Source organism: Intrasporangium sp. Soil_C_50, from assembly GCF_057656595.1.
Genome location: NZ_JBDGKB010000004.1, coordinates 141,496 through 253,661, shown reverse-complemented (window position 1 = coordinate 253,661; position 112,166 = coordinate 141,496). Strand labels below are relative to the sequence as shown.

Sequence of the window (112,166 nt, the reverse complement as noted above, 5' to 3'; positions counted from 1 at the left end):
CCGCTGCTGGGCGATGAGGCCGGGGTCGTTGGTCTTCTCGGTGCGCAGCATCCGCACGCGGGGACTGCGGTCGAGCCAGTCGTAGAGGTCCTGGCTGCCGAAGACGAACGAGGAGACGAGCGGGTGGTCGGGGTCGAGCGCGCCCGCGGCGTCGAGGGCGAGGACGCCGTCGGAGAACATCTCGGTCCACACCCGTAGGCCACGCCGGGCCACGAGGGCCGCGAGGGTCGCGTCGGGCACGGCGCCGATGCCGAGCTGCATCGTGGCGCCGTCGAGCACCTTGGCGGCCACGATCTGCCCGATGGCGGCGCTGTCGGCATCGGGCGGCACCGGCAGGTGCGAGGCCAGCGGGGCGTCCACCTCGATCGCGAGGTCGACGTGCTCGACCGGCACCTGCGCGTCGCCGAAGGTGTAGGGCATCCGCGGGTTGAGCACCGCGACGACGAGCCCGCCCCGCGCCCGGCACGCCTCGATGGCCGCCGGCAGCACGTTGACCTCGAGGCCGAGGCTCACCTGGCCGTCGACGGGTGGCGCGCAGTGCGCGAGCACGACGTCGGGCGGCAGCGAGCGCTTGTAGAGCAGCGGCACGAGCGAGAGGCGAGACGGCACGTAGCGCAGGCGCGGGTGGTGCCGCATCCCCGGACCGACGAAGCACGTCTCGACCGTGACGCCGTCGCGGTCGGGAAGGCCCTTCGGGGCGTTGAGCGCGTGGAGGACGTAGGCCGGCACGGCCTCGTCGACCGCGGCCACGGCCTCGAGCGGGATGGCCATGTTGCCGCTCGTGACGATGCGCGGGTTGTCCGGCAGGCCACGGAGCCGCTTCTGGAGCTCTTCGACGGTGACGATCTGCACGCTTCCATCCTGCCGCCGAGTTCGCAGCGGCAGGCGGCGAACCGCGCAGTGGCACCGTGAGATCGGTCTCGTGCCGGCGCTACGGGGCGATCAGCCGGCCGGAACGGCGGACCGGACGGTCAGCTGGCCTTGCGCGACGCCTTCTTCGTCGCGGCCTTCTTCGTCGTGGACGTCTTCTTGGCGGCCGTCTTCTTCGCCGCCCTCTTGGCGGCGGTCTTCGCGGCGGCCTTCTTCGCCGGCTTGCCGGACGCGTCGGCGCCCTCCTCGGCGCCCTCCTCGGCGACCGAGCCGTCGGACGCGCCCGACCCGCCGCGCGCCGCCTTGGCCTTGTCGACGCTGCGCTGAAGGGCCGCGAGCAGGTCGACGACCTCGGTCTCCTCCTCGGCGCGCTCCGGCGTCTCCTTGAGCTCGCCGCCCTCGATCTTGGACGACACGAGCGCCTCGACGGCCTCGGAGTAGTCGTCCTCGAACTCGTCGGGCTCGTAGTCGCCCGAAAGCGAGTCGACGAGCGAGGCCGCCATCGCCAGCTCCTTGGCCGTCGCGTGCGTCTCCTCCGAGAGCGACTCGAACTCGGGGGCGCGCACCTCGTCGGCCCACAGCATGGTCTGCAGCACGATGACACCCTCGCGCACCCGCAGCACGGCGAGCGTCATGCGGGTGCGGATCGACACGGTGACGAGCGCCATCCGGTCGGCCTTCTCCAGCGCGTCGCGGAGCAGGACGTAGGGCTTGAGGCCGGTCTTGTCGGGCTCGAGGTAGTAGCTCTTGTCGAACAGCAGCGGGTCGATCTGCTCGGACGGCACGAACTTCTCGATCGAGATCTCCTTGGAGGAGCGCGACGGAAGGCTCTTCATGTCCTGGTCCGACAGCACGACCATCTGGCCGTCGGAGGTCTCGTATCCCTTGGCGATGTCCGAATACGGCACTTCCTCGCCGTCGATCGCGCAGACGCGCTGGTACCGGATTCGCCCACCGTCCTTCTCGTGGACCTGTCGGAACTGCACGTCGTGGTTCTCCGTGGCCGAGAAGAGCCGGACCGGCACATTCACCAGTCCGAACGACACGGCGCCCTTCCAGATGGCTCGCATGGGAACAAGAATGCACCCATGCGCCCCATGCTCGCGACGCCCGCGTCGGTCATTCCGACCGGGGAGCAGTGGCGGCACGAGGTGAAGTGGGACGGAATGCGCGTCCTCGCCGACGTCTCCGACGGGCAGGTGCGCCTCTTCTCGCGCACCGAACGCGACGTCACCGTCGCCTTTCCCGAGCTGCACGGCCTCCACGCCGAGTACGCCGACATGCTCCTCGACGGCGAGATCGTCTCTATGCGCGACGGGGTGCCCTCGTTCGCCGCGATGGCCGAGCGCTTCCACGTCACCGACGCCCGACGCGCCGCTCGGCTCGCCGAGGCGGCGCCGGTGACGCTGATGGCCTTCGACCTGCTGCGCCTCTACGGCGTCGACCTGCTCGGCCGGCGGTGGAGCGAGCGTCGGGCCACCCTCGAGCGGCTCGAGCTGTCGACGCCGCGCTGGCAGACACCACCGACGTTCACCGACGGGGCGGCCCTCCACGCCGCGACGCGTGAGCAGGGCCTCGAGGGCATCGTGTCCAAGCGCGTCGACTCCCCGTACGTGCCCGGGGTCCGCTCGCCGTACTGGCTCAAGTCCCCGCACCGCGGCACCGTGTCGGTCGTCATCGGCGGCTGGCGTCCCGAGATCGGGGGCGCCGGCGCGCGTCGGCTCGGTGCGGTGCTCGTCGGAGTCCCCGGGCCCGGTGGGCTGCGCTACCTCGGACGCGTCGGCTCGGGCCTGGCCGGACGCGTCGGCCAGACGCTGCTACGCGACCTGACGCCGCTGGCGTCGGGCGAGTCGCCCTTCCTCACCGAGGTGCCGCGCGAGGACGCCGACGGCGCCACGTGGGTGCACCCGGTGCTCGTCGCCGACGTCCAGTCGCTCGGGCTGAGCAGCCAGGGGCGGCTGCGCCAACCGGCGTTCAAGGGCCTGCGCGCCGACCTGACGCCGGGCGACGTCGACGACCATGCAGAGGGGGAGTGATGGCCTACGTGCCGCCGAAGGTCACGGTGGAGGTCGACGGGCGACGGATGCGCCTGTCGAGCCTCGAGAAGGTGATGTACCCGGCCACCGGGACGACCAAGGCCCAGGTGCTCGACTACTACGCGCGCGTCGGGTCGGTGATCCTGCCGCACCTGCGCGACCGTGCCGTCACCCGGATCCGCTTCCCGCACGGCGTCGGCGACATGCAGTTCTTCGAGAAGAACATCCCCGCGGGCACCCCGTCGTGGATCCGCCGCGCGGGCCGCGACCCCGTGTTCCCGCTCATCGACGACCTCGCCGGCCTGACGTTCTTCGCCAACCTCAACTCCCTCGAGCTGCACGTGCACCAGTGGCGCTACGAGGGGGAGGGCCGCGACGCCGTCGCCCTGAACCCGGACCGGCTCGTCATCGACCTCGACCCCGGTCCGGGCACCGGCCTGCGCGAGTGCGCGACCGTCGCGTTGATCGTGCGCGAGCGGCTCGGTGCCATCGGCCTGGACACGGTGCCCGTGACGAGCGGCAGCAAGGGCCTGCAGCTCTACGCGGTGCTGCCCGGCGAGCACACGAGCGACGCGATCCGTGACACGGTGCAGCAGCTGGCCCAGGAGCTGAGCAAGAAGCACCCCGACCTCGTCGTGTGGAAGATGGCCAAGGAGCTGCGCCCAGGCAAGGTCTTCCTCGACTGGAGCCAGAACGTCGCGGCCAAGACGACGGTGTGCCCGTACTCGCTGCGCGGACGCGAGGCCCCGACGGCGGCCTGCCCCCGCTCGTGGGGGGAGGTCGAGGCCGGCGCCGAGGGCGGCACCTTCGAGCAGCTGCGGATGGAGGAGGTCGTCGACCGGGTGGCCTCCGACGGCGACCTCGCAGCCTCGATCACAGGCGCCTGACGCGTCGGGCCGGTACGCACGAGGGCCCGGCACCGTGCGGTGCCGGGCCCTGCTGGTGCGACCGGTGTCAGTGCGCCTTGTCGTAGGCCTCCTGGACCTCGGCCGAGATGCGGCCGCGGTCCGAGACCTGGTGCCCGTTGGCCCGGGCCCACTCGCGCACGGCGGCGAGGTCGCGCTTGGCGCCACCGCCGCTGCTGCGGCGCTTCGTCGTCGAGCGCGCGCCGCCGCTGCGGCGGGCGTGACCGACCCACGAGGCGAAGTCGTCGCGCAGCTTCTTGGCGTTCTTGTCGGACAGGTCGATCTCGTACGTCACGCCGTCGAGGGCGAACGTCACCGTCTCGTCGGCGTCACCCTGGTCGATGTCGTCGATGAGTCTCACTTCGACACGCTGAGCCATGTTTCTCCGTCTGCAGAAGGGGTGGTGATGGAGGGGAAAGGCGCGCCCATCGGACAGATCATCGGACAGATCATGGGATGGGCGGGATCAATTTACCGCTCTTTCCCCGGAAATGCATTTCCCTCGGAGAATTCGCGGTCGCGCCGGAGAGAAATTGTCCGGGCGTGACCTTTTCGGTGTCCCCGTCGTTCTGTGCGGGGGGCGTGTGCCCGAAAGCGATTCGGGCCGCCGACGTTCTCGGGCATTCGCCCGTCAAAGGGCCTCAGTGCCCCGCGGTGTCGCTTCCCGAGCCGTCGCCGCCGCGTGAACCATTCACGGCGCGGGGGGCGTCGGCGGAAATGTCCGTCGTGGTCGCCTCGTCACCGGCGGGCTTATTCGCCTGTTCGCGGCGGTCGTGCTCGGCCTCCCATTTCGCCTGGGCCAGTCGCTCGCGGCGGTCTCCCTCGAGAATGGTCTTGATGACGAAATAGAACAGCGCGGCCACTCCGACCGTCGGCACGATCGCGAGCACGTAGGGCATGACCGACTCCATGCCTCCAGTCTCGCACGCACACGGGACGCCATTCCCGGCGCCGTCGGCGGGGGCTGCGGGGCGATGTCGGTCCCGGGCCCTACGGTCGTCGCCATGGCTTCGAGGACCGCGACGAGATCGTCCGCGTCGGGGCGGCGCGCCCCCGGCTACCGCTGCGCCGAGTGCGGCTGGACCACCGTCAAGTGGGTCGGCCGCTGCGGCGAGTGCCAGGCGTGGGGCAGCGTCGGAGAGGTCGGCGCCACCACCGCCCGCACGGCCCCCGCGTCCGTCGTCGACCCAGCGCCGCGCATCGGCGACGTCGATGTCACCCGGGCCGCTGCGCGTCCCACCGGCGTCGCCGAGTTCGACCGCGTGCTCGGCGGCGGTCTCGTGCCCGGGGCCGTCGTCCTCGTCGCCGGCGAGCCGGGTGTCGGCAAGTCGACGCTGCTGCTCGACGTCGCCGCCCGCGCCGCCCGCACCGGTGCCGACGTCCTCTACATCAGCGGCGAGGAGTCGGCGGCCCAGGTCCGCGCGCGGGCCGGACGCATCGAGGCCCTGGCCGACACCCTCTACCTCGCGTCCCAGACCGACCTCGGCACCGTCCTGGGCCACGTCGAGGCGCGCGCCCCCCAGCTGCTCGTCGTCGACTCCGTCCAGACCATCGCCAGCGCCGACGTCGAGGGTCAGCCCGGCAACGTCTCGCAGGTCCGCGAGGTCGCAGCCAGCCTCATCCAGTCGGCCAAGTCGCGCGGCATGGCAGTGCTGCTCGTCGGCCACGTCACCAAGGACGGCTCGATCGCCGGGCCGCGCGTCCTCGAGCACCTCGTCGACGTCGTCGTCCAGTTCGAGGGCGACCGCCACTCGCGGCTGCGCCTCGTCCGGGCGGTCAAGAACCGCTACGGCCCCACCGACGAGGTCGGCTGCTTCGACCTGTCCGACGTCGGCATCGTCGGCCTGCCCGACCCGAGCGGGCTGTTCCTGTCCAGCCGAGACCACGCGGTCGCGGGCACCTGCGTCACGGTCACCCTCGAGGGGCGCCGCCCGCTCGTGGCCGAGGTGCAGGCGCTCGTCGCGCCCTCGCCACTGCCCTCGCCGCGTCGTACCTCGAGCGGCCTCGACGCCTCGCGGCTCGCCATGATCATCGCCGTCCTCGACAAGCGCGCCGGTGCGCCGGTCGGCTCCCGCGACATCTTCGCCGCCACGGTGGGCGGCGTCCGCATCACCGAGCCGGCCGCCGACCTCGCCATCGTGTGCGCCGTCGCGTCGTCGGTCGTCGACCAGCCGCTGGCACCGGACGTCATCGCCCTCGGCGAGGTCGGGCTCGCCGGAGAGGTCCGCCGCGTCACCGGCCTCGACCGGCGACTGTCCGAGGCGGCGCGCCTCGGGTTCCGCCACGCGCTGGTGCCCGCGGGCAGCCTGGCCGACACCACGGTGCCGCAGGGCATCCGGGCGGTCGAGGTCTCCGACGTCCCCCGCGCCATCGAGGCCATCGGACGCCTCGCCGGTGCCCGGACATCCGGCACGCATGCCCTCGGCACCGTCTAGACTGCGACCGACCGGGGTCGACGCGCTGGGCTCGCCCCCTGCTGACAGGGACGTGATGGACCGGAACGACGAGCTGCTGCTCCGCGCGGCCCTCGCCGCTGTGGCCCCGGGCACCGAGCTGCGGGACAGCCTCGAACGGATCCTCCGCGGCCGCACCGGCGCGCTCATCGTCCTCGGCTTCGACCGGGTCGTCGAGTCCATCTGCACCGGCGGCTTCGCCCTCGAGGTCGAGTTCTCCGCCACCCGCCTGCGCGAGCTGTGCAAGATGGACGGCGCCGTCGTCCTCGACCGCGAGGGCGCGCGCATCGTCCGGGCCGCCACGCAGCTGGTGCCCGACTCGAGCATCGAGACCACCGAGTCCGGCACCCGCCACCGCACCGCCGAGCGGGTCGCCAAGCAGACCGGCTTCCCCGTCATCTCGGTGAGCCAGTCGATGGGCGTCGTCGCGCTCTACGTCGGCGACCTCCGACACGTCATCGAGGGCTCGCCCACCACGCTCTCGCGCGCCGACCAGGCCCTGCAGACCCTCGAGCGCTACAAGGCCCGCCTCGACGAGGTCACCGGCACGCTGTCCGCGCTCGAGATCGAGGACCTCGTCACGATCCGCGACGTCACCGCGGTGCTCCAGCGCCTCGAGATGGTGCGGCGCATCTCGGCCGAGATCCAGGACTACGTCGTCGAGCTCGGCACCGACGGCCGCCTGCTCAGCCTCCAGCTCGAGGAGCTCGTCGGCGGCCTGGGCAACGACCGGGAGCTCGTCATCCGCGACTACCTGCCGGCCACGAAGTCCGGCCTGACCCTCGACGAGGCCCTGGCCAACCTCGAGGCGCTCAACTCCGTCGAGCTGCTCGACCTGCCCGCCGGCGCCCGGGCCGTCGGGTTCTCCGTCGTCGGCGACAGCCTCGACGCGCCGGTCAGCCCCCTCGGCTACCGCCTGCTCACCAAGGTGCCGCGGCTGCCGAGCGCCATCGTCGAGCGCCTCGTCACGCACTTCGAGTCGCTCCAGCGCCTCCTCGCCGCCGGCATCGAGGACCTCATGCTCGTCGAGGGCGTCGGCGAGGGCCGGGCGCGCGCCGTCCGCGAGGGCCTCTCGCGCCTCGCCGAGTCGAGCATCCTCGAGCGCTACGTCTGACCCACGCGTCCGGCGTCCGTGGCGGCGCCTACGATGCCGCCGTGCCCATCCGTCCCACCCCGCCCTCCTCACCCGTCGCCACGCCGCTGCTCCACGAGCGCGTCAACGCCTGGTACGCCGAGGCGGGTAGGCAGGAGCTGCCGTGGCGGGCCCCGGACTGCAGCCCCTGGGGGGTGTTCTTGTCCGAGGTGATGTCCCAGCAGACGCCGCTCGCCCGGGTCGAGCCGATCTGGCGCGAGTGGATGGACCGCTGGCCGACGCCCGGCGCACTCGCGGCGGCCGCGCCCGGTGACGCCGTCCGCGCGTGGGGCCGGCTCGGCTACCCGCGCCGGGCGCTGCGCCTGCACGAGGCCGCCACCGCGATGGTCGACCGGCACGGCGGCGAGGTGCCCGGCACCCCCGCCGAGCTGCTCGCCCTCCCGGGCGTCGGGGCCTACACCGCGGCCGCCGTGTCGTGCTTCGCGTTCGGTCTGCCCGAGGTCGTCGTCGACACCAACGTCCGACGCGTCCTGGCCCGGGCCGTCGAGGGCAAGGCCTTCCCGAACCTCACGCTCAACCGGGCCGAGGCGCGCCTCGCCGCCGACTCGCTGCCGGCCGACCGCGACACCGCCAACACGTGGAACGTTGCCGTCATGGAGCTCGGCGCGCTCGTGTGCGTGGCGCGCGCTCCGCGCTGTGACGAGTGTCCGGTGGCCGACCTCTGCGCGTGGAACCTCGACGGCCGCCCGGCCTACGACGGCCCGCCGCGGCGAGGTCAGGCCTGGCACGGCACCGACCGCCAGGTGCGCGGCGAGCTGCTGCGCCGGCTGCGCGACCGGCACGTCGACCTGCCCCTGGCCGACCTCGCCGACAGCGGGCCCGACGCCGGCCAGGTGATGCGCTGCCTCGACTCGCTCGTCGCCGACGGCCTCGTCGAGCCGCTCGGCGGCGACCGCTACCGCCTCCCCGCCTGAGCGGCACGACCGGCGGACCGAGCCCCTGGCTCCCTGGCTCCCCTGTCGAGTGAGCACCGTGTCCCACGCGTCACACGGCGCTGTGGCTGGAGTGACGGAGTGCTCACTCGATGTGTCGAGGTGGCCGCGCAGGCCCCCTGTGGGTCGGCCGCACTTCGGGGCGGGCGGGGCTCAGAGGTTGCCGAGCACGCGGTCGACGGCGATCTCGACGACGACCCGTTGCGGGTTGGCGCGGGGCTCGCGGTAGCGCTCGGAGTAGCGGCGCTCCGCGTCGGCCACGGCCGCCGCGCCGTCGAGGACGCGGGTGCTGCCTTCCAGGGTCAGCCAGTGGCGTCCCTCCACCTGGCAGACCGCGGCCCTGCCGCCGCGCGCGGCGTTGACGGCCTTCTGGCTCGTCCGGCTCGTGATGACGCGGGCGACGAATGCCTCTGTGTCCCAAGTGAACCCGACCGGCGTCACGTGCGGTGAGCCGTTGCGGCGCTGGGTCGTCAGGGTGGCCAGGTGCCTGACCCTGAGGAACTCGAGGGCCTCGGGGGAAAGATCGCGTGGTGACCGGGACATGAGCACACCTCACCACATCGGAGCGCAGGCGGAGGCGCCCTCGCGTGCGCGTCGGGCGTCCCCGTTGCCGAGTCGGGGCCCGACTTGTAACGTGGCCCCTCGTGCCTCCGGCCGGGGCGCAGGGGGAGCGAGAGGGGGAGCGGCGACGATGGCGACCTTCTGGCTGCTCGTCCGAGCCGGCTTCCGGCGCCACTCGACCTACCGGCTCGCGCTCCTGGCCGGCATGACGACGAACTCGGTCTTCGGGCTGATCCGCGCCTCGATCGTGCTCGCAGCGGTCGCGTCGGCCGGTTCGGCCATCGGAGGCTACGACGCCCCGACCGCCGTCGCGTTCGTGTGGTGGGGCCAGGCACTGCTCGGCACCGTCAACCTCTGGGGCTTCCAGGAGGTGGGGCAGCGGGTCCGGACCGGCGACATCGCCATCGACTTCCTGCGCCCCCTCGACCCCCAGTACGCCTATCTCGCAGCCGATCTCGGGCGGGCCGGCATCAACCTCATCGCGCGCGGCGCCCCCGCGCTGCTCGTCGGTGCGCTCCTGTTCGACATGGCGTGGCCGCCGGGGTGGCTGGGGTGGGTCGCCGGCATGGTGTCGGTGGCGCTCGCCGTCGTCGTGGCCTTCGCGGGCAGCTTCGTCGTCAACCTCCTCGCCTTCTGGCTCGTCGAGGTGCGGGGCATCCGGCTGCTCTACATGATCTTCGGCGGCCTGCTCTGCGGCCTCTACGTGCCGGTGCCGTGGTTCCCGGACTGGCTGCGGACCATCGCGCAGTGGTCGCCGTTCCCCTCGATGCTCCAGAACCCCATCGACATCCTCGCCGGGCGCGTCACGGGTACCCAGGTGCTGCCGACGATCGCGAGCCAGGTGTTCTGGGCGGTCGCCCTCGTCGCCCTCGGTCAGGTGGTCATGCGGGCCGGCCGCCGCAGGCTGGAGGTGCAGGGTGGCTGACCCGATGACCGTGCCCGGGCCCGTGCGTCGTCCGGACGCGACGAGCCTCGCGAGTCTTCGCGAGCGGCTGCGCCCGTACCGCGTCCTGCTCGCCTCACGTGCCCGCGCCCAGATGCAGTACCGCACCTCGTTCGTCACCGACGTGCTCGGGACGCTCGGGGCGGGTCTGGCCGAGTTCGCCGAGGTCTGGGTCATCTTCCACAACGTCGACGTGCTCGGCGGCCTCGACTTCACAGCGGCGCTGCTCGTCTTCGCGCTGTCGAACCTGTCCTTCGCGCTGGCCGACATGGTCGTGGGCCACCTCGACCAGCTGCCCACCTACATCCGGGCCGGACAGGTCGACGCGTTCTACGTGCGACCGCTGCCGCTGCTGGCCCAGCTCGTGACGAGCGACCTGTCGCTGCGTCGGGTCGGGCGCATGTCGGTGGCCGTCGTGGCGCTCGTTGTCGCGCTGACGACGGCGTCGGTCTCGTGGTCGTGGGCCACCGTCGCCCTGCTCGCTCTCACCGTCGTCAGTGGCACGGCGATCTTCTCGGCGCTCTTCACGGCCGCGGGCGGGCTGCAGTTCTTCCTCGTCGACGGCTCGGAGTTCACCAACGCGTTCACCTACGGCGGGTCCTACGCCGCGCAGCAGAGCCAGCAGGTGTTCCCGAACCTGCTGCGGATCTTCTGGACGTTCGTCGTCCCCACGGCGTTCGTGGCGTACGTGCCGGCCGTGGCGATCCTCGACCTACCGGGCGACCCGTTCGTGCCGACGTGGCTCGCCTGGTGCACGCCGCTCGCCGCAGTGTTCGCGTGGGCCCTCGCGGCACTCTGCTGGCGCATCGGCACCCGGCACTACGAAGGAGCAGGCGGATGAGCATCATCGAGACGCGCGACCTCGTGCGCGACTTCAAGCGGATCCGTGCGGTCGACCGCATGTCGTTCACGGTCGAGGCGGGCGAGTCGGTCGGCTACATCGGCGCCAACGGCGCCGGCAAGTCGACGACGATCAAGATGCTGACCGGCATCCTCAAGCCGACGTCCGGGCACGTGAGCACGTGCGGCTTCGACCCGATGCGCCAACGGGTCGAGGTCGCCCGACGCGTCGGCGTCGTCTTCGGCCAGCGCTCCCAGCTGTGGTGGGACCTCCCGCTGCGCGAGTCGTTCACGATCCTCGCCGCCATCCACCGGCTCGAGGACGCGCACGCCCGGGCCCGCACCGACCTGCTCGTCGAGCAGCTCGAGATGGGGCCGCAGCTCGGCACCCCGGTGCGCTCCCTGTCGCTCGGCCAGCGGATGCGTGCCGAGATCGCTGCGGCCCTGCTCCACTCGCCGGACCTCCTCGTGCTCGACGAGCCGACCATCGGCCTCGACGTCCTCTCGAAGCAGCGGCTGCGCGAGTTCCTCGTCGGCGAGCGGCGCGAGCGCGGCACGACGCTGCTGCTGACGACCCACGACATGGGCGACATCGAGCGTCTCTGCGACCGCGTGCTCGTCGTCGACCACGGCCGGCTCGCCTTCGACGGCGACCTGCCGGGCCTGGCCGCGACGGTCGGTGCCCAGCGGCTGCTCGTGCTCGACCTCGCCGAGCCGACGCCCGACCTCACGGACGTTCCCGGTGCGACGCTCGTCGCCAGCGAATCCGAGGGCCTGCGCCAGCGGCTGTCCTTCGATCCGGCCACCACGACGGCGGCCGCGGTGCTCGCGCACGTGTCGGCGCGCCACGACGTCCGCGACCTCACGATCGAGGAACCGGACATCGAGGACGTCGTGCGCCGCCTCTATGCCGCCTCCGGCCGCACCTGACCCGGCCTTGACGCTCACCCCAGAATCGAAAGAGCAGTTCGAACTGCTCTCTCGATTCGTGCGGGGCAGCGGCGCGCGCGGCCGGGCACCCCCGGCATCGACAGCGGTCGGAATGGTTTCTCGATGCGTGCAGGACGGGCGGGGGAGTCAGGCGGAGGGGCGGCTGTGCGCCAGCATCCGCGTCGTCGAGATGAGGACGGCCACGAGCACGATCGCCGCGAACACGACGAGCACGTCGGGCGCGGGGAACCACGTCAGCGCGACACCTGCCGCGATGACGGGCACCGTGATCCCGGCGTACGCGGCGAGGAACATCCCGGCGAGGGTCTCGCCGCGCCGCCCGGCGGAGGCCAGCGTGCCCGCCGTCGTCAGGGCGAGGTTGAACACGAGCCCGACGCCCGCCCCGGCCAGGATGCCGGAGACGACGAAGACGGCGAGAGTGGCCGTCCACGCACCGATGCCCACGAGCACGAGGCCGGAGGTCATGAGCACCATCCCGGCGCGCAGTCTCAGGCGCACGTCCCGCCGGCCGAGGACGACCTGCGACACGGCCGAGGCGCCGATGACGCCGAAGACGATGGAGCCGGTGACGAGTCGCGAGTGCACGCCGAGCGTCCCGCCGACGAAGCTCGCCGTGAGCGAGGTGAACAGCCCGAGCACCGAGAAGGCCGCGGCAGCGGCCACGGCGGCCGCCGAGAACTCGGCCCGCACCTGCGATTCGACCGCGACGCGCTGGGGCCGGTAGGCCGGGCGCGGTCCGCGACGCTGCACCGTCTCGGGCGCGAGCAGGAGGGCGCCGAGAGCCGGGAGCAGCAGCACGACCCACACGGCGTAGGGCAGCACGAGCGGGGCGGGCAGCCACTGCGTCAGCACCCCCGCCACGAGCGGCCCGAGGGCGAGGCCGCCGGTGTTGACGGCGCCGGCCACGACCGAGGCGAAACCGGAGTCGCTGCCCGGCCGCCCGACGGCGTGCAGCTCGGCCAGGTGGGCGGTGGCCGTGGCGGTGACCGCCCCGATGCCCAGGCCGCACAGGAAGCGGGCGACGAGCAGGCTCGTCGTGTCGTGGAGGAGCACGAACAGCACGGCGCTCACGAGCTCGACCCCAGTGGCGGCGAGCAGCACCCGGCGCCGGCCGAGGTAGTCGCTGACGTGCCCGACGAGGTAGAGGCCGGCCATCACCCCGAAGCCGTACGCCGCGAAGACGACGGTGATGACGAAGGTGGGGAAGCCGTCGAGGCGCTGGTAGAGCGGGTAGAGCGGCGTCGGCAGGGTCGTGAAGGCCATCAGCACGAGGAAGGCGCCCACGACGACCCAGAAACCGCGGCGGTGCCGTGCCTCGTGGCTCGCGTCGGTCCGCGACGCGGCGGGCGAGGAGGGCGCATGGGACGCGTGCGGCGTCAGGGAGGTGGACGACAGAGCCATGGGTCCAGCCTGCGCCTGGGACATTGATCGTGTCCAACGACGAATGCTGGTCACACTCATCGACAGATTCGATGGATGATGGGCAGATGGAGACGCGTCATCTCGAGTTCTTCGTCGCCGTGGCCGACGAGCTGAGCTTCACCCGCGCCGCAGAGCGCGTCCAGGCCGTGCAGTCGACGGTGTCGGCCGGGATCCGCGCCCTCGAGCGCGAGGTGGGCTCGGCCCTCTTCGACCGGTCGACGCGCCACGTGTCGTTGACGCCCGCCGGCCGGGCGCTGCTGGCGCAGGCCCGGACGGCGGTGGCCGCCGTCGAGGAGATGCGCACGGTGGGTGCGCGCTCACGCGGCCAGGTGCGCGGAGCGCTGCGGATCGGCATGATCACCAACCTCGAGTCCCTCGGGCTTCCGGCCGTCGTCGGTGAGTTCCACCGCACCTACCCCGACGTGGAGCTGTCGCTGCGGACGTCGCCCCGTGGGTCGACCGGCCTGCTCGACGACGTGCGGCGCGGGCGGGCCGATGTCGCGTTCTGCGGTCTGGCGGTCGCCGAGCTCGTCGGGGTGCACGTCCGGGTGCTGCGTCGCCAACCGTTCGTCGCGCTGCTGCCACCCGGTCACCCCCTCGAAGGGGCGGACCGGGTGTCGGTCCGGGGCCTGCTGGGCGACGACTTCGTCGAGATGCCGAAGGGATTCGGCAACCGGCGCATCGTCGACGACTGGCTCGCGGAGCAGGCCCTGGCCCGCCGGGTCACCATGGAGGTGCCCGACCTGACCACGGTGCCCGACTACGTCTCGGCGGGTCTCGGCGTCGCCGTCGTGCCGGCACAGGCCGCACAGCCCACGCCGTCTGCGCACCCCGGCACTGGGCCGACCGTCGTGCCGCTCGTCGAGCCGCTCGTGTGGGAGCTGAGCGTCATCGCGCGCGAGCAGGGCCGGTCCCCGGCCGTCGACGCCCTGCTCGAGCACCTCGGGAGACGGTTGCCGGGAGGCGAGGTCTCCTGAGGCTCAGAGGGTTCGGAGCATCCGTGTGTTGCCGAGGGTGTTCGGCTTGACCCGCTCGAGGTCGAGGAACTCGGCGACGCCCTCGTCGTACGAGCGCAGCAGCTCGGCGTAGACGGCGTGCGACACGGCCTGGCCCTCGATGGCGGCGAACCCGTGCCGCTCGAAGAAGTGCGTCTCGAACGTGAGGCAGAAGAGGCGTCGCACCCCGATGTCGCGGGCCACCTCGACGAGCTCCTCGAGGATCCGGCCGCCTAGCCCCGTGCCGAGCTGGTCGTCGGCCACGGCGAGGGTGCGGATCTCGGCGAGGTCCTCCCACATGACGTGCAGCGCCCCGCACCCGACGACGCGACCGTCGACCTCGGCCACCCGGAACTCCTGCACCGACTCGTAGTAGGTGACGGCCTCCTTGCTCACGAGGACGCGTCGCTCGGCGAGGGGAGCGACGAGCGCGCGGATCGCCCGGATGTCGGCGGTCCGCGCCCGCCGCAGCACCGGCGCGTCGCTCACGCGAGGTTCCCGTCGCGGAACTGCGCGAAGAGGCGTCGGGCCTCGGCGCCGAGCACGACGATCGACTGCTGCCCGGCCCACCCGAAGGCGCCCTTGGCGACACCGCGGCCGACCTTTAGCGGGTTGAGCGTGTGCAGGCCCGCGGTGAAGGTGAGGATCTGCTCGGCGTCGAGGTTGCTCCTGCCGACCGTGCTGAAGCTCGTCAGGGCCTTGGGGATGGCGATGGGCCCGGCCAGCTTCGCCTTGATCGCCGCCGCGAGGATGACCTCGCCCTGGTGGCGTGACCGGCCGAAGTCGCCGTCGGGCAGGGTCTTGCGCTCGCGTGCGTAGGCGAGGGCCTCGGCACCGGTCAGTGTCTGGGCGCCGGCCTTGATGACCATGTTCTTGGCGTGCGAGGCGACGACGGTCTTCGGGATGACGATGGGGATGCCGCCCTGCTCGTCGACGACCTTCTTGAAGCCGGAGAACCCGATGACGACGTAGCCCTGCAGGGGAAGGCCGGTGACGCGTCGGACGGTGGCGACCTGCGCGGCGGGGCCGCCGAACACCATGGCGGAGTTGATCTTTCCCTTCCCGCCGGTCGACAGGGGCACCCAGAGGTCGCGCGCCATGCCCATGACGCCGCCACCGCCGGAGCCGTCCTGGCCGATGACCTGGAGCACGTCTGCCCGGGTCCGTTCGAGGGGCTGGCCCTTGCGTGCGTCCGACCCGATGGCAAGCACCCAGCGGGGGCCCTTGGGGCCCAAGGACGGCCGGTCGACGCCGAGGCCGGGCCACCAGCCTCCGACGACCTTCCACGTGGGCCCGACGGCGAGTGTGACATCGTCGCCGGCCGTGACCACGGCGACCGGGGTGCCCATCCACGACCCGACGGACGCCGTGGCCCCCGCGGGCAGTGCAGCGGGCTTGCGCGCGGCGAGATCGGACTTCGCGCTGGGGCTCGCGGCGGCGCCGAGGTCGCCTCCGGCGTAGACCCGCTTGACGAGCGCCGCCAGCGGGGCCGGCGCGCCGGCGATGCCGTCGCCCGGGGTGGGGGTCGCGGAGGAGGTGCCGCTCGAGCCGGTGCCGGTGGCCGCGTTCGAGACCGACCCGGACGCGGGGGAGCCGGTCGGCGAGGAGGTGCACGACGCCAGCAGGGCCACGCTCGCGGCGGCCACGACGGCGACGCGCGTGCCGGTGCGGCGACGCGTGGCGGGGCGGTGCACGGAAGTCACCGCCCCACCGTAGACGACCGGTTCACGCGACGCGGGAGGCCGTCCGAACGAGGGAACGAGAGGCCAGGACCGAGGCCAGCACGACCGCCCCGGCGAGCGCCGACGTCACGACGAACCGTACGACGAGCGCCGTGTCGAGGTGGCTGGAGAAGGGCAGCATCAGGACGAGGACGAACCCCGCCGACAGGCCGATCGTCACCGCGAGCGGCAGCGCCACCTCCAGGGCGCGCGCCCGGTGCAGGGCCGACTGCCCCGTGCCGGCCAGGGCCAGCGCGCGGTACTGGTCGCGCTGGTCGAGCACCCGCGCGGCCTGGACGACGCCGGTCGAGGTGGCTCCGACGACGGTGATGATCGCCAGGGTGACGAAGGCGCCGGTGCCGAGGTCGGCCGCGAGGTACTGCTCGAGACCGGGCGCCGGGTCGTCGACCACGGTGAGGCTCGTGAACCCGGTGACGACGACGGCGAGCCCGAGCGCCCCGACGGCCCGCCACGTGCTCTTCGGGTCGTCGACGATGCGTCGGGCCGCGAGCAGCGTCGTGGCGGTGGGCGCCACCCGGGCGGCGAGGCGCCCGGCGACCATGACGACCCACGGCCCGACCGCGTTGACCGCGAGGATCACCGCGCCGAGCACGAGGACGATGACGACGCGGTCCGGCTCCTTCATGGGCGTGATGACGAGCACCCAGGCGGCGCCGGCGGCAGCCGCGACGAGCAGCCGCAGCAGGCTGAGCCGCTTCGGGCTCGTGCGGGCCGCGACGCCGAGCGGGCTGACGGCCACCCGGGCCAGGCTCGACGCACCCGACAGCACCGCCACGACGACCACGGCGGCCACGACGAGGCCGGTCTTCCACAGCGGCAGCAGCAGCTCGCCGAGGTCGAAGGCGTGGCCCTGGAAGGTCAGCCGTGCCACGAGCGGCAGCACCGCGACGTAGAGGACGACGCCGACCAGTGCGCCGACGAGGGCCTGGGCGGCCGCCTCGGTCAGCGTCATGAGGGTCACCTGCCCGGTCGTGCCACCCGCGAGCCGCAGCGCCGCGAGCCGCTGATCACGCCGGGCGATGGCCAGGCGCGCAGCCACGCCGCCGAGGGTGAGGATGGGGATGACCATGCACGTCGTCGCGATCCACGCGAGTGTGACGTAGAGGTCGCCGATCGTGGCCGCGTCGATCGACAGGCCGCCGGCGTCGGCGCCCGGGGGCGTCGCGTTGCGCGCCTCGAAGGCGGTCAGCCCCGCTACGCAGACGAGCAGCGACGCCGTCGCGACCGCAAAGGACACGATGGCGAGCACGCCGGGCACCCGGTCCTCGCCGGCTCCGGCCCGGCGCAGCCGCCACCACAGCGACAGTGCAGCCCTCATCGGGCCACCCCCGGCGCCGGAACCGCCACGGACGCGTCGGGCGCCGTGCCGGGCGCCGTGCCGGGCGCGACGCCGACTGTGGCTCCCGGTCGGCGCGTCGTCCGCTCGACGACGCGCCCGTCCCGCACCCGCACGACGGTGCCGCACCACGCTGCGACGTTCTCGTCGTGCGTCACGACGACGAGGGCCGCGCCGGTGTGGGCGGCCAGGTCGGTGAGGTGGCGCATCACGTCTGCGCTCGTGTGCTGGTCGAGGGCGCCTGTCGGCTCGTCGGCGAACACGACGCCGGGGCGCGCCACCATGGCCCGGGCGATGGCGACGCGCTGGGCCTGCCCGCCCGACAGCTCGCCGGGGCGTCGCTTCTCGAGGCCGGCGAGCCCGAGCGGCGCGAAGAGCGGCATCGCCTGGCGCGTCGCGGTCCGTCGCGAGACCCCGTCGAGCATGAGCGGCAGGGCCACGTTCTCGACGGCGGGCAGCTCGGGCAGAAGCATCCCCTGCTGGAAGACGAAGCCGAAGTCCTTGCGGCGCAGGGTGGTCCGCTCACGGTCGGACATCCGGGCGACGTCGCGGCCGCGCCACAGCACTTGGCCGCCGGTCGGGCGCAGGATGCCGGCGAGCACGTGCAGCAGCGTCGTCTTGCCCGAGCCCGACGGGCCCATGACGGCGAGGCTCTCGCCGGGTCGCACGGTCAGGTCGACGCCCCCGAGCGCTGGCGGGGTCTGGCCGGGGTTCCGGCCGTAGGTCATGACGAGGTCCGTGGCGACGAGGCCCTCGGTCGCGTTCTGGTTCTGGCTCATGGCCCCAACCCTCGCCGCGCGGGGTGGTCCACGTCGTCGGCCGACGGGACCGACGCGTCCGGCCCGGCTACGACCGGGGTCTGACGAGAGTGAGCTCCGGCGTCCGCCCTCGGTCGAAGGGCGCCGACGCCGTCGGACGCGGGGACGGCGAAGGGGCCGGGGAGACGTGTCCCCGGCCCCTTCGGCCGTGTTGTCCTACCGCGTCAGCGGTTCAGCGCTCGCCGCCGGCCACCCCGTGGTCGGGGTAGACGGTGTCGTCGGGCACCGACGGGCCGGCCGTCACGTTGACACCCAGGGCCTCGTCGAGGGCCGCGCCCTCGGGCAGCGCCGGGAGGTCGTCGGCCGGGCGGTGCGACGCGTCGGGGTGGGCCATGTCGGAGAAGGTGAACGTCTCCTCCTTGCCCTCGCCCTCGGTGTCGACCTTGATGTACTGCCCGGACGTGAACTCGGCGTAGAGGATCTTCTCCGAGAGGGCGTCCTCGATCTCGCGCTGGATGGTGCGACGCAGCGGGCGCGCACCGAGCACGGGGTCGTAGCCCTTCTTGGCGAGCAGGTCCTTGGCCGCCTGCGTGAGCTCGATGCCCATGTCCTTGTCCTTGAGCCGCTTGTCGAGCTTGGCGATCTCGAGGTCGACGATCTGCGTGATCTCGTCCTTGTTGAGGTGCGGGAACACGATGGTGTCGTCGACGCGGTTGAGGAACTCGGGCCGGAAGTGCTGCTTGAGCTCGTCGGTGACCTTCGCCTTCATACGCTCGTAGTCCGAGCGGCTGTCGGGCCCGGCCGAGAAGCCCATGTTGGCCTTGGAGATGTCCCGCGTGCCGAGGTTGGTCGTCATGATGATGACCGTGTTCTTGAAGTCGACCATCCGACCCTGGGAGTCGGTGAGGCGGCCGTCCTCGAGCACCTGGAGCAGCGAGTTGAAGATCTCCGGGTGGGCCTTCTCGACCTCGTCGAAGAGCACGACGGAGAACGGCTTGCGGCGCACCTTCTCGGTGAGCTGGCCGCCCTCCTCGTAGCCGACGTAGCCGGGGGGCGAGCCGAACAGGCGGCTCACCGTGTGCTTCTCGGAGTACTCGGACATGTCGAGCTGGATGAGCGCGTCCTCGCTGCCGAAGAGGAACTCGGCGAGCGTCTTGGCCAGCTCGGTCTTACCGACGCCGGTGGGGCCGGCGAAGATGAACGAGCCACCCGGACGACGCGGGTCCTTCAGACCGGCGCGGGTGCGGCGGATCGCCTGGGACAGCGCCTTGACGGCGTCGTCCATGCCGACGATGCGCTTGTGCAGCTCGTCCTCCATGTGGAGCAGTCGGCTCGACTCCTCCTCGGTCAGCTTGAAGACCGGGATGCCGGTGCTGGCAGCCAGGACCTCGGCGATGAGCTCCTCGTCGACCTCGGCCACGACGTCCATGTCGCCCGACTTCCACTGCGCCTCGCGCTCGGCCTTCTCCTGTCGCAGGCGTTTCTCGTCGTCGCGGACACGGGCCGCGCGCTCGAAGTCCTGGCCGTCGATCGCCGACTCCTTCTCGCGGACCAGCGCGGCGATCTTCTCGTCGAAGTCGCGCAGGTCCGGCGGCGCCGTCATCCGGCGGATGCGCAGTCGTGCGCCCGCCTCGTCGATGAGGTCGATCGCCTTGTCCGGGAGGAAGCGGTCGTTGATGTACCGGTCGGCCATGTTCGCCGCGGCGACGAGCGCGCCGTCGGTGATCGTGACCCGGTGGTGCGCCTCGTAGCGGTCGCGCAGGCCCTTGAGGATCTCGATGGCGTGCGGCAGCGTCGGCTCCTGCACCTGGATCGGCTGGAAGCGCCGCTCGAGGGCCGAGTCCTTCTCGATGTGCTTGCGGTACTCGTCGAGCGTCGTCGCGCCGATCGTCTGCAGCTCGCCGCGGGCCAGCATCGGCTTGAGGATGCTCGCCGCGTCGATGGCGCCCTCGGCAGCACCGGCACCGACGAGCGTGTGGATCTCGTCGATGAAGATGATGATGTCGCCGCGGGTGCGGATCTCCTTGAGGACCTTCTTGAGCCGCTCCTCGAAGTCACCGCGGTAACGGCTGCCGGCCACGAGCGAGCCGAGGTCGAGGGTGTAGAGCTGCTTGTCCTTGAGCGTCTCGGGCACCTCGCCCTTGACGATGTCCTGGGCCAGGCCCTCGACGACGGCGGTCTTGCCGACGCCGGGCTCGCCGATGAGGACGGGGTTGTTCTTGGTGCGGCGGGACAGCACCTGCATGACCCGCTCGATCTCCTTCTCGCGCCCGATGACCGGGTCGAGCTTGCCCTCGCGGGCGGCCTGCGTGAGGTTGCGGCCGAACTGGTCGAGCACGAGCGACCCCGCCGGGGTGCCCTCGCCCTGGGCCTGGCCGACTCCGGCGCCGGCCTTCTCGCTGCCCTGGCCGCCCTGGTAGCCCGACAGGAGCTGGATGACCTGCTGGCGCACCTTGTTCAGCTCGGCGCCGAGCTTGACGAGCACCTGCGCGGCGACGCCCTCGCCCTCACGGATGAGGCCGAGGAGGATGTGCTCGGTGCCGATGTAGCTGTGGCCGAGCTGGAGGGCCTCGCGCAGCGAGTACTCGAGGACCTTCTTGGCGCGGGGCGTGAAGGGAATGTGGCCGGTGGGGGCCTGCTGCCCCTGGCCGATGATCTCCTGGACCTGGGCCCGGACCGCTTCGAGCGAGATGTCGAGCGACTCGAGGGCCTTCGCGGCGACGCCTTCGCCTTCGTGGATCAGACCCAGGAGGATGTGCTCGGTCCCGATGTAGTTGTGGTTGAGCAGGCGCGCTTCCTCCTGCGCGAGGACAACCACCCTCCGGGCCCTGTCGGTGAACCGTTCGAACATGTTCTTCTCCTGACTGATCGAGAGACATCTCGATGCTATCCGTGCCCGCTGTCGACGAGCACAACCCGACCAACGCGGCGGCGTCGGGTCCTGTTCCCCATCCTGAGTCGGTTGCGCTCAGGTTCGGCCTCTGTTCGCCGTGGGCGAAACGCTGTCCACCCCTCGACCCACGCCTCCGGCCGCGCGACCGAGCTGTGCTGGAGGGACAAGTGGCCGGATCGAACCGCCCGAACGCCCCTCTCCGGCCACTTCCCGCGCGTCGATCCGGCCGCTCGACCCGTCCACGTGCGGTCGGCGGGGTTCGTGGCGGCGGGCCCGATGCGTCAGGCGGGTGGGTGACGGCGGGCGAAGCGCCGGTGCAGGTCGTGCACCTCGTCCTCGAGCTGGGGTGCCGGGCCGGCGACGACGGCGTCCGGCACGACGTCGGTGATGGCGAGCGCGCGGACCGGAGAGGGCGGCGCGCCCCACGACGCCCGCCACCGGCCCAGCTGCTCGCTGCTGACGGCGTAGACGATCCGGCCCAGGCCCACCCAGCCGTGCGCGGCCGAGCACATGGCGCAGTGCTCGCCCGAGGTGTAGACCGTGGCCGCGGCGCGCTCCGATCCGGTGAGGCGCGCGCCGGCCCAGCGGGCGATGGCGAGCTCGGGGTGCTGCGTCTCGTCCATCTCGACGACGTGGTTGTGGTCCTCGAAGAGCACCTCGCCGTCCGCGGACACGAGCACCGAGCCGAACGGCTCGTCGCCGCGCTCGAGCGCCAGTCGGGCCAGCTCGACGGCCCGGCGCAGGTGGACGAGGTCGGCCGCGGTGACGCGTGTGGCATCGGTGTCGTCGGGCACGCCCGACGCGTCGGTGCCCGTGGCGTCGGTGCCCGTGGCGTCGGTGCCACTCACGCGACCCTCCCGGTGACGAGCGCGAACGTGACGAAGGCGCCACCGTCGGCCTCGAGCATCTGCTGCACCGGCGAGGTTGCCTGGCCCTTGAGCTCGTTGACCGCCCGCTCCCACAGCAGCCAGTTCGCGCAGCCCTCCGGCTGGGTGCGCGCCGTGACCGACGCGAACGCGCGGCTGAAGTCCCACTGGCTGCGCAGCCACTCGGCGGTGTGCCAGGCAGCGGTCTCGGCGCCGACGACCTTGTCGACGTGGTCGGGGATCTCGCCGAGCTCGCGCACCTCGGTGGTCAGCGCCGGCGTCGCCACGCCGAGCTGGCCGCCCGGGCGCAGGAACTTGGCGACGTAGGGCGGGTAGTGGTCGCCGGTGCCGAAGTACTCCCACGCGTCGATGCTGAGGATCGCGTCGAAGGCGCCGCGGCCGAAGGGCAGCTGGTGGGCGTCGACCCGCACCGGCAGGACGCGGTCGGCCACGCCCTCCTTGTCGAACACGGCGGCGGCCTCGCTCGGGTCGACCCAGAGGTCGGCCGCCACGACCTGCACGCCGTACTCCTTGGCCAGGAACACCGACGTCGCGCCGAGGCCGGACCCCAGGTCGAGCACGCGCATGCCCGGGCGCAGGTCGAGGTCTGCCGCGAGGTCCTCGAGCAGCCACAGCGGGTGGGGGCCCATGTCGAGGTCGACGAGCCACATGGCGTCGTACTTCGCGGACTTGGGAAAGGCGTCCTTCGTGAGGTGGTCCAGCGCAGGCATGCCCTGATCCTCCCTGTCACGGGTCCCGGCGTCGACCGAGATCCACTGTGCGAGCTGGCGACGCGGCTCAGGAGAGGCGCGCGAGGTCGTCGGGCGTCAGTGCCGCGACCGACGTCCGCCCCGTGAGCGCCAGCTGGAGGTCGAGCTCGGCCCGCAGGTTGCGGAGCACCTCGGCGACGCCGGTCGCACCGCCCAGCGCCAGCCCGTACACGTGGGGCCGACCGACGCCGACCGCACTGGCTCCCAGTGCGAGGGCGACGAAGGCGTCTGCGCCGCAACGGATCCCGCTGTCGAACACGATCGGCATCGCGGACCCGGCGCCGCGGACCACGTCAACGACCCCGGGCAGCGCGTCGAGCGCCGCTACCGACCGGTCGACCTGCCGCCCGCCGTGGTTCGACACCCAGAGCCCGTCGACGCCCTCGTCGACCGCGCGCAACGCGTCCTCGGGGTGCAGCACGCCCTTGAGCACGACGGGCATCGTCGTCAGGGCGCGCAGGCGCGGTAGGTCCTCCCACGTCAGCGACGGCCGGCTGAAGACGTCGAGGAACACCTCGACCGCGGCCCGCGGCTCGGCCGAGGTGAGGTTGCGACGCGTGTCGCCCGGGTGGTTGCGGCTCATCGACAGCAGCGTCGACACCGCCGCCGGGGTGGGGCGCGGACGCTCTTGTGCCCCAGCGGATTCCGCGGCCGCGACGCGCTCCGCCACCAGCCGGCGGAAGACGGGGTCGGACGTGTACTGAGCGATGCCCTCGCCGCGCGCGAACGGCAGGTGCCCCAGGTCGAGGTCGCGCGGGCGCCAGCCGAGGTAGGCGGTGTCGAGGGTGACGACGAGCGCCTCGCTGCCGCAGGCCTCGGCGCGCGACACGAGGCTTTCGACGAGGTCGTCGTCGCTGCTCCAGTACAGCTGGTACCAGTGGCCGGACCTTCCGAGCTCGCGCGCGACGTCCTCCATCGGCACCGACGCCTGGGTGCTCAGGACCGGCGTCACGTGCTGCTCCCGTGCGCCCCGGGCAACCGCGAGGTCGGCGTCGGCGTGCGCCATCGACAGCACGCCGATGGGGGAGACGAGGAAGGGTGAGGCGTGGCGGCGTCCGAACAGCTCGACCGACTGGTCGCGCTCCCGGGTGTCGACGAGCATGCGGGGCACCACCTGCCAGCGGTCGAAGGCCTCGCGGTTGGCGCGCGCGGTGGCCTCGGACCCGGCCGACCCTGCGACGTAGGCGAACCCGCGCCTCGACATGACGCGTCGGGCGGCCTCCTCCAGCTGCGTGCCGTCGGTGGGGACCTCGGGCCGTCGCCCGAAGGCGCCCGCCCGGTAGATCGCCGACTGCACCGCGCGGCCGAGTCCTGCCTCAGGCATCGAACCTCCTCCTCATGCTCACCACGTCACCGACACCGTGTCGCGCCACCAGCGCTCGAGCGCGTCGACGGGCTCGGCGTCGGTGCGGCTCCACAGCCGCAGGAACAGCTCGACCGCACCACCGGTCCAGGCCACGTCGGCGCCCGCGTCCAGTGCCTCGACGTCGGTGATCCGGGTCGTCGTCGCCGGGCGGTCGGGGGCGAGGTCGAGCAGCCAGGCGAGCGACGCGTCGTCGGGCCGCACGAGCAGCCGCGTCGGCCGTTCGGGCTGGGCCCCCTGCTTGCGGCGCGGCACGAAGCCGGTCAGCAGCTCGTCGAGGCCGTCGGCGGCCGGGCGCGGGCGCAGCCACGTCTCGTCGGCGCGAGGCGCCCGGCCGAGGCGGGCCGCCATGGCGTCGACGGCGTGCACCGAGGTCTCGAAGCACTGCCGCCGCGTCCAGAAGACGCGGGGCGCGGGCGCGTCGTGCAGGAAGGTGAGGGCGTCGAGGTCGTCCGGCGCGTCGGACAGGGCCTGCAGCAGGCCGGTGGCACCCTCGTCGAACCACTCGAGCACGTCGGACGCGCTGCGCCCCTCAGCCTCGAACCGCTGCGGGTCCTGCACCGGGGCGCCTCGTACGTGGCTCGTGGCCCAGCGGTGCACCATCCCCTGGTGGGCCACGAGGTCGAGCACCGTCCAGCCGGGGCACGTGGGCACCGACGCGTCGAGGCCGGCCGAGCCGGCGTTGCCGCGCAGCACGGTCGAGGCGGTGCCCAGGCCCTCGCCGAGGTCCTCGAGCGTCATGCCGGACGCCAGCACCGAGGCGGGGCTCGACGAATCGGACGCGTCGGGGGAGTGCTGGCTCACGGCCCGAGTCTGCCGCACCGGAGCCCGACCCGCGGCGGGCAGCGACGGCGCCCGGCAGCGGGCGTGGACGGGGCACCCGGCCCGCGGCGGTAGATTTCGCCCGAGGGACGGCCACCGCCGCCCGTCCGTAACGCCCGAGAAGACCCCGGAGGCCCGCCGTGGACGCCAGCGACCTGCTGCGCAACTCCCTCCTGCAGCTGTCGAAGCAGGAGAAGATCCGAGACGTCATCGAGAAGGCGCCCGTGTCGCGCTCGGTCGTCAAGCGCTTCGTGCCCGGCACCGACCGCGCCGACGTCGTCGGTGCCGCCGGCGAGATCGCCGCCTCCGGGCGACTCGCCACGATCGACTACCTCGGGGAGGACTGCCTCGAGCTCGCCCAGGCCGAGCACACCCGCGACGCGTACGTCGGGCTCCTCACGGGCCTGTCGGAAAAGGGCCTGACCCAGGGCGGCGCCGTCGAGGTCTCGCTCAAGCTGAGCGCCCTCGGCCAGGCCCTGCCGGGCGACGGCGACAAGATCGCCCTCGACCACGCCCGCGAGATCTGCACGGCGGCCGATAAGGGCGGCACGACGGTCACCCTCGACATGGAGGACCACACGACCACCGACCGCACCCTCGAGTCGCTGCGCGAGCTGCGCGCCGACTTCCCGAGCGTCGGCGCGGTGCTGCAGGCCTACCTCTACCGGACCGAGGCCGACTGCCGCGACCTCGCCACCGCCGGCTCGCGCGTCCGGCTCTGCAAGGGCGCCTACAAGGAGCCCGAGTCGGTCGCCTTCCAGTCCAGCGCCGACGTCGACAAGTCCTACGTGCGCTGCCTCAAGGTGCTCATGAAGGGCGACGGCTACCCGATGGTCGCCTCGCACGACCCGCGCCTCATCGAGATCGCCGGGGCGCTCGCGGGCCAGGCCGGCCGCGACCCGAGGTCGTTCGAGTACCAGATGCTCTACGGCATCCGGCCCGAGGAGCAGCGTCGCATCGCCGACCGCGGCGACCAGATGCGCGTGTACATCCCCTACGGCCAGGAGTGGTACGGCTACCTCATGCGGCGGATGGCCGAGCGCCCCGCCAACGTCATGTTCTTCCTGCGCGGCGTCGCCACCAAGGGCTGACACCTCCGGTGCCAGCGCACCGACCCCACCCATCCCACCCGACCCCACCGGCTGAGGAGGCCACGATGACGACGACCGCGATCTTCGGAGCCGGTGTCATGGGCGAGACGCTCGTGTCCGGGCTCATCCGCTCGGGCCGCCCGGCCGCCGACCTCGTCGTCACCGGCCGCACGCCGGAGAAGGTCGACGCGCTCGCGGGGCGCTACGGCGTCCGGGCGCTCTCGAACGCCGACGCCGCCGACGCTGCGGACACCCTGGTGCTCTGCGTCAAGCCCCAGGACATGGCAGGGCTGCTGGACGAGATCCACGACCACGTGGCGCCCGGCAACGTCGTCGTGTCGCTCGCGGCCGGCATCACGACCGAGTACCTCGAGTCGCGCCTGCCCGAGGGGACGTCGGTCGTGCGCGTCATGCCGAACACGCCGGCGCTCGTCGACGAGGGGATGGCCGGCATCGCGCCGGGCAGCCACTGCACCGACGACCACCTGGCCGAGGCCGAGGCGCTGCTGTCCTCGTGCGGCAAGGTCGTGCGGCTCGCCGAGAAGCACCTCGACGCCGTCACCGCGATCTCCGGGTCGGGCCCGGCGTACATCTTCTACGTCGTCGAGGCGATGATCGAGGCAGGCGTCGTGCTCGGCCTGCCCCGGGCCACCTCGACCGAGCTCGTCGTCCAGACGCTGTACGGCGCCGCGACGATGCTCAAGGAGACCCGCGAGCACCCGACGGTGCTTCGCGAGCAGGTCAGCTCGCCCGGTGGCACGACGGTCGCGGCGCTGCGCCAGCTCGACGACCACAAGGTGCGCGCCGCGTTCGTCACGGCGATGGAGGCCGCGGCGGCCCGCAGCAAGGAGCTGGCCTCCGGCCAGGGCTGAGAGGACGCTGGTTGCATGGACGGCACGAGCGGACCGGGCGCACCGGACGCACCGGACGCAAGGAGCGGAACGGGCGGAACGGACGGCCGAGGTGCAGGCCACCCCGCGATGCACCTGCACACCGTCGGCCCCGACGACTGGGAGAGCCACCGCGAGATCCGCCTCGAGATGCTGGTCGCCGCGCCCGACGCCTTCTGGTTCACCCACGCCGACGAGGCCGTCTACGACGAGGCCGACTGGCGCGAGCGGATCGAGGGTGCGTGGCTCGTGCAGGCCCGGGACGCGTCGGGGGTGCTCGGCAGCGCTGGCCTCGGTTCGCACTGGGAGCCCGAGAGAGCCACCGTCGCAACCCTTTTCGGCATGTACGTCGCGGCGCGTGCCCGAGGACGCGGTGTGGGCGAAGCACTCGTGCAGGCCGTTCTCGACGAGGCCCGACGGCGCGGCAAGTCCGAGGTGGTCCTCGAGGTGACGAGCAACAACCCGGCTGCGCAGGCGCTCTACGAGCGGTGCGGCTTCGTGGCCACCGGTGCGACGCACCCGCACCCGCGCCGCGGGGAGCTGCACGAGATCGAGATGGTCGCCCGGCTCACGGACTCCTGACACGGGTCGCCCACGCCGGGCTGACTCGGGTGGCCGCCGGCGGGTCGCCGTCTGCAGACGCGTCGGTGAGCCCGTGCTGACCCGCGGGGCAAATGTTCACGCCCCCGCGGGTGCGCGCCGTCGGGGCTTCGTGCGAAGGTTGCTCCATGACGGAGATCACCGTGCGCCCCCTGGGCGAGGACGACTGGCAGGACTACCGATCGGTCCGGCTCGCCGCCCTGCGCGAGTCGCCCGAGGCGTTCGCGGCCTCGATCGGCGAGGAGGAGGCCTACGGCGAGGATCTCTGGCGCGAGCGCATGCGACGATCGGCCCGCCTCGTCGCCGAGCGCGACGGGGGCGCGGTCGGCGTCGTCAGCGTCGGTACCGCGAAGTCCGAGGAGGCCTCTGCCGGAGAGCTGTTCGGCCTCTGGGTGCACCCCGAGGCCCGTGGTTCCGGCGTCGCCACGACGCTCGTCAAGGAGGGTGCCCGCCTCGCCACCGAGCGCGGTCAGACCCATCTCGTCTACTGGGTCGGCACCGAGAACGGCCGCGCCGTCGCCTTCGCGAGCGGCATGGGCTTCCGCCCCACCGACTACCGCCGCCCGATGGGTGTCGTCAGCGAGGAGGACGGCGAGGAGGAGATCGCCATGGTCCTTCCGCTCGGCGCCGACCGCAGCCCCGCGCTGCACCTCTGAGCCCGTCGTCCGCGCCCGTCCGAGCCGTCGTCGAACGCGTCGTCGAACGCGCCGCCGAACCGGGGCGGCCGTCGTGCGCGGATGACGACGTGGGGTCAGGACGGCGTCGGCCGACGCCCGAACGGGGCGGTCGCCGCCCACAGGAGCGCGAGGGCCAGCGCCCAGCCGGGGTGACCGGCGCGCACCAGGCCGACCGCGGCCGCCGCGAACAGCACGAGCTCGACGCCCAGCCGGGCCGGGTCCTCGAGTCGGTGCGCCGCCCGCGGGGCCACCCACCGGCCCCACACCGCGGCGGCCAGCACCGGGAGCGCGACCGCGAGGACCACGCCGAGCGCCGCCCCACCCGTCGCGCCCGACGTCCAGCCGCCCACCCCGAGGGCCACGAGCATCCCCAGCTCGGAGGCGAACCGTCCGGCGCCGACGAGCAGCCACGGACCGGTCGGCGTCGCGGGTGCCGACGACCTGTCGTTCGACGCCTGGTCGACGCGACGGGTGCTCACGGGCGCGCGGCGAAGCGCTCGATGAGCTCGGTAGGGCCGCTGACGATGAGCATGTGGTGCGCCGAGATCTTCGTCTGCGGTACCGCGTACGTGAAGTCCTCGCCCGGAGCCTTGACCCCGACGATCGTCACCCCGTACTTGCGGCGCACCTGGCTCTGCTCGAGCGTGAAACCGATGGTCTCGCTCGGCGGCTTGAGCTTCACGATGGCGAACCCGTCGTCGAACTCGATGTAGTCGAGCATCTTGCCGTTGACGAGGTGCGCGACGCGTCGGCCCGAGTCGGCCTCGGGCGAGATGACGTGGTGCACCCCGATGCGGCTGAGGATCCGCTTGTGCTCGGGGGAGAGCGCCTTGGCCCAGATGGAGGGCACCCCGGCGTCGACGAGGTTGGCGGCCGCGAGCACCGAGGACTCGACCGAGGAGCCGATGCCGACGATGGCGATCTTCGGGCTGGCGTCGCGGATCATCTCAAGGGCCGAGGAGTGCGCCATGTCGGCGTGCACGACCTTGGCCACCTTGTTGACGTAGGACTCGGCGATGCCGTTGTCGCGCTCGACGGCGATGACCCGGTGGCCGAGACGCGTCAGCTCGAGGGCGACGGCGGAGCCGAAGCGTCCGAGTCCGATGACGATGACGTCGTCGTCGAACAGGCGGTTGCGGGCCATGTGAGATACCTCTTTCGCGGGGCTCGCGCCTCCTCGGACGCGATAGCGTCTCAATCATGCCAAGTCAGGCTCGGGTCGTCTGGGACTCCTCGTTCACGCGGTACGACTTCGGGCCGACCCACCCCATGGCGCCCGTCCGCCTCGACCTCACGGCGCGCCTCTGCGACGCCCTCGGGGTGCTCGACGCGCCGGGCGTCGAGGTCATCGGTGCCGACCCAGCGCCGGACGCCCTCATCGAGACGGTGCACGAGGCCGACTACGTCGCAGCCGTGAAGGCGGCGTCCGAGGACCCTGCGTCGGCCGACGGGTCCTACGGCCTCGGCACCGACGACGACCCCGCCTTCCGCGGCATGCACGAGGCGAGCGCCCGCGTCGTGTCCGGCACCGTCGACAGCGCCCGGGCCGTCTGGGAGGGCAGCACCGAGCACGCCGTGAACTTCACAGGCGGCCTGCACCACGCGATGCCCGGCGCCGCCAGTGGCTTCTGCGTGTACAACGACATCGCCGTCGGCATCCGGTGGCTGCTCGACCACGGCGCCGAGCGCGTTGCCTACGTCGACGTCGACGTACATCACGGCGACGGCGTCGAGCGGATCTTCTGGGACGACCCGCGGGTGCTGACGATCTCCGTGCACGAGTCCGGCCGGGCGCTCTTCCCCGGCACCGGCTGGCCGAGCGACATCGGCGGCAAGGGCGCCGAGGGCACCGCGGTCAACGTGGCGCTGCCACCCGGTCTCACCGACGCCGGCTGGCTGCGCGCCATCCACGCCGTCGTCCCGGCGGTCGTGCGGTCCTTCAAGCCCGACGTCCTCGTCACCCAGCACGGCTGCGACACGCACGCCGAGGACCCCCTCGCGCACTTCGCCGTCACGGTCGACGCCCAGCGCGCCGCGGCCGACGCGTTCCACCGCCTCGCGCACGACGTGTGCGACGGCCGCTGGGTGGCGCTCGGCGGCGGCGGGTACGAGGTCGTCGACGTCGTGCCGCGCACGTGGACGCACCTGACGGCGATCGCCGCGCACGCCCCGATCAAGACCTCAGTCGAGGTGCCGCAGGACTGGCGCGACCACGTCGAGCGGGTGTTCGGCCGGCCCGGCCCGCGACGGATGGGCGACCTCACCGCCGAGGACGGCCCGCTGTGGTGGCGGTCCTGGGAGATGGGCTACGACCCGGCCAGCGAGGTCGACCGCGCGGTCATGGCGACGAGGTCGGCCGTCTTCCCGCACCACGGTCTCGACATCCACTTCGACTGAACCTTTGGCGCCTGCTTCGCCCGGCGCGTGCCGCGGCGCCCGCCAGGCGTCGCCTTCCTCCGCTCCGCTCGCTCGTTCCTCGCTCGCTCCACTTCGTCCAGGCGACGCCGGCGCCGCGGCCTGTTGTTGGCCCCTTGGCTCGCAGCGCCGCGGCTCTCGGCTTGCCCTACGATCGCGCGGGTGTCCGACGACGACTCCTCCATGAGCCCCGCGTCCTTCCCGGACCGTCCGATCCGTGCGATCCGTACCGGGACCACCCCGCCGACGGCGCAGCTGGTGCTCGTCGGGTTCTTCGTGGCCCTCGCCGTGGGGTGCACGGGCTGGCTGTGGTCGACGATCGCGCCCGACCTGGCGATCAGGGCCAACCCCGTCACCGTCACCGATGCCGACGTCGACGGCTCCTGCCACGTCAAGAAGTTCGCGCTCGCGGACTGTTCGGTGACGCTGACCTACGTCGTCGACGACCAGACCCACGTGGTCGCCCGTGACTACTTCTGGGTCGACTTCAGCAGGCACGACTACACCACCGACGTCGTCGTGGCTGCCGACGATCCTGCGAACGCCACGGCGTCGGTCGCCCTCGAGAAGCTGCCGAACCGGATCCTCACCGCCGTCGGGCTCCTGCTGCTCTTCCTCGGGTGCGCTGTGGTGCCGCTGCGCCACTTCCGTCGGTCGCGCCGCGCCCGTGCCCGCTATGCGACCGAGCAGCCGCTCCGCTTCGTGCCGGTGCCGGTCGTCGGCGTCCAGGAGGTGTTCCTGCGCGGCAAGGCGTACCGGTTCACCGCGCCGGACGGCAGCGGGCCGAAGCACACGAGCCTCATCACCGACAAGGAGTGGCTCCCTACCGGCTGACCGACGGGCGTCTGCTCGCGGCGGTGGCCGACGGGGCGGACCCGGTCCTGCTCGACCAGGGACTCACGCGGCTCGACCTCAGCGACGAGGAGCGGGCCCGGATCGCCACAGCCGCAAGCGTCCTCATCGCGGCGCCGGCGCCCCAGCGCTGAAAACCGGCTGGCCACCCGGCGCATCGTCGTCGTACCCTTTCCGGCACGGCGACGACGGGCCTGACGATCCTGAGCCGAGCACGACAAGAGGCCACCGCACTTCCGCGGTGGCGAAGGTGTGGTGGCACAGCGACATTCCCCATCGCCCACACCTCCGGGGCACGAACCCACCGGAGGTGAACGGAATGCAACCGACCCCAGCGACCGTCACGACGCACGTGACACCCACCCCTGAAGGACCTGCCGGCGCTGCCGGCCCGGCCCGCGTCCTCGCGCGCGACCTCGCCACCGTCGGCGACGGCGGCGCAGCGGTTCTCATGGGCTGGGTGCACCGGCGTCGCGTCCTCGCCAGCGTCAGCTTCCTCGTCGTGCGCGACCGCTCGGGCCTGGCCCAGGTCGTCGTGCGTGAGCCCGAAGCCCTCGCAGCCCTCGCGTCGGTACCCGAGGAGACGACGGTGCGCGTCACCGGACGCGTCAGTCTCAACCCATCGGCACCCGGCGGCGCCGAACTCGTCGAGCCGGTCCTGGAGGCCCTGACCGAGCCCGCCGAGGCGCCCCCCGTCGAGCTGTGGCGCCCGACGTTCGGGGCCGGGCTGCCGACGCTGCTGGACCACGCGGCCGTGACACTGCGGCACCCGCGCCACCGCGCCGCGTGGGCCATCGCCTCGGCATCGATGCGCGGGTTCCGTTCTGCGCTGGGCGGACTCGAGTTCACCGAGATCGCCACACCGAAGCTCGTCGGCACCGCCACGGAGTCCGGGGCCAACGTCTTCACCGTCGACTACTTCGGGCGCACGGCCTACCTGGCGCAGAGCCCGCAGCTGTACAAGCAGATTCTCGTGGGCGTGTTCGAGCGGGTCTTCGAGGTGGGCCCGGTCTTCCGGGCCGAGCCGCACGACACGGTGCGCCACCTCGCGCAGTACACCTCGCTCGACGCCGAGCTCGGCTTCGTCCGCGACCACCGCGACGTGCTCGGGGTGCTGCGTCAGGCCGTGGCCGGGATGGTCGAGGCGGTCCGGGAGGACGCGTCCGACGCCGTGTCCACGCTCGGCATCGAGCTGCCCGTCGTGCCGGAACAGATCCCGGTGGTCCACTTCAGCCACGCGCTGGCCCTCGTCGGTGCGGACCCGGACGAGCCCGACCTCAGCCCTGCGCACGAGCGTGCCTTGGGGGAGTGGGCGCTGGCCGAGCACGGTTCGGACTTCCTTGCCGTGGAGGGCTACCCGATGGCCAAGCGGCCGTTCTACACCCACCCGCAGCCCGGCGACGAGCGCTGGAGCAACAGCTTCGACCTGCTCTTCCGCGGCCTCGAGCTGACGACCGGCGGGCAGCGGCTGCACCGACCCTCGGACTACGCGGCGGCGCTCGCGCGCACCGGCACCGACCGGTCGCTCCTCGCCGGCTACCTCGACGCGTTCGCGCACGGGATGCCTCCGCACGGCGGTTTCGCGATCGGCCTGGAGCGCTGGGTCGCGCGCCTGACCGGGGCCGAGAACGTCCGCGAGGTGACGCTGTTCCCGCGCGACCTGCACCGTCTCGAGCCCTAGGCAGGCGTCCTCCGACACAGCGGCCGGGCTCCGGAATCACCGGAGTCCCTCGGCGCGCCTCCTTGCCTTTCCCGGCCGGATTTCCTCGTCCACTTCCCCTCCAGTCACATCTGCCCCTAGTGTTGCTTCTTGCACCTGCGTGCAGTTTCGCCGGAGGGGAAGCCGGCGACGCGCGGATGCACCCAACAGAAGATCGGGGTATCACATGTCGAATGAGCGCCAGCTCGCCGAGGTGCGGTTCCTGACCGTCGCCGAGGTCGCCTCGATCATGCGCGTGTCCAAGATGACGGTCTACCGGCTCGTCCACGGCGGGGAGCTCCCCGCCGTACGGGTCGGCCGCTCCTTCCGGGTTCCGGAGGATGCGGTGCACAAGTACCTGCAGACGTCGTACATCGACACCGCGTGACATCAGCGTCACACCGCACCAGAGGGCGGTCCGGGCCACACCGCCCGGACCGCCCTCTTGTCGTCCCGGCAGGGGTCCGGCGTGGGGCTCGCGCCCGGGTCGGGCGAGGTCATGGGCCACTGCTTTTGGGTTCGACGCCGCGCACACGCTAGGCTGTGAAGCCTGTTCGGCTCGTGACACATCGACTGCACTGCCTTTGACGGTGTGTCGACGCAGGTCGGCACGTTCGTCAGCAATCCAGTCGCACGACAAGGACAACCATGGGCTCTGTCATCAAGAAGCGCCGCAAGCGGATGGCGAAGAAGAAGCATCGCAAGCTGCTGCGCAAGACGCGTCACCAGCGTCGCAACAAGAAGTGACCTGACTCCTTCCGGAGTCATCCGTCGCGGGCCCGGCCCGCGACACCGTCGACCCTCGCCCGACCTCGGCTGGGGGTCGTTCGCGTCTCCGGGGGCGGATGTCGGTGGGCGACGGGCTCGCAGCGCGCGCCTGTGCGACGAGACCCACACCGCGTCGCGCGGCACGGACGGGGGAGTGCTGGGTAGGCTTTCCAAGGACGAGGGAGCCGGCGCTCCGGCGCCCGGGCCCGACCGTCGCACCCCCTGCTGACCGCCGAACCCGAGGACTGGAGGAGCCGATGGCCAAGGTCGTTCTGGTGACCGGAGTCTCCCGGTACCTCGGCGGCCTCTACGCGCGGCGCCTGTCCGCCGATCCGGCCATCGAACGCATCCTCGGCGTCGATGTCGTGCCACCGCGGCACTCGATCGGCCGCGCCGAGTTCGTCCGGGCCGACATCCGAAACCCGATGATCGGGCGGATCATGGCGCAGGCGAAGGTCGACACCGTCGTGCACATGAACGTCATCGCCACCCCCAAGGACACCGGCGGGCGGATGACGCAGAAGGAGATCAACGTCATCGGCACGATGCAGCTGCTCGCCGCGTGCCAGAAGTCGGAGTCGGTGAGCCGCCTCGTCGTCAAGTCGTCCGCGGCCGTGTACGGCTCGTCGCCGCGCGACCCCGCGATGTTCAGCGAGGACATGAGCCCCAAGACGATGCCGCGCACCGGCTTCGGCAAGGACTCCGTCGAGGTCGAGGGCTATGTGCGCGGCTTCTCCCGGCGCCGCCCCGACGTCGAGATCACGATGCTGCGTCTGGCCAACGTCGTCGGCCCGAGCATCCACACCGCGCTCACCGACTACTTCGCCCTGCCGGTCGTGCCGGTGCCGCTCGGCTTCGACGCGCGCTTCCAGTTCCTCCACGAGGACGACGCGACGGCCGCCATGATCCTCGCGACCACCGGCCCGGCCGTCGGCATCGTCAACGTCGCTGCCGATGGCTTCCTCACCGTCACCCAGTGCACCGCCATCGCGCGCCGCCCGATCCTGCCCGTGCCGCTCGCCGCCGCGGGGATCTTCGGCAGCGTCGTGCGCCGCAGCGGCCTGGCCGACTTCTCGCGCGACCAGCTGACCTTCCTCGCCTTCGGCCGCGGCCTCGACACCCACCGGATGCGTGAGGTCCTCGGGTTCGAGCCGCAGTACACGACGCGTTCGGCCTTCGAGCACTACGCCCACCACCTGCGGCCGGCCGTTCCGGGTGTCGACGGCGTGTCCGACGCCGTCACCGACGCCGCCGGAGGCACGGCCGCCGCCATCGCCCGCGTCTTCGACAGGATCCAGCCGTGAGCCCCGCCCGCCAGGAACCGGACGCCCCGACCGGTCCGACCGACGCCAACGCGACCGACGCCAACACGACCGACGTCAGCGGCGCGACCGACGCGACCGACGGTGCATCCGTGGCTCGCCCGGCCGCGAAGACCCCTGCCGCGAAGGACCCGGCCCCGAAGAAGGCGACCCCGAAGAAGAAGGCGACGCCGAAGAAGAAGGCGCCGGCGGACAAGGCCGTGTCGAAGAGGTCGACGACCAAGCAGTCTGCGAAGAAGACCACACCGAAGAAGCGGACCGACGCACGGAGCGGTGCGGCGACGGAGCCGCAGGAAGGCCGGTCGCCGACGACCGCGGCACCTGCCAGGAAGGCCGTGGCGGCCGCGACGAGGCCGAGCAGGGGCGCCTTCGCCGCCGGGGCCGCGCGGGCGTCGGGGGAGCGACTGCGCCGGTCCGGCACGCCGCTCCTGTCCGCCGACACCGTCGAGCTGAGCGCCGCCCGGCGCCGCCGCGTCGAGCAGGGCGGCCCGGACCAGACCGCACCCGTCGATCACGTCGAGCCCGTCGAGCCCGTCGAGCCCGTCGAGCCCGTCGAGCCCGTCGACCCCGCCGAGCCGGTGACGCCGACCGCCGAGGACCTCCTCGAGCCGACCGACGCATCCACGCCCACCGCGTCCGCCCCCCGGGCCGGCGTCGACGCCCCTGCGGCCCCCACCACACCGAGGTCCCGGCCGAGTCGCGCGGCCATCCGTGCCAGCCGCACCGAGTCGGCCTCCCGGGCCGCGCACCCGACGGCGGTTCCCAGCGACGAGCCAGGCCCGGGCGAGCGCGCCCGTGGAGCCGCCGCCGACACGTCCGGCACGCCAGGCACGTCTGGTCGCGACGACGCACCCTCGGTCGAGCCACCGAGGGCGCCCCCCGTCCGGACGCGTCCGCCGCGCCGGGTGCCGCTGCCCCCGGCGTCGACGCCCGCGTCGCCCTCGGTCGAGGAGGTGCGCGAGCGTGCCCGGCTGCGGGCCGTGCCGCCGATCGAGGAGCCGGAGGCCGGCGGCGTCGCCGCCGAGGGGGCCGACCTCGCCAGCGCCCTCGGCCTCACCGGGCTGCAGTCCAAGGCGGAGCGTCTCGTCGGCGCCGTCCTCGAGGCCGCCGAGTTCAGCAGCGAGTCACGCCCCGGGCCGGCAGAGCTCGTCGAGCTCGCCGTCAACGTCTTCCGCGCGGCGGCGACGTCGGCCGGGCTGCCCGCCGAGGACGTCGAGCGGCAGGTCGCCGAGACCCTCGCGTACCTCCGGCGCCGTCTCACCGGCGACTACACCGTCGACGAGTTCGGCTTCGACGAGGACTACACCGTCCACATCCACCTGCCGCTGCTGCGCCCGTTCTACCGGTCGTGGTTCCGGGTCGAGGTGCGCGGCATCGAGAACATCCCGGCCGAGAGCGGCGCGCTCGTCGTCGGCAACCACTCCGGCACCGTGGCGATGGACTCGCTCATGACCCAGGTTGCCGTCTACGACGAGCACCCGCAGCACCGGCACCTGCGCATGCTCGGGGCCGACCTCGTCTTCCAGCTGCCGTTCATCGGCACGATGGCTCGCCGGTCCGGCTCGACGCTCGCGGCCAACACCGACGCCGAGCGGCTGCTGCGTGGCGGCGAGCTCGTCGGCGTGTGGCCCGAGGGGTTCAAGGGCGTCGGCAAGCCGTTCAGCGAACGGTACAAGCTCCAGCGCTTCGGCCGCGGCGGCTTCGTGTCGGCCGCGCTGCGGGCCGGGGTGCCGATCGTGCCGGTGTCGATCGTCGGGGCAGAGGAGATCTACCCGATCCTCGGCAACATGCCTGCCGTCGCGCGGCTGCTCGGCCTGCCCTACGCACCGATCACGCCGACGTTCCCGCTGCTCGGCCCGCTCGGCATGATCCCGCTGCCGAGCAAGTGGCTCATCGAGTTCGGGCCGCCCATCGACACGACGTCGTTCGGTCCCGACGCGGCCGACGACCCGATGCTCGTCTTCGACCTCACCGACCAGGTGCGCGAGACGATCCAGCAGACGCTCTACAGCCTGCTCATGCAGCGCAAGTCCGTCTTCCTCTGACCCCGCCCGACGCGTCAGCCCACCCTCGCGTCCGCCAGACCCCGCGTCCGGCCCCCTCGGTCTGCCGCGACGGGTCGAGTGACCGGATCGACGGGCCGAAACGGCCCCATGGAAGCGTTCAGCCGGTTCGATCCGGTCACTCGACCCACGGAAGCGCGCCCGGGAGGCAGACCCGGGAGCGCACCCGGGCCCAGGGGCAGGGCCTCAGTGGGTCAGGGCAGCTTCGGGAGCGAGGTCGCCAGCGGCAGCTGCGGCACGGTGACACCCGGGAGCGTGATGGGAGGCAAGCCGGTGACCGACACGGTTCCTCCTCCGACACCACCGCCGCCAGAGGTCAGGCTGACGCTCGGCAGGTGCACCGTGGCGCCCGGCAGGCTGACGCCGCCACCGCCGACGCCGACCGAGGACGATGACACGCCGACGCCCGGCAGCTGGATGGTGCTGCCGGGCAGGGTCACGCCGCCGGTGACGCCGAGGCCGGGAAGGGGGACTCCGCCGACCCCTGGCACGGTCACCGTGCCGCCGGGTTGTCGCGGGACGGTGGCACGTGGCGACGCGGGCGTGGTCGGGCGACCGGCCGACGGCTGGGGGAGCGAGGAGGCCCCGGACGAGGACGACGCGGGCGTGACGACCGCCGACAGCAGCTGGCGGGCCTGGGTGGCGCGGTCGCCACAGGCCGAGCAGGCGGCGAGCTCGCGCAGCACGGCGACGCGGTTCTGGGTCAGCAGATCGTGCAGGCGCTGCCACGACGGGAGCGCCGCGGCGGGCACCTGGTCACGCAGCGCGTCGACCTGCGGGAGGGCCCGGGCGTAGAAGTCGGCGAGCTCGGTGAGCGCGTCGGTGCGGTTGTCGCTGTGGTACGCCTCGATCAGGAGGGTCTGGGCGCGGGTGGTGGAGTCGGAGGCGAGGTCGAGCGCTGTCTCGACGTCACCGGCAGCCGGGGCGCCGCGGTCGACGAGGTCGCGGGCCTCGCCGATGTGCTGCTCGGCCTGCGCGAGGTAGGTCAGGCCCTGGTCGAACCGCGACCCGGACAGCTGCACGGCCGCCCGGTCGAGCACCTGCTTCACGCCGTAGAGCGCGTCGCCCGGCAGCGCCGAGCGCGATGCCCAGCCGAGGGCGCCGCCGACGACGAGCAGGGCCGCGGCGGCCGCAGCGACGTAGCGCAGCGGGCGTGCGGCGACGCGCAGCACCGACACCGTGCCGCCACTCGAACCGCCGCCGTCGCCCGAGCCGTCGGGCTCGGTGTCGACGCCGGACGCGTCGCTGAGGGACTCGGGGCCGTCCGCGCTGGGGGCGCTCGTCGGCGCCAGCGGCTGGGTCGGGGAGCCGTCGGACGGGCCACCCAGGGGGACGACGGGGGCGGCGATGCCGCCGTCGTCCTCGAGGAGCCGGGCCCGCAGGTCGGCGACGAACTCGCGGCGCGGGGCCAGACCCGCCTGGTCGACCGCGGTGACGGCGTGGACGACCGCGACGAGCTCGAGGATGCCCGGCTCGGTGACGCGCTCGCCCTCGAGGGCACGCTGGAGGAGGTCGGCGTCGGACGTGGGGCCGAGGTCCATCTCTCTCCTCCTTCGGTGCTCGGGTCGTGCGGTCTATGTCGGTCGGTGTAGGTCAGTGTCGGTCGGTGTCGGTCAGTGGCGCGGTCGCGGTGGTGCGTTCGGGTCGTGCGTCAGGTGCGGTGCGTGGCCGGCGGACAGCCCCGACCGGCGCGCGTCTGTGCCCTGCCGGGGACCGACGCGGCAGCCGGCATCGATGGCGCCACCACGAAGGCATGGCGGACGGGGCGCTGCAGCGTCGGCGTCAGGGGTGCGCGGCGGTGCGCGGTGGCTGCGGGGTGCGGGTGGTGCGTCGTGTCGTGCCCTGCCCTCGGTGTCGTCGGAGTCGGAATCGCGGTCACGCGCCCCGGAGCGCCGGGAAGCGCGAGGGGCTGCGGTGCGGCCCCACACGACCCGTCCCGCTGTCGTGAGAACGACGCAGGTGCCACAGGCGTTACGGGGTTCACAGCTCGACCCCCTCGAGGGTCTTGCGCAGGGCCCGGGTGGCCCGCAGCTGCAGCTGCTTGACCGCACCCTCCGACTTGCCGAGGACCTTGGCGGTGTCGGCGAGGCTGAGACCCTGCAGGAAGCGCAGGGTGATGCACTCGGCCTGGTCCGAGCCGAGGCCGCGGATGGCCTCGACGAGGCGCTCGTCGCGCAGCCGGGCGAGGACCTCGGTGTCGGGGGCGTCGACGCGCTCGTCGGCGTCGCGCATGTCGGCGGTGGTGACCTCGAAGCGGAACCGCGCAGACTTCACGTGGTCGGCGATGAGGTTGCGCGCGATGGTGACGAACCACGCGGCGATGTCGCGGCCCTGCCAGGTGAAGGTGTCGATGCGGCGCATCGCCCGTAGGAACGTCTCGGACGTGAGGTCCTCAGCCAGCTGCCGGCTCGCCACACGCACGAGGACGTAGCGGAAGACGGTGTCGACGTAGGCGTCGTAGAGCTGCGCGAAGGCCTCGCGGTCACCGCCCTGGGCCAGCTCGACGAGCGCCGTGATGCGGGCCTGCTCGGCGACGTCACGCTCGAGGGTGCGGGTGCCGCGGCCGCCCCGGCCCGCCGGTGCGCCGGCACCGCCCTGTCCGCCGAGGGAGAAGCGCCCGGTGGCGCCGTCCTCGAGAGCCGCCCAGATGGCGTCGAGCGCCGAGCGCCACGACGGCAGGCCCGGGCCGAGCGAGCCGGCGCCGAGCGAGGCCGCCCCGGGGGCGCCCGTCGCGAGGGCAGGGGAGGACAGCGCCGCGGCCGGGACGAACCCCGGCGCGGCACCCCGTAGCAGCCGGCGGGCCGGCGTCCTCCTTGCACGCATCCGTCACAGTCTGGCCCAACATCGGCGCGGATCACAGTGCGTTCGCCCGATGTGACCGATCTGCTACCGATCGGTAGCCTCCGTCGTCCCCGTGGGAGCGCCGCGTGCCGCGACCTACAGTGGGTCCATGAGCACGAGCGACGGTTCCGGCACCAGCACGACCGACGCCGGTGGCACCGCTGCGCCGCCCCGCGTCGTGCTGCTCGGGCGCGAGGGCTGCCACCTGTGCGACGAGGCCCGGGACGTCGTCGAACGGGTCTCGGCCGACCTCGGCGTGACGTGGCAGGAGAGGTCCGTCGACGAGGACCCGGACCTCGTGCGGCGGTACGGCGAGCAGATCCCGGTGACGTTCGTCGACGGTCGCCGGCACGACTTCTGGCGGGTGGACGAGGCGCGCCTGCGACGCGCCCTCGCCGACGGGTGAGAGGGACCGGTGCCCGGGGGCGTCTCTACGTCTGATAGGCCCGTCACGTCAACTTTGTGCATGGCTTCACAAACGTCTAGCCTGAACAGGTCCTTACGTGCTCCGCGTTCGCCTCGAACGCCTCTGCGAGAGGAGCCGGTGAGCAAGCGTGTCCGCCGACCCTGTTCTGCGTCGAGAGATCCCCGACGCAACCGTCGCGCGGCTTCCTGAGTACCTGCGGACGCTGTCCCGCCTGGCCGAGGACGGCGTGCTGTCGGTGTCGTCCGAAGAGCTCGCGGCCGAGGTCGGCGTGCGTTCGGCCCAGCTGCGCAAGGATCTGAGCCACCTCGGCTCCTACGGGGTGCGCGGCGTCGGCTACGACGTCGAGACCCTGGCCCTCGAGATCTCCCGGGCCCTCGGCCTGACGCAGGACTGGCCCGTGGCCATCGTCGGGATGGGCAACCTGGGCCACGCGCTCGCGTCCTACTCCGGCTTCGTCACCAAGGGCTTCCGCATCGTCGGGCTCTACGACGACGACCCGGCGCTCGCCGACGAGCTCGTCGTCGGCGTCCGCATCCGGCCGCTGTCCGAGATCGCCGCCCACCACGCCGTCGACCCCATCGCGATCGGGGTCATCGCGACGCCGGCCCCGGCCGCGCAGGCCGTGTGCGACGCGCTCGTGGGCACCGGCATCTCCTCGATCCTCAACTTCGCCCCGGCGGTCCTCTCCGTCCCCGCGGGCGTCGACGTGCGACGCGTCGACCTCTCCACCGAGCTGCAGATCCTCGCCTTCCACGCGCAGCGCAAGGCGCTCGCGGCCGGCGAGCTGCGATCGGCGGTGGCGCGGTGAGCCTGCTCGTCATCGGCCTGTCCCACCACACGGCGCCCCTGACGGTGCTCGAGGCACTGTCCGAGCGCCCCGACCGTGCCGAGGCCATCGCCGGCTCGGTGCTCGGCTCGGCCACCGCGTCGGAGGCCGTCGTGCTCTCGACGTGCAACCGGCTCGAGGTGTACGCCGAGGTCGCCGCCTTCCACCCGGCCGTCGCCGCCATCGGCGAGGCGCTCGCGCTCGCCGCGGGCATCGAGCAGGGCGAGGTCGTCACCAGCTCGCACGCGGCGCCGACCGACCCCGCCGAGGCCCTGGCCGCCCGGGCCGAGTCGCTGGCCGACCACCTCTACGTGCGCTTCGACGACGCCGCCGTCGCCCACACCTTCACGGTGGCGTGCGGCCTCGACTCGATGGCGGTCGGCGAGGCACAGGTGCTCGGCCAGATGCGCGACGCGCTCTCCGGCGCCCAGCAGCGAGGCCAGGCCGGCGAGTCGCTGAACTCCCTGTTCCAGCAGGCCCTCCGGGTCGGCAAGCGGGCCCACTCCGAGACCGACATCGACCGGCACAGCGTCTCGCTCGTGCAGATCGCGCTCGAGCAGGCCGCCCAGGTGCTCGGTCCCCTCGACGGCCGCAGCGCCGCCGTCGTCGGTGCCGGGGCCATGAGCGGCCTCGCCGCGGCCACCACGCGACGGGGCGGCATCGGCGAGCTGACCGTCGTCAACCGCACGCCCGAGCGCGCCGAGCGCCTCGCGGCCGCCACCCAGGGCACGGCCCGGCCGTGGTCCGAGCTGTCCGACGTCCTCGCCGAGGCCGACCTCGTCATCACGTGCACCGGCGCCGTCGGGCACGTCGTCACCGGGGCCGACCTCGCGACGGCTGCCGCGCGCCGCGACGGCCGACCGCAGGTCGTCGTCGACCTCGCCCTCCCGCGCGACGTCGAGCCCTCCGACACGTGGTCGACGCCGGTCGACTCGGTCGCACTGCTCGACCTCCAGCACCTCGGCCGGCTCCTCGAGGGCCGCGCCGACACCACCCAGGTCGTCCGCGTCCGCGAGCTCGTCACGGGCGAGGTCGCCGACTACCTGACCCGACGCGTCGAGAAGACCGTCGCGCCGACCGTCGCCGCGCTGCGATCCCGGGCCGCCGAGCTCGTCGCGGGCGAGATGGAGCGGCTCGACCAGCGCCTGCCCGGCCTCGACGAGGGCACCCGGGCCGAGATCGGCCTCGCCGTGCACCGCATCGTCGAGAAGCTGCTCCACACCCCGACCCGACGCGTCAAGGAGTTCGCGATGGAGGGCAGCGGCGACGACTACGCCGCAGCCCTGCGCGAGCTGTTCGACCTCGAGCCCAAGGACGTCGCCAACGTGTCGACCCCTCCGAAGCGGGGAGGTGGCGCATGACCACGCTGCGCCTCGGCACCCGCCGCTCCGCCCTCGCCACCACCCAGTCCGCCTGGGTCGCCGGCCGACTCCGCGCCCTCGGCCACGACGTCGAGCTCGTCGAGATCACGACTGAGGGCGACACGTCCGGCGAGCTGCTCACCGCGATCGGTGGCACCGGCGTCTTCGCGGCCGCGATCCGCAAGGCCCTGCTCGACGGTCGCATCGATGTCGCCGTCCACTCGCTCAAGGACCTCCCGACGACGCCCGAGCCCGGCCTCGTCGTCGCGGCGGTCCCGGAGCGCGAGGACAGCCGCGACGCCCTCGTGGCCCGCGACGGCCTGACCCTCGGCGAGCTGCCGGCCGGGTCGGTCGTCGGCACCGGGTCACCGCGTCGCACCGCCCAGCTCGCCGCGCTCGGTCTCGGCATCGAGATCCGCCCGATCCGCGGCAACGTCGACACCCGCATCGGCCTCGTCACGTCGGGCACGCTCGACGCCGTCGTCCTCGCGCGGGCGGGCCTGGCCCGCCTCGGCCGGCTCGACGAGGCCACCGAGGTGCTCGACCCGATCCAGGTGCTCCCGGCGCCGGGGCAGGGTGCCCTCGCCGTGGAGTGCCGGTCCGACCGTTCCGACGTGCTCGCCGCGGTCACCCCGCTCGACGACCGCGACACCCGTGCCTGCGTCCTCGCCGAGCGGTCGCTGCTGCGCACCCTCGAGGCCGGCTGCACCGCACCCGTCGGGGCGCTGGCCGAGGTCGTCGAGGACGACGACGGCCCGGTGCTGTCGCTGCGTGCCTTCGTCGGCACGGAGGACGGCGCCGTCGAGCTGCGTCGCTCGCTCGTCGGCGGGTACGACGAGCCCGAAGATCTCGGGCGCCGCCTCGCGCACGTCTGCCTCGAGGACGGCGCCGCCGAGATCACGGGCACCCCGGTCGGGGCACCTGCTCCGGTCGGCGCCACCCCGGACACCGTTCCACCGCACGACCCGTACGACAGTCCTCGGGACGACACGTACGACACCGACTCACCGCACGCCTCACACCGACCGGAGCAAGTTTCGTGACCCAGTCTCGCCAGCCGTCGGAGCAGACGGCGTCGACCCCCACGCTCTCCACCTCTCCCGCCCGCGTCGCCTTCGTCGGGTCCGGGCCGGGTGACCCGGGCCTGCTGACGCTGCGCGCCCGTGACCTGCTCGCGGCCGCCGACGCCGTCGTGCTCGACCGCGTCGCCCGCGAGGACGTCGTCCTGGCCCACGCGCGTCCCGACGTCGAGGTCATCGACGCCGGCCACGGCGAGCAGGGCCAGGAGCTGACCCACGCGGTCCGCGCCAAGCTCGTCGTCAAGGCCGCCAAGGCGGTCGGCCCGTCCGGCCTCGTCGTGCGGCTCATGGACGGCGACCCCGCCACCTTCAACGGCCTCGCCGAGGAGGTCCGCGCCTGCCGCAAGGCCGGGCTGACCTTCGACGTCGTGCCGGGAGTCTCTGCCGTCACGGCCGGCCCGACGTACGCCGGTGTGCCGCTCACCTCCAAGGCCACCGGGGCCGTCCACGTCCTCGCCACCGAGCACGCCGGGCTCGACCTCGCGCCGTACGCGGCCGACGCCGACACCCTCGTCCTGCTCGGCAACACCGAGACGATCCGCAAGGCGCTGGCCGCGCTGCTCGCGGCGGGCCGTCCCGGCGAGTCGCTCGTGGCCCTGACGACCAACCCGACGACGGTCCGCCAGACGTCGGTCACGTCCTCGCTCGAGGCCGTCGACCGCCTCTTCTCCGGCAAGGAGCCGCTCGAGGTCTCGCTCGCCGTCGTCTCCCCGAACGTCGACCTGCGCGAGGAGTTCGCGTGGTTCGAGACCAAGCCGCTCTTCGGCTGGAAGGTCCTCGTGCCGCGCACCCAGGCCCAGGCCGGCCCGATGGTCGACCGTCTCGCCGGCTACGGCGCCACGGCCGACGTCGTCCCGACGATCTCCGTCGAGCCGCCGCGCACGCCGCAGCAGATGGAGAAGGCCGTCAAGGGCCTCGTCACCGGACGCTACGAGTGGATCGGCTTCACGTCGGTCAACGCCGTGCGTGCGGTCCGTGAGCGGTTCGAGGAGTTCGGCCTCGACGCGCGCGCCTTCGCCGGCCTCAAGGTCGCCGCCGTCGGTGGCGTCACCGCCGAGGCGCTGCGCGAGTGGGGCATCAACCCCGACCTCGTCCCCTCCGGCGAGCAGTCCGCCGCCGGCCTGCTCGAGGAGTGGCCCGAGTTCGACGAGGTGCTCGACCCGATCAACCGCGTCCTGCTGCCGCGCGCCGACATCGCCACCGAGACCCTCGTCGCCGGCCTGCGCGACATGGGCTGGGAGGTCGACGACGTCACCGCCTACCGCACGGTGCGCGCGGCGCCGCCGGCCGCGTCGATCCGCGACGCCATCAAGGGCGGCGACTACGACGCGGTGCTCTTCACGTCGAGCTCGACGGTGCGCAACCTGGTCGGCATCGCCGGAAAGCCCCACGCCGCAACGGTCGTCGCCTGCATCGGGCCGGCCACGGCCAAGACGGCCCAGGAGCACGGCCTGCGCGTCGACGTCCTCGCGCAGGAGGCCTCGGCCCTCGCGCTCGTCGACGCCCTGGCCGGGCACGGCGTCGGCCTGCAGGTCGCGGCCCGCGAGGCCAGCCAGCCGGTGCAGCGCCCGAGCGACAAGCGTCCGGCCTCGCGCCGCCGCGCCCGCTGAGGAGCACCGGGTGATCGAACGTCCCCGTCGACTGCGGCAGAACCCGGTGCTGCGGTCCCTCGTGGCCGAGACCCGGGTGCACCCGCGTGACCTCGTGCTGCCCGTGTTCGTCGCCGAGGGCCTGCGCGAGCCCCGCCCGATCGACAGCATGCCGGGCGTCCAGCAGCACACCCTGGAGAGCGTCGTCGACGTGGCGCGGCGCTGCGTGGCCGCCGGCGTCGGCGGGATCATGCTCTTCGGCGTCCCGGAGACCAAGGACGCCACCGGGTCCGGCGGCATCGCCCCCGACGGCATCCTCAACCTCGCGCTCCGCGCCGTGCGCGACGCGGTGGGCGACGACCTCGTGGTCATGGCCGACACGTGCCTCGACGAGTTCACCGACCACGGTCACTGCGGCGTGCTCGACGAGCAGGGCCGCGTCGACAACGACGCGACCAACGAGCTGTACGCCGAGATGGCCGTGGCACAGGCGCGGGCGGGTGCCCACGTCGTGGCCCCCTCCGGGATGATGGACGGCCAGGTCGCCGTCATCCGCGAGGCGCTCGACGCCGAGGGACTCACCGACACCGTCATCCTCGCCTACTCGGCGAAGTACGCCTCGGCCTTCTTCGGCCCGTTCCGCGAGGCCGTGCAGTCGAGCCTGCAGGGCGACCGTCGCACGTACCAGCAGGACCCCGCGAACATCGTCGAGTCGCTGCGCGAGATCGACCTCGACATCGCCGAGGGCGCCGACATGGTCATGGTCAAACCGGCCATGAGCTACCTCGACGTCGTCGCCGCCGCCGCGGAGCGCTCCTCCGTGCCGGTGGCGGCCTACCAGGTGTCGGGCGAGTACTCGATGATCCACGCGGCCGCCGCGAACGGCTGGATCGACCTGCGGGCCACCGCCCTCGAGACCCTGACCTCGATCCGCCGCGCCGGCGCGCAGGTCGTCCTGACGTATTTCGCCCTCGACGCGGCCGACTGGCTCGCCTGACGCCTTACGATCAGGGGGCGCAGGAGGTGCACATGGCCGGTGGTTCAGGGGACGACGGCGTGAGGTGGCTCGACGACGGCGAGCAGCGGTCGTGGCGTGCCGTCCTGCGCGGCACGCGCCTGCTCGAGCGGGCGCTCGACGAGGCGCTCGGCGACGCCGGCATCGCGCTGAGCGAGTACGAGATCATCTCGATGCTCTCCGAGAGCCCGCAGCACCGGCTGCGGATGAGCGAGCTCGCCTCGATGGTCGTGCAGTCACGCAGCCGGCTCACCCACACGGCCAAGCGCCTCGAGGAGCGCGGCTGGGTCGCCCGTGAGTCGTGCCTCGAGGACAAGCGCGGCGTCGAGCTCGTGCTGACCGCCGGGGGTCTCGCGGCGGTGCAGGACATCTCGAGGGTGCACGTGCAGAGCGTGCGCGACAACCTCGTCGACATCATGACCCGCGAGCAGTTCCAGGCGATCGGCGACGCCATGGCGATCGTCCGCGACCACCTCGACCCCGAGGGCGCGAGCGGCCGCTGACCGGCCACGTCCCGGCGGTTGCGACAATGGGGGCATGAGCTCCCAGCCCACGACCGCCCCCGACACGACCGACGCCCCCGCCTCGGCGGCCCTCCTCGAGCGGGCCGGACGCGTCATCCCCGGCGGCGTCAACTCTCCGGTCCGCGCGTTCCGCGCCGTCGGCGGCACGCCACGCTTCATGCGCAGCGGCCAGGGCGCGTGGCTCACCGACGCCGACGGCAAGAAGTACGTGGACCTCATCTGCTCGTGGGGCCCGATGATCCTCGGCCACGCACACCCTGAGGTGCTGCGTGCGGTGAACGAGGCTGCGGCGCAAGGCTTCTCGTTCGGCACTCCCTCGGAGAACGAGGTGCTCCTCGCCGAGGAGATCGTCGGGCGGATGGAGCCGGTCGAGCAGGTGCGCCTCGTCAACTCCGGCACCGAGGCGACGATGTCGGCGATCCGCCTGGCCCGTGGCTTCACCGGCCGTGACGTCGTCGTGAAGTTCGCGGGCTGCTACCACGGCCACGTCGACGCGCTGCTCGCCTCGGCCGGCTCGGGTGTCGCGACGTTCGCGCTGCCCGACTCCGCCGGTGTGCCCCGCTCGAGCGCCGGGGAGACGATCGTCCTGCCGTACAACGACGTCGCGGCCCTCGAGGCGGCGTTCGCCGAGCGCGGCGAGGAGATCGCGGCGGTGATCACCGAGGCCGCCCCCGGCAACATGGGCGTCGTGCCGCCGGCCCCCGGCTTCACCGAGGCGCTGCGTCGCGTCACGAAGGCCCACGGCGCGCTGCTCGTGTCCGACGAGGTGATGACCGGCTTCCGGGCCTCGGCGTCGGGCTACTTCGGCTGCGAGGAGCACCCGTCGGGTCCGGCCGACCTCTACACGTTCGGCAAGGTGATGGGCGGTGGCTTCCCGACCGCGGCCTTCGGCGGGCGGGCCGACGTCATGGCGCTGCTGGCGCCGCAGGGCCCCGTGTACCAGGCCGGGACGCTGTCGGGTAACCCCGTCGCCTCGGCCGCCGGCCTCGCCACGCTGCGCGGCTGCACGCCGGCGGTGTACGAGCGCCTCGGCGTCGCGGCCCACACCATCGCCGACGCCGTGAGCGCCGAGCTGTCCGCAGCGTCGGTGCCGCACACCGTCCAGTGGGCCGGGTCGATGTTCTCGGTCTTCTTCCGCGACGGCGCGGTGAGCAGCTACGACGACGCCAAGGCGCAGGACACCGACGCGTTCCGCCGGTTCTTCCACGCGATGCTCGGCCAGGGCGTCCACCTGCCGCCGAGCGCCTTCGAGTCGTGGTTCGTCTCGGCGGCCCACGACGACGAGGCGGTCGGCCACGTGCTCGCTGCGCTGCCCGCTGCGGCGCGCGCGGCCGCGACGCCGGACTGACCCGGGCCCCCGCGCGGGCGTCCCTGCCGGCACCGCGGGGGCCTCGGGACCTTGTCCGCGGCCGGGCGGGGGAGGACGCTGGAGGGCGACGGCGGCGCCGTCGGGGCGCTGCCTCGAGGCAAGGGAGGTGGGCCGTGTACGCACGTTCCACGACGGTCACGGGCCAAGCGGACATGGTCGAGTCGGGCATCGCGCACGTCAAGGACACGGTGATGCCGCAGGTCAGAGCGATGGACGGCTGCGTCGGGCTCTCCCTCATCGCCGACCGCGAGAGCGGACGGTGCATCGTCACGACCGCCTGGCGCGACGAGGCCGCGATGCGCGCGACCGCCGATGCGGTCATGCCTCTGCGCGAGCGCGCCGCGAGCATGTTCGGCGGCGAGACGAGCGTGGACGAGTGGGAGGTCGCCTACCTGCACCGCGACCACCGGTCCGCCGATGGCGCGTGCACCCGCGTCACGTGGCTCGAGGGCGACTCGGCCGTCATGGATCGCATGATCGAGATGGTCAGGACGACGATCATGCCCAAGCTCGAGGCGATCGACGGCTTCTGCAGCGCCAGCCTCATGGTCGACCGCGCCGCGGGGCGGGCGTGCTTCACGGCGTCCTACGACTCGACCGAGGCCATGGTGGCAGCGCGCGACGCCGCGATGGGTCTGCGCGCCGACGTGATGACGGAGACGGGGACGCGGATCACCCAGGTGGCCGAGTTCGAGCTGGCCCTCGCGCACCTCGACGTGCCCGAGCTCGTCTGACACCCCGACCATCAGGAGAAAGTGCCCACTCGACCACGTGAACGGTCAGGCGCACCTTCGGTCGAGCGGGCACTTTCTCGCGTTCGGGGGTCGCGTCAGTGGACGGTGGCGAGCAGGACGCCGGCGCCGACGAACAGGCTGCCGAAGACGCGTCCGAGCGTGCGCCGCCCCGACTCGCGAGCCGTGAGGCGCCGCAGCCCGCGCGCCGCGAGCGCGAAGACGAACCACATGACGACGACGTCGATGACGACGACGGTCGCCGCGAGCAGCGCGTACTGCGGCACGAGCGGCCGTGCAGGATCGATGAACTGCGGGGTGAAGGCGAGAAAGAACACGACGGCCTTCGGGTTGGTGAGGTTGACGAGCAGGCCGCGCCGGAACATCGACCAGCCCGACTCACGCACGGCCTCACCCGCGTCCTCGGCCTTCCCGCGGGCCCGGAGCTGCCGGACGCCGAGGAACACGAGATAGGCGGCGCCGGCGTAGCGCACGACGCTGAACAGCACCGGCGAGCCGGCGACGACGACGCCGACCCCCGCGGCGACGACGGCGATGTGCACGAGCAGCGCCGCCTGCTGCCCGAGGATGCCCCAGATGGCGCGGGCCCAGCCCGAGCCGATCGAGTTGGCCATCGTGTTGACCGCGCCGGCGCCCGGCGTCAGGGAGATGAGCACGCCCGCCGCGCAGAGGGCGAGCCAGACCGAGAGGGACACGCGGGGAGTGTAGAGCGCACGCGCCGGGTGGCGCCGGGCATCTCGTCCATCGTCTCCCGGCGCCGCGCGCAACCCGGGTGCCGACCGCGGATTCGGTCGTTGGCGGACCGTTTGAGACACTGGGGCACATGACGCACAGCACGGCCGGAGGCAGCGGGGAACCCGTCGACACCACCGCCGACACGACCGTCGTGCACCTCATGCGCCACGGCGAGGTCCACAACCCCGACGGTGTGCTCTACGGGCGCCTCGAGGGCTACCACCTCAGCGACCTCGGCCGCGAGATGGCCGACGTCGTCGCCGCGCACCTGGCCACCAACGACGTCACGTACGTCGTCGCCTCCCCGCTCGAGCGGGCCCAGGAGACCGCGGCGCCGATCGCGAGCAGCCACGGCCTCGACATCGCGACCGACGCGCGCCTCATCGAGTCGGCCAACCACTTCGAGGGCGGCCGCACGAGCAAGAAGGACCTCCTGCACCCGCGGCACTGGCACGTCCTCGCCAACCCGACCAAGCCGTCGTGGGGCGAGCCGTACGAGCTCATCGCCGCCCGCATGCTCGCCGCCGTCGACGCAGCACGCGAGGCCGCCCGCGGCCACGAGGCCGTCGTCGTCTCGCACCAGCTGCCGGTGTGGACGGTCCGCAACAAGCTCGAGGGCCGGCGCCTCTGGCACGACCCGCGCAAGCGCGTCTGCACCCTGGCCTCGCTGACATCGCTGACCTACATCGGCGACGAGCTCGTCTCGATCACCTACTCCGAGCCGGCCTTCGCGCTGCTCGCCGGGGCCAGCAGGAGCGTGGGCGCCTGATGGCCGAGCTCGACCGACGCACCGCGCTGCGCTGGGGCGCCGTCGCCATCGCCGGGGGCCTCGCCCTCGTCACGGCGGCCTGCACATCCGACCCGAACTCCGTGGAGTCCCAGGCCCGCTCGGGCGACCGCAAGGGCTACGTCGCCGGCGACGGCTCGATCGAGCAGCTGGCCCCCGGCCAGCGGGGTGAGCCCGTCGAGCTGCTCGGCACGACGCTCGAGGGCCAGGCCTGGTCGCTCAAGGACAAGGACGGCGCGGTCGTCGTCGTCAACGTCTGGGGCTCGTGGTGCCCGCCCTGCATCGAGGAGACGCCGGCGCTGCAGAAGGCGTGGGAGAAGGTCCAGGCCGACCGCAAGGACGTCGTCTTCATCGGCATGGACAAGCTCGAGGGCCCCGAGACCGGCCTCGCCTTCCAGAAGGCCAAGGGCGTGACCTACCCCTCGCTCGCGTACGACGGCGGGGTGCCGCTGCTCGCCCTCCAGGGCAAGGCATCGGCGACCCCGACGACGCTCGTGCTCGACGGCGACGGGCGGATCGCCGCGCGCGTGTCGGGCCCCGTCACCACCTCGACCTTGCTGGGCCTCGTCGACGACGTCCTCGCCGAGCAGGGCTGAGGCTCACCGCGTGAACCCCGACATCACCACCGGATCGCTGCTCGTCGCGGCGGTGGTCGCGCTCGCCGCGGGGTTCGTCTCCTTCGCATCGCCGTGCGTCCTGCCGCTCGTGCCCGGCTTCCTCGGCTACGTCACCGGCCTGTCCGACGTGTCGCTCCGGGAGCGCTCGCGCGGGCGCCTCGTGCTCGGGGCACTGCTGTTCGTCCTCGGTTTCTCCGTCGTCTTCCTCCTCGGGGCCGCGACACTGTCGGGACTCGGGGTGGCGCTGCGCGAGCACCAGGCGCTGCTGCTGCGCGTCGGCGGTGTCCTCGTCATCGTCGCGGCGCTGATGTTCCTCGGCCTCGGCGACCGGTTCTCGGCCCAGCTGAGCTGGCGTCCCCGGGCAGGCCTGGCCGGCGCACCGCTCCTCGGCGCGGTCTTCGGCCTCGGCTGGGCGCCGTGCATGGGCCCGACGCTCGGGGCGATCCTCGCCATGGCTGCGCCGCTGTCGGCGGAGTCCGGCACCGTCGGGCGAGGGGTGCTCCTCGCCGTCTTCTACTGCGTCGGCCTCGGCGTCCCGTTCGTGCTCATGGCGGCGCTGTGGGAGCGGGCCGGACGCGCGAGCGGCTGGCTTCGCCGGCACCGACGCCCCATCCAGCTCGTGGGAGGCGGCCTGCTGCTCGCCGTCGGCGTCCTCATGGTGACGGGCCTCTGGGAGGACGTCATCGTGTGGGTCCAGACCCACTTCGTCGCGACGTTCCAGGTGGCCCTGTGATGACGACCGGTACCCCGACGAAGAAGGCCGCGAAGGCCCTCCGGGAGCAGGAGCGCCAGGAGCGCCGCGACCGCGAGCCGGTCCTGCCCGAGCTCGGCTTCGTCGGCCTGCTGCGCTGGGGCTGGCGGCAGCTGACGAGCATGCGCACCGCGCTCTTCCTGCTCCTGCTGCTGGCCATCGCGGCCGTGCCCGGCTCGATCTTCCCGCAGCGCAACATCGACGCGGGACGGGTCGCCGACTACATCGCCCAGAACCCGACGTCCTCGCCGTGGCTCGACCGGTTCGGGTTCTTCGACGTCTACTCCTCGCCGTGGTTCTCGGCGATCTACCTGCTGCTGTTCGTCTCCCTCGTCGGGTGCATCGTGCCGCGCAGCAAGGTGCACCTCGCGGCCCTGCGCGCCAAGCCGCCCAAGGCGCCCGCGCGCCTGCGCCGACTCGACGAGAGCGCCGAGGTGACGACGACGCTGACCTCAGAGGAGGCTCTGCAGGTCGCGCGGGAGGTGCTGCGCAGCAAGCGGTTCCGCGTCCACTCGCACGACGCCACGTCGGTCAGCGCCGAGTCGGGATACCTGCGCGAGACCGGCAACCTGCTCTTCCACCTGGCGCTCACCGGCATCATCGTCGGCATGGCCGTCGGCCACCTGTTCGGCTGGCGTGGCGACGTCATCCTGCCCGAGGGCGAGAAGATCGCGGCCTCGGCCGGCACCTTCAACACGTGGTCGCCGGGCCCGTGGGTCAGCGACGAGTCGCTCCCGCCGTTCGTCCTGTCGCTGACCAAGCTGCACGTCGCCTTCGAGGAGACGCCCGGCAAGGACTTCGGCAAGCCGCGCGACTTCACCGCCGAGACGCGGCTCTCGCCCGAGCCCGGGGCGCCGGCCGCCGACGAGTCGATCAGCGTCAACCACCCGGCCAGCGTCGACGGGGCCGACATCTTCCTGCTCGGCAACGGCTACACCCCGGTCATCACGGTCCGCGACGCCAAGGGCACCGTCCTCTACCGCGAGGCCACCCCGTTCCTCCCGCAGGACCCGAACTACCGCTCGGTCGGCGTCGTCAAGGTGCCGTCGGCCTCGCCGAAGCAGCTCGGGTTCACCGGCTTCTTCCTGCCGACGGCCGAGCCGACCTTCAAGAACGGCCCGGTGTCGCTGTTCCCCGACGCCCAGAACCCCGAGCTCGCGCTGTCGGTGTGGGAGGGCAACCTGTTCCCCGGCAACCGGCCGCAGTCGGTCTACACGCTCAACACCGACGAGATGAAGCAGGTGACCGGCACCGACGGGACTCCCGAGCTCGTCCGCCTCAAGCTCGGCGAGACCAAGCAGCTGCCGGGGGGCCGCGGCTCGATCTCGTTCGACTCGGTCAAGCGCTTCGCCGGCCTGTCGGTGCGCACCGACCCCGGCGCCCCCGTCAGCCTCGTCAGCGCCCTGCTGGCCACGGGTGGGCTCATCCTCGGCCTCACCATCAAGCGCCGACGCGTCTTCGTCCGCGTCCGTCCGGCGGTCGAGGCCGCCGCGTCGGGGCCCGGCGGGCCGGGTGGCGCTGGGGGGCCGGACCCCGAGGCTGGGGACGCTGCGGGCGCACCGACTACCGTGGTCACCATCGGTGGCCTCTCCAAGGACTCCGACCCCGGGCTCGCCGCGATCGTCGCGGCGGTGCACGACCGACTGGCAGAACGGAACGACCACCCGTGAACCTCCCAGGCAACGCGAACGCCGCGCTCTACGCGTCGATGATCGTCTACACGCTGGCCATGCTCGCCTTCACGTGGCACCTCGCGGCGCGCGCGCCGAAGGTCGCCGACTCGCGGGTGGCAGACCGGGAGGAGGTGCTCGTCGGCGCGGCCCCGAGCACGGGCTCCGGCGCGGACGAGCGGCCGCGGCCGGTGTCGCCGTACGCCGCCGGCGCCGGCTACGAGGAGAGCCTCAAGAGCCGCCAGCGGGGCAGCATCGCGCTGATGCTCACCTACCTCGCCTCGGCGCTGCTCGCCGCGTCGGTGCTCATGCGCGGGCTCGCAGTGTCGCGACCGCCGTGGGGCAACATGTTCGAGTTCGCCACGGCGGCGGCCGCGGCCGTCGGTGTCGTGTACTCGCTGCTGGCTCGCCGCAAGCGGTGGGAGTGGCTCGGCGTCTTCATCGTCACGCCGATCCTGCTCGTCCTCGGTCTCGCGCTCACCGTGCTCTACACCGAGGCCGGCGAGCTGATGCCGGCCCTCAAGTCGTACTGGCTCGGCATCCACGTGTCGGTGGCCTTCATCGCCGTGGCGTTCTTCACCATCGGGGCCGCGATCGGCGCGCTCTACCTCGTGCGCCGCCGCCGCGAGGACCAGCCGGTGAAGCCCACGTTCATCGAGTCGCTGCCGTCGTCGGCCGCCCTCGAGCGAGCCGCCTACAGCATCAACATGGTCGGCTTCATCCTCTGGACCTTCACCCTCATCGCCGGCGCCATCTGGGCCAAGCAGGCGTGGGGCGCCTACTGGCAGTGGGACCCCAAGGAGGTGTGGACGTTCGTCATCTGGGTCGTCTACGCCGCCTACATGCACGGGCGGGCCACAGCCGGCGTCGACCACCGCCGCTCGATGTACATCGCGCTCGCGGGCTATGTCGCCGTGATCGTCAACTTCACCCTGGTCAACCTCGTGTCGACGTTCGTCGGCATGCACAACTACTCGGGCATGTGAGGGTGGTCTGACATGGTCCGGTACGGCCTGCTGCGCCTGCTCATCTTCTTCGGGTTCCTGTTCCTCTTCTGGCTCATCGGCCTCCGCAACAACCCCGTCCTGCTGATCGGGGCCGCGGCCCTGTCGTCGGCCGCGGCGTCGTACGTACTGCTGCGCGGGATGCGCGACGAGATCACGACGAACCTCGTCGAGCGCCACGAGGCCCGCGTCCAGGCCAAGCAGGAGGCCGCGGCGTCGGGTCCCGAGCCGTCGAGCGACGAGGCCGCCGAGGACGCCGAGATCGAGCAGGCGGACCACGGGGACACCCGCGAGCGCTGACGCGCGTCCGGGCCTGAGCCGCTGGGCTCAGGCGGCGCCGAGCCGCGCCGCGATGCGGTCGGCCGTGCGCGCGGCGTCGATGCCCACGCCGAAGAGCAGCGACGAGCTGCGACGACGCAGATAGTGCACGCCGACGAAGTGCAGGTCGGGGGCGGCGGTGCTCTCGCCGTCGTCGTGCAGGGGGAAGCCGAGCGCGTCGACGAGGCCCGGAACGCGCACCCACGAGGTGTAGTCGGGGCGGAACCCCGCGGCGACGAGGACCGAGCCCAGCCTCGCGACGGGCACGGCCTCCACGGGCTCGGTGACGAGCGGGCCGGGGTCGGGCAGCTCGGGCGGTACCAGGCCCTCGCGGGCGCAGACGTCGAGCACGAGGGACCGGATGGTGCGGTAGCCCTCGTCCCCGAAGGCGACCGACGGGTCACGGTCGGCGGCCAGGCGCACGACGCCGTCGTCGGCTCCGAGCAGGTGGCCGCCCAGGCGGACGCCGAGGGCCTCCAACGTCCGATAGTTCAGGTCGTGGCCGCCGCCCGCGCCGCTGACCTGAGGGGTCGCGAGCAACCGTGCGGCCGGCGTCGGCAAATCCTCCACGCGCTGCTCGAAGAACGGCGTGTCGAGCAGCCACTCGAAGACGTCGCGGTCACCCGCCCGACGCGGGAACCAGGGAGCCCTGCCACACGCCATGACGACGTCCCGACCTGACAGCGCGAGCTCCTCTGCGAGCTGGCACGCGCTCTGCCCGCTGCCGACGACGAGAACCGGTCCGTCCGGCAGCGACCGCGGGTTCGCATAGCCGGTCACCGGGACAACGGGAAGCGACGCGGGGAGGGTGGAGCAGCCCGCGGGGCGGTACGGCCGCTGGTAGGCGCCGGTGGACACGACGATGACCCGGCTCACCAGCGTCCCGGCGTCGGTGTCGAGCGTGAACCCGCCGGAGTCCCGCGGGCGCAGGCTCCGCACGACACAACCACCGCGCACGGGAGTACGCAGCCTGCCCGCCCAGGCCTCGAGGTGACCCGCGATCTCGTCGCGGCCCATGAACCCGGACGGGTCGTCGCCGCGGTAGGGCGCACCCGGCAGGCGGACGGTGTGGTTCTGGCCGACGAGCGTGAAGGAGTCCCAGCGGTGGCGCCACGACGAGCCGGGCGTCTCCGCCTCGAGCACCACGTGCTCGATCCCACGCTGCTCGAGCTCGTGGCTCGTGGCGAGCCCCGCCTGGCCGGCCCCGATGACGACGACGTCGGCGTCCTCCGACATGCCTCCACCGTGGCACCGGGTGCCGGCGCCTGTCCGGCGAACCGGCGATGTGGGCGGGCAGGTCAGACGCGGCCCAGGGCGAGCCCGAGGGCGAGGAGCGCCGACCACACGAGAAGGAAGCGGCCCGTGCCCGCGAGCGCCGGGATGAGGCCCGGACCGGTCGCGCCGCCGAGCACGGCCTGCATCGGGCGCACGGCGAACGGCGCCGAGAGGAGCGCGAGCAGCGCCCACGGGGACGTGAACGACACGAGGCCGGCCACGACGAACGCGACGGCGACGAGCGCGACGTAGAACGCGCGGGTGCCGCGCTCGCCCATCCGGACCGCGAGGGTCTTCTTGCCGTGCTCGCGGTCGGTGGGGATGTCGCGCAGGTTGTTCGCCACGAGGATGGCGGAGGAGAGGGCGCCGACGCCGACGGCGCCCCACCAGCAGGCGGCCGTGGGCGGCGTCATCGTCGCCATCGTCCCGACCGTGGCGACGAGGCCGAAGAAGACGAAGACGAACACCTCGCCGAGCCCGAGGTAGCCGTAGGGCCGCGAGCCGCCAGTGTAGTACCAGGCCGCGAGCACGGCCGCGGCGCCGATGGGGATCATGACCCACAGCCCGGACAGGCCGACGAGGGCGAGGCCCACGACGGCCGCGAAGCCGAACGAGGCGAACGCCGCGAACTTGACCGACGACGGCTGGGCGAGCCGCTGCCCGACGAGCCGGACCGGTCCGACGCGCACCTCGTCGGTGCCGCGGATGCCGTCGGAGTAGTCGTTGGCGTAGTTGACGCCGACCTGCAGGGCGAGCGCGACGACGAGGGCGAGCACCGCGTACGCCCAGACGATGTGACCGGTCTGGTAGGCGGCGCCGGTGCCGACGAGGATGGGGGAGACGGCGGCGGGCAGCGTGCGGGGGCGGGCGCCCTCGATCCACTGGGACAGGGTGGCCATGAGGTCAGGCGGTCCTTCTACAGCTTGCGGAGGAAGTCAGGGTCGTCGTCGGGGCCCTTGGGGCCGGTCGGCCCGGACGGACGCCGTGGCCCCGGACGACGCGGCCCGCGTGCGGAGGGTCCGCCGCGGGCGTCGGTGCGCCCCGCCACGAGCCAGACGAGCGGCCCGAGGACCGGCACGAGCACCGCGATCAGCCACACCGGCTTCGGCATGACGCGAATGAGGCGGCGGTCGGTCATGAGGCAGTCGACGAGTGCGTAGATCGTCGCGAAGACCACGAGGGCGATGAGCGCGACGCGCAGCACGACGGCCTCCGGGGCGACGAGAGGGGCGGGGACCCCTCCATCTTGCCACCGCCTCAGACGGCGTCGGTCGCCGACTCGGTGGTGGACTCGGTGGCGGGGTCGGTGGCGGGGTCGGTGGCGGGGTCGGTCGCCGTGTCGCGCAGCGCCGCCCGGATCGCGGCCCGGTCGGGCTTGCCCGGGCCGCGCAGGGGGATGGCCGGCAGCACGAGGACGCGGTGTGGCAGGGCGGCGTCGGGCAGGATGCCACGCAGCCGCTCGCGCACCTGCGGCGTCGTGACGCGTCGGCTCGGGTCGACGAGCGTCACTGCCGCGCAGACGGACTCGCCCCACCGCGCGTCGGGGACACCGAGCACGACGACGTCGGCGACGTCCTCGACGTGGCGGGTCATGGCGTCCTCGACGACGCCCGGGTTGATCTTGAGCCCGCCGGTGTTGATGACGTCGTCGGCGCGGCCATCGACGACGAGAAGGCCGTCCTCGTCGAAATGGCCGAGGTCGTCGGTGCGGAACCAGCGGACGCCGTCGGGGTCGGTGCTGAAGGCGTCGGCGCTCAGGGCGGGCTCGCCGAGGTAGCCGTGGGCCACGGTGTCGCCGCCGAGCACGATGTGACGGTCGTTGTCGACGTGGACCCGGCTGACCGGCAGCGGCAGGCCGTCGTAGACGCAGCCCCCTGCGGTCTCGCTCATGCCGTAGGTGAGGCTGAGGGCGACATCGAGGGACCGGGCGCGCTCGACCATCGCGGCCGGTGTGGCGGCGCCGCCGACGAGCACGCCGTCGAACCGGCGCAGCGCGGCGACGCCGGCAGGGTCGTCGAGGAGCCGGCCGAGCTGCGTCGGGACGAGAGCGGTGTACCGCCGGCGGGCGGCCGGGGTCGTGGCGACGCGGGCGGTGGCCTCGGCGAAGCCCTCGACGGTGAAGCCGCCGCTCAGGTCGAGGACGGCCGGCGTCGTGCCCGCTGCGAGGGAGCGCAGCAGCACCTGCAGACCTGCGACGTGGTGGGCCGGCATCGCGAGCAGCCAGGCGCCGCTGCCGCCGAGGACGCGGTGGGTGGCCCAGGCCGACCGCTCCAGCGCGTCGGCGGTCAGCAGGGCGCGCTTGGGCCGGCCGGTCGAACCGGAGGTGCCGACCGCGAGCGCGAGGCCCTCCGGGAGGGTCGAGGGGTCGTGGGGCGGCACGTCGGGCTCCGAGCCGGCGGCCGCGTACGGCAGGACGGGTGAGCGCCCGGCGAGGGCGGCCTCGAGGTCCGGCAGGACGTCGAGGACCTGCGGACCCGCGGGGATCGGCAGCGGCCTCGGCGCGGGCATGGCTGCCATTCTGCCCTCCGGCCGGTCGGCCCGGTGCCGGGGGATGGCGGCGCACGGACCACCCCGCATTCCCTCGCGTACTGCTCCCACTGTGGGAGCAGTACGCGAGGGAGCGGGGATCAGTCGCGCCGGGGCCCCCACTCGGTGAGCTTGCCGCCCGGCCCGCACACGATGATCTCGCCCCGCGGCCCGTTGAGCTGCCAGGATTCGTAGTCGACACCGACGGGGCATTCGATCACGATGTCGTCGAGCGAGAGCGTGAGGTCCCCTCCATCCGAGACTGAGAGCCCCGTGATCTTTCGGCCGATCAGTGCCCGAACGCTCTCGGGCGGCTGATCCTCCTGCGCCGTGGTGTCGACACGTTCGGCGACGTGATCGGGACGCCGAATGACGGCGTTGCCGGCCAAGGTGATCTGCCAGTTGTCTTCGGTCCACAGCATGAGCGCGAAGTCCAACTTGGCAATCTCTAGCACCTTGTCACTGAGGCTCGGAATCATGGGGCCCATCCTCTCGGCACGTCGTAGGTCCCGTCGGGACGAATCGGTATGTGCGTCTCGGGTTCCTGTCTGGGCCCGGGCTTGCCATCAAGCTTCAGAACTTGGCCGTGGTCGTTGTAGAACCGCACGTAGCCGTCGGGGTTGAGATCGTCGGGATCCATGAGGCGTATCGAGCTCGCGTCGTCGGGCTGACCCTTCGGAGCATTCATCTTCGACGGGTCCTGCCAGACCTCACCCTTGCCGCTGTCGGCGACGCGTCCCTTCCAGGTGGGGCCGGCCGTGTCCGGACGCATGGAGTCCGGCAACGGGTCGCCGGGGTTGCCCCGCGTCGGGACGGGCCCGCTCGCTTCCTGCAGCAGCGTCACCCCGTTCTCGGCAGCGTGCGCGCCCAGCTGCGTGGCCCCGTGCGTCGCGGTGACCGCCCCGGCCGTCACGAGGCCGGCGGCCGCCAGGTTGATGGGCACGCCGGCCACGGCTCCGACGCCGGTCAGGTCGAGTCCTACGCCGGCGACCTCACCGCCGGCCCCGACGACGAGCATCGCGGCCCCGGCCGCCATCTCGACGACGTCGCCCGGATTCTGCGCCATGGCCTGCAGGACACTGGCCGATCCGTTGACGACCGGCACCACAGCGCCGTTGTACGCGCCGGTCGCGCTCGCGGCGACGGTGGCACCAGCTGTCTCCCACCACCGCTCGTCGCGCACGGTCGTGAACCCGAACCGTGGTCGCTGGGACGCAACCACCCGCTCGCGGACGAACGGCAGGTCCCGCAGCATCGCGGCTCGGGCGCCCGGCGCACATCCCGGACCGGCGCCCGGGACCGATCGGGTCACGGCATCGAGCGCCCGTGCGGCCCGGTCGGCCGCCGCCGACAGGTCCTCGAGGGCAACCCCGTGCGCCCGGCCGACGTCACGCAGCTGCTCGGCCAGCCGATGCGTCGCCCTGGCCTCGAGCGCTCGGCCGGATGACGCGTCCGGGCTGGCCCTGGCAGCCGCCACGGTGCGCGCATGGTCCGCTCGCGCGGTGTCCGCGTGACGTCCGAGCGCTCGCGCCACGCCTTGGGCGTGCTCGAGCGAGGTCGCATACGTGCAGAGCGCACCAGCCGCGGAGGCAAGGCCGGGTGCGAGGGCGCGGGCCCGAGCCGTCACGACCAGCGCATCCCTCGTGGCGAGTCGGGCGTCTGCACCCTGCCAGACGAGCGAGAGCTCTTCGGCGGCGCCGGTCGAGAGCGCACCCACCCGGTGGCACACGGTGGCGGCGCCCCGCAGACGAGCCGCGGCGGTCCGCAGGGCACCTGGATCGCCCGGGGGAGGGACGACGGGGCCGTCAGCCGGGGCGGGCCAACGGGTCACGGTTCGGGACGGATGGTCGGCGTGGCAGGGGCACCGGTCAACGCAGCGGTGGCTCGCAGCTCGGCGTGCTCGGCCGACCCCGCCGTTGCCACGACGGCAGTCCCCAGCGCCTCGAAGGCGACGGCGAGGCCGTCGAGAGCCGCCACGTGCGTGTCGACGAAGTCGGCGAGGGTGCGCGCCAGCCCGACCGGAGGCTGTGCGCCCAGGGCGGCCACCGCGGATCGACCTGCACCGCGCACGGCGACGACGCAGTCGGTCGCCGCCGTTCCGGAGGTGAGGAGGGTGGCGCCTGTCCGTCGGGTGCCGTCCGTCTCGATCGCGTAAGCCATGTCGCGACCGTAGGAGAACAGTTCCGACGCGCGGGGGCGTCATCCACAGGGCGCGTCAGGCGCGGCGGGGGCGGGGCGTGCGCGGTGCGGGCGCGTAGCGGGCGGCGACGCGTTTCTGGCGGGCGGCGACGACGATGGTCCAGGCGACGGCGGCCGCGCAGACCGGGAATCCGATGCGCGGGTCGAGCGGCAGGACGATGCCGAGCGCGCCGCCGAGGACCCACAGCATCTGCAGCATCGTCTCGGACCAGCCGAACACCGACGTGCGGACGTGCTCGGGGACGTCACGCTGCACGAGCGCGTCGAAGCACAGCTTGGACAGCTGGGCCGAGAGCCCCTGCGCGAGGCCGAGCAGCGCGAGCGTCCAGAGGCCGTACCAGATCCCGGCGAGCACGCAGCACACCATCGCGACGAGCACCGAGACCATCGCGACGCGCTCCGGGCGCTGGTCGCGCACCCGGTCGCCGAGGACCGTGCCGAGGACGTTGCCGATGCCGATGGCCGCGGCGAGGACGCCCAGGACGACCGGTCCGGAGACGTTGCCGACAGGGTGCTCCTTGGTGAGGAAGGCCATGAAGAGGATGAGGAAGCCGGTGAGCACCCGCGTGCCCCCGGTCGTCCACAGTGCGTCCATGACCGGCCACGGGATGGCGCGCTTGCGCCGGCGGAACCGCCCGAGCGGGCCGGAGGAGTCGACGGTGAGGACCCCCGACGCGTCCGACGCACCGGACGGCCCCGTCGCGCCGGACGCCCCCGGGCGGAGCCGGCCGGCGCGGATCGGCACGGTGTCCTCCGGGTCGGCCTCCCCGGCCGCGGAGTCGACGCGCGCGGGCAGCCGGATGGCCTGCACGGTGCCGAAGACGAACACCGCGAACGCCACCCGCAACGCCCACGAGGGCCCGGCGAGCATCGCGATCCCGCCGAGGGCCCCGCCGGCCAGCGCACCCGCCACACCCGCCATCGAGACCCGCGAGTTCGCACGCACGAGAGTCGTGCCCGAGGGCAGCAGCCGCGGTACGGCCGCCGCCCGGGTGATCGTGTAGGCGCGAGAGGCGACGAGGCAGCCGAGCGCGGCCGGGAACAGCCACACGCTGTCGGAGGTCACGGCGTCGGCGAGCACCCAGCACAGGAAGGCCCGCAGCGCGGTCGTCGTGCCGATGGCCCAGCGCCGCCCGTGACGGAACCGGTCGAGCAGCGGCCCGATGAGCGGAGCGACGAGTGCGAACGGGACCATCGTGACGAGGAGGAACATCGCCACCTGGCTGCGCGCCTGTGCGGTCGCGGGGTTGAAGAAGAGGATGCCGGCGAGCGCGAGGGTCATGATCGTGTCGCCGGCGGTGTGGCTCGCGTGCAGCTCGGTCAGGCGCGCGAGGCCCGACTCGCCCGCGCCGCCGGAGTGCGTGTAGGAGTGGGCCTTGGCGGCGGCGAACCGGCCGCCGCGCGCGGTGAGCCGGGCGGTGCCGCCGGCAGCGCGTCCGATGCCCCGCCCGATGCCCCGTGTGACGGCACGTGGGCCGGTCGCGGCGCGACGGGGAGGTCCCCCGGCGTCCGGGGCACCGTCGACGGTCCGGTCGCCGTTGCGCTCCACCCCTTCATCCTGCCCTGTCGGGTGTCGGCCCGTGGGCGTCCCACTCCGCGGACCACCGGTGTCGGCGGCGCCGTCGGGCTCCTCGCCTCGTTACCCTCGTGCCGTGGTCAAGGGGTCCGGGGAGGGGATCGGGGCGGGGGCGAGCACGCCCCGGCGCCGGCGCGCCCCCAGGCTCGCGGTCGTCCTCGGCATCGCGTGGCTGGTCGTGCCGCTCGTGCTCTTCCTGCTGGCGCGCGACACGCTGCGCGCCGGACACCCCGCGCACCTCGTGGCTCTCGCCGTCACGGGCTTCGTCGGAGTCGTGATGCTCGTCCTGTCACGCGGTCACGACGACGAGCGCCCGTCGCAAAGGCGTCGCTGGGGGATCGTCGTCGGGGGCCTCGTTGGCGTCCTCGTCAGCGCCGCGGTGCTCGGCGGGCTCGTCTGGCTCCAGCCCTTCCCGGCCACCACCGCGGCAGCATCGGCGATGGCCGGGGGGCCCGACGTCCAGGTCGTCGACGTGCCGTCCGGCATCGTGCTGTCGCCGCGCGACGAGAGCCCGACGCGCGGGCTCGTCTTCCAGCCCGGTGCCCGCGTCGACCCGCGCGCCTACGTGCCGATCCTCACCGACGTCAGCCGGGCGGGCTACCTCGTCGTCGTCGTCAAGCAGCCCTTCGAGATCGGGCTGCTCGCGACGGGAGCGCCGGCGAACGTCATGGCGCGCCATCCCGAGGTGACCCGCTGGGCGGTCGGGGGCCACAGCCTCGGTGGTGTCGCCGCAGCCGACTACGCCGCGTCCGACCCCGGACGCGTCAACGGCCTCGTGCTCTGGGCGTCCTACCCCGTCGACTCCCTTGCTGCCCGCGCCGGCCTCGCCGTCGCGTCGGTCAGCGGCAGCCGCGACGGGTTCACGACGCCCGACGACGTCACCGCGAGCCGCGCCCGGCTGCCGGCCTCGACGGCGTTCACGGTCGTCGACGGCGCGGTGCACTCCTCGTTCGGCGACTACGGCAACCAGCCCGGCGACGGAGCCCCGACGGTCGGCCACGCCGAGGCCCAGCGGCAGGTGGTCGCGGCGACGGTCGCCCTGCTCGCCAGGATGTGACCGCTCGTCCGGGAGCGGCGGGGGTGAGCCGGCCTCAGAAGTACCAGGGGAACGGCGTCCAGTCGGGGTCGCGCTTCTCGAGGAACTGGTCGCGGCCCTCGACGGCCTCGTCGGTCATGTAGGCCAGGCGGGTCGCCTCGCCGGCGAAGACCTGCTGACCCATCAGCCCGTCGTCGGTGAGGTTGAAGGCGAACTTCAGCATCCGCTGGGCCTGCGGGCTCTTGCCCATGATCTCGGTCGCGACCTGCAGCGCCTCGGCCTCGAGGTCGGCGTGGTCGGCGACGATGTTGACGGCGCCCATCCGGTGCATGTCCTCGGCCGAGTAGGTACGGCCGAGGAAGAAGATCTCGCGGGCGAACTTCTGGCCGACCATCTTGGCGAGGTAGGCGCTGCCGTAGCCGGCGTCGAAGCTGCCCACGTCGGCGTCGGTCTGCTTGAACCGGGCGTGCTCGCGGCTGGCGATGGTGAGGTCGCAGACGACGTGCAGCGAGTGACCGCCGCCGGCCGCCCAGCCGTTCACGACGGCGATGACGACCTTCGGCATGGTGCGGATGAGCCGCTGCACCTCGAGGATGTGCAGGCGCCCGCCCTGGGCCTTGACCCGCGCCTCGTCGACGGTGTCAGCGGTGTCGCCCTCCGCGTACTGGTAGCCCGAGCGGCCGCGGATGCGCTGGTCGCCGCCGGAGCAGAACGCCCACTTGCCGTCCTTGGGGCTCGGGCCGTTGCCGGTGATGAGGACGACGCCGACGTCGGGGGACATCCGGGCGTGGTCGAGCACGCGGTAGAGCTCGTCGACGGTGTGCGGGCGGAACGCGTTGAGCACCTCCGGGCGGTCGAAGGCGATGCGCACGACGCCCGACTCGGGTCGCGGTCGCCCCTCGACGTGCCGACGCCGGTGGTAGGTCACGTCGGTGAGGTCGAACCCCGGCACGACCTCCCACTCGGCGGGGTCGAAGGTCTCGGACACGCTCTCGGGGCTCGCGCTGCTCACGGGGCGACTGTAACGGGGCACCCCTCGAGCAGTGATTAGGGTCGGTCCCATGCCGATACCGCCGTACGTGGCCCACCTCCGCACGATGATCGGCACCGAGCTGATGTGGATGCCGGGCGTCACCGCCGTCGTGCTGCGCGACGCGCCGGGCGGGGGCGCGCAGGAGGTGCTGCTCGTGCGTCGGTCCGACAACGGCGAGTGGACGCCGGTGACCGGAATCGTCGACCCGGGGGAGGAGCCGCACGTCACCGCGGCGCGTGAGGTGCTCGAGGAGGCCTGCGTCGTCGCCGAGGTCGAGCGGCTCGTGTGGGTGTCGGTGTCGGGCCTGGTGACGCACGTCAACGGCGACCTCGCCCAGTACCTCGACCACACCTTCCGCTGCCGGTGGGTGTCGGGCGACCCGCGGCCCGGGGACGACGAGTCCACGGACGCGGGGTGGTTCGGCCTCGACGCGCTCCCGGAGATGCGCCCGGTGCACCGCGAGCGGATCTCGACCGCGGTCGAGAACCCCCGCGACGTGCGGCTCGGGCGGGCCTGAGGGCGTCCTGCCGGACCTGGTACCCGTGACACCTGTCAGGGGGAGGACCTGACAGAGCACGGAGCGCCCCGACGCGTGCCCCGCCTACCGTCGAGGTGTCAGGTCGTGGCGCCCGCCACGACCGGTCCCCAGGGAGGCAGTCGTGTTCGCATCGCGCCCGCTCATCGCCGCCGGCATCGCCCTCATCGCCGTGTCGCTCGGCGCCGCCGGGCACGGCCTCTGGTGGCTCGTCGGGCTCGTGTTCGTGCTCGGCCACCGCGGCCGCCGCTGGGACGCGTGCGGCCACCAGGGCCACCAGCGCGGCCGGGACCTCAGGGACCGCCGAGACCTCCGGGACCGCGGGCGGGACGCGGACGCCGCCCCTCCGGTCGAGCAGCCCGACCCGACGCACGACCGCCACGAGGCCTTCCCGCAGCGCTGACGGCCCCGAACCGGTCGGCGATGATGGGGGCATGACGCCTCTGCCTCCCGTCGACGCGCTCCTCGCTGCCGCCCACGTCGTCGCGCTGCCGATGCGGGTACGGTTCCGCGGCGTCGACGTGCGTGAGGCCGTCGTGTTCGAGGGGCCTTCGGGCTGGGGCGAGTTCGCGCCGTTCGCGGAGTACGACGACGCGGAGTCATCCCGTTGGCTCGCCGCCGGCGTCGAGGCCGCGTACGGGTCGTGGCCCGCCGCGCTGCGTCCGGCGGTGCCGGTCAACGCGACCGTGCCGGCGGTCGGGCCCGAGCGGGTCGACGAGGTGCTGGGCCGGTTCGACGGCTGCACGACGGCCAAGGTCAAGGTGGCCGAGCGGGGGCAGCGTCTCGAGGACGACATCGCCCGCGTGGCCGCGGTCCACGACGCGATGGGCGCCGGGGCCCGGGTGCGGGTCGACGCCAACGGCGCCTGGGACCTCGGCACGGCGGTCGAGGCCCTGACGCGTCTGGCGCCGTACGACCTCGAGTACGCCGAGCAGCCGTGCGCGTCGGTCGAGGACCTCGCTCGCCTGCGGGTGGCCTTGGCGCGCAACGGGATCGACGTCCCGGTGGCCGCCGATGAGTCGATCCGCAAGGCCGAGGACCCGCTGCGGGTGGCCCGGCTGGAGGCGGCCGACGTCGTCGTCGTCAAGGTGGCGCCGCTCGGCGGTGTGGCCCGGGCGCTCGAGGTCGTCGACGCGTGCGGCCTGCCGGCCGTCGTCAGCTCGGCGCTCGACACGAGCGTCGGCATCGCGGCGGGGGTCGCGCTCGCGCGGGCGCTCCCGACGCTCGACTTCGCGTGCGGCCTCGGTACCGTCGGCCTCTTCGAGCGCGACGTCACGGCCGAGCCGCTGCGGCCGCGAGCCGGCCTGCTCGACGGCTCGCGGCCCGCCCCCGACGGCGCGGCGCTCGCAGCCCTCGCCGCCCCCGCCGACCGCCGCGCATGGTGGCTCGACCGGCTCCGACGCTGCCACGCCCTGCTCGACCGCGAGGTGGCCGCATGATCAAGGCCTGCCTCAACGGCGACCGCCACCCGCAGGCCAGACCCCGCGTGCCGGTGACGCCCGACGAGCTCGCACAGGCCGCGGCCGATGCGGTCGAGGCCGGCGCGTTCATGGTGCACGTGCACCCGCGCGGCGACGACGGCCTCGAGACGCTCGAGACGCGTCACGTCGTCGACGCGGTGACGGCGATCCGTGCACGCACGCCCGGGCTGCGGGTCAGCGTCTCGACGCGCGCCGGGATCCTGAACGCGCAGCGGCGGACCCTGGCACACGTGTCGGAGTGGCCCTCGCCCGACCTCGGCGGTCCCGACTGCGCGAGCGTCAACTGGCACGAGCCCGGCGCGGTCGAGCTCGCAGAGGCGTTGCGCGAGAAGGCGATCGGCGTCGAGGCAGGCATCTGGACTCCGCGTGCGTCCACGGCGTTCGTCTCGACCAACTGGCCGTGGCAGGTGGAGCGAGTCCTCGTCGAGACGATCCCCGGTGTCACGCCCGGCTCGGACGGTGCCTGGGCGGCCGAGCGCATCCTCGCCGCGCTCGGGATGTCGGCCGCACCGGTGCTCGTCCACGGCGAGGGGCGCTGGGCCTGGCCGGTGCTGCGGTGGGCCCAGGCGTCCGGCTACGACGTGCGCGTCGGCCTCGAGGACACCTCGGTGCTGCCCGACGGCAGCGCCCCGCGCGACAACGCCGACCTCGTCGCGGCGGCACTGCGCTCCGAGCCCGGCACGCCCTCGCAGTGGCCCGTGCCAGACCCCGGCTGACGGGTCCGGTTAGTGGGCCTCAGCCGCGGCGGGGCACGACCGTCTGGGCGAGCTCGCGCAGCCAGCGGGCCTCTTCACGCCGGCCGTCGCGCGGCACGGGCACTTCGAGGACGCGGATGCCGGTGGGGCGCTCGGTGAGCGCGGCCGCGAGCCGGTCGAGCGTGGTGACACGCTCGTGCGCGACGTGGTGGGCCGCGCAGAGCGCCCCGAGGTCGGTGCCGTGCGGCGTGCCGAAGACCCGCTCGAAGGCGCCGGCGTACCGGCGGTCGCCCTGCTCGAGGGTCGTGAAGATCGCGCCTCCGTCGTCGCTGAGCACGACGAGCGTGAGGTCGGGACGCGGCTCGTCCGGCCCGATGAGCAGCCCGTTGGCGTCGTGGAGGAAGGTGAGGTCGCCGAGGTAGGCGATGGTGCGTGACGCCCGGGGACGGCCGAGGGCGACGCCGACAGCCGTCGACACGACGCCGTCGATGCCGGCCAGGCCCCGGTTGCCCACGACGAACCGGTGCTCGAGCGGCGCCCAGGGCACGCCCATGACGTCGAGGTCGCGCACCGGGTTGGACGAGCCGACGACGAGCGAGGTGTCCGCGGCCACTGCAGCGGCGACGACCGAGGCGACCTCGAGCGGCGAGACCGCTTGTCCTGCAGGGCGGCCCGGCACGGAGTCGGAACCGCGCAGGCCCGCGTCGATGGCCGACCCGAGGGCGTCGTCGGCCGACTTCCACGCCTCGAACCATGCGGCGTCGTCGGGCCCCTCGACACGGGGCACGGCGTCAGCGATGCGGGCGACGCGTCCGGGGTCGGTGGCCACGCCGTCGCGCCCGCGCACGGCGACGACCTCCAGCGTGGGGTCGCTCAGCAGCGAGGTGACCGGCCGCGACAGGGTCGGGTGGCCGATCACGACGACGCGCTCGACGTCGTGGCGCAGGTCGGTGGTCAGCAGCAGGCGGCCGCAGCGCAGGGCCTGCCGGCCGATGCGGGCCCCGCTCGTCGGCTCGGCGAGCATCGGCCACCCGGCCGCCTCGGCGAGCAACCGTGCGGCGGGCCCGGCGTCGTCACCCGCGACGACGACGGTGCGCGGGCCGAGCGGCAGCACCTCGCCGTCGTCGCGCAACCGGACCGACGGCTCGCGCCCTACCTCCGCGTCCGGGCGCGGGAGCTGCGCCGTGGCGGAGTTGGCGGGCGCTTCGGAGGAATCTGAAGGCGGGACCTGCGCCGTGGCGGAGCTGGCGCGGTCGGAGTCGGCGCGGTCTGGGGAGGCGGCCGGACGCTCCCACCACGTGTCGCGCTCGGCCCCCGCGGGCAGCAGGTCGCCGTCGAGCTGGACGTTGAGGTGCGCCGGTCCCGGTCCGGCGCAGGACGCGGCCACGGCCGCCGCGAGGTCGGCGTCGGGCGTCGCGGCCGTGAGGTCGTGGCACGGCGCGAACCCGCCGAAGATCCCGGCCTGCTGGGTCGTCTGGTTGGCGCCGGTGCCGCGCAGCCGGTCGGGCCGGTCGGCGCTGACGACGACCAGCCGCCGCCCGGTGTGGTGCGCCTCCATGACGGCCGGCAGCAGGTTGCCGACCGCCGTGCCCGACGTCGTGACGACGGGCACGGGACGCCGCGACCCCGTGGCGAGGCCGAGGGCGAGGAAGGCCGCCGAGCGCTCGTCGACGCGAACGTGCAGGCGCAGGTCGCCGCACTCGTCGGCGGCGTCGAGCGCGAGGGCGAGCGGGGCGTTGCGCGAGCCGGGGGCGAGGACGACGTCGCGCACGCCGGCGCGCCACAGCTCCTGGAGCACGCGCATCGACAGCTGTGGCGCGCTGCGGTGGCCGTCCACGGTCGGCATCGGCCGTCAGTCGCCCGCGAGCGCGTCGCGCATCGGGATGAGCTTGGCGATCGACTCGGCCACCTCGGACTCGGGGTCCGAGCCCGCCACGATGCCGCAGCCCGCGTAGAGCGTCAGCTGCGACGGGTCGCCGGGGGCGTAGGCGCCGCTGCGCAGGGCGATGCCCCACGCCCCGTCACCGTCGGCGTCCATCCAGCCGACCGGCCCGGCGTAGCGACCGCGGTCCATGTGCTCGAGCTCACCGATCAGCTCCACGGCGCGAGCCGTGGGCGTGCCGCCGACCGCGGCCGACGGGTGCAGCGAGGCCGCGAGCGTCAGCGACGACGCGTTGTCGGCGCTCACCGCGGCGACGTCGGTGGCCAGGTGCATGACGTTGGGCAGGTGCAGGACGAACGGTGCCTCGGGCACGTTCATCGACGAGCAGTGCGGGGCCAGGGCCTCGGCCACCGACCGCACGGCGTACTCGTGCTCCTCGAGGTCCTTGCTCGAGCGGGCCAGCGACGCGGCGAGCGCGAGGTCCTTGGCGTCGTCGCCGGTGCGGCGGATCGTGCCGGCGAGCACCCGCGAGGTGATGAGCCCCTGGTCGCGGCGCACGAGCAGCTCGGGCGTGGCGCCGAGGAGGCCGGCCACCGAGAAGACCCACGTGTTCTCGTAGCGGTCGGCGAGGCGGCGCAGGATCCACCGGGCGTCGATCGGCCCCGACGCCGTGGCGACGAGGTCGCGGGCGAGGACGACCTTGTCGACCTCGCCGCCGTTGATCCGCTGAACGGCCTCGGCGACCGAGTGCGCGTAGTCGGCCGGCGACACCGCCCCGTCGGCGAAGGCGATGCCGGTCGGCGGCTCGGGCTCGGCCGCGGTCGAAGGAACCTCGGTGGTCGGCAGCTGCGGGCCCGTGGAGATCGTCGTCAGCCACGTGACGCCGTCACGCCGGCCGACGATCGTCGAGGGCACGACGAGGCGGGCCGACTCGGCGGAGTCGTCGGCGAAGGGGAACGAGCCGAAGCACACGAGGCCGGAGCCGGGCCGGGCGACGTCGTCGCGCACGACGGCGTGGCGGGTCACTTCGCGCCACCAGGCCTCGGCGTCGCGGAAGCGCCCGGCACCGCGCGCCTCGAACGACAGGGCGACGCCCCAGCCGACGAGACCATCGCCGCGGCGGACCCACGAGACGAGCTCCTCGTGCGGGACCTCGGCGGGCAGGTGCTGCAGCAGCGGGGTGTCCGAGGTGAGCGGCACCGACCGGACGACGACCGTCGGGCCCGCGGCGGGGGAGGCCGCGTCGGCGGCCGGGAGCGTGGACATCGACTCAAACTCTACGACCGCCGGACCCGTGCCCTCGCCGCACCGGCCGGACGCACCGACGCCGACCGCCTCACGCTCGCTCCTGGGGCGGCCCCTCTCCCCTCATCGAGTGAGCACCCGGTCCCACCGGTCCCACGCGTCGCGCCGGGGGTGTGACGGGTGTGACGGAGTGCTAACTCGACGGAGAGGGGGAGGGCGTCCCACCGGCGCCGACCGCGGCACGGTCGCCGGAGCGGGTGGTGCGAGGATGAGCGCATGACCCGTGCCCAGCTCGACAAGAAGCCGGTCGACGTCGCGTCGATGTTCGACACCGTCGCCGAGAAGTACGACGTGACCAACGACGTGCTCTCCCTCGGGCAGGACCGACTGTGGCGCCGGGCCGTCGTCAAGGCCGTCGACGCGAGGCGCGGGGAGCGCATCCTCGACATCGCCGCCGGCACCGGCACCTCGAGCGAGCCGTGGGCCGACCAGGAGATCGAGGTCGTGCCGGCCGACTTCTCGCTCGGCATGCTGCGCGTCGGCCGGCGCCGCCGCCCTGACATGGCGTTCACGGCGGCGGACGCGATGAGCCTGCCCTTCGCCGACGAGAGCTTCGACGTCGTGACGATGAGCTTCGGGCTGCGCAACGTCGCCGACACCGGGACAGCGCTGCGCGAGTTCCTGCGGGTCACCAGGCCGGGCGGCCGGCTGCTCGTCTGCGAGTTCAGCCAGCCGGTGAACAAGACGTTCCGCACCGTCTACTCCAACTACCTCATGCGCGCGCTGCCGCCGGTCGCCCGGCGCACCTCGAGCAACCCCGAGTCCTACGTCTACCTCGCCGAGTCGATCCGCGCGTGGCCGCCGCAGGGTGAGCTCGCCGCCGTCATCGAGCAGGCGGGCTGGACCAACGTGCGCTGGACGAACCTCACCGGCGGCATCGTCGCGCTCCACAGCGCGACCAAGCGCTGAGGTCGCTCCGACGCGGTGCCGACACGCGCTGGCGGCCCGCGAGTTAGGCATGCCTTATCTGACAAGGCGGAAATCGCGGGCATAGACTCCGCAGAGTTCGTGAAGATCTTCACAAGCAGGTCGGAAACACCGTGGTAGAGATGAGCAGCACCGGCTCGGCGACGAGCCCTGCAGCGCATGCCGGCGCCCTCTCGGACGCCAGTGCCGACGTCATCGTCGTCGGCGCCGGGCCGGGCGGATCGGCCACTGCCGCCTACCTCGCCGACCACGGCCTCGACGTCCTCCTCCTCGAGAAGTCGGCCTTTCCCCGCGACAAGATCTGCGGCGACGGACTGACTCCCCGGGCCACCAAGGAGCTCATCTCCCTCGGAGTCGACACCACCGGTTGGCAGCGCACCAAGGGCCTGCGCATCAAGGGCGGCGGCCACACCCTCCAGCTCGACTGGCCCGAGAACGACGCGTTCCCGGCCTTCGGCATGGTCCGCACCCGCGCCCAGCTCGACGAGACCCTCGCCCGCCACGCGCAGTCGCGCGGGGCCAAGCTCGAGGAGCGCACGAGCGTCACGGCGCCGGTGCACGACGCGTCCGGACGCGTCGTCGGCGTCACGGCCAAGAAGGTCGACGACCGCGGCCGGGCCACCGGCGAGACCGTCACCTACCGCGCGCCCGTCGTCGTCGCGAGCGACGGCGTCTCGAGCCGCCTCGCCACCGCCGTCGGCCGGCACAAGCGCGAGGACCGCGTCATGGGCGTCGCCGTCCGCGCCTACTACACGACGCCGAAGCGCGACGACTACCTCGAGAGCCACCTCGAGCTGTGGACCCGCGACGACGCCGGCAACCGCATCCTCATGCCCGGCTACGGCTGGCTCTTCCCGCTCGAGGACGGCCGCACCAACGTCGGCCTCGGCACCCTCGACACGACCGCCGCGTTCCAGCAGACGGACTACAAGGACGTCATGCGCAAGTGGGTGCAGGACATCTCGCCCGAGTGGCAGCTCGAGCACGACGAGTCCGCCGGCCCGATCCGCGGCGCCGCGCTGCCGATGGGCTTCAACCGCAGCCCGCTCTACGCCGACGGCCTCGTGCTCGTGGGCGACGCCGGCGGCATGGTCAACCCGTTCAACGGCGAGGGCATCGACTACGCCCTCGAAGCCGCCCGCATCGGCGCCGAGCTCATCGCCCAGGCCCACGCGCGCCCCGACGACGCCGGCCGCGAGCGCGTCCTCGCCAGCTACCCGAAGGTCATGAAGGACGAGCTCGGTGGGTACTTCACCCTCGGTCGCTGGTTCGCCCACGCCATCGGCAACCCCGAGGTGATGCGCCTCGCGACGAAGTACGGCCTGCCGCGCACCAAGCTCATGCCGTTCCTGCTCAAGGTCATGGCCAACCTCGCCGACCCGAGGGCCAAGGCCCCGAGCGACCGCATCATCACCGCCCTGTCACGACTGGCGCCGGACGCATGAGCCACCCCGCTGCCGGACGCCTTGTGACGCCGAGCACAATCGTTCCCGACGCCCCTAGGATGGGTGCGCCGCGCATCTGCCGTGACGCCCTCCTCGACGGACCACCCGGTCAGCACGACCAGCGCCCCGTCGACACGCACGACCGAAAGGCAAGTGACCTCGGATGAACTCGTACGTCCCGATCCTGTTCATGCTGGGTCTCGGCTTCGCGTTCGCGGCCCTGTCGGTGTTCACGTCACTCGTCGTGGGCCCGAAGCGCTACAACCGCGCCAAGCTCGAGGCCTACGAGTGCGGCATCCAGCCCACGCCCCATGCGGCCGGCGGCGGGCGCGTGCCGATCAAGTACTACCTGACGGCGATGCTCTTCATCATCTTCGACATCGAGTCGATCTTCCTCTACCCGTTCGCGGTGGCCTTCAACAAGCTCGGCCTCTTCGCGCTGGTCGAGATGGTCCTGTTCATCCTCACGGTGTTCGTCGCGTACGCGTACGTGTGGCGCCGCGGCGGCCTCGAGTGGGACTGACCGCACGGTCGGGTCACCCGGGACGACAGCAGCAGCAAGGTAAGGAGTAAGCAATGGGTCTGGAAGAGAAGCTGCCCGCAGGGTTTCTGCTCTCCACCGTCGAGGGCCTCGCCGGCTACATGCGCAAGGCCTCGATCTGGCCCGCGACGTTCGGTCTGGCCTGCTGCGCCATCGAGATGATGGCCGTCGGCACGCCCGACTACGACATCGCCCGGTTCGGCATGGAGCGCTTCTCGGCGACGCCGCGCCAGGCCGACCTCATGATCGTGGCCGGCCGCGTCAGCCAGAAGATGGCCCCGGTCGTGCGCCAGGTCTACGACCAGATGCCCAACCCCAAGTGGGTCATCTCGATGGGCGTCTGCGCCAGCTCGGGCGGCATGTTCAACAACTACGCGATCGTCCAGGGCGTCGACCACGTCATCCCGGTCGACATCTACCTGCCGGGCTGCCCGCCGCGGCCGCAGATGCTGCTCAACGCGATCATCGAGCTGCACCACCAGATCGAGACCTCGCCGCTGGGCGTCAACCGCGAGGAGGCGGCCCGCGCCGCCGAGCAGGCCGCCCTGTCCGCCACCCCGACGCACCAGATGAAGGGGCTGCTCGCATGAGCGAGGAGAACAAGGACGGCGTCAACGCCGACACCACCAAGGACCAGACCTCCGGCATCACGCCGGGCGAGATCGAGCTGGCCCAGGAGGGCACGGCGAGCGGCCCGCAGGTCGTCGGCATGCGCAAGGGCATGTTCGGCCCGACGCAGGGCGGCGACACCACCGGCTACGGCGGCCTGCGCCGCCCGATCCTCGTCGCCGGCGCCTCCGAGCGCCCCTACGGCGGCTACTTCGACGAGATCGCCGACAACCTCGAGCGCGGTCTCGTCGGCGGCACCGCCTCCTACGGCGAGGCCGTCGCGAGCGTCGTCATCGACCGCGGCGAGATGACGATCCACGTGCGTCGCGAGCACCTGCTCGCCGTCGCGCGCGTGCTGCGGGACGACGCGTCGCTGCGCTTCGAGATCCTCACCGGCGTCTCCGGCGTGCACTACCCCAACCGCACCGGCGAGGAGCTGCACGCGGTCTACCACTTCCTGTCGATCACCCACGGCGGCAGGCGGATCCGCGTCGAGGTCTCGTGCCCCGACGACGACCGGCACATCCCGTCCATCGTCTCGGTCTACCCGGCCAACGACTGGCACGAGCGCGAGACGTGGGACATGTTCGGGATCGAGTTCGACGGCCACCCGGCCCTGACCCGCATCCTCATGCCCGACGACTGGCCGGGCCACCCCCAGCGCAAGGACTACCCCCTCGGCGGCATCCCCGTCGAGTACAAGGGCGCCACAGTCCCGCCGCCGGACCAGCGGAGGTCGTACAACTGATGAGCACGCACACCGAGTTCACCCAGACCGAGGTGCCCGACGAGGGCACCAACGACGTCTACGCGACGTCGGTCGCCGACGAGCAGGCCGCCGAGGGCGCCCACGTCTTCAACGCCGCGGGCGGTGACTGGAACGACCTCGTCGACGAGGCCACCTCGCTCGGCGAGGAGCGCATCGTCGTCAACATGGGGCCGCAGCACCCGTCGACGCACGGCGTGCTCCGCCTCATCCTCGAGATCGACGGCGAGACGGTCACCGAGGCCCGCGCGGGCATCGGCTACCTGCACACCGGCATCGAGAAGAACATGGAGTACCGCACCTGGGTGCAGGGCGTCACGTTCTGCACGCGCATGGACTACCTGACGTCCATGTACCAGGAGGCCGCGTACTGCCTCGCGATGGAGAAGCTGCTCGGCATCACCGACCAGATCCCCGAGCGCGCCAGCGTCATCCGCGTCCTCATGATGGAGCTGTCGCGGATCAACTCCCACACCGTGTGCCTCGGCACCGGCGGCATGGAGATGGGCGCCACGACGGTCATGACGGTCGCGTTCCGCGAGCGCGAGCGCGTCCTGCGCATCTTCGAGATGGTCACCGGCCTGCGGATGAACAACGCCTACATCCGCCCCGGCGGCGTCGCCCAGGACCTCCCGCCCGGCGCCATCGACGCGCTGCGCGAGATGGTCCCGCAGGTGCGTCGCGGCCTCGGCGAGCTCGAGGCCCTGATGAACGAGAACCCGATCCTCAAGGGCCGCACCGTCGACGTCGGCATCCTCGACCTCGCCGGCTGCATGGCCCTCGGCATCACCGGCCCGGTGCTGCGCTCGACCGGCCTGCCGCACGACCTGCGCAAGCTCGACCCGTACTGCGGCTACGAGACGTACGACTTCGACGTCATCACCCGCACGAGCCAGGACGCCTACGGACGCCTGCGCATCCGCATCGACGAGATGTACGAGTCGCTCAAGATCGTCGAGCAGTGCATCGACCGGCTCCAGGCGAACGAGGGCCTGGTCATGGTCGAGGACAAGAAGATCGCGTGGCCGGCGCAGCTCGCGCTCGGCAGCGACGGCCTCGGCAACAGCCTCGACCACATCCGCGAGATCATGGGCACCTCGATGGAGTCCCTGATCCACCACTTCAAGCTCGTCACCGAGGGCTTCCGGGTGCCGCCGGGACAGGCCTACCAGGCCATCGAGTCGCCCAAGGGCGAGCTCGGCTGCCACCTCGTCTCCGAGGGCGGCACGCGTCCCTACCGCGCGCACTTCCGCGACCCCAGCTTCAACAACCTGCAGGCCGTGGCCGCCATGTGCGAGGGCAGCCAGATCGCCGACGTCATCGTCGCCGTGGCCTCGATCGACCCCGTCATGGGAGGTGTGGACCGCTGATGGCCGGCGATCACATGACAGACGCATCCGGGCACCTGAAGGTCAGCCCCGAGTCCAAGGCGCCCTACGAGCCCGACGTCCTCGACCAGCTGCGCGCCGACGCCGCCGAGGTCATCGCGCGCTACCCGCAGAAGCGCTCGGCGCTGCTGCCGCTGCTGCACCTCGTGCAGTCGGTCGACGGCTACGTCACCGGCCGCGGCGTCACCTTCTGCGCCGAGGTCCTCGACCTCACCGAGGCCGAGGTGAGCGGCGTCGCGACGTTCTACACCCAGTACAAGCGCCACCCCAACGGCGAGTACACCGTGGGCGTCTGCACCAACACGCTCTGCGCGGTCATGGGCGGCGACCTCATCTTCGAGCGCCTCTCCGACCACCTCGGCGTCGGCCACGACGAGACCACCGAGGACGGCAAGATCACCCTCGAGCGTGTCGAGTGCAACGCCGCGTGCGACTACGCACCCGTCGTCATGGCCAACTGGGAGTTCTTCGACAACCAGACGCCCGAGAGCACCATCGACCTCGTCGAGGACCTGCGCTCGGGCAAGGACGTCGCCCCGACGCGCGGCGCCGCGAAGGTGTGCACCTTCAAGGAGGTGTCGCGCGTGCTCGCCGGCTTCCACGACGGACGCGGCGACGAGGGCGTCGGCGCCGGGCCGGCCTCCCTGCTCGGCCTGAAGATCGCCAACGAGCGCGGCTGGGTCGCCCCCGGTGCCAACGGCGCCAACGGCTCGAGCACCTCGAAGTCCGACGGGAAGGACGGATCGAAGTGACCGACACGCTGACCCCGATCCTCACGAAGTTCTGGGACGACCCGCAGTCCTGGACCCTCGAGACCTACCGGCGCCACGACGGCTACAAGGCCCTCGACAAGGCGCTGGCCATGGAGCCCCAGGCGATCATCGACGCCGTCAAGGACTCCAGCATCCGCGGCCGCGGCGGCGCCGGCTTCCCGACCGGCATGAAGTGGTCGTTCATGAGCCCGCCCGACGGCGGCCCGCGCTACCTCGTCGTCAACGCCGACGAGTCCGAGCCGGGCACGTGCAAGGACGTGCCGCTCATGATGGCCAACCCGCACTCGCTCATCGAGGGCGTCATCATCTCCTCGTACGCCATCGGCTGCGAGCACGCGTTCATCTACCTGCGCGGCGAGGTCGTGCACGTCTACCGCCGCCTCCTGCGCGCCGTCGAGGAGGCCCGCGCCGCGGGCTACCTGGGCGAGAACGTGGGCGGCAAGGGCGTCAAGGTCGACATCACCGTGCACGCCGGCGCCGGCGCGTACATCTGTGGTGAGGAGACCGCGCTGCTCGACTCGCTCGAGGGGCGCCGCGGCCAGCCGCGCCTCAAGCCGCCGTTCCCCGGCGCCGCGGGCCTCTACGCGCGCCCCACATCGGTGAACAACGTCGAGTCCATCGCCTCGGTTCCCGGGATCATCCTCGAGGGCGCCGACTGGTTCAAGGGCATGGGCACCGAGAAGTCCACGGGCTTCGGCATCTTCAGCCTCTCGGGCCACGTCGCCAACCCGGGCCAGTTCGAGGCGCCGCTCGGCATCACGATGCGCGAGCTCATCGAGCTCGCCGGCGGGATGCGCGAGGGCCGCAAGCTGAAGTTCTGGACGCCGGGCGGCAGCTCGACGCCGATCTTCACCGACGAGCACCTCGACGTGCCGCTCGACTTCGACTCGGTCGCCGCGGCCGGCTCGATGCTCGGCACCCGCGCACTGCAGGTGTTCGACGAGACCGTCTCGGTCGTGCGGGCCGTCGCCCGCTGGACCGACTTCTACGCCCACGAGTCCTGTGGCAAGTGCACGCCGTGCCGCGAGGGCACGTGGTGGCTGCGCCAGATCATGGACCGCATCGAGAACGGTGAGGGCACGAAGGACGACATCGACAAGCTCGTCGACATCTGCGACAACATCCTCGGCCGCAGCTTCTGCGCCCTCGGCGACGCCGCGACGAGCCCGATCACCTCCGCCGTCCAGTACTTCCGCGAGGAGTTCGAGGCCGGCATGCACACCCCGGCGCGCGAGCTCTTCCCGCCGGAGAAGTCGGTGCTCTTCCCGGTACAGCCGGCACCCAACCAGTCCAAGGAGTCCAGCGGGATGGTGTCCGCATGACCGCCACCACCGAGAGCAAGGCGCCCGCAGCGCCCGACCTCGTCAGCCTCACCATCGACGGCGTCCCGGTGAGCGTGCCCAAGGGCACGCTCGTCATCCGCGCCGCCGAGGAGGTGGGCATCGAGATCCCGCGCTTCTGCGACCACCCGCTGCTCGAGCCGGTCGGCGCCTGCCGCCAGTGCCTCGTCGACGTCGCGATGCCCGACCGCGAGGGCAACGTCCGGCCCATGCCGAAGCCGCAGGCCTCGTGCACGATGGCGGTGTCCGAGGGCATGGTCGTCAACACGCAGCACACCTCGCCGGTGGCCGACAAGGCGCAGCAGGGCGTCATGGAGCTGCTCCTCATCAACCACCCGCTCGACTGCCCGGTCTGCGACAAGGGCGGCGAGTGCCCCCTGCAGAACCAGGCGATGAGCGCCGGCCGCCCGGTGTCGCGCTTCGAGGACGTCAAGCGCACCTACCCCAAGCCGGTCAACATCTCCTCGCAGGTCCTGCTCGACCGCGAGCGCTGCGTGCTCTGCGCGCGGTGCACCCGCTTCTCCGACCAGGTCGCCGGTGACCCGTTCATCGCCCTCGTCGAGCGCGGCGCGCTCCAGCAGATCGGCATCTACGAGGACCAGCCCTTCGAGAGCTACTTCTCCGGCAACACCGTGCAGATCTGCCCGGTCGGCGCGCTGACCGGCGCGGCCTACCGCTTCCGCAGCCGCCCGTTCGACCTCGTGTCGACGCCGTCGGTCTGCGAGCACTGCGCCGCCGGCTGCGCCACCCGCACCGACCACCGCCGCGGCGTCGTGCTGCGCCGGATGGCCCTCGACGACCCTGCCGTCAACGAGGAGTGGAACTGCGACAAGGGCCGTTGGGCCTTCACGTACGCGACGCTGCCCGACCGCATCGAGCTGCCGATGGTCCGGGGCGCCGACGGTGAGCTGACGGTCGTCGGCTGGCCCGAGGCCCTCGCGGCCGCAGCCGCCGGCCTCGCCGGCAGGCGCGCGGGCGTGCTCAGCGGTGGCCGCGTCTCGGCCGAGGACGCCTACGCCTACGGCAAGTTCGCGCGTCTGGTGCTCGGCACCAACGACGTCGACTTCCGCGCCCGGCCGCACTCCGACGAGGAGGTCGCATTCCTGTCCGAGCACGTGGCGGCCACCGGCCCCGAGGGCGGCGCGGTCACCTACGCCGACCTCGAGAAGGCCCCGGCCGTCCTGCTCGTCGGCTTCGAGCCCGAGGACGAGTCGCCGATCGTCTTCCTGCGCCTGCGCAAGGCCTTCCGCCGCAACAAGACCCGCGTGTTCGCCGTCGCGTCGCACGCCACGCGCGGCCTGACGAAGATGGGCGGCACGCTGCTGCCGACCGTTCCCGGCGACGAGGCCCTGGCCCTGGCCGACCTCGGCACCACCGAGCTCGGCACGCAGGCCCGAGAGGCCCTCGCAGGCGGCGGCATCGTCCTCGTCGGTGAGCGTCTCGCCACCTCCCGCGGCGCCCTGCGCGCCGCGGCCGACCTCGCCGCCACGACCGGCGCCCGCCTCGCGTGGGTGCCGCGCCGGGCGGGGGAGCGCGGTGCGCTCGAGGCCGGGGCGCTCGGTGCCCTGCTGCCCGGTGGCCGTCCGGTCACCGACCCCGCGGCCCGTGCCGAGGTCGCCCGCGCCTGGGACGTCGACACGCTGCCCGACGCCGCACCCCGCGACACCGCGGGCATCCTCGCGGCCGCTGCGGCCGGCGAGCTCGACGCCCTGGTCGTCGGTGGTCTCGACCCGGCCGACCTGCCCGGTGACCTCCGGGCCGACGCGGCCGCCGCGCTCGAGAAGGCGTTCGTCGTCTCGCTCGAGCTGCGCGAGTCGGCCGTCACGGCCCTCGCCGACGTCGTCCTGCCGGTCGCACCGCAGGCCGAGAAGGTCGGCTCGTACGTCAACTGGGAGGGACGCGTCCGCCCCTTCGAGGAGGCACTGACGAGCAACGCCGTCAGCGACCACCGCGCCCTCGACATGCTCGCGAGCGAGATGGGCTTCTTCCTCGAGACCCGCACGCAGCGCGAGGTGCACGCCCAGTTCGAGGCGCTCGGCCCCTGGGGCGGTGCGCGCGGCACGACTGCGCCGGCCGGCCACCGGGCCGCCGGGTCCGCCTCGGGCAGCGGCGAGCTCGTCCTGTCCACGTGGGCCACGCTCCTCGACGCGGGCCGGATGCAGGACGGCGAGCCGTTCCTCGCCGGCACGGCGCCCAAGCCCGTCGCCCGCCTCTCGGCCGCCACGGCCGCCGGTCTCGGCGTCGCCGACGGCGAGACCGTCACCGTGTCCGGCCCGGCCGGCAGCGTCACGCTGCCCGCGTCGGTCGTCGACGGCATGGTCGACGGCGTCGTCTGGCTGCCGACCAACTCGCGCTCCGGCGACACGTCCTGTTCCGTGCGCGCCGGCCTCGGTACCGACGCCGGTGGCCGCGTCTCCGTCACGAAGGGTGGTGCCGCATGAGCCTCAGCCTCGCGGCAGCCGGGGTGGCCGCGGTCGCCCCGATGACCGAGAACCCGACCGCCGACTTCAGCGACACCCCGCTGTGGGTCGCGCTCATCAAGGCCGTCGGCATCTTCGTCTACCTGCTCCTGTCGACGCTGCTCGTCATCTGGTTCGAGCGTCGCGTCATCGGCCGGATGCAGCAGCGACCGGGCCCGAACCGCAACGGTCCCTTCGGCCTCCTGCAGACCCTCGCCGACGGCATGAAGGCGATGCTCAAGGAGGACATCACCCCGGCGAACGCCGAGAAGCTCATCTACACGCTCGCCCCGCTCATCGCGGCGACGATGGCCTTCGTCTCGTTCGCGATCATCCCGCTCGGCGGCATGGTCTGGATGTTCGGCCACCACACGCCGCTGCAGGTCACCGACGTCCCCGTCGCCGTCCTGCTCGTGCTGGCCGTCGCGTCGGTCGGCGTCTACGGCATCATCCTGGCCGGCTGGTCCTCCGGCTCGACCTACCCGCTGCTCGGCGGCCTGCGCTCGACCGCCCAGGTCATCAGCTACGAGATCGCCATGGGCCTCTCGCTCGTCGCGATCTTCCTCTACAGCGGCTCGATGTCGACGTCCTCGATCGTGTCGGCGCAGAGCTCGCTCTGGTACATCCTGCCGGCGTTCTTCTCCTTCGCCGTCTACCTCATCACCATGGTCGGCGAGACCAACCGTCTGCCCTTCGACCTCGCCGAGGGCGAGGGCGAGCTCACCGGTGGCTTCCACACCGAGTACTCCTCGATGCGCTTCGCGATGTTCTTCCTCGGTGAGTACGTCAACATGTTCACCGTCTCCGCGCTGGCCACGACGCTCTTCCTCGGTGGCTGGCAGGCCCCGCCGTTCATCTCGATGATCGGCGACGGCGCGCTGGCCGGCGGCTGGTGGGGCCTGCTGTGGTTCACGATCAAGCTGTGGCTGTTCATGTTCGTCTTCGTCTGGCTGCGCGGCTCGCTGCCCCGCGTCCGGTACGACCAGTTCATGCGCTTCGGCTGGAAGTTCCTCATCCCGATCACGCTCGCGTGGGTCGTGGCCGTCGCCTTCATCCGCGGCGCCCAGCTCGGCTTCCTCGGTGACAGCAAGCTGACCATCGCCGGCCGCGAGCTGTCCGTGGCGACCGTCGTCATCGTCAGCGTCGTCGCCGTCATCGCCCTCGCCGGGGCATGGATCTGGGACGACAAGCGTGCCGCCCGCCTCGCCGCCGAGGAGGAGCGCCCGCCGGAGGAGATCGACCCGTTCGCCGGTGGCTACCCCGTCCCGCCGCTGCCGGGCCAGCGCCTCGTCGAGCCGGGCAGCCGCCTCGGCTCCGAGCCGGTGCTGTCCTCGGCGAGCAGCACGACCACCTCGACTCCCGCCAAGGAGGAGACCCATGGCTGACGACACCGTCGGCAAGGACGTCACCGGGCCCGCACAGGGCTCCGGTGCCGTCGGCAGGCCTGCCCGCGACCAGGAGGGCGCCCGGTCGGGCGACGAGCGCGAGAAGGGGTTCCTCTCCGAGCTCCTCGCGCCGGTCGCCGGCTTCGGGGTGTCGTTCTCGACGATGTTCCGCAAGGTCGCGACCGAGGAGTACCCGGAGAAGCCGCGCCCGACGGCGCCGCGCTTCCACGGCCGCCACCAGCTCAACCGTCACCCGGACGGCCTCGAGAAGTGCGTCGGCTGCGAGCTGTGCGCGTGGGCCTGCCCGGCCGACGCCATCCTCGTCGAGGGTGCGGACAACGACGACACCCCCGGTGGTGCCGGTCGGTTCAGCCCGGGCGAGCGCTACGGCCGCGTCTACCAGATCAACTACCTGCGCTGCATCTTCTGCGGCCTGTGCATCGAGGCGTGCCCGACACGCGCGCTGACGATGACGAACTTCTACGAGCTGGCCGACAACGACCGCGGCAAGCTCATCTTCACCAAGGACCAGCTGCTCGCCCCGCTCCAGGGCGGCATGCTCCCGCCGCCGTTCCCGATGGCCGACGGCATGGAGGAGCGCGACTACTACCAGGGCAAGGTCACCGCGGCCACCGCGGCACAGCGCGAGTACGTCGACGCGCGCGACGCCGCCGAGGACACCGACGACCTCGACCTGCCGGAGTACGCCGAGGCGCCCGGCAACGTCGGCGCGTCCGGCCCCGGCCAGCACGACGTCGTCCACGCTGTCAACCCGACCGCGGCGAACACCCGGGAAGGGGCGAACCCGTGACCTCCTCCGCCGAAGCCGTCGGCTTCTGGCTGCTGGCCCCGCTCGCGGTCATCGCGGCGCTGGGCCTGCTCTTCGCCAGGAAGGCCGTGCACGCCGCACTCGGCATGGCGCTCGTCATGTCGGTCCTCGGCATCTTCTACATCATGGAGAAGGCCGACTTCCTCGGCGTCGTGCAGGTGTTCGTCTACACCGGCGCCGTCATGATGCTCTTCCTCTTCGTCCTCATGCTCGTCGGCGTCGACTCCTCCGACTCGATCGTCGAGACGATCAAGGGCCAGAAGTGGGCCTCGTTCCTGCTCGTCATCGGCCTCGCCGGCGTCCTCTTCTTCGCCATCGGGGCGGCCACCTTCGACCAGGCCACGGTCCAGACCGGCCTCGACAAGCTCGAGGCGACCAACCGCGACCCGGGCAACATCACGAGCCTGGCCGAGCTGATCTTCGGCCAGTACGTGTGGATCTTCGAGGTCACCTCGGCCCTGCTCATCACGGCCGCGCTCGGCGCCATGGTCCTCGCCCACCGCGAGCGGCTGACGCCGCGACGCACGCAGGCCGAGTGGGCTGCCAAGCGCGTGCGCGACAACGAGCACGTCGCCGGCCTGCCGGCCCCCGGCGTCTACGCCCGCCACAACGCCGTCGACACCCCGGCGCTGCTGCCCGACGGCACGCCGAGCGACCTGTCCGTCTCGCGCGTCCTCGTCGCCCGCGACCAGGTCGCGACGGCCGACGGGTTCCGCGACGTCGAGCGACACATGGAGCACGAGATCGAGGAGGGTCGGTCCAAGTGAGCCCGATGCACTACGTCTACCTGGCGGTGCTGCTCTTCGCCATCGGCGCGGCCACCGTGCTGACGCGTCGCAACGCGATCATCGTGTTCATGGGCGTCGAGCTCATGCTCAACGCGACGAACCTCGCCCTCGTCACCTTCTCGCGGATGCACGGCAGCCTCGACGGTCAGGTCATGGCCCTGTTCGTCATGGTCGTCGCCGCCGCGGAGGTCGTCGTCGGACTCGCCATCATCATGGCGATCTTCCGTGCCCGCCGGTCGGCCTCGGTCGACGACGCCAACCTGCTGAAGCTGTAAGGAGCCCCGGACAGCATGGGAACACTCGTCCAGACGCTGACGGGCCACACGAGCTCGTTGGGGACCTACGCGGGGCTCGCCGCCCACGAGGGAGAGGCGCACGCCGCCACCGGCGTGACGTCGGCTGCGTGGCTGCTCGTCGCGCTGCCGATGCTCGGCGCCGCGATCCTCCTGCTCGGCGGACGCCGCACCGACAAGTTCGGCCCGATCCTGGGAACGGCCCTGTCGTGGGGATCGTTCGTCGTCGGCGCGATCATCTTCTTCTCGATGCTCGGCCGTGGCGCCGACAACCGCGCGCAGACCGTCGACCTCTTCGACTGGATCTCGGCCGGCAGCTTCCACGTGAGCGCAGGCCTGCTCGTCGACCAGCTCTCGATGGTCTTCGTCCTGCTCATCACGTTCGTCGGCTCGCTCATCCACGTGTACTCGATCGGGTACATGGAGCACGACCCCGACAAGCGGCGCTTCTTCGCCTACCTCAACCTCTTCGTCGCGTCGATGCTCCTGCTCGTCCTCGCGAACAGCTACCTGCTGCTCTACGTCGGCTGGGAGGGCGTCGGCCTGGCGTCCTACCTGCTCATCGGCTTCTGGAACCACAACCCGGCCTACGCCACCGCGGCCAACAAGGCGTTCATCGCCAACCGCGTCGGTGACTTCGGCCTGTCGGTCGCCATCATGCTGATGTTCTTCCACTTCGGCGCCGTCGACTTCACGACCGTGCTCGGGGCGGCCGGCAGCAACGCCAACCAGGGCTTCATGACGGCGATGGGCCTCATGCTCCTGCTCGGTGCCTGCGGCAAGTCGGCGCAGTTCCCGCTGCAGAGCTGGCTCGGCGACGCCATGGCCGGCCCGACGCCGGTGTCGGCGCTCATCCACGCGGCAACCATGGTCACCGCGGGCGTCTACCTCGTCGTGCGCTCCGCGCCGATCTTCGAGGCAGCCCCCACCGCCCAGCTCGTCGTCGTCATCGTCGGCGCGATCACGCTGCTCTTCGGGGCGATCGTCGGCTGCGCCAAGGACGACATCAAGAAGGCCCTCGCGGCCTCGACGATGAGCCAGATCGGCTACATGATGCTCGCCGCCGGCCTCGGCCCGGTCGGCTACGCCTTCGCGATCTTCCACCTGCTGATGCACGGCTTCTTCAAGGCCGGGATGTTCCTCGGCGCCGGCTCGGTCATGCACGGCATGAACGACCAGGTCGACATGCGCCGGTTCGGCGGACTGTCGGGAGCCATGAAGATCACGTGGGCCACGTTCGGCATCGGCTGGCTCGCGATCCTCGGGGTGCCCCCGTTCTCGGGCTTCTGGTCCAAGGACAAGATCATCGAGGCCGCCTTCATCGGCGAGGGCTGGCGCCCGTGGGTCTTCGGCTCGGCGGCCCTCATCGGTGCCGGCATCACAGCCTTCTACATGTCGCGCCTGTTCTTCATGACCTTCCACGGCAAGAAGCGCTGGACCGACGACGTGCACCCGCACGAGTCGGGCCGGCTCATGACGGTCCCGATGATCGTGCTCGCCTTCGGGTCGGCCTTCCTCGGCCTCATCCTCGGGCCGACCGGTCTGTTCAACAGCTGGCTCGAGCCGGTCACCGGCGCCGAGCCCGAGGGTGCCCACCCCGTCATCCCGGTCCCGGTCCTGCTCGTCCTGACCCTCGTCCTCGTCGCCGCCGGCGGCGCCCTCGCCTGGCTGCGCTACTGGCGCGAGGAGGTCCCCGTCACGGCCCCGGTCGGCAACCTGCTGACGCAGGGGGCCCGCAAGGACCTCTACCAGGACCAGGTCAACGAGGCCCTCCTCATGCGACCCGGCATCCACCTGACACGCTCGCTCGTCTTCTTCGACAGCAAGGGTGTCGACGGTGCGGCCGGTGGCCTCGCCGCGCTCGTCGGCGGGACCAGCGCCCGCCTGCGCAAGCTGCAGAACGGTTTCGCACGCTCCTATGCCCTGACGATGCTCGCGGGCGTCGTCGCCATCCTCGGTGCCCTGTGGGTGATCTCCTGATGACGACCTTCTCGACCGTCTCGACGGTGACGACCAGCATGTCCAGCGTCCCGTGGCTGACGATCCTCGGGGTGGTGCCGCTCGTCGGCGCGCTCCTCGTCGCGTTCCTGCCCGGCGGTGCCGAGACCGCCAAGCGCGTCGCGCTCGGCACGTCGGTGCTGACGTTGGTGATCGGCGTCGTCGCCGCACTGCAGTTCGACCGGCACAGCACGGCGCAGTTCCAGCTCGGTGAGCTGCACCCGTGGATCCCGCAGTTCGGGGTCAGCTATGCCCTCGGCGTCGACGGCATCGCGCTCGTGCTCATCCTCATGGCCCTCGTCCTCACGCCGGTGTGCATCCTCGCCGCGTGGCACGACGTGGCCGAGGAGCCCGGCCCGCGCGGCGCCCAGCGCGTCAAGACCTACTTCGCGCTGCTGCTCGTCCTGGAGACGTTCATGGTCGGGGTCTTCGCGGCCACCGACGTGTTCCTCTTCTACGTCTTCTTCGAGGCGATGCTCATCCCGGTGTACTTCCTCATCGGGCGCTTCGGCGGCCCGCGCCGGCAGTACGCCGCGATGAAGTTCCTCCTCTTCTCGCTCGCCGGCGGTCTCGTCATGCTCGTGGCCGTCATCGGCCTCGGCGTCCAGGGCCCGGGCGGCGCCGAGGGCTTCCTCGTCGAGCGCCTCACCGGCCTGCACATGGACCCGACCACCGAGCGCCTGCTCTTCGTCGGCTTCTTCCTCGCCTTCGCGGTCAAGGCGCCGATGGTGCCGGTGCACACGTGGCTGCCCGACGCCGCCACCGAGTCGACGCCGGCCACGGCGACGCTCCTCGTCGGTGTCCTCGACAAGGTCGGCACGTTCGGGATGATCCGGTTCTGCCTCCAGCTCTTCCCGGAGGCGAGCCGGTGGGCGACGCCCGTCGTCATCGTCCTCGCGGTCGTCTCGATCATCTACGGGGCGCTGCTCGCGATCAGCCAGACCGACATGATGCGACTCATCTCGTACACGTCGATCAGCCACTTCGGCTTCATCGTGCTGGGCATCTTCGCGTTCACCTCGACCGGCAACGCCGGCTCGAACCTCTACATGGTCAACCACGGGTTCTCGACGGCGGCGCTGTTCCTCTTCGCCGCGATGCTCGTGCGGCGCCGGGGCAGCAAGCGCATCCCCGACTTCGGTGGGTGGCAGCGGGTCACGCCCGGCCTCGCGGGGATCTTCCTCGTCGCCGGCCTGTCGGGTCTCGCGCTGCCGGGCCTGAGCAGCTTCGTCTCGGAGTTCCTCGTGCTCGTCGGCAGCTTCCCGACGCAGCCGGTGGCGGCCGTCATCGCGACGACCGGCATCGTCCTCGCGGCGCTCTACATCCTGCTCATGTACAAGCGGGTCATGACGGGCCCGAAGCCCGAGGGCATCGTCGGCGAGCGCGAGCACGCCGGCCTCGACGAGCAGGGCCGGCGCGGCCTGTCGCTCGTCCGCGACCTGACGACCCGCGAGAAGGTCGTCGCGGTCCCGATCATCGCGGCCTTCCTCGTGCTCGGCTTCTACCCGAACCTGGCGCTCAACGTCATCAACCCGGCCGTCGACAAGACGCTCACCGTCGTCAAGACCGCCGATCCGTCCGTCAACCCGGCCGGCACGCTGGCCGAAGGGAGCTCGAAGTGACCGCCGCCGCCCCACTGGCGCTGACCACACTTCCTGCCGCGTTCCAGCAGTCGAACGTCGACTACCTGGCCGTCCTGCCGATGCTCATCGTGTTCGGCACGGGCCTGGTCGGGGTGCTCGTCGAGGCGTTCGCGCCGCGCTCGAGCCGCCACGTCACGCAGGTGTCGCTCGCGGTCGCCGGCCTCGTCGCCTCGGCGGTCGCCGTCGTCGCGGCCTCGAGCCACGAGGGCCTGACGATGGGCCTGACCGACGGCGCGACGAACCGCCAGCTGTTCGCGCTGGCCATCGACGGTCCGGCCCTGTTCATGCAGGGCGCGATCGTCCTCATGGGCATCCTCGGTGTCCTGACGATGGCCGAGCGCTTCGGTGGCGCCGGGCCCGACGCGTTCACCCCGAGCGGCGCGTCGACGCCGGGCTCGCCCTACGAGACGGCCGCGGCCCGCGCGGGGGCGCTGACCTCCGAGGTCTTCCCGCTGACGATGTTCGCCATCGGCGGCATGATGCTCTTCCCGGCGACGAACGACCTCATCGGGATGTTCGTGGCGCTCGAGGTGCTCTCGCTGCCGCTCTACATCCTCTCCGGCCTGGCCCGACGCCGTCGCCTGCTCTCGCAGGAGGCCTCGCTCAAGTACTTCCTCCTCGGTGCCTTCAGCTCGGCGTTCTTCCTCTTCGGCACGGCGCTGCTCTACGGCTACGCGGGCTCGGTGTACTTCGGCGACCTCTCCAAGGCCGTGGCCACCGGCCCGATCGAGATGAACGGCCTGCTCCTGCCGGGCGCGTTCCTCGTCTTCGTCGGCCTGCTCTTCAAGGTGGGTGCGGTGCCGTTCCACGCGTGGACGCCCGACGTCTACCAGGGCGCCCCGACGCCGGTCACCGGCTTCATGGCGGCGTGCACCAAGGCGGCGGCCTTCGGCGCGATCCTGCGCCTGGCCTACACCGGCCTCGACACCGCGCGGTGGGAGTGGCAGAACGCCATCGTCGTCGTCGCGCTGCTGACGATGGTCGTCGGCTCGGTGCTGTCGGTCACGCAGACCGACGTCAAGCGCCTGCTCGCCTACTCCTCGATCGCGCACGCCGGCTTCATCCTCGTCGGTGTCCTCGCCTTCGGCCGTTCGGGCGTCGGCTCGGTGCTCTTCTACCTCGTCGCCTACGGCTTCTCGACGATCGCGGCCTTCGCCATCGTGTCGCTCGTGCGCCAGAACGGCACCGAGGCCACTCACCTGTCGCAGTGGGCCGGCATCGGCCGCCGCCACCCGGTCGTCGGCTCGGCGTTCGCCTTCCTCATGCTCGCCTTCGCCGGCATCCCGCTGACGAGCGGCTTCGTGTCGAAGTTCGGCGTCTTCGCGGCCGCCATCGCGACGGGCGGCGCCACCGGAACGGTCCTGGCCGTCGTCGGTGTGCTGTGCAGCGCCATCACGGTGTTCGTCTACGCCCGAGTCATCGTCCTCATGTTCTTCAGCGAGTCACCCGACGACTCGGTGGAGGTCGTGACGCCGTCGGTCACCACGACGTTCTCCATCGCGGTGGGCACGCTCGTGACCCTCGCACTCGGCGTCCTGCCCTCGGCGCTGCTCGACCTCGCCGACCGCGCCTCGCAGTTCGTGCGGTGAGCGCGAGCCGATGACGACGCACGCCACGCCGCCGGTCCTCGGGATCCCGGGGGCCACGCCCGAGCTCGCCGCCACCCTGCGCGACGGGCTCGAGCGGGTCGACGCCCTCCTGCGCGAGGTCGTCGACCACGACGACCCGTTCATCGCGCAGGCGTCCGGCCACCTGCTCGAGGCCGGCGGCAAGCGGTTCCGGCCGCTGCTGACGCTGCTGGCGGCCGAGCTGGGCGACGGCATCAACGACGACGTCGTGCGGGCCGCGGCCGGGGTCGAGCTGACCCACCTCGCCTCGCTCTACCACGACGACGTCATGGACGACGGGCGCCTGCGCCGGGGCGTCACGTCGGCGAACATCGCCTTCGGCAACTCGACGGCGATCCTCGTCGGCGACCTGCTCTTCGGCAAGGCCTCCGAGCTGGTGGCCGGGCTCGGCGCCGAGGCGGTGCTCATCCAGGCTCAGACCTTCGTGCGGCTGTGCGCGGGGCAGATCCGTGACGACCGCGCCTGCCCCGAGGGCGTCGACCCGGTCGACTACTACCTCGGCGTCCTCGCCGACAAGACCGGCGTGCTCATCGCGACGGCCGGGCGCTACGGCGTCATGTTCAGCGGTGGCTCGGCCGAGACGGCCGAGACGCTGCGCCTCTACGGCGAGAAGGTCGGCATCGCCTTCCAGCTGGCCGACGACCTCATCGACATCGAGTCCGAGTCGGGGGAGTCCGGCAAGCTGCCCGGGACCGACCTGCGCGAGGGCGTCGACACGCTGGCGGTGCTGCGGGCCCGGTCGCTGGCCGACCCGTCCGAGCCGCAGGACGCCAGGCTGCTCGAGCTGCTCGACACCGACCTGTCCGACGACGACGCCGGCGTCGCCGAGGCCCTCGAGCTGCTGCGGAGCCACCCCGGCCTCGGGCAGGCCCGCGAGGAGACCTTCGCCGTGGCGCGCGACGCCCAGCGGCTGCTCGACCCGTTGCCCGACAGCGACGCCAAGGCGGCGCTGCAGGCCCTGGCCCTGTCGGTCGTCGAGCGCGCGGGGTGACGTCGCGGGCCGGTGGTGAGGTGACGCTCGGTAGGGTGCGCTCATGAGCGGCCACCCCTCCACGCCCGCCGCCGCGCCCCGTGGCCGGATCACGGCCTCGCGGCTGTCCGCAGCGACCGCGGGCCTGTCCTACCCGCTCGCCGTCGTCGACGTCGACGCGTTCGACGCCAACGCGTCGGCGCTCGTCGGCCTGGCCGGCGGGCTGCCGATCCGCGTGGCGACGAAGTCGCTGCGCTGCCGCCCGCTCATCGAGCGGGCCCTCGCGCGCGACGGCTTCGCCGGTCTCATGTGCTACTCGGCCCGCGAGGCGATCTGGTGGGCGCGCTCCGGGCAGCGCGACGTGCTGCTCGCCTACCCGAGCGTCGATGTCGAGGCCCTGGCCGAGATCGCCGCCGACGCCGAGGTGCGGGCGTCCGTCGCCGTCATGGTCGACAGCGTCGAGCACGTCGACCTCATCGCCCGCGACGTGCCGGGGCACGCCGGCCTCCGGGTGGCCGTCGACGTCGACGCCTCGCTGCGGGTCGGTCCCGCCCACATGGGCGTCCGACGCTCCCCGACGCGTACGCCGGCCGAGGTCGAGGCGGTCATCCGTCGTGCGCAGGGGAACGGCCTCGTCGTCGTCGGCCTCATGTTCTACGACGCCCAGATCGCGGGCCTGCCCGACACCGGGCCGGCGGTGCGCCGGATGAAGAAGGCGTCCGCCAAGGAGCTGCTCGCCCGGCGCGGCGAGGTCGTCGCGGCAGCACGGGCCCTGGCCGACCTCGAGATCGTCAACGGCGGCGGCACCGGCAGCCTGCACGTCACCGGACGCGACGTCTCGCTCACCGAGCTCGCCGCCGGGTCGGGCCTCTACGCCCCCACGCTCTTCGACGGCTACGACGCCCTCGACCTGACGCCGGCGGCCTTCTTCGGCACCGCGGTGGTGAGACGGCCCGCCGACGGCGTCGTCACGGCGTACGGCGGCGGCTACGTCGCGTCGGGCCCCCCTGGCTGGTCGCGGGTGCCCGAGCCGCTCGAGGAGCAGGGCCTGCGGCTCGAGCGGCGCGAGGGCACGGGCGAGGTGCAGACACCGCTGCGGGGCCCGGGGGCCGACCGGCTCGCGCTCGGTGACCGAGTATGGTTCCGACACGCCAAGGCGGGGGAGCTGGCCGAGCGGTTCACGGAGTTCGTGCTCGTGGCCGGGGCCGGTGGCGACGAGGTCGTCGGACGAGCCGCGACCTACCGCGGGGAAGGGCAGTGCTTTGGCTGAGAAGGCGACACGCGTCGTCCGGAGCGTCGAGTGGTCGAACTGGGCGGGCACCGAGTCGACGAAGCTGGCCCGGGTCGCGACGCCGCGCAGCGAGGCCGAGGTGGCCGACGAGCTGCGCCGGGCGGCCGACCGTGACCTGCGGGTCAAGGCGATCGGCGCCGGGCACTCGTTCACCGGCGCCGCCGTCACCGACGGCGTCCAGCTGCGCCTCGGCGCGCTGACGGGCATCACGTCGATCGACGCGACGCGCGGCGAGGCCACGGTGCGCGCGGGTACGCCGCTGCACGTGCTCAACGAGGAGCTCGCGGCCTTCGGCTACGCACTGCCGAACCTCGGCGACGTCGACCGCCAGAGCATCGCCGGCGCCACCGGCACCGGCACACACGGCACCGGCCTGCGCCTGCAGGGGCTGTCCGCGGGCATCCGGGGCCTGCGCCTCGTGCTCGCCGACGGCTCGGTCGTCGACTGCTCGCCGCGGCGCGAGCCCGAGCTGTTCCAGGCTGCGCGCCTGGGCCTCGGCGCCCTCGGCGTCGTCACCGAGATCACGCTCGCGGTCGTGCCGGCCTTCCTCCTGCACGCCGTGGAGAAGCCCGAGCCCCTCCTCGACGTGCTCGCCCACCTCGACCTCGTGGCCGAGACCAACGACCACTTCGAGTTCTACTGGTTCCCGCACACCGACCGGACGCAGACCAAGCGCAACAACCGGGTGCCTGCGGGGACGAACGCCAAGCCGCTGCCGGCCTGGCGCGAGCGGCTCGACGACGACCTGCTGGCCAACCGGTTCTTCGAGCTGACCAACCGCGTGGCCACCCGGATGCCCCGCACGACCCGCGGCATCAACGCCATCGCCTCGCGGGCGCTGTCGGAGCGGCAGTACACCGACTGGTCGTACAAGGTCTTCGTCACGGCGCGCGACGTGCGGTTCATGGAGTCCGAGTGGGCGTTTCCGCGTTCCTCGCTCGCCGACGTGCTGCTCGAGCTGCGGCAGTGGGTCGACACGCACGACGAGCAGATCTCGTTCCCGGTCGAGTGCCGGGTGGCCGCGGCCGACGACGTCTGGTTCTCGACGGCCTACGAGCGGGAGAGCTGCTACGTCGCGATCCACAAGTACCACCGTCAGCAGCCGGGCGCCTACTTCGAGGCGTTCGAGGCCATCGCGGTCAACCACGGCGGTCGGCCGCACTGGGGCAAGATGCACACTCGCGACGCCGCCTACCTGCGCGGGATGTACCCGCGGTTCGACGACTTCCTCGCCGTGCGCGACCGCGTCGACCCGAAGCGTCGGTTCGCCAACCCCTACCTCGAGCGGGTGCTCGGCTCCTGACGCGGCCCCGTCCGGGCGGGTGACGCCGGCGGGGCTGTCGGCGGTTCGACCTACGGTGGTCGGACCGTCGAAGGAGGAGCCATGCAGCGCACGTACCCCGAGGGTGTCCCGTCGTGGGTCGACACCGAGCAGCCCGACGTCGAGGCCGCGATGGCCTTCTACGCGGCGGTGCTCGGGTGGACGTTCGCCCCGGCGACGCCGCCCGACGCGCCGTTCCGCTACGTCATCGCCCAGCTCGACGGCGCCGACGTCGCGGGCCTCGGCGGGCCCGCCGAGCAACCGCGCGGTGACGCTCCCGACTCGGGCGGGGGCCCGACGCCAACGTGGAGCACGTACGTGGCCGTCGACGACGCCGATGCCGGCGCGGCCCGGGTGGCCGAGCTCGGTGGCGCGGTCACCCAGCCACCCACCCGGGCCGGCGAGGGCGGCCGGTCCGTCGTGGCCACCGACCCCTTCGGCGCGCAGGTGCGCCTCTGGGAGGCCCGACGGCGCCTCGGCGCGCAGGTCGCCAACGTCCCCGGTGCCTGGAACTTCAGCGAGCTGCACAGCGCCGACCGCGACGCGGCCGCCCGCTTCTACGGCGCGCTCTTCGGCTGGCAGCTCGACGACCTCGGCTTCGCGACGCTCGTACGCCGGCCGGGCTACGGCGACCACCTCGACGCGACGACCGACCCCGGCATCCGCGAGCGGCAGGCGCAGGGCAACGTGCCGCCGGGGTTCGAGGACGCCGTCGCGTGGTGGCTGCCGCTGGGGCCGGGCGAGCGACCCCGCTGGAGCGTCACCTTCGCCGTGACCGACCGCGACGCCACGGCTGACCTCGTCGCCCGCCACGGCGGCACGGTCCTCGGCACCGACGACAACGCGTGGACCCGCACCGCCCTCGTCCGCGACCCGCAAGGGGCCGAGCTGACCGTGAGTCAGTTCCTCGGCTGACCGCGGGAGCGGAGCGGCGTACAGCAGACAACCGGGCCGTCGAGGGCGAGCCCGCACGCTCGCTCTGCGTTGCTCCACGAACCGTGCCAGCCGCCAGGCTCGTGCGGACTGGGCCACCTGCGGAGCAATGCAGAGCACACCGAGGGGTGCATTCGGCGCTCGGCCGGCGCGAGCGCTCTGCGTTGCTCCACGAACCGTGCCGACCGGCTTTGTCCCGCAGGGTGGTCCGCCCGGCGGAGCAATGCTGAGCACGCCGAGAGTGCACCCGGCGCCGTCCCCGTGGCCAGGACCGTCTCGAGAAGACAGCGCCATGGCCCTCGCTGTCAGCGGAGCGGGTCAGGTGGTGCGTGCAGCGCGCTGGCGCTCCCAGGCGATGCCTAAGGCTGCCTCGATGGCTGACCGGTCGCCGGAGAGGTCGGCCTGCACCTTGGTGTGCGACTCCCAGGCGGGTGGCACCCCGAAGGTGTCCGGGTGCTCGGCCACGAGCCGTTCCCGGTCCGCGCCTCCGAGGCGCACGAGCACCGTGCCGGGGGCGTCGGCCCGCGCCACGAGCAGGCCGTCCACGTACCAGGCGCGCCGGCCCTCGACGCGTCGGGCGCGGCAGCCCTCGAGCGTCGCGAGGTAGGCCTCGACGTCGTCCAGCGTCATCGTGCGGCTCCGACCGGACCGGGGCGCTCGGCGCTCGTGCCGGGGCAGCCCTGGATGCCCGAGCAGGACCAGCCGGCCGGGCTCCGTGGGCCGGCGCCTATCGCGGCGACGGGCTCCTCGACCTTCTGGCGGGGTTCGCCCTCGGGCTCAGGTACGTCGTTGCGGATGAGCAGCCACGACACGGCGGCACCGGCGAGGAGCATGACCGCGCAGACGAGCATCGCCGTGCGGTAGGCCGACGAGAACGCCACGGGTCGGGCGTAGTCCGCGCCGGACAGGCCGACGGCGGCGGGGAGCGCGGCCACGGCCAGCAGGCTGCCCGACCGGGCCACGGCGTTGTTGACGCCGCTGGCCACGCCGGCGAAGCGGTCCGGGGCCGCGGCGAGCACCGTGGCGGTGAGCGGCGCCACGAGCAGCACCAGTCCGACCCCGAAGACCGTGACGCCGGGCAGCACCCCGGTCCAGTACGACGACGACGCGCCGACGCCGGCGAGCAGCAGCGTGCCGAGCCCGCAGAAGATGGGCCCGACCGTCATGGGCACGCGTGGCCCGATGCGCGCCGCGAGCTCGCCGCCGCGGGCCGCGAACAGGAGCATGAGTACGGTGATCGGCAGGGTGGCGACGCCGGCCGGCAGCGGCCCCCACCCGAGCACCGTCTGCAGCTGGAGGGTGAGGAAGAAGAAGACGGCGCCGAGCGCCGCGTAGACGAGCAGCGTCATGCCGTTGGCGGCGCTGAACTGGCGCGAGGCGAACAGTGACGGCGGCACCATGGGGTGGTGGGTGCGGCGCTCGACGACGACGAAGGCGACCCCGAGCAGGACCCCCGCCGTCGCGACGGCCACCGTGCCCCCGGCGCCGAGCGCGTCGTGCTCGATGAGGGCGAAGGTCGTGACGCCGAGCGCGAGCGTCGCGAGCACCGCACCGGCGACGTCGAAGGTGTGGTCGGCCTCGGCGTCGCGCGTCTCGGGCACGGCGGTCACCGCGATGATCACGGTGATGATGCCGAGGGGCACGTTGAGCAGGAACGCCCAGCGCCAGCTCGCGTACTCGACGAGCCAGCCGCCGACGAACGGGCCGATGGCGGCCGCGATGCCACCCAGGCCGGACCATGCGCCGATGGCGCGGCCACGGTCGTCGTGGCGGAACGTCGACTGGATCATCGCGAGGCTGCCCGGGGTCAGCAGGGCTCCGCCGATGCCCTGGAGCACCCGGGCCGCGATGAGCTGCCCGGGCGACTGGGCCAGGCCGCACGCCGCCGAGGCGAGGGTGAACCAGGCGACGCCGATGACGAAGACGCGTCGGCGCCCGTAGCGGTCGCCCAGCGAGCCGCCCAGCAGGATGAGCGAGGCGAGCGCGAGGAGGTAGCCGTTCGAGATCCACTGCAGCCCAGCCAGATCGGCGGACAGCTCGCGGCCGATGCGCACGAGGGCGACGTTGACGACGGTGCCGTCGAGCATCGCCATCCCGGAGCCGAGCACGGCTGCCGTGACGACGAGCCGTCCGGCGCGCGTCTTGAGAGTCAGCCCGCCGACCTGCTCGCCGGCGGTCACGATCGGCTCGGCGGACGCGTCATGGCGAGCACGTCGAGGGCGGCGTCGAGCTGCTCCTCGGTGAGGCGTCCGTCGGCGACGTGGCCCTGTTCGATGACGACCTCCCGGATCGTCCTGCGCTCGCGGACCGCCTGCTTGACGACGGCCGCGGCGGTCTCGTAGCCGAGGTAGCGGTTGAGCGGGGTGACGACCGACGGTGAGCTCTCGGCGAGGGTGCGGGCGTGCTTGACCTCGGCCGTGATCCCGTCGATGCAGCGGTCGGCGAGCAGGCGCGCCGTCGCGGCGAGCAGCGTCAGCGACTCGAGGACGTTGCGAGCCAGGACCGGCAGCATGACATTGAGCTCGAAGTTGCCGGCAGCGCCCGCGGTGGTCACCGTGACGTCGTTGCCGATGACCTGGGCGCACACCATGAGGGTGGCCTCCGGCACGACGGGGTTGACCTTGCCGGGCATGATGCTCGAGCCGGGCTGGAGGTCGGGCAGGTGGATCTCGCCGAGGCCGGTGCGCGGCCCCGAGGACATCCACCGCAGGTCGTTGCAGATCTTCGTCAGGCCGACGGCGACGACCTTGAGAGCCCCCGACAGCTCGACGACGGCGTCTTGGGTCGACTGCGCCTCGAAGTGGTCCTGTGCCTCGCGGAACGCGACCCCGGTGTCGCCGGACACCCGCTCGATGACGGCCGCGGCGAAGCCCGGTGCGGCGTTGAGGCCCGTGCCGGCCGCGGTGCCGCCGAGGGGAAGCTCGGCCGTCGCGCCGGCCGCGTGGCGCACCCGCTCGACGCCGAGCTCGACCTGCCGGCGGTAGCCCCCGAACTCCTGGCCGAGGGTGACGGGCACGGCGTCCATGAGGTGGGTGCGCCCTGCCTTGACGACGTCGGCGAACTCGGTCTCCTTGCGCCCCAGGGCTCTTGCCAGGTGCTCGAGCGCCGGAGCGAGGTCGGTCATGGCCGCCACGGTGGCGGCCACGCGCAGCGCGCTGGGAAAGGTGTCGTTGCTCGACTGGCCGGCGTTGACGTGGTCGTTGGGGTGCACGGCCAGTCCCGAGGAGAGGTGGGCGAGGCGCGCGACGACCTCGTTGACGTTCATGTTCGTCGAGGTGCCCGATCCGGTCTGGAAGACGTCGACGGGGAACTGGTCGTCGTGCTCGCCCCGCGCGACCGCGTCGGCCGCGGCGGCGACGGCCTGCGCCATCGGGGGCTCGAGCACGCCGAGGTCGGCGTTGACCCGGGCCGCGGCGGCCTTGAGCCGGGCCAGGGCGTGCACGACGCCCGGCGGGACCGGCTGACCGCTGATCGGGAAGTTCTCCACGGCGCGGGCCGTCTGTGCGCCCCAGAGAGCGTCGGCCGGTACCTGCACCTCGCCCATCGAGTCGTGCTCGGTGCGGGTCGGGGCGCTGTCGACCCCGGCGGCGCTCCCGGTGCTTCCCCTGCTCGGCGTCACTGCGCTCATGACCTCATCCTGCCCCCTCGGAGGCTGGTCCCGGCGGGTCAGGACCTCGGTCAGCGGGGGCAGTCGTCGGCGGGTACCGGACGCGGCTCGAGTGCGGCGAGGCGGTTGGCGCGCCGGTTGGCCCCGACGCTGAGGAGCGAGTCGGTCGTCAGGACGAGCAGGGCGACCCAGACGATGCCGAAGCCGACCCACCGCTCGGCCGGCAGGTGCTCGCCGAGGAGCAGCACCGCGCAGAGCAGCTGCATGACCGGGGTGATGAACTGGATGAGGCCGATCGTCACGAGCGGGACGCGTCGGGCCGCGGCGGCGAAGCACAGCAGCGGCACCGCGGTGACGACGCCCGAGAGCACGAGCAGCGTCGTGTGCGTTGCGCCGTGGTGGCCGAACTCGAGCTCGCCCTGTGAGCCGACGACGAGGAGCGTCACGGTCGCGACCGGAGCCAGGATGACGGTCTCGACGGTCAGGCCGTGCATCGCCTCGAGGCTCGCCCCGAGCTTCTTCTTCGTCAGCCCGTAGAGCGCGAACGACACGGCGAGGGAGAGCGCGACCCACGGCACGCGTCCGCCCGCGACACCGAGGTACACCCCGGCCGCGGCGCCGATGCCGACGGCGACCCACTGGAGCACGCGCAGCCGCTCGCGCAGCACGACGACGCCGAGTGCGACGGTGACGAGCGGGTTGAGGAAGTAGCCGAGGGCCGCCTCGCTCGTGTTGCCCGACACGACGGCCGCGACGTAGACGACCCAGTTGACGGCGATGAGCACGGCCGCGACGGCGAGCCCGACGAGCAGCCGGGGCCGGCGCAGCAGCGGTGCGACCCAGGCGAAGTCGCGGCGCACGAGCAGGACGAGCGCGCAGAAGAGCAGCGTCCAGAGGATCCGGTTGGCGAGGATCTCCCAGGCGCCGGCCGGGCGCAGGGCGTCGAAGTAGAGCGGGAACAGCCCCCACAGGCCGTAGGCGGCGAAGCCGAGCAGGGTGCCGCGCCCGACCTCACCCTCGGGCGAGCCGAGAGTCAGGCCGCCGGTGCGCGACGAAGGGCGCGACACCGGACGGAAGGTCGGACGGGAGGCCGTCACGCGTCGGGCGTCTCGCCGACGGTCCACGTGTCGCGGCCGGCGAGGAGGGCGTCGATGTCGGCGTCGGTGATCTCGGTGGTGCGCGCCGAGGCCACCTGCTCGCGGAGCAGGTCGTCGTAGGTCGGGCGCGACACGTTGCGGAAGATCCCCATCGGCACGTGGCCGAGGTCGGGGGAGTCGAGGCGCGAGAGGGCGAAGGCGGCCGACGGGTCGGTGGCGCCGGCGTCGTGGACGACGACGCGGGCCGGGTCGGCCTCGGCGCGCGGCACGACCGCGAGCGACCCGCGGTCGTCACGCACGACGACGGTCTCGGCGGTGCCGACCTCCTCGCCGTCGGACAGGTGCAGGATCCGGGCGGCCGCCTCGGTGCGGTCCTTGAGGACGTCGAAGACGCCGTCGTTGAAGATCGGGCAGTTCTGGTAGATCTCGACGAAGGCCGACCCGCGGTGCTCGGCCGCGGCCCGCAGCACCGCGGTCAGGTGCTGGCGGTCGGAGTCCATCGTCCGCGCCACGAAGCTCGCCTCGGCGCCGAGCGCCAGCGAGACCGGGTTGAACGGGGTGTCGAGCGAGCCGAGCGGCGTGGACTTGGTGACCTGGCCGATCTGCGAGGTGGGCGAGTACTGGCCCTTGGTCAGGCCGTAGATCTCGTTGTTGAACAGCAGGATCTTGAGGTTGACGTTGCGGCGCAGCGCATGGATGAGGTGGTTGCCGCCGATCGACAGCGCGTCGCCGTCGCCGGTGACGACCCACACCGACAGGTCCTCGCGCGTGGCGGCCAGGCCGGTGGCGATGGCCGGCGCGCGACCGTGGATCGAGTGCATGCCGTACGTGTCGAGGTAGTACGGGAAGCGCGAGCTGCAGCCGATGCCGGAGACGAAGACGATGTTCTCGCGGCGCAGGCCCAGCTCGGGCAGGAAGCCCTGGACCGCGGCGAGGATCGCGTAGTCGCCGCAGCCGGGGCACCAGCGCACCTCCTGGTCGGAGGTGAAGTCCTTCTTCGTCAGCGCGACGCCCTCGTCGAGGCGCGGGACGCCGGCGGTGCCGATGGCGGGCATGCCGAGGTCGGTGCTCACTTCGCGGTCTCCTTCACGCGCTCGTCGGTCGTGCTGCCGTTGGCGCCGCCGTTCGTGGTGCCGTTCGTCCCGCCGTTCGCGGCCCGTGGCTCCGGGACCGACGACGCAGATGACGCGGATGACGCGGACGCCGCGGCGATGACGTCGGCGAGGTCGCCGGCCTGGAACGGCAGCCCGCGCACCGAGGTGTGCGACTCGACGTCGACGAGGTACTTCGCCCGCAGCAGCAGGGCCAGCTGGCCGAGGTTCATCTCCGGGACGATGACGCGGTCGTAGGCGCGCAGCATCTCCCCGGTGTTGGCGGGGAACGGGTTGAGGTGGCGCAGGTGGGCCTGCGCGACGCGGGCGCCCCGGGCGCGGGCCTGGCGCACGCCCGCCGCGATCGGCCCGTACGTCGAGCCCCAGCCGAGGACGAGGACGTCGGCGTCGCCGGTCGGGTCGTCGACCTCGAGCGGGTCGATGGTGTCGGCGATCCCGTCGATCTTGGCCTGGCGCAGCCGCGTCATGTGGTCGTGGTTGTCCGGGTCGTAGGAGATGTTGCCCGTGACGTCGGCCTTCTCGATGCCGCCGACACGGTGCTCGAGGCCCGGCGTGCCCGGCACGGCCCACGGCCGGGCGAGGGTCTCGGGGTCGCGCAGGTACGGGTGGAACACCGGGTTGCCGTCGGCGTCGGTGGCGTTGGGCTCCGTGGCGTGCTCGACGGTGAGGTCGGGCAGCTCGGCCGTGCGAGGCAGGCGCCACGGCTCGGACCCGTTGGCGAGGTAGCCGTCGGACAGCACGATGACCGGGGTGCGGTAGGTCGTGGCGATGCGGACGGCCTCGAGGGCGGTGTCGAAGCAGTCGGCCGGCGTGGCCGGGGCGACGACGGCCACGGGCGACTCGCCGTTGCGGCCGAACATCGCCTGGAGCAGGTCGGCCTGCTCGGTCTTGGTCGGCAGCCCGGTGGACGGGCCGCCGCGCTGGATGTCGCAGACGATGAGCGGCAGCTCGAGCGAGACCGCGAGGCCGATCGTCTCGGCCTTGAGCGCCAGGCCCGGGCCGGAGGTCGTCGTGACGCCGAGCGCCCCGCCGAAGCTGGCCCCGAGGGCGGCCCCGACGCCGGCGATCTCGTCCTCGGCCTGCATGGTCGCGACGCCGTAGCGCTTGAGGCCGGCGAGGGTGTGGAGGATGTCGGAGGCCGGGGTGATCGGGTAGGAGCCGAGGAACAGCGGCAGGCCGGCCCGGTGGGCGGCGGCCACGAGGCCGAGCGAGAGCGCGACGTTGCCGGTGACGTTGCGGTAGGCGCCCGAGCGCATCCGGGCCGGGGCCACCTCGTAGGCGACGGCGAAGTCCTCGGTGGTCTCGCCGTAGTTGAACCCGGCGTGCAGCGCGGCGAGGTTGGCCTCGAGGATGTCCGGCTTGCTCGCGAACTTGCCCTTGAGGAAGGACTCGGTGCCCTCCATCGGGCGGGTGTAGAGCCACGACAGGAGGCCGAGCGCGAACATGTTCTTCGCGCGCTCCTTCTCCTTGCGGGTCAGGTCGGTGAACGAGGCGAGCGCCTCGACCGTGATCGAGGTGAGGGCCACGGGGTGCACGTGCCACGACTCGAGGGAGCCGTCCTCGAGCGGGCTCTGGGCGTAGCCGACCTTGGAGAGGTTCCGCTTCGAGAACTCGTCGGTGTTGACGATGAGCGTGGCGCCGCGGGGCAGGTCGCGCAGGTTGGCCTTGAGCGCGGCCGGGTTCATCGCGACGAGGACGTCCGGGGCGTCGCCCGGCGTCAGGACGTTGTGGTCGGCGAAGTGCAGCTGGAAGCTGGAGACGCCGGGCAGGGTGCCCTGGGGTGCGCGGATCTCGGCGGGGAAGTTCGGCAGCGTGGACAGGTCGTTGCCGAGCAGCGCCGTCTGCGACGTGAAGCGGTCGCCGGTCAGCTGCATGCCGTCGCCGGAGTCCCCGGCGAACCGTATGACCACGCGATCGAGCTGCTGGACCTTCTTGGTGCTCATGCTCTGCGACGTCCTCGAATTCCTACGATTCACGGCCCGGGGCAGCACGCGGCGGGCTTCTTCCATGCTATGACGCACATCGGCCCACTTTGTGCAGGTGCCACAACGTGGACGACGTCGATTCGTGCCCCGGGGTTCGGGTCGTGGGGCGCCCTACGGACGCCGGGGCGGGAGAGCGAACGCCGACCTCAGCGTGCGGGCGCCGTCACCGCGAGGACGAGCAGGCACCCGGGGACGAACCGCAGCACGGGTCCGCGCGAGGGGCGGTCGGGCACGACGTCGTCCTGGTCCCTGCTTCCCCTGTGAACCATGGGCCGCAGGCCAGCCCGGATGCCGCGGACCGCACCGTGCCACGCACCAGCAGGCATGGATAGGCTGGCCGACATGTCCGGGTACGCAGCCGTCGCAGCGGTGCTCGCCGCAGGCGTCGTCCTCGTGACCGCCGCGATGCTCGCTCGTCGGCTCCTGGCCCCGAGCGCCCCGCTGCCGGCCAAGCTGACCACCTACGAGTCCGGCGTCGACCCCGTCGGCGAGGGCTGGGCCCAGACCAAGGTGCGCTACTTCGTCTTCAGCTTCCTCTACGTCGTCTTCGCCGTCGACGCCATCTACCTCTTCCCGTGGGCGCTCGTCCTGCGCGACGCGTCGATCGGCCGTGCCAGCCTCGTCGAGATGGGCATCTTCATCGGCGTCATCGTCCTCGGGCTCGCGCACGCGGGCCGACGCGGCCTGCTGAGGTGGGTGTGATGGCGGCGAACCCGGGCCAGCAGCCGAACCAGCAGCCGAACCAGCAGCCGAACCAGCAGGGACAGCCTGTCGACCTGCCGATGCCGACCGTCGCGTCGCCGCACGCGCCCGTGCGGATGGGTGCCCTCGGCGGCCACGCCCCGCGACCGATCAAGGTCGTGCTCAACTGGGGCCGGCGCTACTCGCTCTGGGTGTTCAACTTCGGGCTCGCCTGCTGCGCCATCGAGTTCATCGCCGCCTCGATGGGGCGCCACGACTTCATCCGGCTCGGCGTCATCCCCTTCGCCCCCGGCCCCCGGCAGGCCGACCTCATGGTCGTCTCGGGCACGGTCACCGACAAGATGGCCCCGGCGATCCGCCGTCTCTACGACCAGATGCCCGAGCCGAAGTACGTCATCTCCTTCGGTGCCTGCTCCAACTCCGGCGGCCCGTACTGGGACTCCTACTCGGTCACGAAGGGCGTCGACCAGGTCATCCCCGTGGACGTCTACGTGCCGGGGTGCCCGCCACGGCCCGAGGCCCTGCTGCACGGCATCATCCGCCTGCAGGAGCAGATCGCCGACGAGCGGCTGTCGGCCCAGCGGATCCGCGGCCGGTACGCCGGCCACCGCGTCGCGAGCTCCGGCGACGTGCGTCGTCCCCTCCTGTCGCGCCCGGCCCGCGGGTCCGGTGCGGTGCCGACGCCCGACGCGCCCGACGCGCCCGACGCGCCCGACGCGCCCGACGCGCCCGACGCGCCCGACGCGACCCGCACGCCCGGCACGCCCGGCGCCGGCGCACCGTCGGGGGCCGACCGATGATCACCGCCGACCCGCGCGACCTGCCGCTCGGCGAGTGGGCGAGCACCGTCCTGCAGCTGCGCGAGGCGGGGCACACCTACTTCGACTGGCTCACCGCCGTCGACGAGACCGACCGCGACGACGCGCCCGGCTTCGACGTCGTCTGCCACCTCATCGACCCCTCGACCCCCGGGGCCGCCACCGGCGTCCTCGTGCGCACCCGCGTGCCCGCCGACCGGCCCGTGCCGTCGCTGACACCGGTCTTCGCCGGCGCCGCCTGGCACGAGCGCGAGACCCACGAGATGTTCGGCATCGACTTCGACGGCTTCGACGACGGCACCGGCCTCGGCCTGCGCCCGCTCCTGCTGCCGGAGGGCTTCGAGGGCACGCCGCTGCGCAAGTCGTTCGTGCTCGCGGCCCGCGCGTCGAAGCAGTGGCCCGGCGCCAAGGAGCCGGGGGAGGGGCACGACAGCGCTCGCGCCCCCGGTCGCCGACGCGTCCAGGCCCCGGGCGTCCCCGGCCCCGAGTGGGGGCCGCGATGACGCTCACCCCCTGGCTCGAGGTCGTCGTGCGCGCCGTCGCCGTGCTCGCCGCCTTCCTCGTGCTGCCGCTGCTCGTCGGCCAGACCGAGCACAAGGTCATGGCGCACATGCAGGGCCGGCTCGGCCCGATGTACGCCGGCGGGTTCCACGGCTGGGCCCAGCTCGTCGCCGACGGCGTCAAGTTCGTCCAGAAGGAGGACGTGACGCCGGCCCGCGCCGACCGCTGGGTGTTCCGCCTCGCGCCGTTCGTCGCCCTCGTGCCCTACCTCGTGGCGCTCGCCGTCGTGCCGCTGTCGCCCCGCGTCGTCGGGGCCGACGTCGACGCGAGCGTCGTGCTCGTCCTCGCCGCAGTGGGCGTCGGGGTCGTCGGCACCCTGATGGCCGGGTGGGCCTCGGCCAACAAGTACTCGCTGCTCGGCGGCATGCGGGCCGCCGCCCAGCTGGTGTCCTACGAGCTGCCGCTCGTGCTGTCCGTGGCGTCGGTCGCGCTGGCCGGGGGCACGCTGTCGGTCATCGGCATCGCCGAGGCCTGGACGCCGTGGTGGCTGCTCTGGCAGCTGCCCGGCATGGTCGTCTTCCTCGTCGCGGCGCTCGCCGAGCTGCAGCGGCCACCGTTCGACATGCCGGTCGCCGACTCCGAGATCGTCTTCGGTGCCTTCACCGAGTACACCGGCCTGCGGTTCGCGTTCTTCCTGCTCGCCGAGTACGCCGGCATCGTCGTGTTCTCGCTCCTGTTCGCGGTGCTCTTCCTCGGCGGCTGGGCCGGCCCGCTCGAGGCGACGCTCGGCTGGGTGTGGACCCTCCTCAAGGGCTTCCTGGTGGCCGTCGTCGTCATCTGGCTGCGGGTGTCGTGGCCGCGGATGCGCGAGGACCAGCTGCAGCGCCTCGCCTGGGTGTGGCTCGTGCCGTTGTCGCTGTTCCAGCTCGCCCTGACTGCTGTCGGTGTGGTGATGCTCGGATGAGCCGCCCGACGCTCCGGAACGAGCCGACCCCCGCACCCACGCCCAACTGCTCGACCCGACCCGAGGAGGTGACGCGTCGTGGGTGAGGGAATCGTCCCCGGCCTCGTCAAGGGACTCGCGCAGACGGCCCGGACCATGACGCGCCGGACGCACACGGTCGAGTACCCCGACGTCGCGCCGGCCCTGCCGCCACGCACCCGGGGGGTCATCGCGCTCACCGAGGAGAACTGCACCTCGTGCATGCTCTGCGCGCGCGAGTGCCCCGACTGGTGCATCTACATCGACTCCCACAAGGAGGAGGTGCCGCCGACGACCCCCGGGGGCCGGGCCCGCCAGCGCAACGTCCTCGACCGCTTCGCCATCGACTTCTCGCTGTGCATGTACTGCGGCATCTGCATCGAGGCCTGCCCGTTCGACGCCCTGCACTGGAGCCCCGAGTTCGAGTACGCCGAGCTCGACATCCGCGACCTGTTGCACGAGAAGGGCCGGCTCGGCGCGTGGATGGCCACCGTGCCGCCGCCGCCGGCGCTCGACCCCGGCAGCGCCGAGCCTGCCGAGGTCGCCGCCTCGTCCCGCCCGGCGCGGGGTGCGCGCGGGGCCGCCGGCGCGGGTACCGACGCCGGGGCGCCGGCTCGCCCGACCCGCGTCCGTCCCGCGCGCGACACGGCAACCGGCACCGCGTCCGAGGCTCCCGCCCGTCCCGCACGTGACACGACGCCGACGCGACCGCTGCCCGCGGCAGGAGCGGCTGCGGCCGAAGCCGAGGCCGCGTCGGCCACCGGCGACGAGACGCAGGTCCTGCCGACCTCCTCGACGCCCGACTCCACGCCCGACTCCGAGCCGGAGCCCCGCGACGAGGAGGGCGACGCGTGACGACCCGCGACATCGTGTTCGTCGCCGTCGGCGCGATCACGGGCCTCACGGCGCTGCTCGCCGTCACGACCCGCCACGTCGTGCACGCGGCGCTGTGGCTGCTCGTCTCGCTGGGGTCGCTCGCCGGCTGCTACCTCGTGCTCGGCCAGGAGCTCGTCGGCCTCGTCCAGCTGCTGGTGTACGTCGGAGCCGTCGTCGTGCTCGTGCTCTTCGCACTCATGCTGACCCGCGCACCGATCGGCCCGCACGCCGAGATCGACACCCCGGTATGGCAGCGTGTCGTCGGCGCGCTCCTCGGGGCCGCGAGCGCGGCGCTGCTCGGCGCGCTCCTCCTGCCGCTCTTCTCGGGGGCCACGGCCTCCCTCGACGACGCCCCGTCGGCCACGCCGCGCATCGCCCAGGCCGTCTTCGGCACGTGGGTGTGGCCCTTCGAGCTGCTGTCGGTGCTCCTGCTCGTCGCGCTCATCGGCGCCTTCGCGGTGTCGCGCATCGTGCTGCACCGGGGAACGGTCGATGCCGTCGACCCCGCCCGCGCCCGCACCGCCGGCCCGGGAGCGGCGTCGTGATCCACCTCGAGCTGCCCGTGCTCCTCGTCGCCGTGCTGGCCGGAGCGGGCGTCTTCGGCATCCTCGCCCGGCGCAACGCGGTGCTCGTGCTCATCGGAGTCGAGCTCGTCCTCAACTCCGCGAACCTCCTTCTCGTCACGGCCGGTTCGCGGTCGGGCTCGCCCCTCGCAGCAGGCGCGGTGCTGACGCTTTTCGTCATCACCATCGCGGCCGCCGAGGTCGTCGTGGCGCTCGCGATCGTCCTCGTGCTGTTCCGCACTGCCGGCCACGTCGACCTGACGCGGGTGCCCGTCCTCGACGACGGCCCCGACCCAGACGACCTCGACGACGCCGAGGGCGCCGACGCGTCCGGTGAGCCCGACGCGTCCGGTGAGTCCGACGCAGTTGGCGAGGGTGACGTGCCCGCCGAGCCGGCGCAGGCCGGCCCGGAGGTGCACGCATGAGCTGGGTCGTGCGTCTGATCGTGGTCCTGCCGGCGCTCGCGGCGCTCGGCGGCCTGCTCGTGCACCGGCAGCGTCGGGTGTCGGCCGCGATCGCGGTGGGCGCCTCGACGCTCGTCACCGTGCTCGCGCTCGTCCAGTGGGTCGCGCCGTCGCGCACGGCCGACATCGACACCTTCGGCGCGCTGCCGCTGGGTGACCTGTCCGTGCCGCTGCACCTGCTCTCCGACCGGGTGTCCGGGCTCGTGGCGTTCGTCGTGGCCGTCGTCGTGCTCGGGATCCAGGTGTTCACCGTCTGGTACCTGCACGACGACCCGCGCTACGGACGCTTCGCGGCGACGGTCTCGCTCTTCGCCGCGGGCATGCTGCTCCTCGTCCAGGCCTCCGACCTCGTGCTCGTCCTCGTCGGCTGGGAGATCATGGGCTGGTGCTCGTGGCTGCTCATCGGCCACGACAGCGAGCGACCCGCCGCGCGCCGCGCCGCCTACAAGGCGTTCCTCGTCACCCGCGTCGCCGACATCGGCATGGTCGTCGGCATCGTCGCGCTCGCCGTCCGGGCCCGCAGCACCGACCTGCTCGCCGTCATCTCCGCGAACGGGAGCACGACGGCACTGACCATCGGCCTCGTCGGCGTGGCCGTCGGCGTCGCCGGCAAGTCCGGCCTGATCCCGTTCCACGACTGGCTGCCCGACGCCATGGAGGGCCCGACCCCGGCGTCGGCGCTGATCCACGCGGCGACGATGGTCGCGGCCGGCACGTACGTCATCGCCCGGCTCTTCTCGCTCTACGCCTCGCACGACGGCGCTCGCACGTTCCTCGCGGTCCTCACCGCGGTGACGATGGTCTACGCCGCGCTGCTCGCCCTCGTCCAGACCGACCTCAAGCGGTTGCTCGCCTACTCGACGCTGAGCCAGATCGCGATCATGCTCTCGGCGCTCGCCACCGCGCCGCACGACCTCGGGCCCGGCGCGGGCCTGTCCCAGCTCATCGGCCACGCGTTCTTCAAGGCGCTGCTCTTCCTCGCCGCCGGCTGGCTGTCGGTGCTCGCCGGGGCCACCGCCCTCGTGGCGCTCCGCGGACGCCTCCGGCCCACGGGCGCCCTGCGGTGGGCCACCGGCATCGGCCTCGCCTCGCTCGCGGGCGTCCCGCCCCTCATCGGCTTCTTCACCAAGGACACCGTCATCGACGCCGCCCTCGAGGGCGAGGGCGTCGGCGCGACGATCGTCGTTGTCGCGCTCTTCGTCACCGTCGTGCTCACGGCGGCCTACTGCACCCGCGCCTGGCTGCTCCTCGACACCCCGGTGGCCGAGGAGGTCGTGGACACCTCGGATGCCGGCGAGCTGCTCGAGGGCCCGGAGGCCGCCGAGGTCGTCGTCGCCGAGAAGGACGTCGCCGTGGTGACCGCCGCCGACAGCGCCGACGATGCCGAGGTCGAGCGCGTCCACGCCCACGGGCACGCACCCATCACCCTGTCCGCGGCCCTCGTCGTCTCGGTCCTCGCGGCGCTCTGCGTCGTCGGCACGCTCTTCCTCACCGGTCTGCGCGGAGGGATCCACGTGGGCCTGCTCAGCGCGATGCTGTCCGTGCTCCTCGTCGTGGGGGCCGCGTTCGCGGTCTGGTCGCTGAGCGGGCAAGGTCGCGTCGACGTCGCCGAGCGGGTCCCGGCAGGCCTGCGCGACAATGCAGTCCGCGGCTTCGGCATCGACGCCGCCTACGTCGGGGTCGGACGAGCCGTCACCGCCACCGCTCGCCTCGTCGTGACCCTCGACCGTGACGTCGTCGATGCCTACCCGCGGGCCGCCGCCGTGGTCGTCCGCGGGCTCGGGCGTCTCGGTGACCGCGCGCACCGGGGCGTGCCGTCGTCCGCGCTCGTGGCCCTGCTCGTCGGTGCCGTCGCCGTGGCCGTCCTGGGGGTGGCCGCATGGCGCTGACCGTGATGCTCCTCGTGCCGCTGCTCGCGGCCATCGCCCTCGTCGCCATCCCCGGCGAGTCCCGGGCCGAGCGCGGGATCGCCCTGGGGGCGTCCGTCGTCACGGCCGTCCTCGCCGTCGTCGTCGTGGCCACCCGGGCCGAGGTCGACGCGCCGTGGATCCGCGCGCTCGGGGTGCGCTGGCACTTCGGGGTCGACGGCGTCTCGGCCGCGCTCGTGCTCCTGACGGCCCTGCTCACCGTCGGCGTCGTCGCCCACGCGCTGTCCGGCCCGATCCCCAGGGGCGGCACCGGGTCGACCTTCCTCGGCTGCATCCTCCTCGTCGAGACCGGTGCCCTCGGCACGTTCCTGGCCCGCGACGCCATCCTCTTCTTCATCGCCTTCGAGGTCGTGCTCGTGCCGATGTGGGTGCTGATCCGCCGGTTCGGCGACGACCACGTGCCCGACGAGGCTCGGGCCGACGCGGCGGGCCGGTTCGTGCTGTTCACGGTCCTCGGCTCGACACTCATGCTCGTCGGGATCCTCTTCCTCGTGCACCACCAGGGCACGTCCGACCTCGTGGCCCTCGCGGCCCGACATGGCCAGGGACTGGCCCGGCCGTTGCAGGTCGCCATCGCGGCCGTGCTCCTGCTCGGCCTGGGCATCAAGGTCCCGCTGTGGCCGCTGCACACGTGGCTGCCGTCGGCGCACACCATCGCCCCCACGGCGGGCTCGGTGCTCCTCGCGGCCGTCCTGCTGAAGATGGGCACCTACGGGATCGTGCGCCTGGTCGTGCCGACGGTTCCGGCCGGCATCGCCGCTCTCGCGCCGCTGCTCGCCGTCCTCGGCGTCGTCGGCATCCTTTGGGGAGGCCTGGCCTGCCTCGTCGAGCGCGACCTCAAGCGGCTCATCGCCTACAGCTCCGTGGCGCACATGGGCTTCGTCGCGCTGGCGATCGCCTCGGGCAGCGAGACCGGTCTGCAGGCCGCGCTCTTCGGCAACATCGCGCACGGCGTCGTGTCGGCCCTGCTGTTCCTCGTCGTCGGCGAGCTCAAGGAACGGTGGGGCTCGGCCGACCTGAGGGTGGCCCGGGCCGCGCTGCGCGACAAGGCTCCTCGCCTCGGTGGAGTGCTCGTCGTCGGCCTGGCCGGCGCCTTGGGGCTGCCGGGACTCATCAGCTTCTGGGGCGAGTTCCTCGCCCTGTACGCCACGTGGTCACCGGCCGAGGGCCGGCCCGTCACCCTGCTGCGCGTCTGCGTCCTGCTCGGCGCGGTGGGCCTGGCCCTGGCGGCGGGCTACTCGCTCCGGGTCGCGCGCATCGTGTGGGCGGGCGAGGGCAGCGAGGCTGCCGTCGGTCCGGCCGCCGAGGCCGTCGCCGACGCCCGTGGCGTCCGCTGGGGCGTCATGCTGGCCCTCGTCGTCGTCATCGTCGTGCTCGGCGTGGCGCCACACCTGCTGCTGTCACTGTCCGATGCCGCGGCCTCCGGGCTGATCACCGGTACGGGGGTGGTGCCGTGAACGGGCTGAGCCTCGACCTCGCCGTCCTCCTGCCGGCGCTCGTACCGCTGGGTGGGACGCTGCTCGTCCTCGTCGCCGACCTCGTCGCGCCGACCTTGCGGCGACTCCCGTGGGCGATCGCGGCGCTGGCCTCGCTCGGGACCGCCGTCGCCGCCGTGCCCGGTCTCGCGTCGGGCGACACCCGATCCACGCTGTGCCTCGCGACGCCGCCCGGCTCGGCCCTGCCGACCGTCCAGGGGCTGCCCGCGTCGTGCTTCTGGGAGGCCGACGCCCTGACCGGCGCGCTCCAGCTCGTCGCCGGGGTGGCCGCCCTGGTGTGCGTGACGCTCGCCTGGCCGCGACCCCGCAGCCGCCGGGTGCACGGCCCGACGTCCGAGCCGGTCCAGGTCGTGCTGCTGCTCGCGGCGCTGGCCGCGACGGTCGTCGTGGCCGCGAGCCGCGACGTCGGCACGTGGCTGGTCGCCCTCGAGCTCGCGACCCTGCCGGTCGTCGTGCTCGTGGCGCTCTCGGGTCGAGGCTCGGCCGTCGCGGGCGCCACGCAGCTGCTCGTCATGTCGCTCGTGTCGTTCGCGCTGCTGACGCTCGGCGTCGCCCTCTGGTACGCGGCGACGGGCAGCCCGTTCCTGACGCCGGACGCCGCCCTGTCGACGAGCGGGGCGTTCGAGGCCGCTTCGGGTGCTCCGGCGTCGGTCGTCTTCCCGTCGGTGTCGGCGGGCGTCGTGTCGCTCGCGACGGTGCTCGTCCTGGCCGGTGTCGGGTTCAAGCTCTCGCTCGTGCCGTTCCACGCGTGGACGCCGACGGCGTACGCCGGGGCCCCGCTGCCGATCGCCGCCTTCCTCGCGACGGTCTCGAAGATCGCCGCCCTCGCCGCGCTCCTCGTGGTCCTGCGGGCCGTGTCGGTGCTCGGCACGCCGGCGTTGCTGTCGATCGCGTTGCTCGCCGCACTGAGCATGACCGTCGGCAACGTCCTGGCCCTGCGCCAGGACGACGTCGTGCGCCTGCTCGCGTGGTCGACCGTCGCGCAGGCCGGGTGGGTCGTGCTGCCGCTCGTCAGCATCTCGGCGCTCGGCGTCGGGGCGAGCGCGACCTACCTGCTCACCTACGTCGTCGCGACGCTCGTCGCCTTTGCCGTCGTGGCTGTCACCGTCCGCGAGCGTCCGGCCGACGGTCGGAGCCTCGCCGGCTACGAGGGCCTGTGGCGCCGGAGTCCGTGGCGCGCCGGGGCCCTCGCCCTCGCCCTGACCTCGCTCGCGGGTCTCCCGCCCGGCATCATCGGCCTTGTCGGCAAGGTGGTGGCCCTGCGGCCCGTCGTCGCCGAGGGCTGGGTGTGGTTGGCCGTCGTCGCGGCGGTCAATGCCGTGCTCGGGGTGGCGGTGTACCTGCGCTGGCTGCGTCCGGTCGTGTCGTCCCCGGACGCACCGGGCGCGGTGCCTGGCGTCCCCCGACGACGGGGTGGCCGCGTCGCGGTCGCCGGACTGGTGCTCGCCGCCACGGTGCTCGTCGTCGTCAGCGTCCAGCCGGACGTCCTGCTGCGCCTTCTGGGCTGATCGGCGGACCGTCCGCGGCCCCGCGCCGGCCGGCCGTCCGCGTCACGCGTCCCCGGTGTCGGGAAACGCTCGGCCACGCGTCTTGCCCCGACGATCGGGTTCGCACTGGCACGGGCACGCACGCAGGCAGAGCTCTTCGAAACACGCGTCGAGGCAGTCGCACACGGGCTCCGGCTCGGGGCCGTGGCGTTCGAGCCATTCGGCCCGTCGGCGGGCGAGCCCTTCGATCCTCGCCCGACGCAGCCCGGCGGGCGTCGGATGGTCGGGTTGGGTGCCCACACGTTCGCGGGCCTCGGCTCGGCGGTCCCGCAGGGTGTACCAGCCCTTCGCGTCCGGCCGGCCCTTGCGCGGGTTGGCGCCCCGGTGCGCTGGCATGCCCTCCGGGCCGGCGACGTCGAGGTGGCTCGGGAAGTGTCGTTCGGCGTGGTCGCGGAGCACGTCCCAGGGCACGGGCAGCACCTCGGCGCCGGAGGCGTCGACGACCTGGAGCCGCAGCCCGGCCAGACGCAGGATCGTCGAGAGCGCGCCGACGCTGAGGTCCCGCTCGCCCGTCTCCAGTCGCCCGACCTGAGCGCGCGAGAGACCCAGGTGTGCGGCGAGCTCTCGCTGGCTCAGATCGGCGAGCCGTCGGACGCGGCGCACGTAGCCCGGGACGTCCGGCTCGTCGTCGGTCATCGGCCCTCCTGGCGTCGTGGCGAGACCACCTTCGCGCACCCGCCCTGGACCGCGCCTGCCCCGTCCCCAGCCGGAGACGTCCCCTCGCCGCCGCCTGCGGCGCTGTGCACAGGGAGGAACCCACCCGCCCACTCACGCACTGCTCCCACCCCGGGAGCAGGTGGTGAGGGTGTGAGGGGGTGTGGTGTGCCGGGTGGTGGGGGTCCGCTCCCTCACGCACTGCTCCCGCTGTGGGAGCAGGTGGTGAGGCTGTGAGGGGGTGTGGTGTGCCGGGTGGTGGGGGTCCGCTCCCTCACGCACTGCTCCCGCTGTGGGAGCAGGTGGTGAGG

General features: G+C 72.8%; 110 protein-coding genes (1 of these 110 running past the window's edge). 71 read left to right on the top strand and 39 right to left on the bottom strand.

What is annotated here, in order from left to right; genetic code table 11:
- Both AC3A5R_RS12685 and ku read right to left on the bottom strand, forming a co-directional pair.
- Window positions 1-852, bottom strand: partial view of an acetyl-CoA hydrolase/transferase family protein gene (locus AC3A5R_RS12685; protein ID WP_487621111.1) — the 5' portion only. It extends 375 nt beyond the left edge of the window; 852 of the gene's 1,227 nt are visible here — the first part of the coding sequence; its start codon is at window positions 850-852; its stop codon lies off the left edge, out of view.
- 119 nt (window positions 853-971) lie between these two features.
- On the bottom strand, window positions 972-1,940 hold the full coding sequence (gene ku / locus AC3A5R_RS12680) for a non-homologous end joining protein Ku (protein WP_487621110.1): 969 nt from the start codon (window positions 1,938-1,940) through the stop codon (window positions 972-974).
- A gap of 18 nt (window positions 1,941-1,958) precedes the next feature.
- Between ku and ligD (AC3A5R_RS12675) the strand changes: the two genes are divergently transcribed.
- Window positions 1,959-2,906, top strand: a complete 948-nt coding sequence (ligD, locus tag AC3A5R_RS12675) for a non-homologous end-joining DNA ligase (protein WP_487621109.1) — start codon at window positions 1,959-1,961, stop codon at window positions 2,904-2,906.
- A complete protein-coding gene (gene ligD, locus AC3A5R_RS12670; RefSeq protein ID WP_487621108.1) occupies window positions 2,906-3,793 on the top strand; it encodes a non-homologous end-joining DNA ligase in 888 nt (295 codons plus the stop codon). Before ligD (AC3A5R_RS12675) ends, ligD (AC3A5R_RS12670) begins: the two co-directional genes overlap by 1 nt.
- Before the next feature lie 67 nt (window positions 3,794-3,860).
- Here the strand turns inward: ligD (AC3A5R_RS12670) and AC3A5R_RS12665 are convergent, their stop codons facing one another.
- Together AC3A5R_RS12665 and AC3A5R_RS12660 are read right to left on the bottom strand one after the other, a co-directional pair.
- A complete protein-coding gene (locus AC3A5R_RS12665; RefSeq protein ID WP_487621107.1) occupies window positions 3,861-4,190 on the bottom strand; it encodes a histone-like nucleoid-structuring protein Lsr2 in 330 nt (109 codons plus the stop codon).
- A gap of 262 nt (window positions 4,191-4,452) precedes the next feature.
- On the bottom strand, window positions 4,453-4,722 hold the full coding sequence (locus AC3A5R_RS12660; protein WP_487621106.1) for a hypothetical protein: 270 nt from the start codon (window positions 4,720-4,722) through the stop codon (window positions 4,453-4,455).
- Window positions 4,723-4,815: 93 nt separating this feature from the next.
- On the opposite strand from AC3A5R_RS12660, the gene radA reads away from it, so the two are divergent.
- Genes radA through AC3A5R_RS12645 form a run of 3 tightly spaced genes read left to right on the top strand, consistent with a single transcriptional unit; the run spans window position 4,816 to window position 8,331 of the window.
- Window positions 4,816-6,246 carry a DNA repair protein RadA gene (gene radA / locus AC3A5R_RS12655; RefSeq protein WP_487621105.1) on the top strand — a complete coding sequence of 477 codons (1,431 nt, stop codon included), beginning with the start codon at window positions 4,816-4,818 and terminating at the stop codon, window positions 6,244-6,246.
- A 55-nt stretch (window positions 6,247-6,301) separates the two neighbouring features.
- Window positions 6,302-7,378, top strand: coding sequence for a DNA integrity scanning diadenylate cyclase DisA (disA, locus tag AC3A5R_RS12650; protein ID WP_487621104.1), 1,077 nt, complete (start codon window positions 6,302-6,304; stop codon window positions 7,376-7,378).
- Between the two features lie 41 nt (window positions 7,379-7,419).
- Window positions 7,420-8,331, top strand: coding sequence for an HhH-GPD family protein (locus tag AC3A5R_RS12645; protein WP_487621103.1), 912 nt, complete (start codon window positions 7,420-7,422; stop codon window positions 8,329-8,331).
- 171 nt (window positions 8,332-8,502) lie between these two features.
- On the opposite strand, the gene AC3A5R_RS12640 is transcribed toward AC3A5R_RS12645, so the two are convergent.
- On the bottom strand, window positions 8,503-8,892 hold the full coding sequence (locus tag AC3A5R_RS12640) for a PPOX class F420-dependent oxidoreductase (protein ID WP_487621102.1): 390 nt from the start codon (window positions 8,890-8,892) through the stop codon (window positions 8,503-8,505).
- A gap of 148 nt (window positions 8,893-9,040) precedes the next feature.
- Between AC3A5R_RS12640 and AC3A5R_RS12635 the strand changes: the two genes are divergently transcribed.
- Genes AC3A5R_RS12635 through AC3A5R_RS12625 form a run of 3 tightly spaced genes read left to right on the top strand, consistent with a single transcriptional unit; the run spans window position 9,041 to window position 11,623 of the window.
- Entirely contained in the window at window positions 9,041-9,835 is a 795-nt protein-coding gene (locus AC3A5R_RS12635) for an ABC transporter permease (RefSeq protein WP_487621101.1), read from the top strand.
- On the top strand, window positions 9,828-10,694 hold the full coding sequence (locus AC3A5R_RS12630) for an ABC transporter permease (protein WP_487621100.1): 867 nt from the start codon (window positions 9,828-9,830) through the stop codon (window positions 10,692-10,694). The genes AC3A5R_RS12635 and AC3A5R_RS12630 overlap by 8 nt, the downstream gene beginning before the upstream one ends.
- Window positions 10,691-11,623, top strand: a complete 933-nt coding sequence (locus AC3A5R_RS12625; protein WP_487621099.1) for an ABC transporter ATP-binding protein — start codon at window positions 10,691-10,693, stop codon at window positions 11,621-11,623. The genes AC3A5R_RS12630 and AC3A5R_RS12625 overlap by 4 nt, the downstream gene beginning before the upstream one ends.
- 147 nt (window positions 11,624-11,770) lie before the next feature.
- Here AC3A5R_RS12625 and AC3A5R_RS12620 read toward each other — a convergent pair whose 3' ends face one another.
- On the bottom strand, window positions 11,771-13,045 hold the full coding sequence (locus AC3A5R_RS12620; protein ID WP_487621098.1) for an MFS transporter: 1,275 nt from the start codon (window positions 13,043-13,045) through the stop codon (window positions 11,771-11,773).
- Window positions 13,046-13,131: 86 nt separating this feature from the next.
- On the opposite strand from AC3A5R_RS12620, the gene AC3A5R_RS12615 reads away from it, so the two are divergent.
- A complete protein-coding gene (locus AC3A5R_RS12615; protein ID WP_487621097.1) occupies window positions 13,132-14,043 on the top strand; it encodes a LysR family transcriptional regulator in 912 nt (303 codons plus the stop codon).
- 3 nt (window positions 14,044-14,046) lie between these two features.
- Here AC3A5R_RS12615 and AC3A5R_RS12610 read toward each other — a convergent pair whose 3' ends face one another.
- From AC3A5R_RS12610 to AC3A5R_RS12570, 9 genes are all read right to left on the bottom strand, one after another.
- Complete coding sequence (locus AC3A5R_RS12610) at window positions 14,047-14,550, bottom strand: amino-acid N-acetyltransferase (RefSeq protein ID WP_323097807.1); 504 nt, start codon at window positions 14,548-14,550, stop codon at window positions 14,047-14,049.
- On the bottom strand, window positions 14,547-15,764 hold the full coding sequence (locus AC3A5R_RS12605; RefSeq protein WP_487621096.1) for an LCP family protein: 1,218 nt from the start codon (window positions 15,762-15,764) through the stop codon (window positions 14,547-14,549). The genes AC3A5R_RS12610 and AC3A5R_RS12605 overlap by 4 nt, the downstream gene beginning before the upstream one ends.
- 22 nt (window positions 15,765-15,786) lie before the next feature.
- The gene (locus AC3A5R_RS12600; RefSeq protein ID WP_487621095.1) at window positions 15,787-17,121 is read right to left on the bottom strand and encodes an FtsX-like permease family protein; all 1,335 of its coding nucleotides are present in this window, start codon (window positions 17,119-17,121) and stop codon (window positions 15,787-15,789) included.
- The gene (locus AC3A5R_RS12595; RefSeq protein ID WP_487621094.1) at window positions 17,118-17,918 is read right to left on the bottom strand and encodes an ABC transporter ATP-binding protein; all 801 of its coding nucleotides are present in this window, start codon (window positions 17,916-17,918) and stop codon (window positions 17,118-17,120) included. Before AC3A5R_RS12595 ends, AC3A5R_RS12600 begins: the two co-directional genes overlap by 4 nt.
- 211 nt (window positions 17,919-18,129) lie before the next feature.
- A complete protein-coding gene (locus AC3A5R_RS12590; RefSeq protein ID WP_323097819.1) occupies window positions 18,130-20,748 on the bottom strand; it encodes an ATP-dependent Clp protease ATP-binding subunit in 2,619 nt (872 codons plus the stop codon).
- Window positions 20,749-21,071: 323 nt separating this feature from the next.
- Window positions 21,072-21,584 carry a nucleoside deaminase gene (locus AC3A5R_RS12585; protein ID WP_487621198.1) on the bottom strand — a complete coding sequence of 171 codons (513 nt, stop codon included), beginning with the start codon at window positions 21,582-21,584 and terminating at the stop codon, window positions 21,072-21,074.
- 50 nt (window positions 21,585-21,634) lie between these two features.
- Complete coding sequence (locus AC3A5R_RS12580; RefSeq protein ID WP_487621093.1) at window positions 21,635-22,387, bottom strand: SAM-dependent methyltransferase; 753 nt, start codon at window positions 22,385-22,387, stop codon at window positions 21,635-21,637.
- Between the two features lie 67 nt (window positions 22,388-22,454).
- Window positions 22,455-23,750 (bottom strand): alpha-hydroxy-acid oxidizing protein, encoded by a 1,296-nt coding sequence (locus tag AC3A5R_RS12575; RefSeq protein ID WP_487621092.1) that lies wholly within the window; start codon window positions 23,748-23,750, stop codon window positions 22,455-22,457.
- A gap of 18 nt (window positions 23,751-23,768) precedes the next feature.
- Window positions 23,769-24,593: a maleylpyruvate isomerase N-terminal domain-containing protein gene (locus AC3A5R_RS12570; RefSeq protein WP_487621091.1), complete on the bottom strand. Its 825-nt coding sequence runs from the start codon at window positions 24,591-24,593 to the stop codon at window positions 23,769-23,771.
- 158 nt (window positions 24,594-24,751) lie between these two features.
- Between AC3A5R_RS12570 and AC3A5R_RS12565 the strand changes: the two genes are divergently transcribed.
- The 4 genes from AC3A5R_RS12565 to AC3A5R_RS12550 all read left to right on the top strand — a co-directional run bounded on the left by AC3A5R_RS12565 (window position 24,752) and on the right by AC3A5R_RS12550 (window position 27,848).
- Window positions 24,752-25,702 carry a proline dehydrogenase family protein gene (locus AC3A5R_RS12565; RefSeq protein WP_487621090.1) on the top strand — a complete coding sequence of 317 codons (951 nt, stop codon included), beginning with the start codon at window positions 24,752-24,754 and terminating at the stop codon, window positions 25,700-25,702.
- A gap of 65 nt (window positions 25,703-25,767) precedes the next feature.
- Window positions 25,768-26,574, top strand: a complete 807-nt coding sequence (gene proC / locus AC3A5R_RS12560; protein ID WP_487621089.1) for a pyrroline-5-carboxylate reductase — start codon at window positions 25,768-25,770, stop codon at window positions 26,572-26,574.
- 108 nt (window positions 26,575-26,682) lie between these two features.
- A complete protein-coding gene (locus AC3A5R_RS12555; protein WP_487621088.1) occupies window positions 26,683-27,174 on the top strand; it encodes a GNAT family N-acetyltransferase in 492 nt (163 codons plus the stop codon).
- A 146-nt stretch (window positions 27,175-27,320) separates the two neighbouring features.
- A complete protein-coding gene (locus AC3A5R_RS12550; RefSeq protein ID WP_487621087.1) occupies window positions 27,321-27,848 on the top strand; it encodes a GNAT family N-acetyltransferase in 528 nt (175 codons plus the stop codon).
- 95 nt (window positions 27,849-27,943) lie between these two features.
- Here AC3A5R_RS12550 and AC3A5R_RS12545 read toward each other — a convergent pair whose 3' ends face one another.
- Both AC3A5R_RS12545 and AC3A5R_RS12540 read right to left on the bottom strand, forming a co-directional pair.
- Window positions 27,944-28,348, bottom strand: coding sequence for a YrdB family protein (locus tag AC3A5R_RS12545; RefSeq protein ID WP_487621086.1), 405 nt, complete (start codon window positions 28,346-28,348; stop codon window positions 27,944-27,946).
- On the bottom strand, window positions 28,345-29,013 hold the full coding sequence (locus tag AC3A5R_RS12540; protein ID WP_487621085.1) for a potassium channel family protein: 669 nt from the start codon (window positions 29,011-29,013) through the stop codon (window positions 28,345-28,347). Before AC3A5R_RS12540 ends, AC3A5R_RS12545 begins: the two co-directional genes overlap by 4 nt.
- Window positions 29,014-29,069: 56 nt before the next feature.
- Between AC3A5R_RS12540 and AC3A5R_RS12535 the strand changes: the two genes are divergently transcribed.
- From AC3A5R_RS12535 to AC3A5R_RS12500, 8 genes are all read left to right on the top strand, one after another.
- Complete coding sequence (locus tag AC3A5R_RS12535; RefSeq protein ID WP_487621084.1) at window positions 29,070-30,266, top strand: acetoin utilization protein AcuC; 1,197 nt, start codon at window positions 29,070-29,072, stop codon at window positions 30,264-30,266.
- Window positions 30,267-30,446: 180 nt separating this feature from the next.
- Complete coding sequence (locus AC3A5R_RS12530; RefSeq protein ID WP_487621083.1) at window positions 30,447-31,118, top strand: hypothetical protein; 672 nt, start codon at window positions 30,447-30,449, stop codon at window positions 31,116-31,118.
- Window positions 31,100-31,270, top strand: coding sequence for a hypothetical protein (locus tag AC3A5R_RS12525; RefSeq protein ID WP_487621082.1), 171 nt, complete (start codon window positions 31,100-31,102; stop codon window positions 31,268-31,270). The genes AC3A5R_RS12530 and AC3A5R_RS12525 overlap by 19 nt, the downstream gene beginning before the upstream one ends.
- Window positions 31,271-31,455: 185 nt before the next feature.
- Complete coding sequence (gene aspS / locus AC3A5R_RS12520) at window positions 31,456-32,817, top strand: aspartate--tRNA(Asn) ligase (protein WP_487621081.1); 1,362 nt, start codon at window positions 31,456-31,458, stop codon at window positions 32,815-32,817.
- 205 nt (window positions 32,818-33,022) lie between these two features.
- The gene (locus AC3A5R_RS12515; protein ID WP_013491514.1) at window positions 33,023-33,223 is read left to right on the top strand and encodes a helix-turn-helix domain-containing protein; all 201 of its coding nucleotides are present in this window, start codon (window positions 33,023-33,025) and stop codon (window positions 33,221-33,223) included.
- A gap of 260 nt (window positions 33,224-33,483) precedes the next feature.
- On the top strand, window positions 33,484-33,582 hold the full coding sequence (locus tag AC3A5R_RS12510) for a 30S ribosomal protein bS22 (protein ID WP_003792170.1): 99 nt from the start codon (window positions 33,484-33,486) through the stop codon (window positions 33,580-33,582).
- A gap of 296 nt (window positions 33,583-33,878) precedes the next feature.
- Window positions 33,879-34,907 (top strand): NAD-dependent epimerase/dehydratase family protein, encoded by a 1,029-nt coding sequence (locus AC3A5R_RS12505; protein ID WP_487621080.1) that lies wholly within the window; start codon window positions 33,879-33,881, stop codon window positions 34,905-34,907.
- Window positions 34,904-36,970: a 1-acyl-sn-glycerol-3-phosphate acyltransferase gene (locus AC3A5R_RS12500; RefSeq protein ID WP_487621079.1), complete on the top strand. Its 2,067-nt coding sequence runs from the start codon at window positions 34,904-34,906 to the stop codon at window positions 36,968-36,970. The genes AC3A5R_RS12505 and AC3A5R_RS12500 overlap by 4 nt, the downstream gene beginning before the upstream one ends.
- A gap of 212 nt (window positions 36,971-37,182) precedes the next feature.
- Here the strand turns inward: AC3A5R_RS12500 and AC3A5R_RS12495 are convergent, their stop codons facing one another.
- Both AC3A5R_RS12495 and AC3A5R_RS12490 read right to left on the bottom strand, forming a co-directional pair.
- A complete protein-coding gene (locus tag AC3A5R_RS12495; protein WP_487621078.1) occupies window positions 37,183-38,529 on the bottom strand; it encodes a DUF5667 domain-containing protein in 1,347 nt (448 codons plus the stop codon).
- A gap of 439 nt (window positions 38,530-38,968) precedes the next feature.
- Window positions 38,969-39,811 carry an RNA polymerase sigma factor gene (locus AC3A5R_RS12490; protein WP_487621077.1) on the bottom strand — a complete coding sequence of 281 codons (843 nt, stop codon included), beginning with the start codon at window positions 39,809-39,811 and terminating at the stop codon, window positions 38,969-38,971.
- Between the two features lie 127 nt (window positions 39,812-39,938).
- Here AC3A5R_RS12490 and AC3A5R_RS12485 point away from each other — a divergent pair, with 127 nt between their 5' ends.
- From AC3A5R_RS12485 to AC3A5R_RS12445, 9 genes are all read left to right on the top strand, one after another.
- Window positions 39,939-40,235 carry a glutaredoxin family protein gene (locus AC3A5R_RS12485; RefSeq protein WP_487621076.1) on the top strand — a complete coding sequence of 99 codons (297 nt, stop codon included), beginning with the start codon at window positions 39,939-39,941 and terminating at the stop codon, window positions 40,233-40,235.
- Window positions 40,236-40,383: 148 nt separating this feature from the next.
- Window positions 40,384-41,064, top strand: coding sequence for a redox-sensing transcriptional repressor Rex (locus AC3A5R_RS12480; RefSeq protein ID WP_323097869.1), 681 nt, complete (start codon window positions 40,384-40,386; stop codon window positions 41,062-41,064).
- The gene (gene hemA / locus AC3A5R_RS12475) at window positions 41,061-42,443 is read left to right on the top strand and encodes a glutamyl-tRNA reductase (protein WP_487621075.1); all 1,383 of its coding nucleotides are present in this window, start codon (window positions 41,061-41,063) and stop codon (window positions 42,441-42,443) included. The genes AC3A5R_RS12480 and hemA overlap by 4 nt, the downstream gene beginning before the upstream one ends.
- Entirely contained in the window at window positions 42,440-43,486 is a 1,047-nt protein-coding gene (gene hemC, locus AC3A5R_RS12470; protein WP_487621074.1) for a hydroxymethylbilane synthase, read from the top strand. Before hemA ends, hemC begins: the two co-directional genes overlap by 4 nt.
- Window positions 43,483-45,132 (top strand): bifunctional uroporphyrinogen-III C-methyltransferase/uroporphyrinogen-III synthase, encoded by a 1,650-nt coding sequence (locus AC3A5R_RS12465; RefSeq protein WP_487621073.1) that lies wholly within the window; start codon window positions 43,483-43,485, stop codon window positions 45,130-45,132. The genes hemC and AC3A5R_RS12465 overlap by 4 nt, the downstream gene beginning before the upstream one ends.
- Before the next feature lie 10 nt (window positions 45,133-45,142).
- Window positions 45,143-46,108 carry a porphobilinogen synthase gene (gene hemB / locus AC3A5R_RS12460; protein ID WP_487621072.1) on the top strand — a complete coding sequence of 322 codons (966 nt, stop codon included), beginning with the start codon at window positions 45,143-45,145 and terminating at the stop codon, window positions 46,106-46,108.
- Window positions 46,109-46,140: 32 nt separating this feature from the next.
- Window positions 46,141-46,629 carry a MarR family winged helix-turn-helix transcriptional regulator gene (locus tag AC3A5R_RS12455; RefSeq protein ID WP_487621071.1) on the top strand — a complete coding sequence of 163 codons (489 nt, stop codon included), beginning with the start codon at window positions 46,141-46,143 and terminating at the stop codon, window positions 46,627-46,629.
- 34 nt (window positions 46,630-46,663) lie between these two features.
- The gene (gene hemL, locus AC3A5R_RS12450) at window positions 46,664-47,998 is read left to right on the top strand and encodes a glutamate-1-semialdehyde 2,1-aminomutase (RefSeq protein ID WP_487621070.1); all 1,335 of its coding nucleotides are present in this window, start codon (window positions 46,664-46,666) and stop codon (window positions 47,996-47,998) included.
- Window positions 47,999-48,132: 134 nt separating this feature from the next.
- Entirely contained in the window at window positions 48,133-48,753 is a 621-nt protein-coding gene (locus AC3A5R_RS12445; RefSeq protein ID WP_487621069.1) for an antibiotic biosynthesis monooxygenase, read from the top strand.
- Window positions 48,754-48,848: 95 nt separating this feature from the next.
- Here the strand turns inward: AC3A5R_RS12445 and AC3A5R_RS12440 are convergent, their stop codons facing one another.
- On the bottom strand, window positions 48,849-49,466 hold the full coding sequence (locus AC3A5R_RS12440; protein WP_487621068.1) for a LysE family transporter: 618 nt from the start codon (window positions 49,464-49,466) through the stop codon (window positions 48,849-48,851).
- Between the two features lie 128 nt (window positions 49,467-49,594).
- Here AC3A5R_RS12440 and AC3A5R_RS12435 point away from each other — a divergent pair, with 128 nt between their 5' ends.
- From AC3A5R_RS12435 to AC3A5R_RS12410, 6 genes are read left to right on the top strand one after another with little or no spacing between them, the layout of a single operon-like run.
- Complete coding sequence (locus tag AC3A5R_RS12435) at window positions 49,595-50,275, top strand: histidine phosphatase family protein (RefSeq protein ID WP_487621067.1); 681 nt, start codon at window positions 49,595-49,597, stop codon at window positions 50,273-50,275.
- Window positions 50,275-50,889, top strand: a complete 615-nt coding sequence (locus AC3A5R_RS12430; RefSeq protein WP_487621066.1) for a TlpA family protein disulfide reductase — start codon at window positions 50,275-50,277, stop codon at window positions 50,887-50,889. The genes AC3A5R_RS12435 and AC3A5R_RS12430 overlap by 1 nt, the downstream gene beginning before the upstream one ends.
- Window positions 50,890-50,899: 10 nt before the next feature.
- Window positions 50,900-51,643: a cytochrome c biogenesis CcdA family protein gene (locus AC3A5R_RS12425; protein ID WP_487621065.1), complete on the top strand. Its 744-nt coding sequence runs from the start codon at window positions 50,900-50,902 to the stop codon at window positions 51,641-51,643.
- Window positions 51,643-53,331, top strand: a complete 1,689-nt coding sequence (gene resB, locus AC3A5R_RS12420) for a cytochrome c biogenesis protein ResB (protein WP_487621064.1) — start codon at window positions 51,643-51,645, stop codon at window positions 53,329-53,331. The genes AC3A5R_RS12425 and resB overlap by 1 nt, the downstream gene beginning before the upstream one ends.
- Window positions 53,328-54,317, top strand: a complete 990-nt coding sequence (ccsB, locus tag AC3A5R_RS12415) for a c-type cytochrome biogenesis protein CcsB (RefSeq protein WP_487621063.1) — start codon at window positions 53,328-53,330, stop codon at window positions 54,315-54,317. The genes resB and ccsB overlap by 4 nt, the downstream gene beginning before the upstream one ends.
- A gap of 12 nt (window positions 54,318-54,329) precedes the next feature.
- Window positions 54,330-54,635 carry a DUF4229 domain-containing protein gene (locus AC3A5R_RS12410; protein WP_487621062.1) on the top strand — a complete coding sequence of 102 codons (306 nt, stop codon included), beginning with the start codon at window positions 54,330-54,332 and terminating at the stop codon, window positions 54,633-54,635.
- A 27-nt stretch (window positions 54,636-54,662) separates the two neighbouring features.
- Here AC3A5R_RS12410 and AC3A5R_RS12405 read toward each other — a convergent pair whose 3' ends face one another.
- The 8 genes from AC3A5R_RS12405 to AC3A5R_RS12370 form a co-directional block, all read right to left on the bottom strand.
- Complete coding sequence (locus AC3A5R_RS12405; RefSeq protein ID WP_487621061.1) at window positions 54,663-55,889, bottom strand: flavin-containing monooxygenase; 1,227 nt, start codon at window positions 55,887-55,889, stop codon at window positions 54,663-54,665.
- Between the two features lie 62 nt (window positions 55,890-55,951).
- Window positions 55,952-56,827, bottom strand: coding sequence for a 1,4-dihydroxy-2-naphthoate polyprenyltransferase (locus AC3A5R_RS12400; protein WP_487621060.1), 876 nt, complete (start codon window positions 56,825-56,827; stop codon window positions 55,952-55,954).
- A gap of 17 nt (window positions 56,828-56,844) precedes the next feature.
- A complete protein-coding gene (locus tag AC3A5R_RS12395; protein ID WP_487621059.1) occupies window positions 56,845-57,132 on the bottom strand; it encodes a PLD nuclease N-terminal domain-containing protein in 288 nt (95 codons plus the stop codon).
- Between the two features lie 53 nt (window positions 57,133-57,185).
- Window positions 57,186-58,436, bottom strand: coding sequence for an o-succinylbenzoate--CoA ligase (gene menE / locus AC3A5R_RS12390; protein WP_487621058.1), 1,251 nt, complete (start codon window positions 58,434-58,436; stop codon window positions 57,186-57,188).
- Window positions 58,437-58,555: 119 nt separating this feature from the next.
- Window positions 58,556-58,933, bottom strand: a complete 378-nt coding sequence (locus AC3A5R_RS12385; protein ID WP_487621057.1) for a DUF6188 family protein — start codon at window positions 58,931-58,933, stop codon at window positions 58,556-58,558.
- The gene (locus tag AC3A5R_RS12380) at window positions 58,930-59,931 is read right to left on the bottom strand and encodes a hypothetical protein (protein WP_487621056.1); all 1,002 of its coding nucleotides are present in this window, start codon (window positions 59,929-59,931) and stop codon (window positions 58,930-58,932) included. The genes AC3A5R_RS12385 and AC3A5R_RS12380 overlap by 4 nt, the downstream gene beginning before the upstream one ends.
- A gap of 350 nt (window positions 59,932-60,281) precedes the next feature.
- Window positions 60,282-60,614, bottom strand: a complete 333-nt coding sequence (locus tag AC3A5R_RS12375; protein WP_487621055.1) for a hypothetical protein — start codon at window positions 60,612-60,614, stop codon at window positions 60,282-60,284.
- Window positions 60,615-60,669: 55 nt separating this feature from the next.
- Complete coding sequence (locus AC3A5R_RS12370; protein WP_487621054.1) at window positions 60,670-62,202, bottom strand: MFS transporter; 1,533 nt, start codon at window positions 62,200-62,202, stop codon at window positions 60,670-60,672.
- Between the two features lie 103 nt (window positions 62,203-62,305).
- Here AC3A5R_RS12370 and AC3A5R_RS12365 point away from each other — a divergent pair, with 103 nt between their 5' ends.
- Window positions 62,306-63,286: an alpha/beta hydrolase gene (locus AC3A5R_RS12365; RefSeq protein WP_487621053.1), complete on the top strand. Its 981-nt coding sequence runs from the start codon at window positions 62,306-62,308 to the stop codon at window positions 63,284-63,286.
- Window positions 63,287-63,320: 34 nt separating this feature from the next.
- Here AC3A5R_RS12365 and AC3A5R_RS12360 read toward each other — a convergent pair whose 3' ends face one another.
- On the bottom strand, window positions 63,321-64,277 hold the full coding sequence (locus tag AC3A5R_RS12360; protein ID WP_487621052.1) for a 1,4-dihydroxy-2-naphthoyl-CoA synthase: 957 nt from the start codon (window positions 64,275-64,277) through the stop codon (window positions 63,321-63,323).
- A gap of 49 nt (window positions 64,278-64,326) precedes the next feature.
- Between AC3A5R_RS12360 and AC3A5R_RS12355 the strand changes: the two genes are divergently transcribed.
- From AC3A5R_RS12355 to AC3A5R_RS12340, 4 genes are all read left to right on the top strand, one after another.
- Entirely contained in the window at window positions 64,327-64,815 is a 489-nt protein-coding gene (locus AC3A5R_RS12355) for an NUDIX hydrolase (protein WP_487621051.1), read from the top strand.
- A gap of 142 nt (window positions 64,816-64,957) precedes the next feature.
- Window positions 64,958-65,236 (top strand): hypothetical protein, encoded by a 279-nt coding sequence (locus AC3A5R_RS12350; protein WP_487621050.1) that lies wholly within the window; start codon window positions 64,958-64,960, stop codon window positions 65,234-65,236.
- A 31-nt stretch (window positions 65,237-65,267) separates the two neighbouring features.
- Entirely contained in the window at window positions 65,268-66,272 is a 1,005-nt protein-coding gene (locus AC3A5R_RS12345) for an o-succinylbenzoate synthase (protein WP_487621049.1), read from the top strand.
- Window positions 66,269-67,030, top strand: a complete 762-nt coding sequence (locus tag AC3A5R_RS12340; RefSeq protein WP_487621048.1) for a 3-keto-5-aminohexanoate cleavage protein — start codon at window positions 66,269-66,271, stop codon at window positions 67,028-67,030. Before AC3A5R_RS12345 ends, AC3A5R_RS12340 begins: the two co-directional genes overlap by 4 nt.
- A gap of 19 nt (window positions 67,031-67,049) precedes the next feature.
- Here the strand turns inward: AC3A5R_RS12340 and menD are convergent, their stop codons facing one another.
- Together menD and AC3A5R_RS12330 are read right to left on the bottom strand one after the other, a co-directional pair.
- Window positions 67,050-68,855 carry a 2-succinyl-5-enolpyruvyl-6-hydroxy-3-cyclohexene-1-carboxylic-acid synthase gene (gene menD / locus AC3A5R_RS12335; RefSeq protein WP_487621047.1) on the bottom strand — a complete coding sequence of 602 codons (1,806 nt, stop codon included), beginning with the start codon at window positions 68,853-68,855 and terminating at the stop codon, window positions 67,050-67,052.
- A gap of 6 nt (window positions 68,856-68,861) precedes the next feature.
- Window positions 68,862-70,157 carry an isochorismate synthase gene (locus AC3A5R_RS12330; RefSeq protein ID WP_487621046.1) on the bottom strand — a complete coding sequence of 432 codons (1,296 nt, stop codon included), beginning with the start codon at window positions 70,155-70,157 and terminating at the stop codon, window positions 68,862-68,864.
- A gap of 255 nt (window positions 70,158-70,412) precedes the next feature.
- Between AC3A5R_RS12330 and AC3A5R_RS12325 the strand changes: the two genes are divergently transcribed.
- From AC3A5R_RS12325 to AC3A5R_RS12230, 20 genes are all read left to right on the top strand, one after another.
- Complete coding sequence (locus AC3A5R_RS12325) at window positions 70,413-71,105, top strand: demethylmenaquinone methyltransferase (RefSeq protein ID WP_487621045.1); 693 nt, start codon at window positions 70,413-70,415, stop codon at window positions 71,103-71,105.
- 140 nt (window positions 71,106-71,245) lie between these two features.
- Window positions 71,246-72,568: a geranylgeranyl reductase family protein gene (locus AC3A5R_RS12320; RefSeq protein ID WP_487621044.1), complete on the top strand. Its 1,323-nt coding sequence runs from the start codon at window positions 71,246-71,248 to the stop codon at window positions 72,566-72,568.
- Window positions 72,569-72,731: 163 nt separating this feature from the next.
- Window positions 72,732-73,091 carry an NADH-quinone oxidoreductase subunit A gene (locus AC3A5R_RS12315; RefSeq protein WP_076260411.1) on the top strand — a complete coding sequence of 120 codons (360 nt, stop codon included), beginning with the start codon at window positions 72,732-72,734 and terminating at the stop codon, window positions 73,089-73,091.
- Between the two features lie 53 nt (window positions 73,092-73,144).
- Entirely contained in the window at window positions 73,145-73,699 is a 555-nt protein-coding gene (locus AC3A5R_RS12310) for a NuoB/complex I 20 kDa subunit family protein (protein WP_076260409.1), read from the top strand.
- Complete coding sequence (locus tag AC3A5R_RS12305; RefSeq protein ID WP_487621043.1) at window positions 73,696-74,466, top strand: NADH-quinone oxidoreductase subunit C; 771 nt, start codon at window positions 73,696-73,698, stop codon at window positions 74,464-74,466. Before AC3A5R_RS12310 ends, AC3A5R_RS12305 begins: the two co-directional genes overlap by 4 nt.
- Window positions 74,466-75,854 (top strand): NADH-quinone oxidoreductase subunit D, encoded by a 1,389-nt coding sequence (locus tag AC3A5R_RS12300; protein WP_487621042.1) that lies wholly within the window; start codon window positions 74,466-74,468, stop codon window positions 75,852-75,854. The genes AC3A5R_RS12305 and AC3A5R_RS12300 overlap by 1 nt, the downstream gene beginning before the upstream one ends.
- A gap of 14 nt (window positions 75,855-75,868) precedes the next feature.
- On the top strand, window positions 75,869-76,624 hold the full coding sequence (gene nuoE / locus AC3A5R_RS12295; protein ID WP_487621041.1) for an NADH-quinone oxidoreductase subunit NuoE: 756 nt from the start codon (window positions 75,869-75,871) through the stop codon (window positions 76,622-76,624).
- Window positions 76,621-77,967: an NADH-quinone oxidoreductase subunit NuoF gene (gene nuoF / locus AC3A5R_RS12290; RefSeq protein WP_487621040.1), complete on the top strand. Its 1,347-nt coding sequence runs from the start codon at window positions 76,621-76,623 to the stop codon at window positions 77,965-77,967. Before nuoE ends, nuoF begins: the two co-directional genes overlap by 4 nt.
- Window positions 77,964-80,426 carry an NADH-quinone oxidoreductase subunit G gene (locus AC3A5R_RS12285; RefSeq protein ID WP_487621039.1) on the top strand — a complete coding sequence of 821 codons (2,463 nt, stop codon included), beginning with the start codon at window positions 77,964-77,966 and terminating at the stop codon, window positions 80,424-80,426. Before nuoF ends, AC3A5R_RS12285 begins: the two co-directional genes overlap by 4 nt.
- Window positions 80,423-81,829 carry an NADH-quinone oxidoreductase subunit NuoH gene (nuoH, locus tag AC3A5R_RS12280; RefSeq protein ID WP_487621038.1) on the top strand — a complete coding sequence of 469 codons (1,407 nt, stop codon included), beginning with the start codon at window positions 80,423-80,425 and terminating at the stop codon, window positions 81,827-81,829. The genes AC3A5R_RS12285 and nuoH overlap by 4 nt, the downstream gene beginning before the upstream one ends.
- Window positions 81,822-82,640, top strand: coding sequence for an NADH-quinone oxidoreductase subunit NuoI (nuoI, locus tag AC3A5R_RS12275; protein WP_487621037.1), 819 nt, complete (start codon window positions 81,822-81,824; stop codon window positions 82,638-82,640). Before nuoH ends, nuoI begins: the two co-directional genes overlap by 8 nt.
- A complete protein-coding gene (locus tag AC3A5R_RS12270; RefSeq protein ID WP_487621036.1) occupies window positions 82,637-83,425 on the top strand; it encodes an NADH-quinone oxidoreductase subunit J in 789 nt (262 codons plus the stop codon). The genes nuoI and AC3A5R_RS12270 overlap by 4 nt, the downstream gene beginning before the upstream one ends.
- A 5-nt stretch (window positions 83,426-83,430) precedes the next feature.
- The gene (gene nuoK, locus AC3A5R_RS12265; RefSeq protein ID WP_413785769.1) at window positions 83,431-83,721 is read left to right on the top strand and encodes an NADH-quinone oxidoreductase subunit NuoK; all 291 of its coding nucleotides are present in this window, start codon (window positions 83,431-83,433) and stop codon (window positions 83,719-83,721) included.
- 15 nt (window positions 83,722-83,736) lie between these two features.
- Entirely contained in the window at window positions 83,737-85,719 is a 1,983-nt protein-coding gene (gene nuoL, locus AC3A5R_RS12260; protein ID WP_487621035.1) for an NADH-quinone oxidoreductase subunit L, read from the top strand.
- A 38-nt stretch (window positions 85,720-85,757) separates the two neighbouring features.
- Window positions 85,758-87,359 carry an NADH-quinone oxidoreductase subunit M gene (locus tag AC3A5R_RS12255; RefSeq protein ID WP_487621197.1) on the top strand — a complete coding sequence of 534 codons (1,602 nt, stop codon included), beginning with the start codon at window positions 85,758-85,760 and terminating at the stop codon, window positions 87,357-87,359.
- The gene (gene nuoN / locus AC3A5R_RS12250; protein ID WP_487621034.1) at window positions 87,356-88,969 is read left to right on the top strand and encodes an NADH-quinone oxidoreductase subunit NuoN; all 1,614 of its coding nucleotides are present in this window, start codon (window positions 87,356-87,358) and stop codon (window positions 88,967-88,969) included. The genes AC3A5R_RS12255 and nuoN overlap by 4 nt, the downstream gene beginning before the upstream one ends.
- A 10-nt stretch (window positions 88,970-88,979) precedes the next feature.
- Window positions 88,980-89,999 carry a polyprenyl synthetase family protein gene (locus AC3A5R_RS12245; RefSeq protein WP_487621033.1) on the top strand — a complete coding sequence of 340 codons (1,020 nt, stop codon included), beginning with the start codon at window positions 88,980-88,982 and terminating at the stop codon, window positions 89,997-89,999.
- Window positions 90,000-90,042: 43 nt separating this feature from the next.
- A complete protein-coding gene (locus AC3A5R_RS12240) occupies window positions 90,043-91,248 on the top strand; it encodes an alanine racemase (protein ID WP_487621032.1) in 1,206 nt (401 codons plus the stop codon).
- The gene (locus AC3A5R_RS12235) at window positions 91,241-92,572 is read left to right on the top strand and encodes a D-arabinono-1,4-lactone oxidase (RefSeq protein ID WP_487621031.1); all 1,332 of its coding nucleotides are present in this window, start codon (window positions 91,241-91,243) and stop codon (window positions 92,570-92,572) included. Before AC3A5R_RS12240 ends, AC3A5R_RS12235 begins: the two co-directional genes overlap by 8 nt.
- Before the next feature lie 81 nt (window positions 92,573-92,653).
- The gene (locus AC3A5R_RS12230) at window positions 92,654-93,505 is read left to right on the top strand and encodes a VOC family protein (RefSeq protein WP_487621030.1); all 852 of its coding nucleotides are present in this window, start codon (window positions 92,654-92,656) and stop codon (window positions 93,503-93,505) included.
- Between the two features lie 336 nt (window positions 93,506-93,841).
- Here AC3A5R_RS12230 and AC3A5R_RS12225 read toward each other — a convergent pair whose 3' ends face one another.
- The 7 genes from AC3A5R_RS12225 to AC3A5R_RS12195 all read right to left on the bottom strand — a co-directional run bounded on the left by AC3A5R_RS12225 (window position 93,842) and on the right by AC3A5R_RS12195 (window position 101,593).
- On the bottom strand, window positions 93,842-94,153 hold the full coding sequence (locus AC3A5R_RS12225; RefSeq protein ID WP_487621029.1) for a hypothetical protein: 312 nt from the start codon (window positions 94,151-94,153) through the stop codon (window positions 93,842-93,844).
- Window positions 94,150-95,703 (bottom strand): MFS transporter, encoded by a 1,554-nt coding sequence (locus tag AC3A5R_RS12220; protein ID WP_487621028.1) that lies wholly within the window; start codon window positions 95,701-95,703, stop codon window positions 94,150-94,152. Before AC3A5R_RS12220 ends, AC3A5R_RS12225 begins: the two co-directional genes overlap by 4 nt.
- Complete coding sequence (locus AC3A5R_RS12215) at window positions 95,700-97,067, bottom strand: class II fumarate hydratase (RefSeq protein ID WP_487621196.1); 1,368 nt, start codon at window positions 97,065-97,067, stop codon at window positions 95,700-95,702. Before AC3A5R_RS12215 ends, AC3A5R_RS12220 begins: the two co-directional genes overlap by 4 nt.
- A gap of 134 nt (window positions 97,068-97,201) precedes the next feature.
- A complete protein-coding gene (gene rarD, locus AC3A5R_RS12210; RefSeq protein WP_487621027.1) occupies window positions 97,202-98,197 on the bottom strand; it encodes an EamA family transporter RarD in 996 nt (331 codons plus the stop codon).
- 26 nt (window positions 98,198-98,223) lie between these two features.
- Window positions 98,224-99,300, bottom strand: a complete 1,077-nt coding sequence (locus AC3A5R_RS12205) for a 2-oxoacid:ferredoxin oxidoreductase subunit beta (RefSeq protein WP_487621026.1) — start codon at window positions 99,298-99,300, stop codon at window positions 98,224-98,226.
- Window positions 99,297-101,282 (bottom strand): 2-oxoacid:acceptor oxidoreductase subunit alpha, encoded by a 1,986-nt coding sequence (locus tag AC3A5R_RS12200; protein ID WP_487621025.1) that lies wholly within the window; start codon window positions 101,280-101,282, stop codon window positions 99,297-99,299. The genes AC3A5R_RS12205 and AC3A5R_RS12200 overlap by 4 nt, the downstream gene beginning before the upstream one ends.
- 188 nt (window positions 101,283-101,470) lie before the next feature.
- Window positions 101,471-101,593, bottom strand: coding sequence for a hypothetical protein (locus tag AC3A5R_RS12195; RefSeq protein ID WP_487621024.1), 123 nt, complete (start codon window positions 101,591-101,593; stop codon window positions 101,471-101,473).
- Between the two features lie 73 nt (window positions 101,594-101,666).
- Here AC3A5R_RS12195 and AC3A5R_RS12190 point away from each other — a divergent pair, with 73 nt between their 5' ends.
- From AC3A5R_RS12190 to AC3A5R_RS12145, 10 genes are all read left to right on the top strand, one after another.
- Window positions 101,667-102,026: an NADH-quinone oxidoreductase subunit A gene (locus AC3A5R_RS12190; RefSeq protein WP_487621023.1), complete on the top strand. Its 360-nt coding sequence runs from the start codon at window positions 101,667-101,669 to the stop codon at window positions 102,024-102,026.
- An 80-nt stretch (window positions 102,027-102,106) separates the two neighbouring features.
- A complete protein-coding gene (locus AC3A5R_RS12185; protein ID WP_487621195.1) occupies window positions 102,107-102,826 on the top strand; it encodes an NADH-quinone oxidoreductase subunit B in 720 nt (239 codons plus the stop codon).
- Window positions 102,823-103,347, top strand: coding sequence for an NADH-quinone oxidoreductase subunit C (locus AC3A5R_RS12180; RefSeq protein ID WP_487621022.1), 525 nt, complete (start codon window positions 102,823-102,825; stop codon window positions 103,345-103,347). Before AC3A5R_RS12185 ends, AC3A5R_RS12180 begins: the two co-directional genes overlap by 4 nt.
- The gene (locus AC3A5R_RS12175; protein WP_487621021.1) at window positions 103,344-104,309 is read left to right on the top strand and encodes a complex I subunit 1/NuoH family protein; all 966 of its coding nucleotides are present in this window, start codon (window positions 103,344-103,346) and stop codon (window positions 104,307-104,309) included. Before AC3A5R_RS12180 ends, AC3A5R_RS12175 begins: the two co-directional genes overlap by 4 nt.
- Before the next feature lie 78 nt (window positions 104,310-104,387).
- A complete protein-coding gene (locus tag AC3A5R_RS12170) occupies window positions 104,388-105,182 on the top strand; it encodes a NuoI/complex I 23 kDa subunit family protein (protein ID WP_487621020.1) in 795 nt (264 codons plus the stop codon).
- Window positions 105,179-105,748, top strand: coding sequence for an NADH-quinone oxidoreductase subunit J family protein (locus tag AC3A5R_RS12165; protein ID WP_487621019.1), 570 nt, complete (start codon window positions 105,179-105,181; stop codon window positions 105,746-105,748). Before AC3A5R_RS12170 ends, AC3A5R_RS12165 begins: the two co-directional genes overlap by 4 nt.
- Window positions 105,745-106,191 (top strand): NADH-quinone oxidoreductase subunit NuoK, encoded by a 447-nt coding sequence (nuoK, locus tag AC3A5R_RS12160; protein ID WP_487621018.1) that lies wholly within the window; start codon window positions 105,745-105,747, stop codon window positions 106,189-106,191. Before AC3A5R_RS12165 ends, nuoK (AC3A5R_RS12160) begins: the two co-directional genes overlap by 4 nt.
- Window positions 106,188-108,119 carry an NADH-quinone oxidoreductase subunit 5 family protein gene (locus AC3A5R_RS12155; RefSeq protein ID WP_487621017.1) on the top strand — a complete coding sequence of 644 codons (1,932 nt, stop codon included), beginning with the start codon at window positions 106,188-106,190 and terminating at the stop codon, window positions 108,117-108,119. The genes nuoK (AC3A5R_RS12160) and AC3A5R_RS12155 overlap by 4 nt, the downstream gene beginning before the upstream one ends.
- Window positions 108,110-109,615 (top strand): complex I subunit 4 family protein, encoded by a 1,506-nt coding sequence (locus AC3A5R_RS12150; protein WP_487621016.1) that lies wholly within the window; start codon window positions 108,110-108,112, stop codon window positions 109,613-109,615. The genes AC3A5R_RS12155 and AC3A5R_RS12150 overlap by 10 nt, the downstream gene beginning before the upstream one ends.
- Window positions 109,612-111,162 (top strand): proton-conducting transporter transmembrane domain-containing protein, encoded by a 1,551-nt coding sequence (locus tag AC3A5R_RS12145; RefSeq protein WP_487621015.1) that lies wholly within the window; start codon window positions 109,612-109,614, stop codon window positions 111,160-111,162. Before AC3A5R_RS12150 ends, AC3A5R_RS12145 begins: the two co-directional genes overlap by 4 nt.
- Window positions 111,163-111,204: 42 nt before the next feature.
- Here AC3A5R_RS12145 and AC3A5R_RS12140 read toward each other — a convergent pair whose 3' ends face one another.
- Window positions 111,205-111,837: a helix-turn-helix domain-containing protein gene (locus AC3A5R_RS12140; RefSeq protein ID WP_487621014.1), complete on the bottom strand. Its 633-nt coding sequence runs from the start codon at window positions 111,835-111,837 to the stop codon at window positions 111,205-111,207.
- Window positions 111,838-112,166 lie beyond the last annotated feature (329 nt).

Coding starts and splice junctions, on each gene's coding strand:
- ku (WP_487621110.1), bottom strand. CDS start 1,940: ATGCGAGCCATCTGGAAGGGCGCCGTGTCGTTCGGACTGGTGAATGTG.
- ligD (WP_487621109.1), top strand. CDS start 1,959: ATGCGCCCCATGCTCGCGACGCCCGCGTCGGTCATTCCGACCGGGGAG.
- ligD (WP_487621108.1), top strand. CDS start 2,906: ATGGCCTACGTGCCGCCGAAGGTCACGGTGGAGGTCGACGGGCGACGG.
- AC3A5R_RS12665 (WP_487621107.1), bottom strand. CDS start 4,190: ATGGCTCAGCGTGTCGAAGTGAGACTCATCGACGACATCGACCAGGGT.
- AC3A5R_RS12660 (WP_487621106.1), bottom strand. CDS start 4,722: ATGGAGTCGGTCATGCCCTACGTGCTCGCGATCGTGCCGACGGTCGGA.
- radA (WP_487621105.1), top strand. CDS start 4,816: ATGGCTTCGAGGACCGCGACGAGATCGTCCGCGTCGGGGCGGCGCGCC.
- disA (WP_487621104.1), top strand. CDS start 6,302: ATGGACCGGAACGACGAGCTGCTGCTCCGCGCGGCCCTCGCCGCTGTG.
- AC3A5R_RS12640 (WP_487621102.1), bottom strand. CDS start 8,892: ATGTCCCGGTCACCACGCGATCTTTCCCCCGAGGCCCTCGAGTTCCTC.
- AC3A5R_RS12635 (WP_487621101.1), top strand. CDS start 9,041: ATGGCGACCTTCTGGCTGCTCGTCCGAGCCGGCTTCCGGCGCCACTCG.
- AC3A5R_RS12625 (WP_487621099.1), top strand. CDS start 10,691: ATGAGCATCATCGAGACGCGCGACCTCGTGCGCGACTTCAAGCGGATC.
- AC3A5R_RS12620 (WP_487621098.1), bottom strand. CDS start 13,045: ATGGCTCTGTCGTCCACCTCCCTGACGCCGCACGCGTCCCATGCGCCC.
- AC3A5R_RS12615 (WP_487621097.1), top strand. CDS start 13,132: ATGGAGACGCGTCATCTCGAGTTCTTCGTCGCCGTGGCCGACGAGCTG.
- AC3A5R_RS12600 (WP_487621095.1), bottom strand. CDS start 17,121: ATGAGGGCTGCACTGTCGCTGTGGTGGCGGCTGCGCCGGGCCGGAGCC.
- AC3A5R_RS12595 (WP_487621094.1), bottom strand. CDS start 17,918: ATGAGCCAGAACCAGAACGCGACCGAGGGCCTCGTCGCCACGGACCTC.
- AC3A5R_RS12590 (WP_323097819.1), bottom strand. CDS start 20,748: ATGTTCGAACGGTTCACCGACAGGGCCCGGAGGGTGGTTGTCCTCGCG.
- AC3A5R_RS12580 (WP_487621093.1), bottom strand. CDS start 22,387: ATGCCTGCGCTGGACCACCTCACGAAGGACGCCTTTCCCAAGTCCGCG.
- AC3A5R_RS12575 (WP_487621092.1), bottom strand. CDS start 23,750: ATGCCTGAGGCAGGACTCGGCCGCGCGGTGCAGTCGGCGATCTACCGG.
- proC (WP_487621089.1), top strand. CDS start 25,768: ATGACGACGACCGCGATCTTCGGAGCCGGTGTCATGGGCGAGACGCTC.
- AC3A5R_RS12555 (WP_487621088.1), top strand. CDS start 26,683: ATGCACCTGCACACCGTCGGCCCCGACGACTGGGAGAGCCACCGCGAG.
- AC3A5R_RS12550 (WP_487621087.1), top strand. CDS start 27,321: ATGACGGAGATCACCGTGCGCCCCCTGGGCGAGGACGACTGGCAGGAC.
- AC3A5R_RS12540 (WP_487621085.1), bottom strand. CDS start 29,013: ATGGCCCGCAACCGCCTGTTCGACGACGACGTCATCGTCATCGGACTC.
- AC3A5R_RS12535 (WP_487621084.1), top strand. CDS start 29,070: ATGCCAAGTCAGGCTCGGGTCGTCTGGGACTCCTCGTTCACGCGGTAC.
- aspS (WP_487621081.1), top strand. CDS start 31,456: ATGCAACCGACCCCAGCGACCGTCACGACGCACGTGACACCCACCCCT.
- AC3A5R_RS12515 (WP_013491514.1), top strand. CDS start 33,023: ATGTCGAATGAGCGCCAGCTCGCCGAGGTGCGGTTCCTGACCGTCGCC.
- AC3A5R_RS12510 (WP_003792170.1), top strand. CDS start 33,484: ATGGGCTCTGTCATCAAGAAGCGCCGCAAGCGGATGGCGAAGAAGAAG.
- AC3A5R_RS12495 (WP_487621078.1), bottom strand. CDS start 38,529: ATGGACCTCGGCCCCACGTCCGACGCCGACCTCCTCCAGCGTGCCCTC.
- AC3A5R_RS12490 (WP_487621077.1), bottom strand. CDS start 39,811: ATGCGTGCAAGGAGGACGCCGGCCCGCCGGCTGCTACGGGGTGCCGCG.
- AC3A5R_RS12485 (WP_487621076.1), top strand. CDS start 39,939: ATGAGCACGAGCGACGGTTCCGGCACCAGCACGACCGACGCCGGTGGC.
- hemC (WP_487621074.1), top strand. CDS start 42,440: ATGACCACGCTGCGCCTCGGCACCCGCCGCTCCGCCCTCGCCACCACC.
- AC3A5R_RS12455 (WP_487621071.1), top strand. CDS start 46,141: ATGGCCGGTGGTTCAGGGGACGACGGCGTGAGGTGGCTCGACGACGGC.
- hemL (WP_487621070.1), top strand. CDS start 46,664: ATGAGCTCCCAGCCCACGACCGCCCCCGACACGACCGACGCCCCCGCC.
- AC3A5R_RS12435 (WP_487621067.1), top strand. CDS start 49,595: ATGACGCACAGCACGGCCGGAGGCAGCGGGGAACCCGTCGACACCACC.
- AC3A5R_RS12430 (WP_487621066.1), top strand. CDS start 50,275: ATGGCCGAGCTCGACCGACGCACCGCGCTGCGCTGGGGCGCCGTCGCC.
- resB (WP_487621064.1), top strand. CDS start 51,643: ATGACGACCGGTACCCCGACGAAGAAGGCCGCGAAGGCCCTCCGGGAG.
- AC3A5R_RS12410 (WP_487621062.1), top strand. CDS start 54,330: ATGGTCCGGTACGGCCTGCTGCGCCTGCTCATCTTCTTCGGGTTCCTG.
- AC3A5R_RS12405 (WP_487621061.1), bottom strand. CDS start 55,889: ATGTCGGAGGACGCCGACGTCGTCGTCATCGGGGCCGGCCAGGCGGGG.
- AC3A5R_RS12400 (WP_487621060.1), bottom strand. CDS start 56,827: ATGGCCACCCTGTCCCAGTGGATCGAGGGCGCCCGCCCCCGCACGCTG.
- menE (WP_487621058.1), bottom strand. CDS start 58,436: ATGCCCGCGCCGAGGCCGCTGCCGATCCCCGCGGGTCCGCAGGTCCTC.
- AC3A5R_RS12385 (WP_487621057.1), bottom strand. CDS start 58,933: ATGATTCCGAGCCTCAGTGACAAGGTGCTAGAGATTGCCAAGTTGGAC.
- AC3A5R_RS12375 (WP_487621055.1), bottom strand. CDS start 60,614: ATGGCTTACGCGATCGAGACGGACGGCACCCGACGGACAGGCGCCACC.
- AC3A5R_RS12355 (WP_487621051.1), top strand. CDS start 64,327: ATGCCGATACCGCCGTACGTGGCCCACCTCCGCACGATGATCGGCACC.
- AC3A5R_RS12345 (WP_487621049.1), top strand. CDS start 65,268: ATGACGCCTCTGCCTCCCGTCGACGCGCTCCTCGCTGCCGCCCACGTC.
- AC3A5R_RS12340 (WP_487621048.1), top strand. CDS start 66,269: ATGATCAAGGCCTGCCTCAACGGCGACCGCCACCCGCAGGCCAGACCC.
- menD (WP_487621047.1), bottom strand. CDS start 68,855: ATGCCGACCGTGGACGGCCACCGCAGCGCGCCACAGCTGTCGATGCGC.
- AC3A5R_RS12330 (WP_487621046.1), bottom strand. CDS start 70,157: ATGTCCACGCTCCCGGCCGCCGACGCGGCCTCCCCCGCCGCGGGCCCG.
- AC3A5R_RS12325 (WP_487621045.1), top strand. CDS start 70,413: ATGACCCGTGCCCAGCTCGACAAGAAGCCGGTCGACGTCGCGTCGATG.
- AC3A5R_RS12320 (WP_487621044.1), top strand. CDS start 71,246: ATGAGCAGCACCGGCTCGGCGACGAGCCCTGCAGCGCATGCCGGCGCC.
- AC3A5R_RS12315 (WP_076260411.1), top strand. CDS start 72,732: ATGAACTCGTACGTCCCGATCCTGTTCATGCTGGGTCTCGGCTTCGCG.
- AC3A5R_RS12310 (WP_076260409.1), top strand. CDS start 73,145: ATGGGTCTGGAAGAGAAGCTGCCCGCAGGGTTTCTGCTCTCCACCGTC.
- AC3A5R_RS12305 (WP_487621043.1), top strand. CDS start 73,696: ATGAGCGAGGAGAACAAGGACGGCGTCAACGCCGACACCACCAAGGAC.
- AC3A5R_RS12300 (WP_487621042.1), top strand. CDS start 74,466: ATGAGCACGCACACCGAGTTCACCCAGACCGAGGTGCCCGACGAGGGC.
- nuoE (WP_487621041.1), top strand. CDS start 75,869: ATGACAGACGCATCCGGGCACCTGAAGGTCAGCCCCGAGTCCAAGGCG.
- AC3A5R_RS12285 (WP_487621039.1), top strand. CDS start 77,964: ATGACCGCCACCACCGAGAGCAAGGCGCCCGCAGCGCCCGACCTCGTC.
- nuoH (WP_487621038.1), top strand. CDS start 80,423: ATGAGCCTCAGCCTCGCGGCAGCCGGGGTGGCCGCGGTCGCCCCGATG.
- nuoI (WP_487621037.1), top strand. CDS start 81,822: ATGGCTGACGACACCGTCGGCAAGGACGTCACCGGGCCCGCACAGGGC.
- nuoK (WP_413785769.1), top strand. CDS start 83,431: ATGCACTACGTCTACCTGGCGGTGCTGCTCTTCGCCATCGGCGCGGCC.
- nuoL (WP_487621035.1), top strand. CDS start 83,737: ATGGGAACACTCGTCCAGACGCTGACGGGCCACACGAGCTCGTTGGGG.
- AC3A5R_RS12255 (WP_487621197.1), top strand. CDS start 85,758: ATGTCCAGCGTCCCGTGGCTGACGATCCTCGGGGTGGTGCCGCTCGTC.
- AC3A5R_RS12245 (WP_487621033.1), top strand. CDS start 88,980: ATGACGACGCACGCCACGCCGCCGGTCCTCGGGATCCCGGGGGCCACG.
- AC3A5R_RS12240 (WP_487621032.1), top strand. CDS start 90,043: ATGAGCGGCCACCCCTCCACGCCCGCCGCCGCGCCCCGTGGCCGGATC.
- AC3A5R_RS12230 (WP_487621030.1), top strand. CDS start 92,654: ATGCAGCGCACGTACCCCGAGGGTGTCCCGTCGTGGGTCGACACCGAG.
- AC3A5R_RS12225 (WP_487621029.1), bottom strand. CDS start 94,153: ATGACGCTGGACGACGTCGAGGCCTACCTCGCGACGCTCGAGGGCTGC.
- AC3A5R_RS12215 (WP_487621196.1), bottom strand. CDS start 97,067: ATGGGCGAGGTGCAGGTACCGGCCGACGCTCTCTGGGGCGCACAGACG.
- AC3A5R_RS12200 (WP_487621025.1), bottom strand. CDS start 101,282: ATGAGCACCAAGAAGGTCCAGCAGCTCGATCGCGTGGTCATACGGTTC.
- AC3A5R_RS12195 (WP_487621024.1), bottom strand. CDS start 101,593: ATGGTTCACAGGGGAAGCAGGGACCAGGACGACGTCGTGCCCGACCGC.
- AC3A5R_RS12190 (WP_487621023.1), top strand. CDS start 101,667: ATGTCCGGGTACGCAGCCGTCGCAGCGGTGCTCGCCGCAGGCGTCGTC.
- AC3A5R_RS12185 (WP_487621195.1), top strand. CDS start 102,107: ATGCCGACCGTCGCGTCGCCGCACGCGCCCGTGCGGATGGGTGCCCTC.
- AC3A5R_RS12180 (WP_487621022.1), top strand. CDS start 102,823: ATGATCACCGCCGACCCGCGCGACCTGCCGCTCGGCGAGTGGGCGAGC.
- AC3A5R_RS12175 (WP_487621021.1), top strand. CDS start 103,344: ATGACGCTCACCCCCTGGCTCGAGGTCGTCGTGCGCGCCGTCGCCGTG.
- AC3A5R_RS12155 (WP_487621017.1), top strand. CDS start 106,188: ATGAGCTGGGTCGTGCGTCTGATCGTGGTCCTGCCGGCGCTCGCGGCG.
- AC3A5R_RS12150 (WP_487621016.1), top strand. CDS start 108,110: ATGGCGCTGACCGTGATGCTCCTCGTGCCGCTGCTCGCGGCCATCGCC.
- AC3A5R_RS12140 (WP_487621014.1), bottom strand. CDS start 111,837: ATGACCGACGACGAGCCGGACGTCCCGGGCTACGTGCGCCGCGTCCGA.